Origin of the sequence: Hathewaya massiliensis, assembly GCF_902143515.1 — a bacterium.
Classification (GTDB): domain Bacteria; phylum Bacillota; class Clostridia; order Clostridiales; family Clostridiaceae; genus Hathewaya; species Hathewaya massiliensis.
In genome coordinates this window covers 1-115,343 of the sequence record NZ_CABFVD010000005.1, presented here as the reverse complement: position 1 = coordinate 115,343, position 115,343 = coordinate 1, and the positions used below count along the sequence as shown (strand labels likewise).

Below are 115,343 nucleotides of genomic sequence, written 5' to 3'. Positions count from 1 at the left end.
TACTTTTTATATATTCGCTAATTTCTTTTAAAAGATTTTTCTTACCTAATTTTGAATTTATACTTTGAAAGGTGAACATAACTACCGCTGTATCAAACCCCTCTTTTTGTATTATTCTTTTTCCAAATGCTTTTTCTACATATTCGACCTCTAATTCTTCTTCTTTTTTAAAAATAGGATATAACACAGAAAAATCACCATAACTAAGATCTAGTACATCTCCCTTAAACATATCTTTTGAAACTGTTATAACATTTTCGCTCATTATACCACTCCTATATTCCATGTTTTACTATTACATTATACTATAATGTAAAAAAAAGACAAATAACTTTAGTTATTTGTCCTTGTTAAAATTTCATCTTCATAAAATTTTAATAATACGCCTGCTGTAGTACTCTCTGCCCTAATAATTATATTAGTTGCAATTTTATCATATCTCTCATCAATATCTTCTATATCTTGATTTTTATAATAAATATCGTAAGCTTTCTTAGCGTTTTCTATTATAAATTCATCTAGATTAGGATACTTAACAACAGTACTGATATATCTAAATTTTTCTTCATATACAACTTTATAAATTATCCATTGCTCAAAATGCCTATGCTGTCTTAATAGTTTATTACTAACATGATGTGGTACCGTTGAGTCTTGAACTAAGTGAAGAGCTGCACCTAAATAAAATATACTTTTATATAAATCATCTTTTTTAAGTTCTAATTTACTTAAATTATAATAGTTAGTACATAGCTCCAGGGCATTAGAAAACCCATATAATCCCCTATGTTCTTTATAGTGAAAAAAATGATTTATACTTTTAAAATCTTGATCTGCCCATACTACTCCTTGATTTAAAAAATGTAATAATCCTTTATAGAATAAGTATATCTCATTATACCCTTCTTCTTTTAGTATTTCCAAAGCTTGTTCATTAATAAACTGATGCACTATGCAAGGTGTCTTAACTAGTTTTTTCTTTATTGGGTTTACCATTTTAAAAGCCTTATTGACTGTAAGGCCATAAGCACTCTCAAACTTTTTTACAAATGTAACCTCTTTCATTCTTATCACTTATCCTTTAATTATTTTATCCAATGACTATCTATTCTAATACCCACATCGCACTCTGTGAAAGCAATTGCTACCAAATCGAAGATTTGAACTCTCTGCTTTTTAAGTGGGAGAGGAGCGTAACTATTCCATGGATAACAATTTCTAATCCTTAGTTGGAGTAAAAGCTTTCACTATGGATTAAAACTCTATTTATATTAAAGTGTTTACGACTCACTTTAATTGTCTAATCTTATGTTTAGATGAAGTCATAACTTTTTATGAAATAACCTTGTCTTTATATACATAATATATGATACCATTTTTGCTATCTAAAATTATTAAATTTCCGTTACAAAATTTCATACTAGAAACTTCACTGCTTTGAGGTAAGGTTATTTTTTTACTTATCACTTTATCTTTTTTAACCTCACATATACTATTATCCTTTTTTTCATAAAAAAATATACTATCTTTTTCTCCCAAAACCTCTTCTCTATCTATAGCTAAAACACCTAAATCATTTAATTTTTTATGCTGAACAAATGGAGCTGGCGGATTAGTACTAGGATGCTTATCTAGCAAAAATGATATTCCCGTGTTTTTTTCCCCCTTGAATCTTGGAGATGTTACAGGATCTCCGCCACTATAATCTGGCCATCCATACCATAGTCCTTTTTTTATTTGAAAAATATAGTCCACATCTCCTACAACTGGTCTATGTCCTCTATTTTCCATTCCTCCTACTGTTGCAAATATCTTATCTTCACTTGAAAAATCTATACCTTTAATATTTCTAATACCCCATGCAAAAGTTTCTTTTCCTCCAGTTTTCAAATTATATATTATAACTGAAGAATTTCCTGGAAAACCTCTAGTTAATATTTGACCTTTAATATTTTGAGTTTTGTAGGGTACAAAAGCTCCTGTTTTCTCTTCGCCAAAATTTTCTCCTCTAATTGTTATAGACTTTGGAGTTATATCATGATTATGAGGATAGTCTTCCACCCATTTATTATCTTTTCCAACCACTCCAGAATTAGTTGCAGAACCTATGGTAACAAAAAGATATTCCCCTTTAATTTTTAGCATACTGTCCTTATAATCACCATAATTAGGTATCTCTTTCAATATAACTTCTTGTCTTTTATTTTTTAAATTATAAGAATATACTTTGTTATTAGAGGCAAAGTATAGATTTCCTTCATTATATTCTATACTACTTATATTTAAATCTTTATTTTTTAATACTGTATTGCTCCATCCCTTTTCATTAAATTCCTGTATTTTGTTTTTAAAAGCTACGAAATATGTATCTTTACCATCATAAGTAAAGTCCACTGCGCCTTCAAAGCCTTTAAATTTTTCTTCAGCTTTTAAATTATCATCCTCTACTTTTAAATCCATGGAATAAAAATTCAATTTTAAAAATCCAGTAATACCTATAATCACAATGACTAAAGAAGCTAATAATAAATATATTTTACTTCTATTCTTCAAAAAATTCACCTCATATCAATATTAATCATAGTTTATATATATTTTTATATAGGCAATTATATGAGAACAAAGTCCATTTAATAAATTATAAGTTTTATCATAATTTATGAAGAAAAAAAGTATATATAAAAAGACCAAACATTTGATTTTATAAAAAAGCACTTTGAAATACTATAAACAACATAGACAACATATAAGTATTACATATATTTGCCCTATTATATATATGGCTATATTTAAGTTGAAGATCAATTTGTTTGAATTCTAGCTTTTTAAAGGAGGACTAAATGAGTAAGGATAATTTTTATAAAAACTCTTTTATTTTAACACTTTCCAATCTCATTACAGGGATTTTAAAATTTCTTTTTTCTATTATACTATCTAGGGAACTTGGTTCTGAAGGTTTAGGATTATATGCAATTATTATGCCTATATATGATTTGTTCTGCTGCATTATCTGTGGGGGAATTCTCACTGCCCTATCAAAGGAAGCTTCTTTCTATTATAGTAAGAGGGATTATGGGAATTTAAGAAAAACTGTTCGTATTTCTCTTCTATTTGACTTACTTTGGGCAATCCTTATATCTGGATTATTTATAATTTCTTCTCCACTTATATCAAAATATATAATAAAGGATAGTAGAAGTTTATATTCCCTTTGGGCAATTGCACCTGCTTTAATTTTTGTGGCCCTTTCTTCTATTTATAAAGGTTATTTTTTCGGAATATCTAATGTAAAAATCCCTGCTTATATAGATGTATTCGAAAAAGCCATAAGGATGATAAGTCTAATTGCCCTTATTAAACTCCTAAATCTTAAGGATATAACCTATACAGTTACAGTAACTTATATAGCCCTAGCTTTAGGTGAATTTCTAAGTTTTATTTTGCTCTTTATATCTTATAAAGCCAATAAAGAAAAAAACTATAGCTCTGGAAAAACTGAATCAAGTTTTCAATTGTTATTCAATCTTCTAATTGTTGCTGTACCTCTATGTATAAACGGTTTTTTAACTACAGCTATTTCATCTTTTTCTACATTATTAATCCCACGAAGACTTGTAGCAGCTGGTATAGACTATAATACTGCTTTAAGTATGATAGGTAGATTTTCAGGTATGGCACTTACTATTGTATTTTTTCCTATGATAATTGTTTTTTCTATATCTACTTTGCTTATTCCCGATATATCTAAAAGTATCGCTATAAATGACTTTTACTCTTTAGAAAATAGAATAAAAGAAGTTATGCAAATCTCTTTGCTTTTAGGACTTGGAAATTTAATAATTTGTGTTACCATTCCTAAGAATTTAGGAGTTATGTTTTTCGGAAGACAAGACCTTGGCGAATATATTAAACTTTCAGCTCTATCAGCTCCTTTTGCTTATATGGCATCCTCAAGTTTTAGTATATTAAATGGTATAGGAAAGCAGAAAAAAGTTCTTATAAATTCCCTTATAACCTCAGTGCTTCAAGTAATATTATTTTATATTTTAATGGGAATTCCTTCAATAAACATTTATGGATATGGTATATCTTTCTTAATAGTTTCCATAGTAGGATTAATTTTAAATTTCATAGACATCTATAAGTTTTGTAGAATTGAATTTGACTTTGGTAATATAATTATAAATATTCTTCTTACAGTATTAATCTATATTTTAATTAACTTTCTAGACAAATTAATTCCAAATAGTAACTTGATTTTTAAGAATACTGTTATAATACTTTTAGGATTTTCATTATTCTTCTTTTCAGTTGTACTTATACAAAACAATGAAACTTAACACTTTATTTATAGGCTATGTTAGATGAGAATGTTTATATGAAAGTCGCTTAATCACCACCTCACTACCCTAAGAATTTCTATTATTTAATATAAATAAACCATGCATATAAGGCATTTCCTCTCCTACTTATGCATGGTTATTACTTTATTATAATAAATCTTCCCTCATAAACTTCGGAATAAGGTTTAGAACCTTCTTTGGGAAAGCATTGAAATCTTTTTTCTTAACTCCACCAGTTAATATAAGAACATAAAGATATATAAAAGCACCAAAAATAATTGAAATAAAAGTAGCTAGTGCATTATATATATACCCTGTTCCAAGTGTAATTGAACATACTGTATATAAAATATAGTAAAGAAGATATACTGATAAGCCCATTACAGCGGCTGAAAAAAATATCTTTTTAGATTTTTTAAATAGATTTAGCCTAATTCTCAAAGCTTTTCTTAGGGCTAAACTGCTTAAAACTATAGGAATTAAAAAGCAAACAAAGTTTCCTATTAATATACCATTAATACCTATGGATGGCATACCTATAAATATATAATTAGCCACCAATTTTCCTAATAAGCCTAATATGCTGTAATAAGTTACTAAATATATTTTCCCCATACCTTGCAGAATAGCTGTCTGAATTTGCATAACAGACATTAATATAAGGTTAAAAGCTCCTATAGAAAGCAAATTTGCTGCATGACTACTATATCCTAAAAGCCTACATATAGGTCCACTTAAAACTAAAAACCCTACTGATGAAGGTACTGATATTAAAAAACATAATTTAAAAGCATAGTTTACATTGCTACTTAAATTTTTCTTATCTTTTAAGGCTGCATGGGTAGATATGGCAGGTAATATAGCTGCTGCAAGGGACATTATTATAGTAATAGGAACACTTATTAAAGTGTTATACTGATGTATCCAACCCCACATAGTAGTAGCTGTGCTATCATTGTAACCTATTCCCATAAGCCTCCATTTAGCTATTTTACCATCTAAAATTAGTCCTGCATTCTGCATAGCAATACAAATTGTCATTGGTAGAGAATAATTTAATATTTTCTTTAAAAGTTTTTTTGAAGTATACCTATTTTGGGATAATCTTGCTTCCTTTACTATTGCCACTTTCTTGTTCTTTTCATAATAGTAAAGTAATATTACTACTGCTGCAAGGGCACCTGCACAAGTTCCAATAGTACCACCTGCAACTCCAGCTTCTAATCCAAATACTACATTAAAATAATATGCAAATCCTAAGCTAAACAATATGTTAAAAACCTGTTCAATTACTTGGGATATAGCAGTTGGAGTCATATCACCTCTTCCTTGAAAATATCCCCTATATGTACTTAAAATAGATGTCACAAGAAGTGTAGGTGCTAAAGCCATTACAGCAAGTTTAGAGCTAGGACTGCCAATAAAATTACTTAGACTTTGTGCATTAAAAAACATAAATAAGGACAAAAATGTACCTACAATAAACAGTAAAATCCTTGCAATTTTAAAACTTCTAATAGCATCTTTATAATGTCCTAGAGCTATTAATTCTGAAATGTTTTTAGAAATAGCAACAGGGATTCCAGAGTTAGTTATAACATATAAAAATACGTATATATTATAAGCATAACTGTAAATTCCTACACCTTCATCCCCAAGTATTCTCCTCAAAAATGGTATATAAAAAAGAGATAGAACCTTAACTATAAGCCCTGCTGCAGATAACACGGCAAAGCCTTTAGTGGTTGATTGTTTTTCTATATCTATATCACTCATAATCCACACCCTTTACAACTTTTAAAACCTCATTATATCCTTTTTTATTCTCTTAAAAATCGGAGGCAAACTTTCTGCTATAGTCTTATTTTGTAAATATTGAAGGTTTTCCGTACATTCCCTAAATATAAGTTTATACGCATATAAAAACTGGAAATTTAGTCCATATTTATTATGAAAATAGTCATTTATATTCTTATCCCCATACTTAGGATCTCCCAATATTGGATTTCCAAGGGCACTTAAATGAGCTCTTATTTGATGACTTCTTCCTGTAAGAAGTTTTATTTCTATAAATGAATATGAACCTACAGTTTCTAATGTTGAAACTTCCATGGCTATTCTTTTTCCACCACTTTTCTTTTCAAGAGAAACCTTTGAAATATTGTTATTTTCATTCTTAACAATATATGCTTCTTTTAACCCTTCCTTTATTCTTCCCTTTACTAATGCAACATAATATTTATCGATTTTCCTATCTCTTAGCATTTCATTTATATCTTTTGTGGCTAAAAAGTTTTTCCCAAATATAACTATGCCAGATGTATTTTTATCTAATCTATTACAAGAAGTAGGTCTAAAAACTAGGGAACTCTCTGGTGTATAATCACCCTTTTCATCTAAGTAAGAAAGTACGTGATCAGTAAGGGTAACTTCTCCTATATTTTTATCAGAATGAACTAAAACTCCTGGCCACTTTTCTACTAATAATATATTTTCATCTTCATAAGTTATTTTAAGACTAGTTTTCTCTACCTTTATAAAACTCTTCTTTTCTTTTTTATATTGAATGTTGTTTATTTCTAAAATGTCACCGTTACTTAAAATATACTTTTCTTTTGACTTCTTACCATTAACCTTAATATCACCGGTTCTTATGCCTCTGTAAATAGCACTTAAAGGAACGTCTTTACACAACTTTCTGCAAAGTTTATCCAATCTTTGATCTGCCTCATTAATTCCTATTTCTATTCTCATTATATCCTCCTGAGTTCCTTTGTTTTATAATAACTTAAAACATTATACACTATAAAATTATGTTTTTCTATAATTCACAATGAAATTAATTATATTATAATATCTTTTATCTATTTAAAAAATCAAATACAGCTTGACAATGTATAGCCGTACCAATAGTTAGGCACTGTTCATCTATATCAAACTTATCACTATGTGCAGGATGTATTATGCCCTTTTCTTTGTTGCCACAGCCTAATTTATAAAAAACTGCTGGCTTTTCCATAGCAAAGTAAGCAAAACTCTCAACACCCATACTTGGGGCTTCTAAAATCTCAATGTTCTGATCTCCTATAACTTTCCTAGCTGAATTAGTTAAAATATCGGTCATTTCATCATCATTATAAAGGCATGGATAGCTTTCTTCTATTTCTATTTCACAAGTTCCTCTCATGGAATGAACTATACCTTCTGTTACATCATAAAATCTTTTTTTAACATATTCTCTATGTTCTGTTCTAACAGTTCTAATTATTCCCCTTAGTATAACCTCACTTGGAATTATATTTTGAGCTGTTCCTCCATGTATTTCCCCTATGGTTATGACAGCTGCATCTGTTGGGGGGATTTCTCTGCTTATAATTGATTGTAAACTCACTATTAAATTAGAAGCTATAATTATAGGATCCACAGTATATTGTGGTGCTGCTCCATGTCCACCCCTACCTTTAATTTTTACTGTAAAGGGATTAGATGCTGCATTTACTACACCTTTTTTTATGCCTATTTTTCCACTTTCAATCCATTCTTCCACATGAAGTCCAATAACTCCATCTACTCCAGCTAAAGCTTTTTCTGCAATCATAAGCCTAGAACCACCTGTGGTCTCTTCAGCTGGCTCAAATAACAGTCTTACATTACCATTTAAAGAATCCTTTATGGAGTTTAGTATCTTTGCTGCTCCCAGTACCATAGTTGTATGAGCATCATGTCCACATGCATGCATAACCCCTTCATTTTTAGATTTATATGAGCAAGAATTCTTTTCATTTATTGGAAGTGCGTCCATATCTCCTCTAAGTGCTACTGTTTTTTGCCCTCTGCCTCTTATGGTTGCACATATACCAGTTTTTGCACAATCATAATATTCTATACCCTCTTTTTCTAAAAATTCTTTTATCTTTGTACTGGTTCTGTATAATTCAAAGTCCAATTCTGGATTCTCATGAAAATCTCTTCTAAAATCTATTAGCATCTCTTTAATTTCTTCTGCCTTTTTTAAAAAATCCATTGAAACTTCCCCTTTCAGAAGTTAATAATTAAGCTCATATTTCTAAATAAAAATATGAGCTTAATGAGAACATTATATAATATTAACTTTTTAAATTCAACTTTATAAAATTTCACAAAATCTATTTTGATATTTTTAAAACTCCAGATTTATCATCTATATAAGGAAGTTTTCTCAATATACTGTATAAATATCTTTCTTTACAATTCTTATTATCACTTAAATTAACAGGTACTTCATTGTAATATAACATTTTACACCATAAATCTACGAAATCATCCTTTGTAATAAAAGTTGTTTTATTATTTTCTTTTACTGTAAATCCCGTATTATATTTTTCAATTATATCTATATCAAGTTCCCCATCGCTAGCAAGTAAATCCTTAACATCTTCCCACATTACTTTGAAAGATATCATTTCATCATCCTCCCTTTTTAAGATAACCCTTTTTTAGTATATCATATTGGATATCTAAGTCAATTCATTTTAAGGAAAATTATTATTTTTTTGAATTTTATAAGAAATAGTATAGCACATATATCTATATATTATTCCTAAGTAATTTTTTTAAGTAACCCTTGATAATAACTCACCGTAAAATCTAATTTTCTTTCTACTCCATCATTAAATAAAATTTCTATTGTATTAGTTTCTAAATGAACAATTACTCCTTCTCCAAAAAATTTATGAATTACTTTATTGCCTTTTTTAAAGTTTATAGGGAGTTTATCTTCATCTAAATTCATCTCTTCTAGAAATCTAGAGGGTTTTATAGCAGTTCCCCTTAAAGTTTTCAAAACTCCAACCCATAAATTCTCCATAGCCCTAGTAATACCAACATAAAAAAGACGTCTTTCTTCTTCTATGTGCTCTTTAGAGTCCGTGGAATTTGCATGAGGTATAATTCCTTCATTAGCATTTATTAAAAATACATTTTTAAACTCCATACCCTTCACACCATGGATAGTACTAAGTAAAACCCCATCCTTATTACTATTTTGTTTTTTGCTATTTTCAAGTTCCTCTTTAACTTTTTCTACATGAGACAAAAAACTTAAAATATTTTTAAAATCACTAGCGGATTCTCTAAATTCATTTATTATCTCTTCTAGTTCACTTAATTTAGTTTTATACCTTTTGGAATATTCCTCTATATGTTTATAATAATTGAGGTCATATAAGACAAAGTCAATAGCAGAACCTAAGGAAACCCTATTTAAAAAGCTTATATCTTTTTTAAGTTCCATTATCTTTTTAATTTGAAACTCCTTTATATCACTATAAGAAGCTAGTATATCAAAACAATTATCCCTCTCCATATGATTCTTCAAGGCATATATATTATCCTTGCTTATGTATCTAAAAGGTTTGTTTATAACTCTAATAAAACTCTCTCTATCATTAGGATTTAAACTTAACCTTAAATAAGATAATATATCTCTGCATATAAAATGTTCATAAAAGTTATAATCTCTATCTATAAGATTAAAGGGGATACCCCTTTTTATAAAAGCATCTATAATACTTCTACTCTCTAAGTTAGTTCTATATAATATGGCATTGTCTTTAAATTTATATTTATCCCCATTTACTATTTTTAAAATATTATCTCCAATAGTCTCTCCTTCGTCCCCTTCATCATTAAATAATTCTATTTTTATTTCACCATTTTTCTCATTTTTAGCTATGATATTTTTATTATTTCTCATTATATTATTTTTTATTACACATTTTGAAGTTTGGACTATATTTTTAGGACTTCTATAATTATTGCATAGATACAGCTTTTTACCTCCATTAAAATGTTCAGAGAAATCTACCATGCAATCAGGTCTTGACCCCCTAAATCCGTATATACATTGATCCTCATCTCCTACAGCAAAAATTGAGGATCCCATGGTTTCAAAAAGCTTTAAAATTTCTATTTGAAGCATATCGCAATCCTGAAACTCATCTATTAAAATATATCTAAAAAGTTTACTATAACTCTTTAATAAATTATGATCTTTAGAGAAAAGATTAAAGGCCTTAATTTGCAAATCATCAAAATCATAATAGCTCTTATTTATTTTATAAGCTTCATAAGCTTCGTATGCCTCTCTAAATATCTCCATGGGGTATTCTTCTATTTCAAACTCAAAAAGATTTAAATTTGAAGTTTTAAAAATTGAGATATAATTTAATATCTCCTTAATCCTATCCTCAGAAACCTCATCATAAAATTTATTTAGAACTTCTTTAATTACATTTATAGTTTCAAAATTAGGAATTATATCAAAGTTATATCCTACCCTTTTTAATATTTTATAAAAAAGGCTATGAAATGTTCCAAAAAAGGGTACATTATTGCTAGAAGTTAAGTTTTTATATCTATTTTTCATATTATTTGCTGCTGCCTTAGTAAAGGTTATAATAATAATATTATCTCTACTTATTCCACTGTCACATAAAAAAGCAACTCTATTTATTATAGTTGTGGTTTTCCCTGACCCTGGAGCTGCAACAATAAGAACATTTTTCTCCTCTGTAAGCTTTGCTTTTTCCTGTGCTTCATCTAATTTTTGCAATAAATTCAATTTAATCCTCCTAAATATATTTATAAGTTGTAATAATATCTTTTTCATATTAAAATTATAAATAAGTACTACTATAGATTATAGACAATATTTAAATTAAATAAAATATCAGAGGGAGATAATTATGGAATATAACAATAAAAATACAGATAGATGTGAAAGAAATCTTACTATGTTAGTAGATTTTTACGAACTAACTATGGCAAATGGTTATCTGTCTAGTAATGTAGGAAATAAAATCGCTTATTTTGATATGTTTTTTAGAAGAGTTCCGGACGGTGGTGGCTATTGTGTAATGGCTGGCGTTGATCAATTAATTCAATACCTATCAGAACTTTCTTTTACAGATGCAGACATAGAATATTTAAGATCAAAGAAATTATTTTCCGAAGAGTTTCTTCAATACTTAAGAAATTTTGAATTTCAATGTGATGTATGGGCTGTACCTGAGGGAAATCCCGTTTTCCCAGGAGAACCTTTAGTTACAGTAAAAGGACCTATAATGCAGGCTCAATTTGTAGAAACTATGATTCTACTTACAATAAATCATCAAACTTTAATTGCAACCAAAGCAAATAGAATATGTAGAGCATCCAAGGGAAGACCAGTTATGGAATTTGGCTCTAGAAGAGCTCAAGGATACGATGGTGCTATATTTGGTGCTAGGGCTGCTGCTATTGGTGGATGTAACGCTACAGCTTGTACAATAGCAGAAGAAATGTTTGATATACCTGCCATAGGAACCATGGCTCATAGTTGGATTCAACTGTTTGAAACTGAATATGAGGCTTTTAAAGCATGGGCCTTAGCTTACCCTGATGATTGTCTACTCTTAGTTGATACCTATAATGTATTAAAATCAGGTATTCCTAATGCTATAAAAGTTTTTGATGAAGTTTTAAAACCTATGGGAAAAAGACCAAAAGGCATTAGAATAGATAGTGGTGATATTACTTATCTTACAAAAAAGGTAAGAAAGATTTTAGATGAAGCAGGTTACCCTGATGCAAAAATAACTATTTCAAACTCTCTTGATGAATATATAATAAGAGGTGTTTTGGAAAATGGAGCAAAAATAGATAGTTTCGGTGTTGGTGAGAGACTAATAACAGCTAAGTCAGAACCTGTATTTGGTGGTGTTTATAAATTAGCTGCTGTAGAAGATCCTGATGGTACAATTTCTCCAAGGATAAAAATTAGCGAGAATGAGGAGAAAATAACCAACCCAGGATTCAAGAAAGTATATAGACTTTTTGATAAAAAATCTAACAAAGCCTTAGCAGATTTAATAACATTAAATCATGAAGTCATAGATGATAGTAAGCCTCTTACAATATTTGATCCAGTATTTACTTGGAAAAAGAAAAGGCTTACAAACTTTTATGCAAAAGAATTAATGGTTAAAATTTTTCATAATGGGAAACCTGTTTATAAAAGCCCATCTGTAATGGAAATAAAATATTTTGCAGAAAAACAAGTCTCTAGGCTTTGGCCAGAAGTATTAAGATTTGAAAATCCTCATACTTACTATGTGGATCTATCACAAGAATTATGGGAGCTTAAACAGGGGCTTCTTCATAAGTACTCAAATATATTTGAATAAAGGATTCCAGTTATGAATAAAATTAAAATAAAAATTTCAGAAGAAGCTTATAAAAGACTCTTAAACTTATTAGAGCTTAACAATGAATATACTCATCTTAGATTAGAGAGAGGAAATTGTTGCAAAGATAAAGTGGCTTTAGTTTTAGATACTCCAAAATCAGAAGATATAGAAGATTGTATAGAAGACTTACCTTTGCTCTATACTATGGAACTTACAGATTTCTTAAAAGAAATAACAATAGTCTATAGAGAGGATTCTTTTATGGTAAAAGCTTTAAACGCAGAAGGCTCTCAATCCTTCTGTACTAATTGTACTAAATCAAAAGATCATTGTACCAATTGCAATAACTGCAATGGATGTATAAAAAAACTATAAGAAAGTTTAAAAGGGACTTCAAAATTAGAGTCCCTTTTACATTTTATATATTATATTTTTATATACTATATGTTTTCTATATTATATTTTTATTTTCGTAGATCATATTTAGTAAGGAGTTTTCATCATTGTACAAATCATAATTCTCATCAATACCTTTAAATATAAATTTCTTAATTGGTTCTATTTGTTTAAAAGGGCATTTATCAATTACAGGTTCTTTATAAAAACAACATTCTTTAAAGCAACTAACATTTTCTACATTACTAGATAAAAATGGACATTTGGACATATTCCCACCTCATCTTTCCAAATATGTTTATTTTGCTAAACTCATTATATAATATTAAGTTTTTAAAATAAACATATTTTTGAAAAATAATTACCTTCTTAATTTTAAAATATGAATTAATATAACTTTATATATTTGTACCTTAAATAGGCTTGTTTATTATATACGCAGTAATAGAAATATAATTATGAAAATTTTCATAATTTGCTTTACATTATATCATTATTTAGAGTTTTTTTGTATTAAAATATTATAAATTTTATGTGAATAACTATACTTAATTATAATATTAAAATCTTATATGAAACTTGTTATCTTGACTTTATAATGGTATACTATTTATGTTTAAATAACCAATATATTTTACATAAATGGAGAGATGCAAATTGAAGAAGAAGATTTCCGCCTTAATTTTGGCAATTGGACTGTGCTTTACTAATGCTTCACCAGTATTTGCTGAAACAAAAGGCCCAGACTTACAAGCTAAATCTGCCATAGCTGTAGATTTAGATACCAATGAAATTATATATACTAAAAATATTGATCAGAAAGTTTACCCAGCATCTATTACAAAAATGCTTACTGCCCTAGTCCTAGCTGAAAACAAACAAAAGGGTGATGAATTAAAGTATACTACAACTGCTTTTAATCAGCCTCCGTATTCTTATAGATTAAATGTTCATCCTGTTAAAGTTGGTGATACTATGAGTGCTGAGGATACTATGGATTCTTTACTTCTTTTTTCTGGTAATGATATAGCTTATATGATAGCAGAAAATGTATCCAAAACTAAAGAAGATTTCTCAAAACTTATGAATGATAAAGCAAAGTCTCTTAAGATGACAAGCTCTCATTTTATTACGCCTAATGGCTTAGATGATAATACTAAGGACCACTACACTACAGCTTATGATTTAACTAAACTTGCTACTGCTAGCTATAAAAATCCTTGGGTTAAGGAAACCATGGCTAAAAAGGAAAGTGAAGTTAAATTTAATAATGGACCTACAGGCATAGTTAAAAATAGGAACAAGCTTATAGGAATTGATGGATGCATTGGTGGTAAAACTGGTTATACTGCTAAAGCTGGTAGATGTTTAGTTAGTATTTTCGAAAGAAATGGAAGACACATTGTAGGTGTTGTTATGAATACACCTTATGACTACCCAAAAGATAATGCAGTATTTGAAGATATGAAAAAACTTATTAATTGGTCTTATGCTGCAAAAAAAGAAACTTTAGCCTCTAAAAACTCTACTGTAACTACATTAAAAGTTCCTTATAAGGTATTGCCTTTTGTAGGGCCTAAGAAAACTTTAGAAGTTCCAGTAGAAGTTAAAGAAGATGTTATGTATTATAACACTGAGATAAAACCAGATAAGCAATTCAAATTAAATACTCTAAATGCATGGAAGCTTAATTCAGATACTTCTATTGGTAAACTAACTATAACTCAAAGGGATTACAAAAAAGATTATACTTTGTATTCAAAGGTTTCTAAAACCCAAATAATAAAAGAAAACATATTAATATATGCAGGAGTAGTTATATTACTAATACTATTAATTACAGGAATTATTTTATTAGTAAACAAACTTAGAAGTAGAAGAAATTTTTATTAATAAAAAAATAAAAGTACCTATATCATATAAAATTGATGTAGGTACTTTTTAAATATGGATTAAATTTTTAATCCCTTTAAATTTCAGTCATCTTTTTGCTATTGCTTTACTAAATCTATTTATTAAAGTCATAATCTCTTCCTTTTTCACAATTTTTTGAACCCAAATTTTAGGAATACTATCTATACCATAAAAAATCCCTGCAAGTCCACCAGCAACTGCAGCTGTGGTATCCGTATCCTCACCTAAGTTCACAGCTTTTAATACGGTTTCTTGATAAGATATACTATTTAAAAGACTCCATATACTAGCTTCTAAAGTATGAATCACATACCCTGTAGATTGAATTTCTCCCTTTTTATAAAGGCTAATATCCTCTTTTAAAATCCTCTTGAAATTTTGGAGTTCTTCTTCGTATTCTTCATCTTTATAATACTCATTAATTTTGTCTTGAGTTCTAAGATAAGCTTCCCTTATACTCTCTCCCCTTAAAAGTTCTATTGCCAGTTGTACATAAATACTACAAGCAATTTTACTTCTAGGATGTCCATGAGTTAGAGAAGATACTTTATGAATTATATTAAATTTTTCTTCATCCTTTGTGTTTACTAGAAAATATGCAAGTGGAAGAACTCTCATTAAAGATCCATTACCATTGTCCCCTTCTTCACTTCCGCCACATTCCACTGGATTTTTCCCCTTGCCTATATTCTCAATAGCATTGGCAGTAGTTTTACCCACTCCAAAAGCTACCCCATAGGGAGTATAATACCCTTCATATCTCCACCTATATAATCTTCTTGCAATATCTTTATAATTTAATCCATTACATAGACTTTCAGCAAGACAAAATGTAAGTGAACTATCATCTGACCAAGTACCTGGAGGTTGATTATAGGTTCCATATCCTTTCATACTGAAAACTAAATTTTCCTGTAATTCTTCCCTTGTTAAAAATTCAACTGGAACACCTAGTGCATCTCCAACACAAAAGCCAAAAAAACCACCCATTACTTGATTCTTTGATATTCTTATTTTTCCTAAACCTATATTTTTTTTCTTCTTAAAAATGCTTAAAGCTTTTTCCACTATCTTCCTCCATTTATTTTTTAATAGTATTATCAATAATGAATTATAAACCTAAAAACAAATATTGACAATATGTTTTATAATTTTTTTAAAAAATATTTTAAAGAACTTTACCTCTAATTAGGAAAACCTTAAACTTAAAGAATATATTGAAAAAATATTTATTAATGGACTTAAATAAAAGTGCCCTACAGAATAGTCTTTTTTAAATTCTCTACTCTATAGGGTACTTTTTTATTCTTTCCCATTTTTCCTATGGATTCTAGTTTATTTTTTAATAAGCTCTAGGTTTTCTTTTACAGGTTTATCTAATATAATATGCCCACCTAAACTCTCAACTTTTTTTCCCTCTACTCTAAATTCCACAGCTTTTACTCCTAGATCTTTATTTAATATTAAAGAGTTTGATATAGAATATAATGCCATGGTTTCTCCTGTACTACCAGCTATTTTGCCCTTTACATTTTCATCAAAGTCCACATAGGCAATTTCATCCTTAACCTCTACAGATTTAACTTTAATATTTTCATCTAAGGTTCTATTGAACCCTTTAGTGCTTGGCCCTTTTAAAAGTTCTTGTACTACGGTATTAGCTGAAAAATCTGCTATTTCTCTTTCTTCTTCAACTAAATACATTACATTTTCATCAGCAAAATAAAGTTTTACAGTTTTCTTCTCTTCACTTTTAGTCTTATCTTCCTTATTTTCATTTTCTGATGTAGGTTGATCTTTAGTCTCCTCTTTTTTATCTGAAGCAACCTCTTTATTTACTGCAGTTTTATTCTCTTTTCCTTGTTCCTTATTTGCACAGGCACCTAATGAAAAGCCCATGATTCCTATAATTAAAAATACACTTAAACTTCTAAAAAACTTTTTCATAAAATGCTCCTCCCTTGAATTAAAAATTCAATTACATTAAACTAGAGTCTTTAAATTAATATTAGGATAATTATAGTAACTTGTCAAATGAAAACTATAATTTTCTTAAATATATAACAAATTTACATCCACTTATCTTATGATCTAAAAAAACCTCTCCCTTATGTTTTTCTATAATTTTTTTTGTTATAGCAAGACCTAGACCTGTTCCACCTGTCTTAGAATTTCTAGCACTGTCAACCCTTACAAAGGGTTCAAATATATTTTCATGAAATTCTCTTGGAATTCCTATGCCATTATCTTCTATTACAATCTTAATCTTTTTCTTTAACTCCTCTAAACTTACCTTAATATTAACACCCTTTTCATTATATTTAATAGCGTTTAACATAATATTATTTATAGCCCTATACAGCTTCTTTTTATCAAAGTCTATAAATATAGACTTCTCTTCAATGTAAAATTCATAATTAATACCTTTTTCCTCCATCATAGGTATGTTATCTGCTATAATTTCCCTTAAAAATTCACATATATCTCCTCTTTCACAATTTAACATATAAGCATCATCTTCAACCTGTGAAAATTGAAATAAATCATCTATTAAATCATTAGCTCTTTTGGTATTATTATTTATAATTTTAAGTAATCGTTCTTCTTCAAGCTCATCTATATTTTCATGTTTCAATAAATATTCAGAATAACCTAAAATACTAGTTAAGGGATTTTTTAAGTCATGGGATATATCTAGAACCATCCTTTTTCTATTAGCTTCGGACTTCTCCCTTAGGTCCACTTCTTCTTGAATCTTAACCGTCATAAGGTTAAAAGCCTCTGCTAAATCTCCAATTTCATTTCTAGACTCCAATTTAACCCTTGCAGAATAATCTCCATTCTTAACCTTATTTACCCCTATTAATAAAAGCTCTAAAGGTTTTACAAAGGTTCTAGAAGTTAATTTTGAATATAAGATTATAGTTGAAATTAAAAATACAGTAATTATTATAGCATAAATGCTTTTTTTAACCTTTGTTATTTTTCCATCAGTGCTATCTCTATTTATTACATATGTACTTGTTAATACATTGTAGCTAAAGTTTTTGGGAAGTGCTATTAATAAAGTAAAATCCTTATTTTTACTTATCTCATAGGAATAAAAATATTTATTATCCTTATTTGCATTGCTTAAAAGGGATTGAAGTTCTGAGTATGAATATTTATATCCCCCTTTTTTGTTACTTCCCTCTGATTTTATTACCTTCATAGAATTATCTATTACCTCTATAAAGCCTCCATTTTTAGTGATTTCTCTCCCTTTTATTTTTCTATAATCTTCTTTTATTATATCCTGTGCTAAGATTTTATTTTTAAATTCTGTATCATATCGTAAAATATAATAACTAAATACTATAGTCAAGGATAAAAACAGCATTAGGATAAAAACTATTAAAAATAAAATATAATTTATCATTAGTTGATTGGACATTTTCTTACTGTTAAAAAGGGTGTTTACGACTTTAGCTCTTAATTTCATTCTACCTTCTCCAACTTATAACCTATACCCCTAATAGTTTTTAGATATATAGGGCTTTTAGGGTTATCCTCTATTTTTTCTCTTATATGACTTATATGAACCATTATTGTATTTGAGTCCCCATAATAAGGCTCTTCCCAAACTATTTCATAAAGCTGTTTTTTAGTATATACTTTGCCTACATTCTCCATTAGTATTTCTAAAATCTTAAATTCCTTTGCATTTAATATTACTTCTTTTTCATTCTTATACACTATGCAGCTTTCTTTATCTATCTTTAACTGACCAACTTTTATTTCACTTTTTTGAACCTTATTAGAGTACTTATAGTATCTCCTAAGATGTGCTTGTACCCTAGCTATAATCTCTATAGGACTAAAAGGTTTTATTACATAATCATCAGCCCCTAATCCCAAGCCTAAAATTTTATCTGACTCTTCATCCCTTGCAGTTATAAATATAACTGGAATCTCACTCTTCTCTCTAATATGTTTTAAGACCTTTAGTCCATCTATTTTAGGCATCATTATATCAAGTAAAGCTAAATCTATTTCATGTTTTTTAAATATATCTAAAGCTTCTTCACCATTAGAAGCTAAATGAACATTGTATCCTTCCTTAATTAAATGGAGCTCTAATAGCTCTCTTATGTCCTGTTCATCTTCCGCAATTAAAATATCCATATTATCACTTTCCCTTCTATGTAACATAATAATACACTTTGCCATCTTCTAAGGAGTAATTAATTAAGTTCTTATCCTTTAAATAAGTTAAGAATCCTGATAAAGAGCTTAAATCTAAAAAGTATTGCTTAATATTTAAAGAAAGTTCATTTAATATTATAATATTTTGCATCAAATCTTCCTTTGTAAGTGGTTGTACCAAAATTTCTAAAATCTGATTTTCATAAAATCCAATATTTTTTATATTCTTTTCTATTAAAGACATAAATTCTTCTTTATTTATAATATCCTTGCTATGACTTATGATAAAATAATCACAATCTACCTCACTTAGCTTCTTTAAAGAATTTATTGTATCTTCTACGTTATATAAGAATGGAAAAGAATATTTATCTAAAACTTCATTGCTAAATATGCTATCCCCTACAAAACATACCCTATCAGGTGTTATTATTCCTATTTGGCTCTCAGCATGACCACTTAAATTTAAAACTTGAAACTTTTCGTCATTTACTTTAATAAAGCCCTCTTCTAAAACCTCATGAATTTTAGAACACCCTCCCTTATTACAAAGTTCTTTTATAGGGTTACCTCCGTATAATATGGCAGGTTCTAAAAACTCATTTTCCACATATACTTTGCATATAGGAGAAGAATATATCTCAATTCCAGGGTAATTCTCATAAAAATACTTATTTCCTCCTGTATGATCACTATGATGGTGAGTATTTATTATATATCTAGGTTTTAATCCTGAGGATTTTAGCATATTATCTACTTTCCTAGCCGAAGTATTATTTATTCCAGTATCAAATAAAATGCATTGTTTGCTTTTAAAAGTGTAAACACCTATATTAGTTCCTCCTAATATTAGGTTTGTATTTCCATTAACCTTAATCATATTTATAAATTCCCTCTTCCTTATGTAAATTTACTTTTTAGAAATATAAGGATTATCCTTTATATAGAATCTCCAAGGGTAAAATCTAGCCTCTTCTGCATAATCTATACCAATTCTAGTGGTTTCAACTATTTTAAACTCTTCTTGATTTTCATCTTCTAATAAGTACAGTTTATCTCCTGTAAGATCCATCCCATTGTGTTCCTTTGTTATATTAAATGCCTTACATATCTTTCCAGGTCCACTAGTTAAATTTATAATGTCTTTCTTACTACACTGTTCCTTAGATTTATTATATCTATTTTTGCACATAAATTCTATATTTGAAATAGGCTCTAAAGCTCTTATAAGAACTGCTTCAGGCACACCTTCTAAAGATGCTACTATATTTAAACAATTATACATTCCATATATTAAATATACATAGGCAATGCCACCTTCTCTAAACATAACCTCTGTCCTTTTAGTCCTTTTTCCTTCATAAGAATGTGCTGCCTTATCCATAACACCCTTATAGGCTTCTACTTCTACAATTTTACCTATAAGTTCCCCTTGCTCCGTATTATGAACTAAATACTTTCCTAATAGTTCCTTACTAAGAGTTATACTATCTTTTTTATAGAAATCTATCTGAAGTTTTTTCATAAGACCACCTAATTTCTTAAATTAATAATTGATAAATTACTAAATCTTAAATTTATTATATAATTTATTATAAACTTAAACAACTTTTCTTAACAGTTTACACCCTAAATTCTATTTTATCCTAGTAGTTATTATAAAAGTATTACTTATTTTAGAAAACTTACTGCCATGGACTTTAAAAAACTTAGAAAATCCAGTTTTAAATTTTGTTAAAACCATAGAAATTAAAATTGTAATTGAAAAATCACAATTTTAATTTATAAAGGAGTAACCTATATTTTAAGTTACTCCTTTACTTTTTCTATAATGCTTATTCTGTTATTTCTTTCTGATATATTTTTTAATTTTAGTTTTAAAAACCTTTTACTATTGTACTTCCAAACACTAGAAAAGCATATGTAGCTTAAAAAGCAAATAACCCCTGTGCCAAGTGCATATATGAATATAAAATTTTTAAATGAAACTTTTTTAAAAATTTTTGATTTAAAAAATATAATACATGTTAAGTATATAATAGAAAATATCACTTCGTTTATAAGAACTCCCCGTTTAAAAACAAAGTTTTTCTTCCCCTTATTCTTTAAAACTTCCCATTCAAACATAAACTTAATAGGATTTCTAGTAAACATAATAAACACTTCCTTTAGCAGAATTTAACCCTATAACTACCCGCTGTAATAATCCCATCTTCTTAAATTTCAAATAAAAGAGCGGCTACGTCCCTGGATAAGGATTTCTAAGCTTTAGAGGCATAAAGATTTCCTCTAAAGCTAAGAACTCTCTTTATGTCTAATTATAGTATTACCGCCAAAGGAAATAAAATTCATAAAGTAAAAATTTTTTAAATATATACTTAAAATAAATAATTACTTAATATCTTGCTTATCCTCATTATATTTAAAATATATATTTGAATTAACGAAGCGTTTATACTTTTCCGTATTTTCAATAGAATCGCTTCTATTGATAAATACAAGGGATAATGCTTCCCAGAGGAAAACCCATCCTCCTATGTTCATACTCTCTGAAATTGTATTAAAAAGTACTGTAGGTTTAGACACTGAAACTAAGAACATTTTTGTAAGTAAAATTAGAAATGAAGTTAAGATATATAGAAATATCCTTTTATATGTAGCTCTAAGCACCTTTAATTCGGAATGAAGGTAAAAGGAATAATAAGTTTTTATACCTACCACTATAACCTCTTCTCGCCTTTTATCTTTTATTTCCTTTGGAATATAAAAACATATATCTAGTCCATATTTTCCAGGAATATCATCGGCACAATCTTCTAGAAAATATGCAAGCTCTGGATCCATGTCTCTTTTTTTATAGGAAGCATAGTCCCAGTCATTAAATACATCTGTGTACTTATCTAAAGCCACTTCTATTATGTAATTTCCAGTAATAGGATTTCTCTCATATATTTTTTGTAAATAATCAACATTTTTGCCCATTATAATTAGTTTCCTTCCCATAGTAATTTATACTATGATATTATTTTATACTATTTTTTGCATTTATACAAAAATAACATAATTGATAAACTGCATATAACATAATGTTAATTACTAACTTAATTGATTAATCTCTATTTCTCTTAATTTTTCTTTTATTTATAGCTTCTTATATATTTATTTATAAATTAGGCTTTGTTAAATATTTTTGTCCATATGATGGTTACGTAATTGCATATGAGCAAATTTTTTATCTAACACAGCTATAACTTAAAATAGATAGGAATACTCCTATCTATTTTAAGTTATGTTATTAAATTTTGTTTTATATTTAAACGTTTATTAACCTAAAGTTACATCCATTATCATCATAATAACAAAACCTATAAGTAATCCATAAGTAGCTATTCTTTCAAAACCATGTTCATGAGTTTCTGGTATAATTTCATCGCTAATTACAAACAACATAGCCCCTGCTGCAAAAGCTAATATAAATGGAAGTAATGGTTGTGCAATAGTTATAAGTCCTGCTCCCATAAGACCTCCTACTGGCTCTACAAGACCAGTTAAAAGAGCAATTAAAAATGCTTTTTTAGGGCTATAATCTTCCCTAATAAGGGCTAGGGCAACAGCAAGACCCTCTGGCATGTTTTGAAGTCCAATGCCTATAGCTAAGCTCATACCATCCTTAAAATTACCTGATCCAAAACCTACCCCTACAGCTAAACCTTCAGGAAAGTTATGTATGGTTATAGCAATTATAAATAACCACACCTTAGCTAAAGAAGAAGATGCCCCTTCCCTTTTATTTAATAAAAGATGCTCATGAGGTGCATATTTGTCTATAATATCTAAAAAAATTCCTCCGAATAATATTCCAATAGCAACTACTAAAGCCCCTTTTAATCCTCCCCCTGAAGCTTCTAGGGCTGGTACAATTAAACTAAAGCAAGTTGCAGCAAGCATAACTCCTGCAGCAAACCCAAGTAATCCATCTAGTGATTTATGAGATACTTTCTTGGTAAAAAGAATTGGTATGGCTCCAAGTCCAGTAGCAAGTCCAGCAACTAAACTCCCTAAGGCTCCATATAGTACAGTGTTCATATCTCTCATCCTTTCTCTTTAAAACAGACTAATATACCAATTTAATATATTAGTTCCATATAAAATTGTAAATATTGTAGCTAAAGCTATAAATGGTCCAAAAGGAACTACTTCCTTTCTTCCCTTTTTACCTGTTAAGATTAAAACTCCACCAATAATTCCTCCAAAAACAAAAGATGAAAATAGCATAAATATAGTATTAGAAAACCCTAAAAACACACCAGAAAGAGCACATATTTCAGCATCTCCCCATCCCATTCCACCTGTTAAAAGTATAATTACTGTTATAACTCCTCCACCTAATAAAGCTCCATAGATATAGGTAGAAGCTTGTCCCAGATAAAAATAACTTATTACTACAAAAATTCCACCTATAATTATACCACTCCAAGTAGTAAAAGTGTATACATCTGTAGTATCATAATCTATAAGTCCAATTAAAATTAAAAACACAGATAAAATTATAAACTTTAAAGTATCTAAACTAAAACCATATTTTAAAAACACTAAAAGAAAGGTTAACCCTGTAAAAAATTCAACTAGAGGATATCTTATGGATATCTTCTCCTTGCACCCTCTACATTTCCCCTTTAGCATACCCCAGCTTAATATAGGAACTAAGTCATACCACTTTATCTTAGTATTGCAATTAGTACAATGAGAAGGTGGATATACTACTGACTCCCCCTTTGGTATTCTATAAATACATACATTTAAAAAACTACCTATTACACAGCCTAATATAAATAAAGTGATTCCAAAAATAAAATTAATCTCCAAAATAAACCCTCCTACAACTAAACTTAATTAAATTATATATAATAATTCATAATACCTCCTTTTAGTATTAATATGTTACCGTCATATTTTAAATTAAGTTATAAATAATATGTAAGCCATTATTTATAACTTATATAATCCCTATGAGAATAATTCACAGGGATTATATTGTTTTAAGTCTATTTATCACCCACTCCTTCCACTTTAATTTCGCCATCTTTAGTGCATGTTGCCATAAACCCATCCTTTGCATAAGTGAATAGAGTATTTTCAGAATCAATAATTTTTATTGTTTGAACATCTGTTTTATTTTTATCGCAAACTTTTGTAGTTTTTAATTTATCTATATTTTCTAAACTATTAACGTTTGTTGGATACCTTCCATTTTCTGCATAATAAGTTTCCATTGCTGTATATACAGTTTTCGCTTCTGACATAACTGATTTTTTTCTTGCTTTATCAGTAAATCCCCCAAATTTGGGTAGCAATATAACCGCAAGTATTCCTATTATAGATATAACTACTATAAGCTCAATAAGTGTAAAGCCTTTTTTCTTGTTCCTAAATTTTTTTGAGTTTGACATTTAAAAAATCCTCCTTTAGATTTATGTATTATTGTATATTTTGCATAATGCTAACAATCGGTAGTATCACAACCAAGATAATAACTACCACTATAGACCCCTATTATTAAAATCATTATAGTCTCTATAAGTGTAGTTAATTATTCTACGATCTCTTCAGCTTCTTCATCAACTTTTTTATCTCTTCAATCCTAATTAACTCTTTATCATATCCTCTTTAGTATAACCATCTTTATAGTTGTCCATTCCAAAAATATTGTAAAATTTTTCACTATCTTATTTTTTAAAATTCCCCCAATAATTTGTAACGTTTTATGAATACTTATTAAAAAATATGTTCATTCTAATTTTCACTGAAAATTATACAGAAAAAAATTGCATAATAGAAGCACCCTTTTTATTATAAGTTTCTAGACAAAACTTATAATAAAAAGGGTGCTAATAAAATGAACAGAAAGTATTTATAATAAATGTCCACTCACTTTCACAAAATATACTACCTTGAAGAAAAAATCAACATCTTAAAAGATATATTTATTCCACCTTGTTAAAATATAAAATAAGTTCACTACATCTTGTTCATTATAAATTAAAATTTTTTCTATTTTTTCTTTAGGCATGTTATGAAAATACTCTTCACTTGTAATTATTTTACTAATGGTTTTCGCAAGATTCATGCCGCTAATATTTTCACCTTTCCTTTCAATATTAAAAATTTTTTCTAAATTTTTAAGTCCTATGCCCTCTTTTTTTGTCTTTTCATAATTTTTTTGAAGATCAATCTCTTTAAAATATTTTCTTACATCTAATGCTATATTTTTTTCTTTAAATAAATAGTCTATTACTGTGCAATCATTGTTTCCAGAAAAGGTAACCAAATATTGTTTTTTCAATTTGCCTTTTGCATGCTTTAAATATTTACAAACCTTATATATAATTTTGCTTGCATCCTCATTATTTTCTATCATATATTGGGTAAAAATTAAAGATTTTTTCTTCTTATCATAAATACAAGCACCAAAAACTCCAATACAAATTGGATGTTTATACACATAATGTTCTAAATCTAAAAATACGGCTTTTTCATAAATATTGGTCTTACCTTCAAATTCTAAAACTTGCTCTACTTTTATATTTTCAATTTTGATCCTTTTGGTTCTACATATCATTTTACCACTCTTTTCTAATCCTATTACTTCCTAGTATATACTATAATTAATTGCTTTAATTAAATCAACAACAGTTTGACTTTCATATAAAAAAATGTTAAAATTTCTTTATTAAAATATGATAATAACTTTCATTACGAGGTGACAAGTATGTGCATTTGCGACTTAAATTTAGGGCAAAAAGCCTTAATCTCCCATATTCAAGGAAACGAGAAATTAATGAAAAGACTTCAAGCTTTAGGCTGTATTGAAGGTACTGAAATTTGTCTATGCGCAAAGGCTCCTTTAGGTGATCCCCTAGTTATTAATATGAGGGGTTTTAATATTGCACTTAGGAAAAATGATGCTAAAAACATATTTATAAGGGAGGTTTAAAATGACTATTACAGCCTTAGTTGGTAATCCTAACGTAGGAAAAACAACTTTGTTTAATTATTTAACAGGCTCTAAACAGTATGTAGGAAACTGGGCTGGAGTTACTGTAGAGAAAAAAGAAGGACAATTAACTAAAGATATTAAAATTGTGGACTTGCCTGGTATCTATGCTATGGATACTTATTCTAATGAAGAAATAATCTCAAAAGAATTTCTTCAAGATGAAAGTGTAGACCTTATTTTAAATATTGTTGATAGTTCAAATCTAGAGAGAAATCTTTATTTAACTACTGAACTTAAGCAATTTAATAAGCCAATCATACTAATACTAAATATGATTGACGCAGCAGAAAATAAAGGTATTTATATAAACTATGAAAATTTAGAAAAGACCTTAGGCATAACTGTAGTACCTATTATAGCCTCTAAACATAAAGGGGTAGAAAAGTTAATAAATATTATAGAAAATAAATCTTATATGGATATAGCTTCTATGAACCTTAAAAGCTTCCCTAGCGAAAAAGAAACATATAAATATATTGAAGGGCTTTTAGATTCATGTGTAACTTTAAAAGAACATAATAAAACTAATTTAAGTGAAAAAATTGATAAAATAGTACTAAATAAATTTTTAGCTTTTCCAGTTTTCTTTTTAGTAATGTTTTTAATCTTCATGTTTACTTTTAATTGGGTTGGACAACCCTTGTCAGATCTATTAGACCAAGGATTAAATGAGCTTCTCATTCCGTTTATGCATAGTAAGCTAGACCCTTTTAGTAGCTTCTTATCTTCACTTGTAGTAGATGGAATAGTTCAAGGTGTAGGATCTATTTTGGTTTTTATTCCTATAATTCTAACTTTATTCTTAGGTATTTCCATCTTAGAAGATAGTGGTTACATGGCAAGAGCTGCTCTTATTATGGATAAATTAATGAGAAAAATGGGACTTTCAGGTAAGGCTTTTATTCCTATGATTGTAGGTTTTGGATGCTCTGTGCCTGGCATTATGTCAGCTAGAACCTTAGAAAGCGAGAAGGACAGAAAGCTTACTGCACTATTAGTGCCACTTATGTCTTGTAATGCAAGACTTCCTGTATATGCTTTGTTTACTTCAGTTTTCTTTCCTAAGCATGCTACCTTAGTAGTATTTTCTCTTTATCTTTTAGGAATTCTGCTTTCCTTTTTAATAGGTATACTTTTTAAGAATACTATATTTAAAAAAGATGAAGAACCTTTTATTATAGAACTACCTGATTATAAATTACCAGAACCAAGAAATCTATTTTTGCACACTTGGGATAAGGGAAAAGGATTTATAAAAAAAGCTGGAACCCTAATATTCTCTATTTCAGTTTTAGTTTGGTTTTTATCCAACTTCAATACTAGCGGAATGACAGATATGAACAATAGCTTCTTAGCATCTATTGGTAAATTTATAAACCCGATTTTTATTCCTCTAGGTTTTGGAAAATGGCAAAATTCCGTATCACTTTTAACTGGTCTTATGGCTAAGGAAGTAGTTGTTAGTACTATGGAAATTATTTATGCTGGTAACTTAAAAGAAGTTTTACCTAACTTTTTTAGCTCAGCTTCAGCCTTAAGTTTTCTAGTGTTTGTGCTATTATATACACCTTGTGTGTCTGTAATAGCTACTATGAAAAAAGAATACGGTTCAAAAATGGCTATATTCTCTGTAGTATATCAACTTATTTTAGCTTGGGTTGTTTCATTTATAGTATTTAATTTATTTAGTATTCTTATTTAAATATAATATAAAAGAGGAGATATTAATGGAATATATAATAATCGGAGGGATTTTAATCCTCTCACTTTATATTTTAGCAAAACAAGTAAAAAAACAACTTAAAGGTGAAGGTTGTAACAGTTGTCCTGGTGGTTGCAATAGCTGTAATGGTTGCCCTTCAAAAGAGGACTCTGTTATAAAAACAATTTCTAAAAAAGAAGATTAAATTTAATTAAGATTATAAAATACAGTATAAAAAAACTTGCAAATTTTACTTTGCAAGTTTTTTTATTAATAAGTATCTTTTATTATAAAGTCTATTTCTTCTCCATTATGATTTCCTTTAAGTATGGTATCAATAGCTCTAGCTGCAGCCTTTTTTGAAATATTGCTAAGATCAGATTTTAATTCAATATTGTTCTTTTGTGACAATACCCTTATGTATTTAAGTTGATTTTTAGTAATTGTAGGTTGCTTTATAATTTTAGGGTCTGTATCAATCTTATGCAATAATTTAAATAAAATAGGTAGATTTAATACGTCTTCATAGTTATGTAGCATAATAACATCTCTTATTTCATCGTTGTTTGTATATAAATACTGCTTATATAATTGAGCACTAAGCCCCCCATCAATTTGATCCCGTCTTTCTATTCCTAGGTATTTTTCAATAGTCTTAAGATTACATCTGTGAAGTCCAAATTGAGTATAATAAGGTTTTATTAGTCTATATAAATCTATATGATTCTCTGGTTCATTAAAAGGAATCTTATACATTTCCATTTTCTTTTTGATATAGGGTTCATCAAAAGCTATACCGTTATATGAACACCAAGAATTAAATCCTGCTAGATCCTTCTTTACTTCTATCATTATACTTTCTTCATCTTCTATATACTCTGCATAGTACTGTTTTATATAAAATTCCTTCCTATTTAAGTAATACCCTAAGGAAACCAACATTATAACATCTGCGACTTTATTAAATCCTGTAGTTTCAATATCAAAAAAAGCTACATTTTTTAGCTCGTACCTATCATAAACCTCATCAGGTACTATTAATTCAGTTTTACAATCTTTAATATACATTACGTTCCTCCAAACTAATTAGGTCTCAATAGTATATTATACACTAATTTTTTTTTCATGAGTACACATTTCTTTTAAAAACCGTTAATCATCTAAGATTAACGGTTTTTTCCTCTTGTTACTACATTTTCTCCACTACTGATATACCTAATATCTTTAGAGCATTTTCTATAACAGCACATGTACATTTAACCAATTTAATTCTTGCGTTTTTAAGCTTTTCATCTTCCGTATTTGCAATGTTATGGCTGTTATAAAATTTATTAAATAACTGAGCCACATCTAGAACATATCTTGAAATTACACTTGGCTCTAGCTTTTCAGCTGCATAATTTATAGCCTTAGAGAAATTAGCTAATTCTTTTACTAATTCAAATTCTTCCTTACTTTGTAGTAAATTAAAATCTGCTTCTCCTTCAATGTCCCCTACTTTTCTTAATATACTCTTTCCACGAGCATAGGTGTATTGAACATATGGTGCAGTTTCTCCATCAAAGCTTAACATTTCACCCCAGTTAAATACTATGTCTTTTTCTCTAGAATTCTTTAAATAGGTAAATACTACTGCTCCAATTCCAACACTTTTAGCAACTTGCTCTTTATCTTGAAGTTCTGGATTTTTCTTATCTATAACTTCCATAGTCTTATCTACAGCTTCTCTTAGTAAATCTTCTAGAAGTATTACATCACCTTTTCTTGTAGAAAGCTTTTTATCTGCAAATCTTACAAGACCAAAAGGTACATGAATACAATCATCTGCCCAATCAAAACCTGCTAATTTTAAAGTAGTAAATATTTGTTTAAAATGAAGACTTTGATCTTTTCCAACTACATATATATTTTTATGGAAATCATAGGTGTCTTTTCTATATTTAGCAGCTGCTAAGTCACGTGTTGCATAAATAGTGGCACCATCAGATTTTTTAATTATACAAGGTGGCATATTGTACTGGTCTAGCATAACCACTTTAGCTCCGTTGCTATCTGTAAGAATACCTTGTTTTTCTATATATTCTGTTATAGCTGGCATCTTATCACTATAGAAACTCTCACCTGCGTAAGAATCAAATTCCACACCTAATAATTCATAAACCTTAGAGAACTCTTTTAAACTTAAATCCTTAAATCTTTTCCATAATTTCACTTCATATTCGTTTCCATCTTCAAGCTTTTTAAAGTGCATTCTAGCTTCATCTTCAAGACTTGGATCCTCTTCTGCAGCATCATGGAATTTAACATAAATTCTTAAAAGTTCTGCGATTGGTTCCTTTTCTAGTGCTTCTTCATCTACCCATCTTTCATAGGCTGAAATCAATTTACCAAATTGAGTTCCCCAGTCGCCTAAATGGTTTATTCTAATGCAATTATAGCCTTGAAAACTTAAAATATTATAAAGAGAATTTCCTACTGATGTACTAAATAAGTGTCCAACATGGAATGGCTTTGCAATGTTTGGAGAAGAAAATTCTACTATTACATTTTTACCCTCTCCAATTTTACATGAACCATAGGTTTCCTTTTCATTTTCTATTTTTTCTAAAACATCTTTAGCAAAAACCCCTTTATTTACAAAGAAATTTAAGTATGGTCCAACAGCTTCAATCTTATCCATAACTTCTATTTCTAGTTTTTCCTTTAGTTCTGCTGCAATTAAAGGTGGCGCTTTTCTTAAAGTTTTAGCTAATTGAAAACAAGGAAAAGCATAATCTCCCATTTCTGATTGTGGTGGAATCTCTATTAACTTTTCTATAGTATCTATATTTAATTCTACAAGATTACTAATTTTTTCTGCAATTATATTTTTATAATTCATAATATCCCTCCATTATTAATGTAATTTTAAAACTGCTATGAAAGTAGGTTTACTACTTCATAAAAAACATTTATTTTTTTATAATATAAACATTTATTTTTTTATAATACATAGAACCTTATTTAAAAAAATAAAAAAACTCATCTCTAAAATATAGAGACGAGTTAATCGCGGTACCACTCTAATTGAATAGTATAACTAAAATATACTATTCCACTTAAAAATTTAACGCTTATGCGACATACCTTACTTAAGTTAAACTATTTCAGGCAGTTTCTCCAAGGCTCTATTCCCAAATCTTAAGTTTACAGACTCCCACTCTACTCTGCTCGCTTTAAACTTTTAAAAAAGGTACTCTCCTCTTCATAGAATTTACTCTTTATTCTATTAGTAACTATTATAATATTACAATTTAAATTTTGTCAACAGTATAATAAATTTTTATAAAGAAATTCTTAAGGTATCGAATAAGTAATGAAGTGACTTCCATATGGGCATCTTCCTCTAACACAGCCTTATGTTAATCATTAATTTTTTATTAAATACTTTGTCAGAGATTTTTGCCCATATGGCGGTTACGTAATCACGTATGAGAATATCCCTAACTCAGCATTATAACTCTATATTGTATAATATGTGCTTATAACTTTTTAAATATTCTAACCTCATATGATTTTAATTCAACTTTATCTTCAATAACTTCTTCAGTTACCATATCCTTAAGCTTCATGTCTATAATATCTACGGTCTTTTTATCTGTAGTAAAGTTTGATATAAATATAAACTGATTTTCTTCATCATAACGAGTTTGGGCTGTAACTCCATAAGGAAGTTCACTATCTATTACCCTCTTTATATCTATATCTTTTACAATACTGTGATAAAAATCACATAAGAATTCATCATTATTTCTAAAAGCTATATAATAAGCTTTGCCTTCTCCAAAATTGTTTACTGTAAGTGCTGGTCTTCCTGCATAAAAATCTTCTTCATATGTTGCAAGAACCTTTGCAGTCTCAGCATGGATTAGGTCACAGAATATTCTAGCTTCATATTGATTTTGCATTGAAAGAGAACTTCCACCTGCAAATTTCACATAATTTACATCCTCATCATAAAGTGCATCAAGCTCTTCTGACCATATTCCAGTAACTTTTCTAAGCGGTCCTGGGAAACCTTCAAGGAAGCATAAGTCATTTTCATTTACAATACCACTCCAGTAAGTTGTAACAAAGGTTCCTCCATTTTTAACAAACTCCTCTATTCTCTCTCCTACTCCTTCTCTTACCATATATAACATTGGTGCTACAAGAAGCTTATATTTTGAAAAATCCACATCCATATTTACTACATCTACTGGAACACCCATATCCCAAAATGCCTTATAATGTTTTTGGCAAGTTTCAAAGTAATCTTTTTTCTCTACCCTAGGCCCCTGTGCATCGTCTATAGCCCAGAAGTTTTCCCAATCATATATAACAGCAACTTCAGGCTCTACAGAGGTTCCAATTACAGGTGAAAGTTTAGATAGTATTTCTCCTACCTCTGTAACATCTCTAAATACTCTTGTATTTTCATGTCCACAATGATCTACTACTGCACCATGAAATTTTTCTGAAGAACCTCTACTCTTTCTCCACTGGAAGTACTGTACAGTATCAGATCCATGAGCTATAGCTTGAATTGAAGATAATACATGCATTCCTGGGCGTCTTAATTTAGCTACGGATTGCCAGTTTGTAGCACTGGGTGAACTTTCCATTAAAATAAATGGTCTTCCACCTTTTAAAGATCTATTTAAATCATGTATAAATGCTCTTCTACTAGCTTCAAGTGGTTCTGGTCTCTCTCCATGCCAATAAGGATAGTTATCCCAAGACACTACGTCAACATGTGGGGCAAACTTCCAATAATCTATACCTTCATTTAAGTTTACATATTCATCAAAATTTGTAGTCACAGGAATGTCTGGTGTTACCTCTCTTAAAGGTTGAATTTCATTTTTATAAAAATCTATAACTTGGTGTGATGTGAACCTCTTCCAGTCAAGATTTTGCCCATGTAAATAACATTCTCCATGTGGTGCTGGAGACTCAATTTGCGACCAATCAGTATATGTATGGCTCCAGAATTTTGTCCACCATTGTTCATTTAATTTATTTATATCCCCCTTATATTTTTCCTTTAGCCAATTTCTAAAAGCTTCTTGGCAATATTCACAATGACAATCTCCGCCAAACTCTTTAGATACGCCATATTCATTAGATACATGCCACATAATTAAAGCAGGATTATCCTTATATCTTTCTGCAAGTTTCCTATTCATTATCCTTGTTTTTTCACGATAAACTGGGGAACTGTAACAATGATTATGTCTTCCACCTTGAAGATTTCTTATCCTTGTATCTTGAACTCTTAATACTTCTGGATATTTAGCTGACATCCAAGCTGGTCTAGCTCCACTTGGAGTTGCTAAGATTACATGTATATTATTTTTATGCATTCTATCCATAATCTCATCTAGCCACTCAAATTCAAACCTACCCTCTTCTGGTTCTAAGGCTGTCCAAGAAAATATTCCAACAGCCACAACATTACAGTGGGCAAGTTTCATAAGCCTTACATCTTCATCCCAAATCCCTGGAACCTCTATCCATTGTTCTGGATTATAATCAGCACCATGTAAGATACGGTTAACTTTTTTACTTATTGGTCCATAATTTTTCATGTGTATCCCTCCATAAACCATATATTAATATACTCTATCTTAAATATAAATATAAACAAAGTTCTAAGCTTTAAAATGAGTTTTATTCCCACTAAAGCTTAGAAATCCTTATCAAAGGATTTACTCACCCAATCTTCCACTTTCATGAGGATTGGAATATTAAAATCTATAAAATTTTATTATAGAAAACCTTTTCTTATAAAATATAAATTAAAAATTTAAATTTACTCATTATATATTATATCAGATACTTTTCTTACTTGTAAGCTTTTTTATATAATAGTTATAATAATACAAAAACGTCTAAGTTAAACCCGCGAATGAGACTAAATAAGTAGAGTTCTAAGCTTTAAATTTTTACTTACACTAAAACTTAGAACCCTTTATTTAAATACTTAACCACTGTTTTCTTTTACTTTAAATAAGATAAAAATATTAGATTATAGTCATTAAGTCTTAAATATTATTATATCTTTAAAGATTAATTAATTCCAAATAGTTGCTTAGACTTTGAAAATGTGCTGCAGGATTATCTTTAATCATATTTCCAAGGCTATTAAAAAAAGCCTCTACATGTTTTATATATTTTTCATCTTTAGTAGCTTTATATAATTGCAACATGTTATTAGTAGCTATGGCATTTCCACACGGAGTAGCACCATCATAAGTTTCTATTGGTCTTAAAATGAGCTTTTCTCCATCTCTACCATAAAAATAATAAGCATTAACTTCAGAGGCCCCAAAAAGCTCCTCCATATGCTCTGTATATTTAATAGCCTTATTTAAAAACTCCTCTTCTCCTGTACTTTTATAAATTTCTATTAAAGCAGCTATAAAATATGCATAATCATCTAAATACCCTAGAAGTGCATTTACATTCTTATCTCCCTTAAAGCTTGCTAAAATTCGTCCATCTTCACGAACTAAATTCTCTTCAATAAATCTTAAAGTTTCCTTTGCATAGTTTATATACTCTTCCCTATTTAATATTCTCCCTCCATAAGCTAAGGCAGAAACTACCATAGAATTCCATGATGTAAGAACTTTTTTATCTTTAAATAATTTAAATCTATTTTTCCTATAACTTAATAATTTTTCTCTACACTGTTTTAAATCATCCTTATAAATATTAAGAAGTTGCAATTCCTTTTGTATTAAGTTAGGTATGTTTTTCTCTGCAAAGTTTCCCTCTTCTGTAATATCGTATAAACTACAGTATGTTTCACCTAGATCTTTTCCTAAAACCTCTAATACTTCTTCCTTAGTAAAGGTATAGTACTTGCCCTCTTCCCCTTCAGAGTCTGCATCCTCTGCAGAATAAAATCCACCCTTAGAATTCCTCATATCCCTTACTAAATAGTCTATTATTTCCTCTCCAACCTTTTTATATAGTTCTTTTCCCGTAAGTTCAAAGGCTTCAAAATAAACATAGGCTAATAGACCATTGTCATAAAGCATTTTTTCAAAGTGAGGAGCAAGCCATTTTTTATCTGTGGAATATCTAGAAAACCCAAAGCCAATATGATCGTAAATTCCTCCCTTATACATATTTTCTAAGGTATTTTCAACCATATATAAGGCATCTTCCTCACCTTTTACCCTAAAATACTTAAGTAAAAATCTTAAATTTTGAGGTAGAGGAAACTTAGGTGCCCTTGCAAAACCACCGTAATTTTTATCATGAGCCCTTTTAAGATAACCATATGCCTTTTCTATAGTTTCCTCATTTACCCCTGCTCCTTTTTGAATTTCTTCAGAATTTAAAAGAGCCTTAACTATATCCTTACTAGACCTTTCTACTAAGCTTCGTTCTTCGTTCCAAGAGTGAATAATAGAATATAAAATCTCCTCAAAGGTAGGCATATTGTACCTCTTTTCTTTTTGAAAATAAGTACCTGCATAAAAAGGTTCTTTTTTAGGAGTTAAAAATAAGTTAAGTGGCCATCCACCACTGCCTGTAAGTGCCTGACAAGCTGTCATATATACATGATCTACGTCTGGCCTCTCTTCTCTATCTACTTTTATACTAACAAAATACTTATTTAAAATATTAGCAATATTTTCATCTTCAAAGGATTCTTCTTCCATAACGTGGCACCAATGGCAAGCACTATAGCCAATGCTTAGGAATATTGGCTTATCTTCATTTATTGCTTTTTCAAAGGCCTCTTCTCCCCAAGGATACCAATTTACAGGATTATAAGCATGTTGCAATAAGTAGGGACTACTTTCATTTATTAATTTATTAGGTTTTCTTTCCTTAAACTCTAACATATTAAGCCTCCATATATATTGTGTTTTCTATAGTTTATCACTATTTAATGCTTACTATCCATAGACTATAATATAAATATATTTCTAAGCTTTATCCATGGAAGTAACTGCTCTTTTGTAACACTTTAAAGAAAATCATTGGATCCAAATCTTCGATTTGGTGAATCTGCCATAGGAATATTAGAGAGGCTAGTCATTGAATAAAACTATAAATAGGTATATAAATTCAGGTAGAAGTTTTACCTCTACCTGAAACTTAAAATACCTTATACATAAACTTAATTATTCTATAATAAATAAGTATGAAAGAAATGCCCTTCAATTATATACTAAGTTTTACACCTTAAATTTTTGAACCATTTCATTAAGAGTCTGTGCAAGTTCTGCCTGATTTTGAGCTGTATGTGCTATTTGTTCCATAGCTTGAGCAGATTCATTAACACTTTCCTGGATACCATTTGAACTTTCTGATGACCTTTGTGCCATCTCTGCCATAGTTTGAACCGCTTCGCTAACTTGATTTATTGTAGCTGAAATTTCTTCAGTCATGGAAGCTATCTCTTCAGACATATTATTCACAAAATTTCCGTCATTTTGATATTGTTCTCCTATACCTATAAAGGTTTGAAATTGTGGTGAAATTTTATCATTCATAAATTTTAATAATTCATTACTATTTCTAGATAAATTTTCAAAAGCATCTTGAACCTTCTCTATAGTAGACTTAACACTTCCCACAGCAACTGAAGATTGCTCTGCTAATTTTCTTACTTCTTCTGCAACTACAGCAAAACCTCTTCCCTGTTCCCCTGCTCTTGCAGCCTCTATAGCAGCATTAAGGGCTAATAAATTTGTTTGTTCTGATATACTTGCAATGGTATCTGCCATAACCTTAATATCCCCAACAACCTTGCCCTTCTCAATATCTTTTAGAATTTCTTTTTCCATTTCCCCATAAAGTTCATTTGTCTTTTCAGCAGCAATTTTACTATCTTTTTCTATCTTAGAAGCTCTATTTCTTATTTCAATTGCATTACTACTTCCATCAAGAGCTTTATTTGATAATACAGATATACTTGAATCTACTTCCTGTACTGATGCAGAGACCTCTTCAGCTGTGGCACTATTTTCTTGCACTCCAGCATTAATCTCTTTCGTTGATTCATTTATACTTTCAAATTTTGAAGTCATCTCCTCAACAGTTGCTGATAATTCCTCACTTGACGCACTTATATCTTGTGCACTATACATAACATTTTTTATTAAAATTCCAACGTTTTCTTGTGCTCTATTTAATGCTTCTCCAGTTTTTCCAAATTCATCATTGCTTCCTATTGTAATTGAAGTTGAAAAATCATAATTTGATAGTCTTTCAGCCAAAGCTCTTATATTATTTAAAGGTTTTATTATAGCTCTTATTATTAAAATTGCACATATGACTAATAATATAATTGCTCCAATTATAATACCAGTACTTAATCTAATTGCATTATCGAATGCAATTTCATTATAATCTATTGCATCTTTAGCCCACTTTTTATTTTGTTCTACTAACTTATTTAATATGGACTCCATATCATTTCTCTTTTTATCAACTTCTTCAAAAGCATCTTTTGCTTTATCAACTTTTCCACTTAAAACTAACTCATAATAGTTTTCTCTGATTTTTCTATATTCACCTAAAGTTATCTCAAATTGTTCTATAAGTTTTTTATCTTGTTCTTTGGTAATTGCTGATTTATATTGGTTAATGTCCTTATCATTTTCTCCTGCAAGTTTTTTTATTTCCTCATATGTTTTTTTTCTTTCGCTTTCATCCTTAATATCTTGCATTAAATATGTATGGTGATAAATATCTGATAAGTTCTTGTTTATGCTATTAATAGCAATAATTCCACATATATTATCATAGTACAAACCATCTCCTGATTTGTTGATTTTATCCATATTAATTATACCTATTGCACTAGTAACACCCATTAAAATAGCAATTATAACAAAACTTGCTATTAATTTAACAGATATTTTAAGATTTTTAAAAAAACTCATTTTTTATCCTCCTTGTATAATGTAGTCATAACATTCAATAGAAAACTATCTATTATTCTAATGAACATTAAGACAAATCTTTTTATTATTGTTCTAATTATTTCTGCCCGATAGGGCGTTTATTTCATACCTAAATTAAGTTTTCTATTAAATCTAAATTGAAACCTATACAGTTAAATATTTTGATATAATATCTCCTGAATAGAAGATAGATGGTTTCCTCCTGGGAAGTGACTCTATCGAGTCATTAATACCCGTAAAAAAGCGTATCATTCCATCAGTGAGAACTCTATGTTTAGCTGGTTGGGTTTCCAATTTGGAACTACCCGTGTCACAGACAAGGTTATAGAATTACTGATAGAAATGGAATATCTATTCTATCTCAAAATAAAGGAGATAATAAATATGAGTAAATTTTTTTATAGACCAACAGTTGGAATTGATATATCAGCAGACTTTTCGGTAGTTGCTATACTAGCACCTGACGGTGAAGTTTATAGAAAGTCTTTTAAGATTATGCATAATAGAAATGGTTTTGATTACCTAGTAGATCAAATAAAAAAAGCGGAAGAAGAGTTTAACATGAAAACGGCAATTTTCATGGAATCTACTGGTGTATACCATCTTACTCTTTTCCACTTTCTTAAAGATACATTTGAAGTATGTATCCTTAATCCACTCATTACTAATTGTAACAAGAATGGTGACATAAGAAAAGTGAAAAATGATAAAAAAGATGCATTAACCATTGCTACTATAGGTAAATTTCAAAATGTTAAATATTCTTCTAATTTTGATGTTGAAATTTACACTTTAAAGTCTCTTTGTAGAGATTACTATAAATTTACTGATAGCAAATCTACGTTTAAAAAGAAGCTTTCTACTGATTTAAGAGTTATTTTTCCTAGTTATAGCTCTGTCTTTTCAGACATTACTGGTAAAACATCAATAGCTATATTAAAAAAATATTCTAGTCCTGAAGCAGTTTTAAGTGCTGATAGAGATGAACTTATTAACCTCATTTCAACAACTTCTAGAAAAGGACTAGCACATAGTGAAAAAACTTATAAAAAGCTATATGATGCTGCTGAAGAAGCTGCTTACATTGGTCTTAAATCACCAAGTCTATTTGTAAAAATAATTAATACTATCGCAGTAATAGAAGCACTAGAAATCCAAATTGGAAATCTATTAACTGAAATTCATCTATTAATGCGTAGCAATAGGATCTCTGATGAATTTAAGAAAAATGTGCGATTACTTTACTCAATACCAGGTGTTGGAGAACTAACTGCCATCACAATAATGAGTGAAATCGGCAATATAAAAGGCTTTGTTAAACCTAAGCACTTAGTTGCTTATTTTGGCTTAGATTCTTCTGTTAGCCAATCTGGTAAGTTTAACAGTGACAGAAATGCCATGTCTAAACGAGGTACCAGAATAGGCCGTAGGGCCTTATACGCTGTCGCGTTAGCATCCATACGTAAGAACAGAAATGGTGAACCTATAAATAGAGTTCTCCTAAATTTCTATAATGAGAATATGAAAGATAAAAAGAAAAAAGTAGGCTTAGTTGCAATAATGCATAAGTTAATTAACTACATATTCTCTATTCTTAAAAATCAAAAAGAGTATGAACTACGTGACCCCAAAATACATTCAAAAATGTACCTAAACAACAACTCAAAACAAGCAGCCTAACGGCTAAAATAATTAGGAATTATTTTCCATTGTTCGTGTTTTTCAATGGATTTTTTGTGATGCCTATTTTTATAAATAAAAATTTTCATAAAAACTTATTGACTTTTACTAGCTGGTCTTTAAGGTTCATTTGTATGTTTAGTGATTACAAATTAATATTATATACTATTTTAAATAATAAATTTAAAATAATTAAATATATTATTATCTTTATAATATATAACTTTTTAAAATATACATCAAGTTATTTTTCAAACATGAATTATTACAATATACTAGAAAGCATATTGTAATAATTTCTTTTTTGAGTTACTATTAAAAGGTATATACTTAGGTTCTCGAAAGATTTAGAATTGAGGTGATAAAATGAAAACTTTTAAGGTATTAAACGAATTCTTCAAAGAAAACAAAATTAAATATATTCTAGGTATTATTATACTAATAATTGCAGACTTACTTCAACTTGTAATGCCTAGATTATTGGGTAAGATTACTGACTCTTTAGTATCTAATAGTATTTCCATGAAAGAAATTTATTACTATATATTTCTTATAGTAGGTATTGCTGTGCTTATAGGAGTCTGTAGGCTTGGGTGGAGAGTTTATATAATGGGAAGTGCAAGAAATATGGAGTTTTGGCTTAGAAACAAATTTTTCTCCCACCTTGAAACTCTCTCAACAAATTTTTATAACAATAATAAAACTGGAGACTTAATGGCTCATGCAACTAACGATATTCAAGCTGTTAGAATGGCCTTTGGTCCTGGAATAGTAATGGCTACAGATGCTCTTTTTTTTACCCTATTTACAATTATAACAATGATAATAAACATTGATGTAAAACTTACCTTAATAGCTCTAATCCCTCTTCCTGTAATAGCATTACTTATAATCTTCTTTGGAAAAGAAGTTGAAAAGAGATTTAAAATAGTTCAAGATTCCTTTGCAAAACTTACAGATAAGGTACAGGAAAACACCTCTGGAATTAGAGTTGTAAAATCTTTTGTTCAAGAAGAAAATGAAATTAAAAAATTTGAAGACAGTAATAAAGATTATGTAGAAAAAAACATGAAATTAATTAAAATGTATGGTTTTATGTACCCTATGGTAACCTTTATTTCGGCTTTAAGTTTTATTATATCTCTATTTTATGGAGGATATTTAGTAATTGATAACAAAATCTCTCTTGGACAATTAGTATCCTTTATTACTTACCTAGGACTTTTAACTTGGCCTATGATGGCTATAGGTGGAGTTGTTAACATGTTCCAAAGAGGAACTGCATCTATGGAAAGGTTAAATGAAATCTTTTATACTATGGCAGATGTATGTGATAATAAAGATACCTTACCTTTAGAAAAAATTCAGGGTAAAATCCAATTTAATAACTTAACTTTTACCTATCCTGAAAGTAAAAAACCTGCACTAAAAAATATAAATCTAAGTTTAGAGAATGGTAAAACACTTGCCATTATAGGCAGAACTGGAAGTGGTAAGAGCACCCTTGCCAATCTAATTTTAAGAACTTATAATACACCTGAAAATTCCCTACTAATTGATGGAGTAGATATAAATAAAGTTCCTATAAAACTTTTAAGAGAAAATATAGGATATGTTCCTCAGGATAATTTTTTGTTTTCTAAATCCATAAAAGATAATATAGCTTTTTATAAGGAAAATGAAGAAATTAAAAATATTGAAGATGCTGCAAAAGTATCTCAAGTATATGATGAGATTATGTCCTTTCCTCTAAATTTTGAAACAAAATTAGGAGAAAGAGGGGTTAATTTATCTGGTGGACAAAAGCAAAGAATTTCAATTTCCAGGGCAATTATTAAGAAACCTAAAATTTTAATCTTAGATGATTGTCTTTCTGCCGTAGACTCTAAAACAGAAAAAAATATACTAAAGTTCTTAAAACAAGAAACAGAATCCAGAACCTCTGTTATAATCTCACATAGGATCTCCACTATAAAAGATGCAGATGAAATCATAGTTCTAGAGGATGGAGAGATTATAGAAAGAGGAACTCACGAAGAACTAATAAAAAATAAGAGATTTTATAGTGAATTGCATAGAAAACAAGAACTTTCAGATAAACTAGAAAAAGAAGCCTAGAGGAGGGATAACATGAGTGAAGATGTATTTAAAGAAGAAGAAGTTGATTCTAAAAAAGTGGATTTTAAACTTTTAAAAAGACTTTTAAAGTATACAAAACCTCATTTGCCTCTTTTAATTCTATGTATCATATTAATTTTCTTATCTAGCATAGCGGATATTGGAAGGCCCTATCTAATGAAAGTTGCCATAGACGACTATGTAGAAGGATATAAAGCTCCAATGTATATAAGTAAAGAGGAACCCAATGGTACTTATATAAAATATAAAGAAAATTATTATATAAGAGCAAAAGATTTTAAAGGTGAAAAAGATAATTATAAAAAAGCTCAAATAGTTAAACATAAGGATAAATATATTTTAATAGATGGACATATAAACAAGGATGAAAAGATAAGCATAGAAGAAAAGCAAGGTTCTTATTCCATTAAAAGTAAAAACGGAACTTTTAGGGGAAATGCTCTCTCAAATGAGGATTATAGGATATTTAGAGCTTATGATAAAAAAGGGATTAAAAATGTAGCCTTAATATTTTTATTGATTTTAAGCATAGGATTTTTAGCAGTATATTTCCAAATTTATATATTAAACTATGTAGGTCAAAAGATAATTTTTACAATGAGGATGGAACTGTTTTCTCATGTTCAAAGGCTTTCTCTAAGCTTTTTTGACAAAACTTCTGCTGGGAAAATTGTAACTAGATTAACCAATGACATGGAGAACATAAACGAAATGTTTACAAATGTCATAGTAACTTTTTTAAAGGATATTTCTTTACTTTTATTTACTATGATAACCATGTTCTTTTTAAATTTTAAAATAGCTCTAGTATGTTTTTCCACCCTTCCTCTAATAATTCTAGCATCTTATTTATTTAGAAGGAAGTCAAGAGATGCTCATAGATTGGTAAAAAGTAAATTATCTAAAATAAACTCAACCTTAAATGAAAATATTATGGGTATGAAAATAATTCAAATATTCGCAAAAGAAAAAACTATGTTTGAAGAGTTTGATGAAATAAATAAGGATCACAAAAAAGCAAGTATGCAAGAATTATGGGTTTTTGCAATTTTTAGACCTATTATAGATATTATATACAACCTCACTGTTGCCTTACTTATTTGGACAGGCGCAAGAGGGGTATTAAATGGTGTAATAGAATTCGGGGTTTTATTTGCTTTTGTAAACTATATAGAGCAATTCTTTAACCCTATTTTTGATTTAAGCGAAAAATTTAATACCCTGCAATCAGCCATGGCATCAGCTGAAAGAGTTTTTTCTCTTTTAGATACTAAACCAGATATTATAAATAGTGAAAATCCTGTTCATTTAAAAGACTTAGAGGGATGTATAGAGTTTAAAAATGTGTGGTTTAAATATGATGAAGATTGGATATTAAAGGATGTAAGTTTTAAAATAGAAAAAGGGGAAATGGCTGCCTTTGTAGGAGCTACAGGATCAGGTAAAACCACTATTATTAGCCTTTTAACTAGATTATATGATATTCAAAAGGGCGAAATTTTAATTGATGGTATAAATATTAAAGACTTAGATGTAAAGGATTTAAGGGCTAATATTGGTAGTGTGCTTCAGGATGTATTTTTATTTACAGGTACCATAGATGAAAATATAAGATTAAATGAAAAACATATACCTATGGAAAAGGTAAAAGAGGTTTCTAAGTTTGTAAACGCAGATAAGTTTATAGATACCCTAAACAATGGATATAACAGTGAGGTAAAAGAAAGAGGAGCTACATTCTCTGCAGGACAGCGTCAGCTTCTCTCCTTTGCTAGAGCCTTAGTTTTTAATCCCTCTATACTTATATTAGATGAAGCAACTTCTAATATTGATACTGAAACTGAAAGCCTAATTCAAGATGCCATAAGTAAAGTTATACAAGATAGAACTACCATAGTAGTAGCTCATAGACTTTCTACTATTCAAAATGCTGACAAAATAATAGTATTGCATAAAGGTGTTGTAAAAGAAATAGGAAGCCATAAAGAACTCCTACAAAAGAAAGGCATGTACCACACATTGTACAATCTACAATATTCAAAAAGTTAAATCCTATAAAGCAAAATAAAAATAATAATAAATTATTATCTTAATATATACTTTTTAAGTAGAAGAGTTTTTCTAATAACTTTTAGCTTAAATTAGAAAAACTCTTTTAACTAATTAATTTAGTGAACCTCATGCTTTTCATTATATTTTTTAAGAACCTGTTTAAACTCACTTCCATTTCCTATAGATGAATATTTAGGAACTCCATGATCTTCATCTACCCTGTATGCAAATGCATCATCAGAACCTATCTCTGACACTATAATATACTTTAAGTTATCTATAACTATAGTATCCACTAGCTCTAACTTCACTGTTTTACCCTTAGCATTTTCAACTGTCATGAATGCTGTACTCATAATATTGTCCTCCCTTTTTAATATTTTATAAATTTATTTTGTGCAAAGATACTTTTTTTATTAGTAAAAAATCTAGGTATAAAAATTTTCCTTAAGAAAATAATAAAGATATGACATTAAATATGATTTGAATATTATATATAGTAGTCATGGATATATCTTAATTAAAAATATTAGTGAAAATTATACCAAAACCCTTTACAAATAATAATTACTATTATATAATAGTATTAAGCAATAGATATTGAATTTTATTAATTCTAATTATTGTTTACCAAATAATAATTTTATGGTATAATTAAACAAAACTCATAGGAGGTTTTAATTATGGAAAAAGTTAAAGTTTATACTTCAGACACATGTCCACATTGTGTTACTGCAAAAGAATATTTAAAACAAAACAAAGTTGAATTTGAAGAGAAGAATATTAAAGAAGCTCAAAATAGAAAAGATTTAATGGCTATGGGCATTATGAGTGTGCCATTAATTGTAATTGGTGATGAAAAGATTTTAGGTTTCGATAAACAAAAAATTGACTCCTTATTAGGACTATAATAAATAACTACCTATATAATTTTCCCAGATTTATATAGTTTATCCCCGAATCAAAAAGACTATTAAAGATTACTTTAATAGTCTTTTCCCTTTATCCCCCAAGAGTAACGTCTTGAGTTTGATACCAGTCCATAGCATCATATACATGGGAAGGTTTAAAATCTGGCCAAAAATCATTTATTATGTAAAAATCAGAATAAACTGATTGCACTGGTAAAAATCCACTAAGCCTTCTTCTTCCTCCCCATCGTATTATAAGATCTATTCTTGAAATATCTTTAGATCTTATGTTTTTATATATATCCTCTCTATTGGTAAATCCTCCTTTACTAAGAGAATATAGATCCCAATTCCATCCATAGTTTACTAAAAAATTAACCTTTATCTTTTCCTTATACTCTCCATCCCTTTTAGTATAACACTCTAGTTCTTTTGGAAACATAGGGGAATCCGTGTTTCCTATAACAAGCAAAGAAGCACCTTCACCTTTTATTAACTCTACAGCATCAATACATGCTTTAGTAAAAGACTCTCTTTGCTCTCTAGGTCTTTTGGTATTATCTGTAGTAAATCCATAGTAGGTAACTTCTTCAACCCCTAGTTTCCTTAAAATTCTTAAGGCTTCTAATCCTGGATATAAGCCACTTTCATATCCTCTATCCTTAGTCATTCCATGATTTACAGCCCATCTCCTATTCCCATCAGGAATAATCCCTACATGTCTAGGTACTCTCATATTACTCACTCCTCTAGATGTATTATCTATATTATTCCTTAATTTCTAATTATAATACCTAGAAAAGTGTATTTTTATCTGATTACTATCCACCCTAATACTCCCATTCCACCCTGTGAAAGCGATTCCTATGAAATCGATGGTTTGTACTCTCTGCTTTTCTTCAAAGTGGGAGAAAAAAGTGGCTGCATCATATTTTAAATTAAGTAATACAAAAATTATAATTCCTATAATGTTAAACTTTTATACCTATATATAAACCTTATATTGTAATCTTAAAATGTGAAAATCTTTAAGATACAACCTGTTATAAATATTCTTCTTTATGTTGTTCTATAACTTCATAAGCACTCAATAACCTTTCAGTAAAATCTTCTATAAGAGTATTTAAATCTTCTTCCATATTTTCTTTATAGTTTAATTTAAAAGTAAAAGTTGGATTATAGGTATCTTCAACCTCTTCTACCCCTAGGCAGTTTTCTTCTAAATCTTCAATTTCTATATAATCATAAATTGCATTAAATTGCCAATCTTCCACATCTTTATTTGTAGTTAAAGTTAAATACACCTTAAGCCCATCTTCATCTATGGCATATAGTGATTCAACAAATTCACTTTTTTCTATATTATAGCTTTCCATCTCCCTTAAAAATTTTTTATCCTTATCTTTTTCAATTAGTACAATTATATTTTCTTCCATGAGAACATCCTCTTTTCCTTATATTATTAATTAAAGTCATTTTATCATACTCTTCTTTAAAAGTGAATTAATGATTCACATATTTGAAATCTACTTAGAAACATTTCTTTTACTTATTAGAGCATAAGCTAAAGTTGTAACTGGAATTGCAAAAATAAAGCCTAAGACCCCTGTTATAATTCTCAAAACCTCTAATACCATAGTTTCACCATTTATACCTCTAGTTAAGGACATATTATTTGAAACCATAAGTATAACTACAGTTTGCAAAGTTGCTCCTAAATAAGCAAGTATTAAAGTGCTTGACATGGCACCAATAGTTTCTTTCCCTTCCCTAAATCCAACCTTTAAAAGCTCTAAAAACTTCATATTCATAGTTTGAAATTCAGCTTCTTTCATAGCTTTTGTAATATTTAAGCTTGTATGCATTATAGCACCTAAGGATCCTATTATTATGCCACCAAATAATATTCCTATGAAATTTATTTGAGTGTCACCATATACAATAGACTCCATGTTTCCACTAGTGATTCCCGTTATCCTTAAAAGATATTGAAAAACGAAAAGCAAAATTCCACCAAAAATCATACCTCCTACTGAGCCAATTAAAGTTGACAGTGATTCTTTATTTATTCCCCATAATATTAAAGATAATATTGAAATTATAATAAAACTGCTTATAAATATAACAAATAAATGATTGTATCCCTTTAATAAATAATATGGAACAACTTTAAGTATTATTGGAAGAATAATAGCTATAGATATGAAGGTTTTTACACCTTTTAAACCTCCAAAAATAATTAAGATCATAAGAAATAGTGCTACTAGAACTATTAGATATACACTTCGATCAAAATCATGTATATATACATTTTCTATACTTCCACTCATATTTTTATTTACAGATAAGAGAACTTTATCTCCTTTTTTAATAACATAGCTATATGGATTTGTATAGTCATAGTTATTTTGTATATCTAAAATTTTTCCTTTTAACTCACCATTGGTTACTTCTACAGCTATACTTTGCACCCCCTTATTTTTTTCGTAGGTATTCTCAAGATAAGTGTATTCCTCCCTTTTAACTCCCATAACCTTTGCTTTGTAAATTCCCGTTACCTCTGGATCACTTCTAAAAGTTTTATCTAGATTTACTCTTATTACAGGATTAAAATATAGGATACCTATTATTAAACTTAAACAACATAATATTTTAAATGCTCTCTTTCTACTCATTTCTTTTTCCTTAAGCATTTTTTCTTTTCTAGTTAGGTTTGTTGTATTAAACATTTTTTTAGAAAGCAACACTTCTTTCACCACCTGCTTTACTTTTTAATATATTAAATATATATTACATTATATACCATTTACAAATATTTTCCAATACCTGGAGGATGATTTTTTATATTTAATATAAAATCCCTATAATAATTTAAAAATTATTATAGGGATTTTAAAACTTTCTACTATGCATTTAAAAACCAAATATAAAAATTTAAAACTGCTGCAAAAATACACCATAAAATATAAGGTATCAATAAATAAGCTGCCTTTTTATCCTTTTTGTAAAATTCTATTATGGTAAATAGGATAAATATAATTAGTAATATTAATTCTAGAAAGGCTATAAAAATTAATCTTTTTCTAAAAAATATTATAGGCCATAGGAAATTTAAAAATAATTGAATAAAAAAAAGCACTAGAGCTTTATTTACATTTTTTCCTTCACTTTTAAGCTTAAGTATTTTATATAAAGCAACTCCCATAAGAAAGTAAAGTATAGTCCAAACTATGGGAAAAACAAAGGAAGGTGGTGAAAAAATAGGTTTCTTAAGCTCTTTATAGAATTGCATAGAATTTTTAGTTAGGATGCCACTTATAAAACCTGTTCCCATGGTTATTATTATTGATAATAGAAAGTAAAAGAGATTAAATTTTTGATTTTTCTTTTCCATAATGCCGTTGTTATCCTCCTGTTTTTTTCTTTATATTATATGTTATACTTGTTTTTTCTCAATTATTCATAAAAAAATGGACAGCCTTATTTTATAGGCCGTCCAAACTATAATTTAGCAGCAACAGGAGGAAAATCCAATTCTAGATCTACAACAACAAAAAATCAATAATATTATAATTAGGAAAAAACAGCAGCAAAACATCCAATCTCTCCCCTTTCATTTTTTCAATTTTTTATCCTTTGTAAGTATCTTGTACATTACTATTATATTAATAAAGCAGGAAAAGTGTTATTAACTTTATATATAAAAATTTATTCACATAGATTATTTTTTTTCATAGGATATATTATAGACAGCTATCTATTGCCTTAAGCTTTTTTGCTTATAGGAGGTAACAGTATGAAAAATTATAAAAAGGTTAATTTGTATAGGAATATTATATCTGGTATAGATAAAATGATACCAACAGAAAGTGGAAAGTTAGTTAAAGAAATAAATTTTGACAATGCAGCTACAACTCCTCCTCTAAAAACAGTTTTAAAAGAGGTACAAAAATTTGCACCATATTACTCTTCCTATCATAGAGGAACTGGATATAAATCACAGCTTTCCTCTGCATTATATGAATACTCTAAAAATATAGTTCTAGATTTTGTAGGTGGAGATAAAAGTAAAGATGTGGTAGTCTATGTAAAGAATACTACAGAAGCTATAAATAAGTTAGCTAATAGGTTAAAATTTAGAAATGAAAATTCTATTGTTTTAAGCACAACCATGGAACATCATTCTAATGATCTTCCTTGGAGAGAAGGTTATGAAATTCAGTATGTTGATATAGATGATAATAATAGATTAGATATTAATGATTTAGAAAATAAACTAATAAAATACAGAGGAAGAGTTAAACTAGTTGCTGTTACCGGAGCCTCCAATGTTACAGGGTATGTAAATCCTATTTATGAAATAGCTAAATTATCTCATAAATACGGTGCTAAAATTTTAGTAGATGGGGCTCAGCTTACACCTCATTGTAAAATTCATATGAATCCCCATGATGACCCTGCCCATATAGATTTTTTGGTTTTCTCTTCACACAAAATGTATTGTCCATTTGGTACTGGAGTGCTTATTGGAAGCTATGAAGATTTTTTATATGGGGAACCTGATCATAAGGGTGGAGGTACTGTGGATATTGTAACACATAAAAAAGTTACATGGGCAGAACCACCACATAAAGATGAGGCTGGCTCTCCTAATATCATAGGCGCTGTTTCTCTTAGTGTTGCTATAAAAACCTTAGAATATTTAAACCTAGATACTATAGATATTAAAGAGAAAAAGTTAAAAGAATACTTGCTAAATGAATTAAAAGACTTAGACTATATAACTATATACTCTGACTTTAATATAGAGGACTCTCTTGGTATAGTTCCCTTTAATTTGGAAGGAATACACCATGAAACCTTAGCAAAGATTCTTTCCTATGAGTTTGGAATTGCAACTAGAAGTGGGTGCTTTTGTGCTCAACCTTACGTACAAAGAATACTTCAAATTTCAGAAGAAGAAGCTGAAAAATATAGAAAAGTAAAAATAAATAGGCCCGGTATGGTAAGAGTAAGCTTTGGTCTTTATAATACAGAAGAAGAGGTATATAAATTTGTACAGGCATTAAAAATAATTATGAAAAACCAAAAATATCTTTTGGATAAATATAAAGATTATAATTTTTCTTATTTTTAAATATAAAACTAACCTCATCTTATAACGGAGGTTAGTTTATTTAATCTCTTAGATAAGTTGACTATATATGTATATAATAGTATAATATTCGCGAATGGTTAAAACGAAAGGAGCTTTTAAATGAAAGAGGATAAAGAACAGCACTGTGAGAATATTTCTATAATTGAAGAGCTTTTAAGAAGAGTTTGTTTTGATATTAAAAAAAAAGGAAGAGAGATTCTCTCTGATTTCAATATAACTCCACCACAATTTGATGCCCTTCAGTGGATTTTATGTAAGGAAGAATTGACCATAGGTGAATTAAGTTCTATTCTTTATTTAGCTCCTAGTACAATTACTGATTTAATTGATAGAATGGAAAAAAGTGAGTTAGTTTATCGTATTAGAGATGACAAAGATAGACGTGTTGTTAAAGTTAGAGGATCTAAAAAGGGTTATGAACTCTTAGATAAGGTTTTACAAGAACGTTGTACATATTTAGACGATGCCCTAAAATTAATGAGTGATGAAGATAAGAAAAAATTTATAGCAAATCTTGAACTATTAAAAAACTATTCTAAATAATAGATAAACATAAAAAGATTTATAAGCTTTAAGGGGAATCCCTACTCCCACTAAAGCTTATAAATCCTTATTTAAAACCGCAACCCCATTAATACTAATCTTTTAAAGGTGAGAGTAATGTTAAAGTGGTAACCATAAAAACAATAATTACATTAAAAATGAGGACAAAAATTAAATATGTGGCTCATTTTTAATTTAACTAAAGCTCACTATTTTTAATCCTCTCTCTTAATTTTTTCAAGGCCCTATTTTTTCTTTTTACCACAGCACTATAGGTTAAGTTATATTTTTCTGCATAATCTCCTATAGCGCATTCATTTATGAACACTTCTTCAATTACATGACCATAGTCCTTTGGAAGTTCTTTTATAAGTTTATATACAATTTCTTTCTCCTCTTTTTCTAAATAGTCATCTTCAATATTAATGTCACAGGGAATAAAATCCATAACTGAAACCTCTTCATCAACACTTTTATCTATACTATATTCATAATTCCATTTTGCTCTTTTCCTAATTTCATTGTTAAAACCATTATCTATGGCCCTAACCACATAGGTTGTAAAACTGTTGGATCCTATTTTATATTTTTCTATGCAATTTATAACATACATATATCCTATCTGAATTAAATCATCCATCTCATAACCTTTTAAATATACTCCTGTAGCCCTCTTTATTATGTAGGGTTTGAAGCTATTTAAAAGATTTTCCATGGCCTCTCCGTCTCCTTCTTTAGCTCTAAGGATCATACTCTCATCTTTATTTATCTTATTTTTCCCCATAAAAAAACCCTCCTAGTGAGTATCATGCACGAACAAACGTTCTTTGGTAAAATTGTAGCATATTATACCAATTTAAGCAAACCTTTGTTCTATAATTTATATATGCGCATACTCACAAAGAGGGACAAACTTATTTAGTTTTTTGTACTTCCTCATACTGAACATCAATGTACGTAAAAGGTCTTGTTGAGTCTTCTTCTATGTCATCTTTAGAAACTTCCACTTCCATATAGGTTGTGTTACCCTTATTTTCTCTCATTTTAGAAATTTCTCTCTCATAAATTCTTTTTTCCTTATTCTTTTTTAACTTAAAGTACCATGTCTTTCCAGATTGCCACATTTTATAGATGGCAAAAATTGAAAGTGCTGCAATGCCTATATATAATGATGCTTTTAGAAAAAATCCTAACAAAAATAAACCTAAAACTAGAAGTAATATATTGTACAGATGTTTTTTCAAATTTCCTACTCCTTTATTAAAACTATTTTCCATAGAATTTTCACCTTACCTTGTTTTATATGATAACTTTATCTTTGTTATATTGTATCATATATCACATAGTTATATATTAATATTTTATTAACTCTATATTAATTCTATATGACCTTTTTATACTATATATTTTTATCCCATGACTATGCACCCTAATCCTTATATAAATCCACCGTCTACCCTTAATATTTGTCCTGTCATATAGGCACATTGATCACTAGCTAGAAATACTGCAAGATTTGCAATTTCTTTAGGTAATCCCATTCTCATCATGGGTATTTCAGAAACTAAATCTTCCTTTTCCTCTTCTGATAACCATGAATTCATAGAAGTATCTATAACTCCTGGAGAAATAGCATTTACCCTTATATTGGATGGTGCAAGTTCCTTGCCTAGTGCCTTTGTAAAAGCATTTATTCCGCCCTTAGATGCTGAATATATAACCTCACAAGAAGCCCCAACTTCACCCCACATAGATGATATGTTTATAACTACACCATTTCCTTTAAGTAGCATATGCTTTACAGCATTATGGGTTAAGTTAAAAACTCCCTTTAAATTTGTATTTATAATATTATCAAAAGCTTCCTCTGTACAATCATAAAAAAGTCCTATTTGTGAAACTGCAGCATTGTTTATTAAAATATCTATTTTGCCAAACTTATCTATTATAGTCTTCATCATATTACTACATGTAGTATAGTTGGAAACATCTCCTTGAAGTAAAAAAGCATATCCCCCTAATTCCTCAATAGTAGATTTCACCTCTTCAGCTTCTACATGGCTTTTTTTATAATTAATAATTACAGAAGCACCTTCCTCTGCAAATCTTAAAGCTATAGCTTTTCCTATACCCCTTGAAGCGCCTGTAATTAAAACAACTTTTCCACTTAAAGTATTCATCTTTAACTCCTTCTTTACTATAAGATTTACTAAAAACACTACTTATTATAGCATATATTAATCTTTCTTAATTAACATTAACCTAATACATAGATTAACTTTTACATATTATATTATATATTAATTTTTCTCTGTTAATATTAAATTAGTCATATGTACAAATTTTTGAAAGATTAAAAGTAGCATACATCTATGGTATTGGTAATATATAGTTTAAGCTATTAACTAGAATATATATTAAATAAAAACACATAATATAAATGGTCATTAAAGTTTCTCTTGCCATCCAGATAGGCCTATCTTTAATATAGATTGACATCAAAAGTTTATATATAAGCAAGGCTAAAACTATGACCTAATTGAATTATGCATAATTAAAAGAAGGATTTATATACTTACACAGTATGTAAATCCTTCTATACTTTAAGCTTAAATTTATAGTTCTTTTAATCTATAATTACCATAAATTTAAGCTTCTATAATTATAATTACTAGAAAAAATCACTACAAAAGATTTATTTATTGTAACATTGTATAAATTCCTTTACTTGCTCTTCAATTGCAGTCCATGACCTTTTTGCAAATAAAACTTTTACATCCTTTTCTTTACCCTTATTTTTAATGCTTTTGCTTAAGGTATGTCCTATAAAATCCGTAAGTACTAAAACCAAATCAAAGTTTTCAGATATATCCATTCTTTTATCATTCTTCTTTCTTCCAGTTACATGATCTATATTCTGAAAACCATAATCACTTAACTTTTTTCTTATAGTCTGAATCCTATCTCCTCCGATTACCAAAACACTCATTTTTCCACCTCCATATATTTGATTTTCACTATAAGAAATAACTTATGAAAACTTTAAAAAATCATATTTCCTATGTTATATACTAAGAAGGCTACGATCCATGCAACGGAAGTAGTATATACTGCTGAGAAAATAGCCCACTTATGTGAATTTGTTTCCTTTTTAATAGTTCCTAGTGCTGCCATACAAGGTGAGTATAATAAAGTAAATACTAGGAATGCATATGCAGCTACAGGTGTAAATTGACTTTGTATTGCAGCATGAAGTGTTTCTTCAGTTACTGCATAAACTGTAGCCATAGTAGCAATAACAGCCTCTTTTGCAAGAATTCCAGTTATTAATGAAACCCCTGCTTGCCATGTACCAAAACCTAAAGGCTTAAATATTGGAGCTACAAAAGTTCCCATCTTTCCTAAAATACTCTCTGCAGAACCTGGTTCCACACCTAAAGGAAGATTTGATAATACCCAAACTACTACAACTATAGAGAATATAATAGTTCCTGCTTTTTTAATAAAGGCTGAAGCCTTGTCCCACATATGAATTAATACACCTTTTAATGTAGGAATTCTGTAAGGTGGTAACTCCATTAAAAAGTAAGATTTTTCCCCTTTTAATATGGTCTTACTAAATATTTTTGCAGAAATTATAGCTACTACTATTCCTAATACATATAAAGAAAATATAACAATTCCGCTTAAAGAAAATATCCCAACTTTCTTTCCACCAAAGAAAGCTGCTGCAAATAAAGTATATACTGGTAATTTAGCACCACAAGACATAAATGGATTTATTAAAATAGCTATCATTCTATCTTTTTTACTCTCTAGAGTTCTAGTAGACATGATACCTGCAACATTACATCCTGAACCTATTATCATTGAAACTGCTGTTTTACCGTGAAGCCCTAAAGATGACATAAGTCTATCCATAATATATGCAGCTCTTGCCATATATCCACTATCTTCTAAAATACCCATTATAAAATACATAGTTAAAATAAGAGGTACAAAAACTAATACTTCCCCAAGTCCACCAATTAAACCTTCAACTATAAAAGACCTTAAAAGCTCTGGGGCACCAGATAAAGCACCTTCTGCAAATTCTCCTAAAGCTTCAAAAGCACCACCAACATACTGATCACCTATAAAGTCATTTCCAAAGGCTATAGCCACCTGATACATTAAAAACATTATAATAGCAAAAATCGGTAATCCTAAAAATTTATTTGTAACAACTTTATCAATTTTATCAGAAATAGTTTCTTCAAATTCTTCTTTCTTTTCTACCTTATCCTTTAGTAAATTAGAAATGTAATCATACCTTTTATCAACTATAAAACTTTCCGGTTCATATCCATGATCCTGTTCAAACTTATGATTAATACTATCTACCTTTTCTAAAACTCCAACTAAGCCTTTATTTTTTACATAATCCATCATATAAGCATCTTTTTCAAAAAGTTTTATAGCAGTCCACTTAGTTGGATAATCTAAACTACCTGAACTCATCTGTAATTCATTAGATATACTTTGAATTTGACTTTGGAAATCATTCTCATATTCTAATTCTATTTCTTTTGGCTTAATTTTATTATCCGCAACTTCTATTACAGTATCTAAAAGATTGTTAATTCCCTTTTTTCTTGCAGCCACCGTTTCTACTATTTTAACACCCATCTCTTTTTCTATAGCATGGGTATTAATTTTTATTCCTCTTTTTTCAACTTCGTCCATCATGTTTAAAGCTAAAACAGTATTACAACCTAGTTCTAAAATTTGAGTAGTTAAATACATATTTCTCTCAATATTAGTTCCATCTACAACATTTATAACCACGTGAGGTTTGTCCTTAATTAAATAGTTCCTTGCAACAACTTCATCTTCTGAATATGCACTTAAACTATACGTACCTGGAAGATCCACAACTCTTATTACTCTATCTTTATACTTTAGTTTCCCTTCCTTTTTTTCTACTGTAACCCCTGGCCAATTTCCTACATGCTGTCTAGATCCAGTTAAAGCATTAAACAAACTGGTTTTTCCACAGTTAGGGTTCCCCATTAAAGCAACAATAATTTCTGACTTCATATCTTATCCTCCTAGCTAAATTTAAACAGTAATTTCTGACTAAAATTAATTAATATAAATCTAATTTTTTTCAACCATAACCTTTTGAGCCATACCTCTCCCTAATATAATTCTTCCTTCTCCAAGACCTATTATTAAAGGTCCATCAGAATTTTTAATTATTTTTATACAGGCTCCTCTATTAATTCCCATTTCCATTAATCTCTTAAGGAAAACTTCATTTCCTTTTATATCTCTTATTTCAACAACTTCTCCTGTAGTGGCGAAATTTAAAGGTACCATATTAATCACCTCATGTTTAAAATTTAATCTACTCTACTATAATATCCTTTGCTTCTCCTTTTCTTAAAGTAAGTTTATATCCTCTTAATCTAATTTCTATAGGGTCTCCAAAAGGCGCTCTTCCTTCTACTCTTATCTTTGTACCTTTTACCAAACCTAAATCCATAATTCTTCTCTTTACTTTGCTACCATCTTTAATATTCAAAACAACATATGAGTTTCCTACTTTTCCCTTGTCTAAACTCATTTCCATTTAATATCCCTCCTTGAAAACTACTGATTGTTTATCTATCTTTATTATTAATAATCTCTAATACCCCATTTTCTTCAAAGTTGAAGAAAGAGAGGCTACGCTTAGATAAGGATTTCTAGGACTCAGAGGGAGTAAAAACTCCCTCTGAAGCTAAGAACTCTGTTTATCTATTTAAGCATTTTTAAGATTAATTCCTAATTCATGACATTTATTAATTCCTTCTTTATCTGGAGCCTCATTTATAATTAAACCCTTTTCTATAAGTTCTGCCCCAGCATTTTTAATTCTAGTTTCGAAGTCTTCCATCCATTCTCCATTTCCCCATCCATAAGACCCGAACAAAACAACCTTTTTTCCTTTTAAATGCTCTTCTATTTCTTCTATAAATGGTTCAAATTCTGATTCCTCTAAAACTTCTGCTCCCATAGCTGGGCACCCAAGTGCAAGTTTTTCTGTACTCTTAACATCTTCTATTGTAGCTTCTGACACATGAAGAAGCTTACCTTCTCCTGCCTCTGCAATAGCTTTTGCCATTATTTCTGTATTTCCTGTTCCACTCCAATATATTATTAACATATTTAAACCCTCCAAAAGCTTGACATTGAATTTTATTATCATTTGAGTATTATTTTAATTTACTGTTTTGTTTTTTTCAATATGTTTTTCTGGATAAGCTTAAATTATAAAATATAGATTTTCTTAATCTATTTAAATTACCTTCTTATAAACTCAGTATTTTCAATGCTTACAGCAATTATATAAAGAATATAAACTTGAAAATTTATTTAATTTATAAAAGGATTTTGAAGCTATTTTTTTATAAATCACCTCATATTTTTACCTTAAGTTCCCAAAATCTATATGTTCTAGCCTCATTGTACTGGCTATTTACTTTCTCTTTAAGAATTTTATGTATATTAATAAAATTTCAAAATCCCTTTATTTACTCTTATAAATATGTTATTATAATTATGAAAACTTTATATAAGGAGGAGTTAGTTATGGCATACAAAATTATTGATTCATGTGTTAGCTGTGGAGCTTGTGCTGCTGAATGTCCAGTTAATGCTATAAGCCAAGGAGATTCTATATATGTTATAGATGCAGCTACTTGCATTGATTGCGGAAACTGCGCTAATGTCTGTCCAGTAGGTGCTCCAGTTCAAGAATAATACATAGTAAATTATTTTTGGAAGCATTTATGTAAATAAAATAAAAGTACAGATTTCTCTGTACTTTTATTTTTTTACTCTATTTTCATATATATAATTGGAACTCTGTCTATTCGTTTATATTCTTAAATCCCTCACCTAAAGTTTCATGAACATTATAACTTACTATAAAGGCCTTTTCATCAACTTCTTTTATATAATTTCTAAGTTTTATAAATTGCTTTTTACCTAAAACTGTAGTTATTACTTCTTTTTCTTGCTTAGTATAAGCTCCTTTTCCCTGATAAATAGTAGCTCCTCTATCAAGATCTTCAATTATAAATTTCATAATTTCATCACCTTTAGTGCTTACTATCTCAACCTTGTTGTATACATTTAAACCTTGTATTACTGCATCAATAGTCATTCCATTAATAATAACCCCTAATAGAGCATACATGCCCTTTTGAGGTCCAAAAGCAAAAGTTGCAAGAGCTGTAACTACAAAATCAGCAACAAGAAGAGCTTTACCTATATCCATATGGAAAAATTTATTTAAAATTTTTGCAATGATGTCTGTACCACCAGTTGATGCATTTTGCTCAAAAACTATAGCCATTCCTATAGCACCAATTAATATACCAAATACTAGTTCTATAAATACATCATTTGTTAAAGGTCCACTCATTGGATAGATCATCTCTAATATCATCTTAGCAACAGCCATACCTAAACTTGCATAAACTGTTTTTCCACCAAAAACAGGTCCTATAAAAATAAATCCAACTATAAATAATATAATATTCATAATAAGCATAAACATACTCATAGAAACTGTAGGTATAAATTTATTAGCTACCATAGCAAGTCCAGTAACTCCCCCTACAGCTAAGTTATGTGGTTCTAAGAAAAAATGAACCCCTAAAATTACTAGTATAATCCCAAGGTTAATTAGTAAAAATTCTTTAATATTTTTCTTGTTTAATTTTTCTGCCATTTCTCATCCCTCTTTTTACATTTTTCTTCTTACACATCAATGCCTTCTCTTGAAAGTACCCCTTTAGTGTAGTAGTGCTTAATTTCTTTCATCTCAGTAACTAAATCTGCAAACTCAATTAGCTTGTTCGGTGCATATCTTCCAGTTAATATAACTTCCACACCTGGATCTCTTTTTTTTAAAATATTTAAGACCTCTTCTACTGTAAAAAGTTTAAAGTATAGTGCAATATTTATCTCATCTAAAATAACAACTTCATACTTACCTCCCTTTAAAATTTCTTCACATTTTAAAAGTGCTTCTTTTCCCATTTCTACGTCTTTATTTGTAGGCTCTCTATTAATAAAACATCCTTGTCCAAATTGTTCTATAGTTATGTTTTCTAATATATCCTCTATACCTACTTCACTATACTTCATTCCCTTTATAAACTGTCCTATGTATACTGGTTTACCAGCTAAAGCTGCTCTTAATGCTAAACCAAAGGCTGCTGTTGTCTTCCCCTTTCCGTCTCCTGTGTAAACATGAACATATGATTTCCCCATATAATTACTCCTTATATTAATAGTATCCATACAATATAATAACACAATTTTAAATATTCAAAAACACTTTTATATTAAATCTTATGTATCATGTATAAATTTTTATCTATACGTTAAGAATTTAAATATAAAATGTTATAGGATGGTGCTATGAATATCGATATTTTAACTAATAATTTTAATGAAAACTTAGAACTTATTAAAGCTTATTCAAGTAATAATGATAGTCTTAGAGAAAGAGAAATATTACTTAAAGGAAACTTACAGGTTAAAATACTCTTTATAGGGGGTATAGCTAACCAAGATTATATAGAACAAACTATAATTTATCCACTGCTTTTTAAAGTCAAGGAAGATCTTACTACAATTTCAGATCTTCCTAACTACCTAATAAAGAAATATATTAGTTCTTATGATATTTCTTTAGAAAACTCACTTAAGACCATAAGCCTTGAATTAAATAGAGGTAAGACTATTATATTACTGCCTAATTGTAGTGAAGTTATAATATGTTCAACCTCAGGACAGTTACATAGAAGTATTCAAAGTTCAGATACTGAACTCTCTATACTTGGCGGAAAAGATGCCTTTATCGAAAACCTTGATATGAATTTAACCCTAGTTAATCAAAAGATGAGCAATAATAATTTCACTGTAGAAAAATTTGTTTTAGGTAGAGATACTAATACGGATGTAGCCTTGCTTTATATAGATGGTATTATAGATAAAAAAATTTTAAATTCCCTTAGAGAAAAATTAAAAACCATCGATGCTCCATATATAGGTGGTGTTGGTTATATTGCAGAATATATTTTTAATGAGAAATTCAAACTTTTTCCTCTTTGTAAAATGACAGAACTGCCAGATAAAGTTATAACAGATATGCTTCAAGGGAAAGCTGCTATTATGGTCAATGGTTTTCCACATGCCCTTGTGGTACCTTCAACTTTTTTAGAATTCTTTCAAACTTTTGAAGATTATACTAATAACAGCATTCTAGGCAGTTTTGATAGACTTCTAAGAATTCTTGCAGCTTTAGTTTTAATAACTCTTTCACCTTTATATGTAGCTTTATTAGAATATAATGTAGAATTGCTTCCAATGCCCTTGATTAAAGTCTTGATTATTTCTAGAAGTGGTATACCTTTTAGCCCTTTTGTAGAAGTATTAATAATGGAGATACTTATAGAAATGCTGAGGGAAGGTGGAATCAGACTTCCAAAACCTATTGGGCAAACCTTGGGGATTGTAGGTGGTATTATTTTAGGAGATGCAGCTACCAGAGCTGGTATAGTAAGCCAAACCACACTTGTTGTAATTTCTATAGGAGTAATCTGTACATTTTTAATACCAAATTATGTTATGTCTACTTCTATTAGACTATTTAGATTTCCTATGATAATTTTAGCAAAACTTTTAGGTTTATTAGGAATTATATCAGGATTATTTGTATTTTTTATAACTCTAATGACTAAAGAATCCTTGAGTATACCCTATTTATCTCCACTATCCCCAGTTAAATTAGATGGATTAAAAGATTCATTAATAAGAGCAAATATAAAAAAGATAAATAGAACGCCTACAATATTTAGTAAATTAAAAAGGAGTAAGAATAGTTGAAAAATAAAATGAGTACTAAGCAATATACTGCTATTATAATAAATTCATTTTTAGGTGTAGGAATACTCTCTTTAGCTTCTGAACTTGCATCTATCTCAGAACAAAGTGCTTGGATATCTGTTTTCTTAGGTACCTTACCCTCCCTATTTGCTTTAGTAGCAATTTATTTTATATATAAAATAACAGAAGCTAAAGATTTTCTAAGTTTACTAAATTATTTATATGGAAAACTAATAGGAAAGATTGTACTATGCTTTTTCTTTTTTTATGCCTTAATACAAAATATTTTAGTTATATTTAGATTTACCTTATTAATACAAATGTCCATAGCTAGATATATGCCTACATATATAATAATTGGAGTTATATGTGTACTTTCTACTTTTGTTGTAAGTAATAATATTACAACTATAAGTAGACTTTGTAGATTTGTTATTTTATTTGCTATACCAGTTTTACTTATACCAAGTTTATTAAGCTTTAAAGGTAATATTACCAATGTTCTGCCTATAATATCTTCTTATAAAAAAATTTTTCAATCCTTTCCTAAAAGTTATTTAGCTTTTAGTGGAGCTGAAACAGCTTTTTTTATAATCTACTTAGTAGAAAATGAAAATGAAACCTTAAAAGCAAGTGTAAAAGCTATTGGAATTATAGCAATTGTATATGCTATAAGTGTTTTTTCTACTATCCTCTTTTTAGGATATGAGCTTACAAGTAAACTTATATTTCCTATTATAATTTTTTTTGAACTTCTATATATTCCTTTATTTTCTGATTTAAAAGAATTATTCATGATATCTTGGAGCTTTACAATTTTATCTACTTCTGCTATACAGCAATATGAAATGTATTATGTAATAAATAGATTTTTTAAAAACTTTACTCCTAAAAAAATGTATTTTACAGTGCTTCCATTTACTTTTATACTGGCTATAATATCATTTTTTTATGATAATTTTCGAATTGAGTTTTTATTACCACTCTCAAATATATTAAATCTAGTATTTTATCTTTTAACCCTATTATCTTTGCTTATATCCATGATAAAATACTATTTTAAAGAAGGTGAAAAAAATTAAAATATATCTAATACTAAAAAAATATAAAAAAAAGATATCACTAACTATAATTATTGCTTTGACCCCTTTAGTTTTTTCTGGATGTTATAATTCTTATCCTCTTGAAAAATTATCCATAGTTACAGGAATACTTTTTGACAAAGATAAGGATAATCCAAAGAAAAACCTTATAACCTCTGAAATTTTATCTTATGATGAAAATGATAAATCTATTAAGCCTCAATATGTGAATGGCTCTTCACTGTCCATATATGAAGCTTTCAATAAATCACATGCAGAAGTTTCTAAAAGTAGAGTTCTTGGAGATGAATTAGTGTATATAATAACAGAGGCTAAGGCAAAGGATGGTATTAAAGATATATTAGATTCCTTTCTTAGAGATGATGAGAAAAATGAAAGAGCTTTTGTTGGTATTGGAGTTAAATCTACAGAAGAATATAATAAACTTAAGCCCCATGCCGCTACTTTATCTGAAGACTTTTTTAATATATTTTCCTTTGCTGATGAAGCTAACTTTTACTGTGATAAATATGAAATTGTTGAAGTTTTAAAAATGTACTATCAGAATGGAAGAGAAATAGTTTTACCCTTAATAGATATAAAGGAACAAAAACCAGTTCTTGCAGGCCTTGCATTATTTAAGGATGATAAACTTATATATAAAGCTAATTTAGAAGAAGCTCGTTTAATAAATTTGATTAGAAATAGTGGTAAAACAGGATACATACATATTGTAGGTGATAAGGACAATGAGTTTATTGATTTTACAGCTAAGAATAAAGTTAAGATTAAAGTAGATAAAAAAGATGACACCCTAATATACAATATAAAAGTTGGACTAAATGGAATTCTTACTTTAAATACCTTAGAAAATAGTTCTTATAATTTAAAGTCTAGTGCTAATATAGAAAATGCTATAAATAAGCTTGTGAAAAAAGATTTAGAGGACTTGGTTAAGAAAATCCAAGAAAACCTTAAATGCGATATACTTGATCTTGGAAAATACGCTCTTGCAAAGTATGGAAGAGATAGTGGTTCTGATAGTGTAGAACACCTTGAAAATGCTAAGATAAATATAACTGTAGATACCACAATAATTTATCCAGGTAGAAAAACAGATATTTATGAAGCAGATAATAAATACTAAATCTAAGTTATTGACTAAAAAATATCCCTTAAAGTAATTTAAAACCTACCTTAAGGGATATTAATACTTTAATTTATAATATAGTTGAATATTCTTTATATAAAAACATTCTTCACATTAGAGAAAAGCTTTATTTAAGCAAAAAATTTTACTATTTTGTCATATAATTGATCCGCAGTATCTCCTTCTATAAACTTCCCCTCAACTCTTGCTATATACTTATAACTACATTTTGAGCACTCACCAATGCATTTATTCCATGTAACCTTATATTCTGGATGATATTTTTGTATCATTTCATAAACTTCTATTACTGCTGTATTTTCTTTGCAAAAACTCACTTGCATATCTCATAACCCCTTTTTACTTTCTTTAAACTTAGTCTCCTACTAAAAATATGGAGATTATTACTACTTAATTAATTTTTATACATAGCTGTTTTAATATTTAAATATAAAAACTTTATATTTAAACTACAATTATAACTTCTTTGAAAACTAGCTTACTAATTTGAAGTTAACTATATATTATATTATACAGTATCATTATGAAAATTATAACATATCCTAAGAATTTCAATAAGCCTTATAATTATAATCTAGCAGATATTTTCTCTTATTGTATAAAAAACTTTATTACTTAGAGGTTTATGAATTATCTCTCTAGCTAGTTGTTTTCTCTTATATATGAAACAACTTCTTCTACTGAGTAAAATATATTATTGTCCTCTTCTTTTATTTTTTTTCTTCCTATTACAACTGCTTTAATTCCACTATCTAATGCAGCTCTTAGCTTTTCCTCTGTACCACCTTGTACTCCACTATCTTTCATAAGAATGGCTTTGGCATCATGTTCTTCTATAAAAGCCTTATTAAGCTCATAGCTAATAGGCCCTTTTATAGCTACAATATCCTCTGGCATTATTTTAAGCTCATCTAATTCCTGCATAACTTTAAGAGTTGGAAGTACCCTATGGATTATTCTATTTTCTAAATTTAACTCAAGTACCCTTTTAATATTTCTACTTCCTGTAGTATTTAATATGTTTCCAGTTACATATTTTAAAACTAGTGCAAGCTCTTCATAACCTTCTGTAACAATTACATCCTCATACTTTTCATAAGGCTCTACCACAGAAGGTCTTTCATATCTTAAATAAGTTATGCCTGTATCATTACATGCTTTTTTTAAGTTCTCTGTAACAACTAGTGCATATGGATGAGAGCCATCTACAAAAGTAGTAATATTATATTTTTTTATGGTTTCTACCATTTTATCATAGTCCATAGGAGTAGTATTTAAAACTTTATGCTTATAATTCTTAAGTAATTCTCCACCATATTCTGTAGCTGTAGATACAAAAATATCTTCTGTAAATTCATTTAATAAGGATAGTATTTTCTTACCTTCTGAAGTACCTAAAATTAAACCTATCATAAAATTTCCTCCTCTTTAAACAATAACTTGCAAATTCATAGCAAATTAAGTAAATGCTATTTCTTTGCAAGTTATTTTAGAATAGTCTATTCTGCTTTATTGTTTACTTTATATCCTCTTGGAGTTATGATTCTTCCATTTTCTATATAACTTTGACTATTTCCTATTATTACTATAGAAAACATATCTACAACTTCAGGATCAAAATTATCTAGAGTAAATATGTTGATTTCTTGTCCCTCTCTTAAGGCGTTTCTAACTACACCTATTGGAGTATTGCCTTCTCTATATTTTTTAACTATATCTAAGCACTCTGCTAAATAATGAGGTCTTCCCTTGCTCTTAGGGTTATATAGAGAAATTACAAAATCAGCATCTGTTGCATTTTCTACTCTCTTTTTAATTAGTTCATAAGGAGTCATAAGGTCACTTAAGCTTATATTACAGTTATCATGCATAAGTGGAGCTCCTAATACAGAAGCTGCTGCAGAAGATGCTGTAACTCCTGGAATAACTTCAACTTCTGCTTCATTTTTAAGTTGAAGAATTAATCCTGCCATACCATAAATTCCTGAATCTCCTGTGCTAACTACAGATACTATCTTATCCTCTGCAAGTTCTATAGCTTTTTTACATCTTTCTTCTTCGCCTTTCATTCCTGTTGCAAAGACTTCTTTTCCCTCTAAAAGAGGTTTTATCATATCTATATACTTTGTATATCCTACTATAATTTCACTTTCTTCTATAGCTTTCTTAGCTTTTATAGTTAAGTGATCTAATCCACCTGGTCCAATTCCTATAACATATAGTTTTTTCATAAATTTACTCCTTTCAATTTAAAACTCCAATACATAAGGTCATACCATCTAAAGATAATTTATCAGTTATCATATTCCCGCCTAAAAGCTCCACAGAAGGCTCGCATACAGCACGAACCCCTATATTCTTTTCCACAAAGTCAGAGCCTTTATAATTTAAATGAACCCTTTGTATTTCCTCTTTTGTAAAAGTCCTCATTTCGCAATTTAAATTTTTACTAAGAGTTATAATAGCCCTCTCTTCTGCTTTTACCCATGCAGTTCCAATAGCTTTTATAGCCCTTTTATCTATGTTGTATACCCTTAAAATTTCAAAAGTCTTTTCCATCATTTTATTTTCCGGGTAATCTTTTTTACATCCAATTCCTAAAACTATGTTTTTCTTTATTAGCTTTAAAGCTGGTATTCCATAATCCTCTACCTTATCTTTATTAGTTACTAATATTAAAGCCTTAACCTTATCTCTAGTATTATGATTATAAGGTATATACCCCTTTGGTACATCTATTAAGCCTTCTTCATATAAAAAACCTACATCATAACCATGAACTAAAAATGCGGCTACATCCTTACAAATCTTCATATTATCTATAACTAAATTATTTTTCTTAGCTACCATATCAGGAGCTTCTAAACCTAAATTATCTGTAGCTGTAGTTATTATGGCTTTTGCATTTAAAATTTTAGCTATACTCTCTGTAAGTTCATTTGCCCCACCAATGTGGCCACTTAAAAGAGAAATTACATAATTTGAGCTATTATCTATAACTAAGATACCTGGGTCCTCAGTTTTACTCTTTACGTAAGGTGCAATACTTCTTACTGCTATGCCTGTAGAAGATATAAATATTATAAAATTGTAGCTCTCAAAAGCTATTTTTGTAACTTCCTTTATGCCTAATTTTTTAACTTCCTCTCTTCTATAAACATGAGCATTATATGTTTTCTTTATATTTTCACTAATCCTGTGCCCTTCTTCTGTAACACAAATTATGGCTAAAAATTCTTTTTTATTTTCATTAATCATGAATCTTCCTCATTATTTTCCTTCTCTAAACATATGAGTAAAGCTTTTATCGTATAATTTGCTCTTTTCATAATCACAATCTATAAAGTCACCAACTAAGATTTGAGCACATTTAGTAATTCCAGCCTCTTTAACTTTTTCAGCTATATCATCTAGAGTTCCATAAATTACTCTTTGATCTTCCCAAGTAGCTCTTTCAACAATAGCTATAGGAACATTTCTTCCATATCCCTTTCTTAATTTAGCCACAACTTTTTCTATCATGCTAATAGATAAGAATATAGCCATGGAAGCTCCAATTCTAGCTAAATTTTCAAGGTCTTCAGTTTCAGGTACTGGAGTTCTACCTTCAACTCTTGTTAATATAAGAGTTTGAGTTACAGATGGTAGAGTAAACTCCTTTTTAATAGCTGCAGCTGCTGCTGTACATGAACTTACACCTGGAATAACCTCATATTTTATATCTCCATGTTTATCAAGTTCATCCATTTGCTCTTTTATAGCACCATAAATTGAAGGGTCTCCAGTATGAAGTCTTACTGTAGTTTTTCCTTCCTTTTCTCCTCTTAACATAACTTCTATAACTTCATCTAAATTCATAGAAGCTGAGTTGTACTTTTCAACTCCCTCTTTGCAGAATGCTAAATGTTCTGGGCTAACTAGTGACCCTGCATATATAACAATATCAGCCTTAGCTAAAGTATCTCTTCCCTTTACAGTTATTAAATCTACATCTCCTGGTCCTGCTCCAATAAAATATATCATAGTTTTCCTCCTATAATTTTAAAATTTATCCATGCCTCTCCACTTATTTTCTTAAGGGTGAAGACTTAATTTATAATTTAAAGTTTTGTATGTTCAAATTAAATTTTTCAATAAGTATCTCTAAAATAAGTATCTCTAAATTTAATCCACTTTATAGTAAAAGATTATTTAAAGATTAATCACGTTTTGCAATAATAAGACTCATATATTCTCTTGAACTTATAATTTCTTCTCTAGTTCTTAAAACTTCCTGTCCTTCTCTTCCTGCTCTTTTTACAAGGACATACTTAAATCCTCTTTCTTCTAGGAAGTTTATAACCTGTTCTTCTATTTTATAAACCTTCATTATAACAAGGAATTTTTCATCCTTAACTGAATCTAATCTAGTTGCAGGTAGAATTAAAAGTGGTTCATCTCCAATTACTAATTCTTGACCAACTATAGATGCTGAAGCACAGAAAGAAGTAATACCAGGTACTGTCTCCACATTAAATCCTCTTCCCTTTGCATGTTCTAAAAGATAAACATAGGTACTATAAACAAAAGGATCTCCTATGGTTAAAAATGCTACATCCTTACCATCTTCTATATACTTTTCAACCTCTACATAAGCATCTAATATTTTCTCTTCTCTATCTTCTCCACCCATTGGGAAATGCTTAAACACCACTTCAGTATCCTTTGGAATATACTCCTCTGCTGTTTCATAAGCTATGCTTTTTCCACCAGCCATGGCAGTCGGTACTATTACCACATCTACCTTCTTTAATACATTTACAGCTTTAATAGTAAGTAATTCCTTATCTCCTGGCCCAACACCTATTCCGTATAAAGTTGCCATAATTCTCCTCCTTATTTTTCAGCTCTTACAATAAAAATTGGATTTAAAGCGGTTAACATATAACTTTGACCTCTAGTCTTACTTATACCCACTTGAATGCATTCCACCTTGCATTTTAATTCCTTTAACTTTTCCATAGCCGTATAAACATTATTTAAAGTTATAAAGTTTAAAACCATAACTCCAGAATCCTTAAGCATTCTATAAGCTTCCTCTATAATATCTCGAAGTTCTCCGCTACTTCCACCTATGAAAATTGAATCAAACTCTTCCTTCATATCTTTCATATGCTCCATGGCAGTTCCTTCTAGAACCTTTAAATTATTAGCCTGAAATTTTTCTATATTTTTATAAATAGTCTCTAAGGCTGCTGGATCTTTTTCTATGCCAATAACACTACCCTTATGACAAATCTTAGCTGCTTGAACTGTTACAGAACCAGTACCAGCCCCAACATCTAAAACCTTAGAATCCTCTTTTAATTCCATTTTAGAAATACTTAAAATTCTTATTTCTTCTTTAGTCATGGGACAATCCCCACGAATAAATTCTTCATCTCTTATATATTTCATATAGATATGTCTCCTCACTTTTTATATGTAAGCTTTATTAAATCTTATATTATTCATATCTCTCAATTACAAGAACACTAAGATCATTAAAGTTACCCTTAGAAGCCTCTTCTATAGTTCCTCTGAAAATCTTCTCATGTTCGTAGGATAAATTCTCACCAACATAAGCAGTTCCCTTAATGCCCTCTTTATAAAGCTTTTCACAAAGGGCTTCAGGAGTCCATTTTTTATCAACTAACCAAAAACTCAAGTTATATTCTTTTACTTTTTCACAAAAGTCCTCTTCTCTTCCATGCATACTACCAACATAAGCTTCTTGCCAAGGTAGTGCAAGCCTTGAACTTAAATATTGAAAAGAACTTAATCCTGGAACTACCTTTAATTCTTCTGATATATTATTTTTAATATAATTTGTTATACCATAATAACAAGGATCGCCAGAAGCTATTACACCTAAAGAATCATATTTTTCTTCTTCACTAAGTTCCTTTAATTCTTTTAAGGACTTTATTATAATTTTCTTATTATCTACAAAGTCTATACTCTCCATGGCACGGCTAAAGCCAACCACAGCAGAAACTTCATGTAAAGTCTTAAGAGCCTTTGGTAGGATATAGTCAGAATGACCAGGTCCTAATCCTATTACATATATCTGAGTTTTTTCTTTCATTTTTAAAACTCCTTTAATCTTCTATACTATAAAAAATTAAATATTAATCTATAATTAAAATAACTTCTTAAAAGTAAATTTATCTACTACTAAGATAAATATAACTCATTTATGAGATTAAAATGATTTATATAAAATCCCTTTTTCCATGGAGTAAATAGCTACTTCTGCCTCTATTTCATCATGGCTATAGATTTTAATTCTATTTTTAATCTTCTCACCAATATTTTTATAAATTATATTGTATTCCTCTGGAATTATCTTAATAGCACCTTCTGTGGTTTTTTCCTCGTAAACTCTTCTTACTAACTCTGTAGGAGCACCTACTAAGGCAAGTTCTAAGGCTAAAACTTCAAGCCTTACATCAGACACTCTACTATGAGTTTGGAAACACCCTGCAGAAATCTTGCTTATCTTTCCTATATGCCCTACCATGGTTATCTTTTTAATACCTAAGTTACCTGCACATTCAAGAGCAAAGCCTACATAGTTAGACATGGTAACTACAGTATTTATATCCACATTTAACTCTTTGCACATGTCTTCTCCCATGTTACCAAAGACAAGGACAGGCTCCTTTACTCCAGATGCAAATTTTTGGTTCATTTCAAGTTTTACAGAATCCTTTAAAGCTTCTTCTGACATAGGAGTTACAATGCCTGTGGTACCTAATATAGAAATACCACCTATTATATTTAGTCTAGGGTTAAAGGTCTTTTTAGCAATTTCCTCTCCCCTTGGAACAAATATGGTTATTTCTACTCCCTTATGCTCTGGTAAAACTTCTAAAACCTCTTTTTCTATCATCTGCCTTGGCACAGGATTAATTGCCCATTCACCCTTTTTAACATACAAGCCTTCTCCCATGACCATGCCTACACCTTTTCCACCTTTTAAAGTATAACCGGAATCCTTTTTTTCAGCTCTTGCCCAAATTTCAAGGCCATGAGTCATATCAGGGTCATCTCCACCATCTTTTATAACACAGCACTCCACAAAATTCTCTTCACGATTAATCTTATATAGGGGAATTGTAAGTCTTATGCCCTTTGGTGTATCTATAGAAACTTCCTCTAAGGACTCCCCAGTATATAACATATACGTTGCTGCCTTAGCAGCTGCGGCACTGCAAGAACCTGTAGTATAACCACATCTTAATTTCTTTCCATCACTATAAACATATAAATCTAACATGTTTTTCTCCTAAAGACTAATCTCTTTTAACTATCATGTACATTAAAGCATTTATAATTGCAGCAGCTACAGTACTTCCACCTTTTCTACCTCTTACAGTAATCATAGGCATTGAAACCTTCTCAAATTCTTCTTTAGATTCAGCAGCACCTACAAAACCAATTGGAGCTCCTACTACAAAACTTGGATTTGCCTTTCCTTCTTCTATAAGTTCTTTTAACCTAAATAAAGCCGTTGGAGCATTTCCAAAAACAAAGATTTCAACACCATCAGAAACTGCTTTTTCAACTGCAGCCATAGAACGAGTTATTCCTCTTTCTTTTGCAATAGCTGCAACTTCTGGTTCACTTACATAACATACAACCTTACAATTAAGCTGCTCTAAGGCCTTCTTGTTTATACCAGATAGAGCCATTTTTGTATCTGTGTAAATTGTAACACCCTTTTTTAAAGTCTCAAGAGCACTATCAATAGCCCCTTCTCTAATGTAAGTTATATCTTTATATTGAAAATCTGCAGTAGTATGAATTACTCTTTTAATAATTGAAAGTTCTCTCTCATCAAAATTATGAGGACCCATTTCCTCTCCAATTATTTCAAAACTTCTCTTTTCTATATCCATTGGAACCTTTATATAATCCATGCTTTTCTCTCCTTTTATAACTGTTTAACCTAAAATTTTCATACTAAACTATGTTAGAGAAAATGTCCATATGAAAGCCACTTCATCACTGATTCACTACGCTTACAATTTCTATTATTTCTTCCGTAAATATTACTAAAGTTTTAAAACTCGCTTTGCTCAGACATTAAAACTTTTTAACGTAATATTTACTACAGAAACAATGAAATTCTAAAAGCCTGTTCATATGTGATTACATAACCATCATATGGACAAAACCCTCTAACAAATTTTAATGTTACAATAATCTACTTTGAAAGCAAATTATTTAAAAATTCAATATTTCCAAAGAAATGTATGTGAGCATATGCACCTAGGGTATTATTTTTTACATAACCACAATTCCATGTCTTTTCTTTTCCATTAAAACTTTCTTTTTTAACTTTATATATAGTCTTTTCAGGATTATCTACATAAGACTTATGAAATTCATGGCAGTTTATCTTAAGCCCCTTAGGTAGTATGTTGTTTTCTTCCTCAATTTCAATTGTGGCATATCCAAAGTTTTGAAGTCTTTTTGTCATATATGAATTTCCACTAAAGAAATTCACCACTGGAAGTTTTTCCTCTTCCCCATTTTCATCTTTAAATATGCACTTTGTAAGATACATCATTCCCCCACATTCTGCATAAGATCTAAGTCCAGAATCTAGGGATTTTTTAATAGAATTTAGCATAGAAGTATTTTTAGCTAATTCATCATAAAAAACCTCTGGATACCCTCCACCTAGATATAGAAAATCTATATTTTCTGGAAGAGCTTTATCCTTTAGGGGACTAAAATAAATCACTTCCCCTGCCTCTTCTAAAAGTTCTATATTTTCTCTATAATAAAAGCTAAAAGCCTTATCATAGGCAACAGCAATTTTTAAGTTTTTATTTTCTATATGAAAATCATCTGTATAAGTTTCAGTTTCCTTAAACTCTTCTAGAAGAGAGTCTATATCTACATTTTCCTCTAAAAGTTTTGCACAAAGTCCTATTTTTTCTTCTAAATCTTCAATTTCACTACTTTGAACTAGGCCTAAATGTCTACTTTCAAGCTTTAACTCTTGATTTTTAGGAAGATATCCAAAAACCTTAAGATTGCAGTTTGCTTCTATAGCCTCTTTTAAAAGAGCATAATAGCTTTCACTTATATTATTTAATATTACTCCTCTAATGTCTGCATCTTTAAAATTACAAATTCCATTTAGTTCTGCACATAAAGTAGCAACTTGAGCCTTAGGTGATATAACTAAAACCGTTGGCAAGTTTAAAGTTTTTGCAACTTCATAAGTAGAGTAACTAGTGTCAATTCCCTTACCATCATAAAAACCCATAACTCCTTCAACTACACCTAATTCTCCATGTCCCCTTGAAAAACTACTTTTAATCCCCTGCTCTCCCATTAAAAATATATCTAAATTTCTTGATGGGATTCCAGTTATTTTACTATGAAAAGCAGGATCAATGTAGTCAGGTCCCACTTTATATCCTTGAACCTTATATTTTCTATTTTTTAAGGCTTTTAAAAGTCCTAAAGTTAAGGTGGTTTTTCCTCCACCACTACTATTAGATGAAAGAACTATTGCCCTCATTTAGACTCCTCCTATTTTTAAAGTGAATTTAAGGCATTAATTAAAATTTCATTATTATATCTATCCTTAATTGCAAACCTAACATAATAATCGTCTAATCCCTTATAATTATTTGCTCTTCTAATTAATATATTTTTCTCAAGCATTTTTTCATATAATTCTTCGCAGCTTAAAGCTTTTAACTTAACTAAAACAAAATTTCCATGGGTTTTATAAACTTTTTCTATATAATCTATTTCCTTTAAAGCTTTATCCATATAAGTTTTTTCACATTCTGCCCATTTTAAAGACTTTTCTATATAGTCCTTATCCCATATGGCAAAAGTTCCTGCAATTTCAGCAAAGGAATTTATATTCCAAGGATTTTGTTTCTCCTCTAATTTATTTTTAAAATTCTCATTAGAAGTTACTGCATACCCAAGCCTTATGCCTGGCATACCAAAAAACTTAGTTAAGGCTCTAACTATAAAAAGACATTTATATTTTTCTATTAAAGAACATAAACTATTCTCTTTATCTCCTGTAAACTCTATAAAAGCTTCATCTATTAAAATAATCTTATGATTTTCCTCTGCATAATCTAAAATCTCTTTAAATAGGTTTTTATCTAAGATTGAACCATTAGGATTATTAGGATTTGCAATAATAAGTCCCTCTGTATTCTTAAAAGAATCTAAAACTTTTTTATAATCTACACTAAATTCGTAGGATTTATCCTCACAAAGAAACTCTTCCTTAAAATAAACATAATTTAAATCTACACCCCACTTTTTGCAGCTAAGCTCATATTCTGCAAAGGAAGGGACTAATAGCGTAGTAGATTTTAAAGAGCTTATAGCAAGATCTAAAAGTTCTGCTGCACCATTTCCTAGAAGTATTTTATCCTTATCTACATTTAAATATTTTGAAAGAGACTCTCGAAGCCTTCTATACTTAATATCTGGATAACGAACTAAGGCTTCCACACCTTCATTTAAATGTTCTAAAAAACTCTTTGGAACTCCAAAGGGATTTATATTAGAACTAAAATCTATAATTTCTCTTCCCTCTAAAAATCCATGAGTATATACATCTCCGCCATGTATCATCTTATCTGCACCTCCATATAAAAACTACGAGTAAATAAATTAAAACCAATAGTGCTTCTGATGCATACATTAGCTTTATACACTCTACTATATTATCCTTTGAAAGCTCTCTTATCTTATCTCCTATGGTAGGTTTATATATAACTTCACCAAAATAAGTGTTAGTGCCACCTAGTTGAACTCTCATAGCACCAGCTGCAGCTCCCTCTGGATAAGCACAATTTGGGCTTTTATGATTTTTTCTATCACGGTACATAATCTTTAAACTGTAAAGAATATTACCTTTAACTATAGGTGCACATAGGGCTATTAAAACCCCTGTTATTCTAGCTGGAATAAAATTAAATACATCATCCACCTTTGCTGGAAAGAAGCCTATATATTTATATTTCTCAGTAAGATAGCCAAGCATAGAATCCATGGTATTAATCCCTTTATACATCATGGCAAAAGCAGCACCATAAGGTCCAAAAACCATGGCATAGAATATGGGAGCTATAACGCCATCTGCTGAATTTTCAGCTACAGTCTCCACATCGGCCCTTACAACTTCCTCTTCCTTAAGCTCTGAAGTTTCTCTTCCAACTATATAAGAAAGCTTAACCCTAGCTTCTTTTAAATCATTTTTTTCAAGTTCATAATAAACCTTTTTAGCTTCATTCTTTAGACATTTACAAGCAATAGTAGTCCAAAGTATAAAAATATTTAGTATATGATGAATTAAGATCATATTTCTTGTAAAATAAAGTAATAAAAAGGGAATTAAAAAGCTAGTAGCACTTACTATAAGTACAATAAGACCACCAAAAGCCTTTAGCCCCTTATTACTCTTACATAGTGATTTTCCTTTTTTATGAAGGTATGATATAAGCTTACCTATATATATAACTGGATGAGGAAACCCATAAGGATCTCCCACAATCCAATCAATAATAACTGCTAAAACAATGTCTAAAGCATATAGCATATTTTATCGACTTCCTTATTTTCAACTCTATTTTTTTGCTCTTTTGTATAATTTCTTACTATATATATTATATTTTTTCTTCTATTTTTTACTTTGTTCTATAATCTCATATATTTTATCCATATCTAAAGAGCTTCTAACTAAATCTGCAAGTTTATCAAGTTCTCTTTCTCTTATATTCTCATATATCTCAGACTTCTTAAGTTCTAAGTTCTTCTTTTCTCTTAAAAGATTTACTATGTGCTCTCTAAAACTTACTCCATCAAAAATTCCATGGATATAAGTTCCCATAATGTTTCCAGTAGAGTCTACAGCTCCATCTCCACATTGTGTAAGTTCACCATTTCTCTCATAGATATTAAATAGTGGAGAGGCATTATTTCCATACTTGCAAATTCCCATATGAATTTCATAGCCATATACTTCACCTTTAAAACCATTAAATATAGAAGAAGAACCATAAGAATCTTTGTTTGTAGCCTTAACTCTAGTAGTTACTTTTTCCTTTTCAAAAACAGTTTCTATATCTAAAAGCCCCATACCTTGGATTTCTTCAATAGAAGATTCTGTGTGATAAGGATCTTTTAAAGTCTTTCCAAGCATTTGATATCCACCACAGATACCAATTATCATGCCGCCCTTATTAGCATACTCTTTAATTTTTTCTTCTAAGCCACTTTCTCTTATGGCATTTAAATCTTCGATAGTATTTTTACTTCCAAGAATTACAACTAAATCAGGGTCCCCAAGTTCCTCTCTACTTTCAACAAATCTAACAGATACATCTTCTTCAGTTTTTAGTGCATCTAAATCCGTAAAATTAGATACATGAGGAAGCCTTATAGCAGCAACATCAATAGGTGCTGTAATCTTTTTATTTAAACTAACAGCTCCATCCTCATCCTCTAGTGCTAAACGGAAATAAGGCACTACTCCTAAGGTTGGAATTTTTATAATATCTTCAAGCATTTCAAGGCCTGGTTTTAAAATCTCCACATCTCCTCTAAACTTATTTATAATAGTTCCCTTAACCCTTTGTTTTTCCTCTTCATTAAATAAAAGCATGGTTCCAGCAAGAGATGCAAAAACTCCACCCTTATCTATATCACCAATTAAAACCACAGGTGCATCCACAAGTTCTGCCATACCCATGTTTACAATGTCATTTTCCCTTAAGTTTATTTCAGCAGGGCTACCAGCACCCTCCATTACAACTACATCATAATCCTTTTCCATGTCTTCAAACTGCTTCTTTAACATCTCACTAAATTCAGGTTTCATCTTATGATATTCCATAGCAGTACAATTGCAATGAACCTTACCATTAACTATAACCTGACAATTTTTATCCCCTGTAGGCTTAAGTAAAATAGGATTCATAAAAGCTTCAGGCTCCATACCAGCTGCATAAGCTTGAAGCACTTGAGCTCTTCCCATTTCCTTTCCATCTAGGGTTATATAAGAGTTTAAGCTCATATTTTGTGACTTAAAAGGTACAACCTTGTAACCATCTTGCTTTAAAATCCTACAAAGAGCTGTGACTAAAATACTCTTTCCTACTGAAGAACCAGTACCTTGAAACATTATTCTTGCCATACTTTCATCTCCTGATTTAATTCTATTTTATACTTTAATTCTATTTTACAATTTGATTTTATAATTTTCCTTCATAATTTAATTTCATAATTTGATTTTATAATTTTCTTTCATATCTGTGTTTTATATCTTTATTTTAGAACTTAACCTTATTTCATTCCTTTTTTATTTTTCCCGATTTCTTTATATCTACCTTCTATGGCATCTTCTAAATGCTGAATATATAGCTCTTGAACCTTCTTATTTTCTCCAAGGCCATGCATATAAACATTAACCTTTATACCCTCTGCCTCTAAAATTGATTTAAAGGAATCCTCTTCATCCCCAGCCATATCATTTTGAGCATGATCCCCTGCAACTAGCATAAAAGGCATTAGAGTAATCTCTTTAACATTATCTTCTTTAATTCTTTTTACAGCATTATCAATGTAAGGATAGCCTTCAACATTAGCCATATAAACATTCTTCATCCCTTCATCCTGAAGCACGCATTGAAAACAAGCATAAACAGCATTAGCATAGTGAGGAGTACCATGTCCCATAAAAAGCACATTTTCCCCTTCTTTTATTTGCTCCTTAACAGCCTTAGCCATTAAACCATAGTCATCTGGATGACCTTCTTCCTCTCCCTTAAAATATAAAAGCGGTCTTCCAATTTCAACTTTCTTAAAGGAATTTTTATATCCATGAGTTAATATCTTTTTTATATAATCAAACTCCAAACCAGGTATCAAATGAAGTGGCTGTAATATAACTTCTTCAAAGCCTTCATTTTTAAGCCTTTCAAGTGCTTCCTCTGGAGTATCTACATGCATATTATAAACCTTCTTAAGCTTTCTAATTATAATATGAGAAGTAAATGCACGTCTTACCTCATAATCCTTGTAAGTTTCTTTAACCTTATCCTCAATTGCCTCAATGGTTACTTTTCTAGTTTCTTCATAACTAGTTCCAAAGCTTACAACTAAAATAGCCTTTTTCAAAGAAAAGCCCTCCTTAAAAATTATATTTTAAATCTTACTTAAATAGCTTTCTCCAATTTAAACAAAAAAACTCGGCCCTAGAGCCGAGAGTATCCTTCAATATGTTATGCCTTTTAAAACAATTTAACATTTCATATTTTAGATTTGCATTTCCCTCCGAATGCCCTGAATCTAAAGCTTTAGGCAGGTCTCCTGACTTATGATTCCTCCTCCCCTTGCCCTTCCTCGTCATTGAGTGGTTTTGCAAGGTTTGTCATCATTTACAGTAGCGGGGGCTGTTATGGAATTACACCACATTCCCTTTTCACCTATAAAAGGCACCTAAAACAACTTATTAAATTTTAAAACAGAAATTTCTACAAATTTCGCACAAAGCATAAAAATTTTATATATTAAGTTTATACTAATATGAAGATAGTGTCAATGTTTTATAATCTTATTCACTATGCCTCACCTACCTTATACTTGTGGAAATGTTATCTCTCCATTTTTTATTTCTCCCAAAAACATTTCAAAAAGTTTTTCTGTACTATATTGCCAAAGCTTTGTTTCTTCTAGTTCTAACATTTCATATAAATGAGATGAATATAATTTTATAATAGCATTTTCATATGATAAGTTTAATTCTACAGAAATTTTCTCTGCAAGAGCAGCTGATATTATTGGGAATACTGCATCAAATTTATTTTTATCCATTATTTTCTCCTCCCAAATCTTTATAACAATCAAAAGAACAAAACTTTAAGGATTTTTCACTGTGAAAAAGTATCTGATTAAATAGTTTTTCTATCTTTAATCTTTTTAGAGCTTCATCTTTATTTAGTACGCCAGTTTCAAAAAGTTTTACTGAAAGATAAACATTATCATCAGCTACAGGGCCAATTACTATATCATATTCCTCTTTGAGTTTTTCCCTCTCCTGTTTGCTGTTATAAAATCTAACCAATTTTCATCAGCATATTGAAACTCTATTATTTTAAGTTCTTGCTTTGCTTTTTCTATATCAAAATCGTATATTGATAAAATTTTTTTATCTGTATTGTTTCTTACACTTACTTTTTTTGCCCAAAGAGTAGCCTGCTCCTTATTACTTGTAGTATAAAATCCTACTCCAAATATTCTAATAAACCTAGTTGTTTTGCTATATCATGTACTAATTTTCCCATGACTCGTTTATCAAGATCTTTTTCATCTATATAATTAGATAATACCATTCTCATGATATCTTTTTTACTGCTAAATATATGGGAATAATTTTTTAAAAGTTCATCTAAATATTCTTCATTATATATTTTTGCTATTTGTATTAGTTCATAAACAATATCCTTATGATTCTTATTATATAATGATTCCAAATGAAATATATTTTCGTTACCTTCTGCCCTTTTGATTATCTTTAACTGCTTATCGATTGATTCTGCACCTTTACTATCACAAACATGTTTCTTAAATCCTATATTAAAAGCTAATGAATTTTCAAATAAAAAATCATAGTTATTATCTTTATCATTATTAGGGTTTATTGAAAAAAGATAATTTTCATTAAACCCATCTTCATAAGGATTTAGTGCTTCTATATAATCTTTATTTATTTGATCTTGTTCATTTGTTTTAATAAAGTTTACATCACTTTTTAAATTAGAATTACATACATGACAAGAGGGTATTAAATTATATAAAGACATTGAATAAAAAGGAAATTTACTTTTGGATAAAAAATGATCTAACTCCGGTCTTGTTTTCCCTCTAATCTCTTTAGCTTTGCTACTAGATTTATTTATCTCACATTCATCAATGGATATGTATTGCCTATTACAATATGGACATACTTTAATATCTATTTGTCTTAATAGAGGATACGCCCCCCAGTTTTTCACACTAAATAACTCATCAATTTTTTTATATAGCAATTCTCTTATATATCCAATCTTATATTGTACACTAATATTTTTAATATAATTTTCAAGATTTTTAATTTTATCAATCTTATCTTCACTTAATTCATTTTTATTCTCATCAATATATCGTGATATAAAAACTATCATTTCTTCTAAGCACTGTTGTTTTTTTTCTGGTAACTTAACACTTCTAATTTTTTCATTAATTTTATCAACAATTTTCTCTACAGCAAATTTTCCTTCTAATTTCTTATTATTAAATGATGAATAATTGAAAATTTCCGTAATCTCTTCATCAAAATGTTTTCTATATTCTTTTTTCAGTTTATCTTTTACTCTTTTTAAATCTTCATCATTATTTTCATTCAATGTATCATAGTTTTTTTCTAAACTTTTTTTAAAATCTATTAGTTCACTTTTTTTATCACTTTTACTATGTTTTCCGATTTTTTTTCTATATAATTTATTACTTCGTTTTTATTTATAGACTGTATATATAGCTCTGTTAAAGCTTCATTGTAAAACGAATATAAGTTATTTTCACAACTATATTCTTCAGTATATTCAACTAACCCCCGTAATACACTAGGTTCTCCTATAATAATATTTTCAAATTCACAATTTAATTTTTTATAAAAATCACATATTTTTCGGTTTTTTTCTGATTCCTTTATTTTTTTTTGTAAATTCGGTTTTATATATTGATTAGCATACTGCAAATGATACTCTTCAATTTTTTTCTTTTTTTCTGAATTTAAATTTATCTTTATCATAAAGAGTTACCTTCCTTTTTTCTTTCCAACTCTTTCAACATATCTTTATGATATTTTATTTTATCCTCAATACTTTTCCTTTGATAAATTCTTAAATTATCACTAGTATAAAGTATATCATCTAATAAATCTTTAACTACTTTTCTTACTATACGTTCTCCAATAATATCTATAAAGAAACTATATTCATTATCTACCTTGTCAAGTAACTTTTTTAAGTTCTCATAATAATTACAAACTTCAACTTTAGACTCACATTTAAATTTCTTTTTCTTTAACTGACTATAAAATTCCTCATTTATGGCACAAGTTTCTTTATCAATTACTATTTCTAATTTTTGATTTACACATTTTTTTATATTTATTCTCAAGTTCTCTAATTCTTTTATTACAGTGCTAATTTTATTTTTAGCAAACTCTCCAACCGTATTACTCATAAAGAAGGAATTCGTTAATAACGCATGTATATTAGCTGCGAAGGTTTGTTCAATTTTTATTCCAACTGTATTATTTATAATATTATAATGATTACATTTTTTACTGCATATATAATGTATTTTATCCCTAGGAATATCTGATATAACATAAGGCGTATTGGATGTTAATATTACTTGTATATTTTTATTCTTATAAATTTCTTTGTTTTCAAAATATTTTATCAACATAAATATTAGTTTTCTTTGCCATTCTGGATGTAAGTATAACTCAGGTTCATCAAGCAATATAATTAAATCTTCTTTTTTTATTTTATTTTTTTCTAACTCGTAAAATCTAGAAAATATATTTAATAGAGCTTCTTCTCCAGAAGAAAAGCCTAACTTTAATATAATAAATCTTTGCATTTCCTCAACTGTTATATAGTTTGAAAATAATTCTTGTAATTTATCTTTATTTGCAATAACATTAACATCTATTCCAGTAGAATCCATATATAGATACCCTGAATTTTCACCTAATTCAATAAGCCCTGAAAACACCTTGTAAATACTTTCAAATATTTCTTTAAGTTGTTTTTCTTCCTCACTATCAGTTAATTTTTCCTGCAGTTTTTCTATGAAATTATAAAAAAATCTTTTCATAATATGAGAAAAATCTTTGCTATCACCTATTTTAATGTTTATATTGCTATAACATTCTTTTAGCTGATAGTTCATTTCATCACCATAATACTCATAAGCTAAATTAAGCATTTTTTCTTGCTCTTCACTTTCAATATTAATATTATTTTTCCATCCCTGATTTTTCTCAAAAAATTTTCCCTTATATTTATTAATTGACCTCAAAATAGCATATAAACTATTATTGAAAATATTAATAATAAATAGATCATTTTTAGGGAAACACCCATCTTTTTTACACTGATTATGTATATTATTAACTTTATCAATTAATTTTTTAGCTTTAACTGTTATATAAACTCCATACGGTTTTAAACTCTCTTTAACTTTAAATGCATCATAAATTGGAGTAACAAATAATTTTATATTTGTTTTATTAAAGTCCTTATTAAGTATTTTTTCTATAAAACTTTTGTTTTTATCATCAATCAAAAATTCAAATATTCTAGTTATATTCATTACTTCATATAACTTATAAAAGCGACTATCTACATTGTAGAAAGTTTGTACTGATTTTTCACTATCTTTTTTTAAATAGTTTGCTATAGATATATCATGTAATCGTTCATTATATTCTGATGCTGTCCATCTTAATAAATCATCACTTTCATGGCTAAAGATATTTGAAAAATACACAAAATCAGTGTCATTTAAACCTACTTTATCATTATTTTTAAACCACTTTTCTGAATTTACGTATACTTTATCTATATACTTAATTTCAATGCCTGAAGGGGGGGGATTCAGTGGATTTTGTGGTGCAAATACATTATAACAATCGGTTTTATCCTTTATAACAATTACTATTTCATCTTCAATTGAATTTTGATAATCGATTAATGTATTACCAAAAAATAATTGTTTTATAAGATTTAAAATGGTACTTTTACCTGCTCCATTTTCACCAATTAGTGCATTAATATCTATTTCACGTTCTTGACTAAACGTAAAATATTGTTCACATTCTTTTTCCTCAATTGATAATTTATGACTGTTATATTTAAAATTCCAAATATGATCAAAATTCATAGAAACATTTTCAATTTTTATATCATTTTTTTCTAATTTTTTTATATGTATATATGCTAAGCTACTCATTGGACTACTCCCTTACATTAAATTTACTTATATCATTCTTTATCAATTTTTATGCAAAAATAAATAAATGAAATCTATGGGTTTTTATTTTATATTTAACTTCTCATCTCATTTACAATAGCTTGTGATCCTGTTAAATTTCCTTTTCCTAGTGTAGAATAGTACTTTATATGTTTTTGAACTGCGTCTAAAGCTTTATTAAAATATTCCTCCCCATAATCTTTTCTTATATTTTCTAATAAAAACTTATTTGTATGATTGTTAAATGCTCTTTTATATTCTTCACCACTCATCATAGATAAAAATATAGTAATAAAAGCTTGTGCAGATCCCTCATTCATGCCAGTTATTTTATTTATCTCTGTCTTCCCCTCTTTCCCCGTCAATTGCCCTGAATAAACCTTTTTTGCTACTTCATAAGCAACTGTGCTCATCTCCATAGTAATCTTCATATTTCTCTCTCCCCATATCTATTATTTTTAATTAAATCTAATGTAATAATTTATATAATCAAAAATTAATAAAGTCTATTTATATTCTAAACTTTAGAATACACACTTCCTATCTTTTCTGTATGCCTGTCAAACTTGGGTATACTATAATAAATTGTAGTTGTATAAACCCTATTAATTAGAGATTATATAAAAATAATTTAGTTAATACTATTGATGTATAATATTTTAAATTATACATATCTCAATCAATATTATATATACCATTATATCCTATTTTAATTCTTTTGTGGCTTAGCCCCTAATTATTTCATATAATTTTATCACATTTATTAATTTTGCTTTAAATTATTTAATTTTTGTCTCATCGATCTTCCAATACTTAAAAAAATATAGTATAATACTTATGTGAACCAAGGAGGAGAAAACTATGGATAAGACTATTTGCGAATTGTTTGCTGGAGTTGGTGGATTCAGAGTTGGATTTGAAAAAGACTCACATGAATGGAAAACTGTTTGGGCAAATCAATGGGAACCTAGCAAAAAGGTTCAACATGCTTTTGAATGTTATAAAAGTCATTTTAATGATTTTGGTGGCATAAATGAATATAGTAATACAGATATTTCTCAAGTACCTTTAGATTACATACCTGAACACTCAGTTTTAGTGGGTGGTTTTCCATGTCAAGATTATTCTGTTGCAAGTACTAAAGCAAAAGGGATTCAAGGTAAAAAGGGCGTGCTTTGGTGGGAAATCGAAAGAATTGTTGAAGGTAAAAGACCTTCTTTTATTCTTTTAGAAAATGTTGATAGGTTACTTAAATCCCCAGTAAAACAACGTGGTAGAGATTTCGGTATTATAATTAACTGCCTTGCTAATCTTGGTTACAATGTTGAGTGGAGGGTTATTAATGCTGCTGATTATGGCTTCCAGCAAAGAAGAAGAAGAACCTTTATTTTTGCATGTCATGAGTCAACTAACTACTGCTCATATTTTAAAAAACTTAATCCTTATGAATGTTTAAAGCACAAAGGATTCTTCAGCTCAATTTTTAATGTTGAAGATTTTGATATTGATAATATTAGAATGGTGAATTTAAAAGAGGATTATAATTTTGATACACTAGCAATCTCAGATACTTTTTCTTTTGCATTTGAAAACTCAGGTTATTATAATGAGGGTATTATTTATACGGTTAATACTACTCCAAATGAGATTTTAACACATGCTCCAATAACACTTAATGATATACTAGAAAAATCGGTAGATAAAAAATACATATTATCAGAAGAAGACTTTAAAAAGTGGGAGTATATGAAAGGTCCTAAAGCTATTGAAAGGACATCTAAAACAGGACATAAATATATTTTTAGAGAGGGAGGAATCTCTTTCCCTGACCCCCTTGATAAACCAGCTAGAACAATGTTGACAAGTGAAGGAAGCAAAAACCGAAGCACTCATGTAGTTAGAGATTTAGAAACAGGAAAACTAAGATTATTAACACCTATTGAATGTGAAAGAATAAATGGATTCCCTGATAACTGGACTAACTCAGGAATGACTCATTCATTTAGATATTTTACTATGGGTAACGCTCTAGTAGTTAACTTAATAACACATATGGCAAGCAAACTTCATGAAATAATAGATAAGGAAGACTAAACCAGTCTTCCTTTTTCTTTTGAATAATTTTCTTTTAAATAAAATTAATAGTATAATTATAATTGTATATATTATGTTATAGGAGGATTATTATGCTTAACAAACCATATGATGAAACAAACCCTTTTAGCATTGAATCATATTCTAAAAATCTTATTGGGAAAACTTTTGCAGATATACTTAATGAAAACTTTAATAGTCAATTAGTTAAAGAAAGTTCTAGTGAATATGCAATTTCACATAAAAACAAAAAGCGTAAAGGTGGCTTAGGGGAGTTAATTGAAGAATGCTTTTTTCACTATAAATGTAATAATGATTCAAAACCTGATTTTGATAAAGCTGGTGTTGAATTGAAAGTAACTCCATATAAAATTAATAAAAATAAATCTTTATCAGCAAAAGAACGACTTATAATTACAATGATTGATTATAATCAAGTAATTCATGAAAATTTCTATGAAAGTCATCTTTGGGCAAAGTCAAGTTTAATATTATTAGTTTACTACTTATATACTAATGAAATAACTAATCGCTTGGATTACCGTATAAACTACTCAAAACTATTTTCTCCACCCAAAGAAGACTTAGAAATAATTAAAAGTGATTATGAAACTATTATAAATAAAATTAAAGCAGGAAAAGCACATGAACTTTCTGAGGGAGATACTCTATACTTAGGAGCTGCAACAAAGGCGGCTTCATCATCAGATTGTAGGACACAACCTTTTTCAGATATCCCTGCTAAACCACGGGCTTTTTCATTCAAGACTTCTTACATGACATATGTTCTTAATACTTATATTGTGCCTAATAAAACTACCTATGAACCAATTATTAAAAATTTAAGTGAATTAAATGGTACAACCTTTAAGGAATATGTAACTTCAAAAATTAATTCATATATTAATAAATCAGATAAAGATTTATGTGACTTATTTGAAAGAGAATATAACAATAATAAAGCTCAATGGAGTGATTTAACATACCGTATGTTAGGTATTAAATCTAACCAAGCTGAAGAATTTGTAAAAGCTAATATTGTAGTAAAAGCTATTAGAATTGAAGAAAATGAAAGCATGAGAGAAAGTATGTCCCTCCCTGCCTTCAAATTTAAAGATTTAGTTACCCAAGAATGGGAAGAATCTGATTTATTTACTTATTTTAATGAAACAATATTCCTATTTGTAGTTTATAAAAAAAATAATGACAAGTATATTCTAAAAGGTAGCCAGCTTTGGAACATGCCTTATGAAGACTTAAATACTACTGTTTATTCCGGTTGGAAATCTATTCGTGATACTATAAAAAATGGTGTTACATTTACAATAAAAAAAACAAAGTTAGGACAAGCTGTATTAAACAACTTTCCTAAGAAAAATGATAATCCAATTATACACATTAGACCACATGCACAAAAAAGCGCTTACTTCTTTTCTAATAAGGTAACTATAGGTGATATTAACAGAGATGCAAATGAACTTCCAGATGGTCAATGGATGACTACTCAAAGTTTTTGGATTAATAATAATTATATTTTAAGTCAGCTAAATCCCGACCTTATAAAATAGTCAATGTTTTTAAAGATAATGATGAGTATATTAGCACAATATTTACTGATCTTAAAATAAGCTTAAGAGATATATTTTAAGATAAATAATAAGAACCTAGTTAATGCTAGGTTCTTTATATATTGCAAATTATTATTAACTAACTTAATAAATTCATTGATAAACATAAACATTTTCCATTAAGTCTTTTTCTTATTGCTCTATTCTAACATTGTAATTTTTAATTTTACTTACATAAACCTACCACTTATATATCAAATAAGACCACTTATATAAAATCCATTGTTTAAAAATAAATATCTAAATATAATATGAATTAAGAAGTGGATATGAAAAGCTCTAATTTCTCTCATTATTATAAACAGACATTTTATAGGGAGGGGATTGTAGAAAATGAAAGTTGAAATTAAAGTTGAGGACCTGCTTAAAGAGCCTTATGCAATTATTTATACGTAAGCGTCAAAGTTTTAGCACCTTTAATAATTCCAAGAATAGTATTAAAATATCCTAGTAAGGCAATATAAAAGCTTTACTAGGATTAATTTTATTTCTTTTCTTTAATTTTCATATTTTTAGGGATCTTATGAGACCAAGGCATGAGATTTTCTAAACTTTCCCTGTCCTTTATATCTATCTTTGATAAATTATCAAACAGATAAACCAAGTATCTTTCTACAACTAAATTATTAGCCTTGGCAGTTTCAACAATACTATAAATATTGCTACTTGCAGTTGCCCCCTTAGCAGTATTTGCAAAAAGGAAGTTTTTTCTGCCTATTACAAAAGGTTTGATAGCTCTCTCCGCAGCATTATTATCAACTTCTAAAGCCCCATCTAATAATACATTTTTTAATCCTGGTAAATGCTTTTTAGCATACTCAAGTGCTTTACCTAACGGACTTCTTGGAAGAGCATCTTTTATTTCTCTTTCAACATAATCAATAAAATTATCTATAATTTGAGCTAGTTTCTCAGCTCTTATTTTAAATCTAATATCACAATAATTTTCATCACTTGAGTAAGATTCTCTAAGTTCTTTTTCAAGCTTATAAATTTGCTCACAATAATTAAACCCTATTACTCCTCTAGAATTTTTTAGGGCTTCTTTATCTAAATCTACTATTATATTATGAAAGTATCTTCTTATGTGAGCCAAGCAGTATACCCTTGTAGCTCCGCTAACGGAATTGTATCCATTATATCCATCCGTTTGGAGAAATCCTTTAAAATCTCCTAAGAAATTTTTAGGGCAAGAGCTTGATCTAGTGCTTTGGTAATCATATAAGATCACAGGCTTAGAATTGGTATTACTCATATATAACCACATATATTTCTTGGTTTTTGAATCCTTACCGTTATCATTAATTACCTTTAAGGTTGTTTCATCAGCATTAATATAATTACGGCTAAGCAATTCTTTTTTCATATGATTATATATTGGCTCCAAAGCATCTGCTGCAGACATAGTCCAATTGCATAGAGTTTGCCTTGAAAGAGTAGCACCTATCATATTAAAGTAAGTTTCTTGCCTATATAGTGGCATTGCATGTTGATATTTAAGTATTAGTGTATGTGCAATTAACTCATTTGAGGCCATGCTATTATAAAAAATAGTTTTAGGTGCTTCTGCTGAAACTATTTTACTTTCACCAGTGGCTCTTTCACATGTTTTACAAGCGTAGCTATAAACAACATGCTCCTCAATTATTAATTTAGCAGGAATGTATTTAACAACTTCTTTTCTAGATTTAACTCCGATAAGAGTAAGTTCTTCACCACATTCCTTGCAGTTAAGATCTTCACCTTCTAATTTATGTTCAATAACAACTCTTTCTAAATTAGCTAAATTGTCTTTCTTTCCAGTATAATTGCTTTTCTTGGCTCTTTTATATGTAATTTCCTCTAAAGTAGGTTCTTCTACCTTTGAATCACTATGTTTTTCAGCTTCGTTAAAAAAAGATAATTGGTTAACATCTACTTGTTCACTGGATGCTCCAAATATTTTTCTATTTCTATTAGATATGACACCCTTTAAAAATGCTATCTCATTTTTAAGTTGTTGGATTTCTTTATCCTTTTCACTTAATTCTTCTTTGTTATTATTAATCTCTTCTTCCATTGATTCAACTTTGCTAATTAATAATTTAGTAGCTTCATCAAGTTCATTGTTTAAAATTTCGTGACTCATAGTTACCCCTTTAGCTTTATTTGATATTTCTATTATACCATAAAACCCTTGAGATTACTAGGTTTCAAGGGTTAAAAGTTGATATTTTTTTAATAATAGTTACTTGCTTTTACAGGTTTAAATTTAGATTTTGTTCTTACTTCATAGCCTTTTAAAAGCCAACGTAATTCATCAACATTAATCTTTAATGCATCATCAGCTGTCGCTGGCCATTTGAAGCGATTAGCTTCTAAACGATGATAATACAGCCAAAAGCCTTCATCAAAGTGAAGAATTTTTAATTTATCCATTTGCTTGTTACAAAAAACAAATAATGCTTTATCAAAAGGATCTAACTTAAATTGATTTTGCACTATCATAACTAACCCATCAATACTTTTTCTTAAATCTGTGTAGCCGCAGGCAAGATAGACTTTTTCTACCTTATCTATATTTAACATTTTAGAATTAACTCCTTAATTATTGTTGTTATTAAAGTAGCTTCGCTAACAGGAATAAGTATATTAGCATTGCCTACATTAATTTTCACTTCTTTTAATGTGGATTTATCTTCTTTAATATTATCAATTTTACTATTCAAAGAAATAGCCTGAAAAATAGTTTCTTTACTTTCATTTACTTTTTCTACCCTTTTTTTATGGTAATAAAATTGACTCTTATTAAGGTTATTTTCAGCACAGAAATCTTTCACTGTTATTGTATCTTTAACAGAGTTAAATTTATTTAAATATTCCTCCCAGGTATCATTATCTAATTTTCTATACATAAGTAAACCTCCCATTGATAATCTTTTACTTAAGTTTATCAATGAGAGGATATGTTTTCTAGATACTTAATTTTTTACGCTTACATTTATACTAATGAAATAACTGAAGAAATTCAACGTATGGTAGATTTGCTAGCTAATAATGAAAATAAAATTTTAACTGGTATTACGGATGACAAAATATTTCTACTAGACAAGGATGAAATATACTGTTTCTATAGTGAAAATCAAAAGATATACGCTAAAACTGATAAAGGGAATTTATGGGTTAAACAAAAGCTTTATAAATTAGAGGAAATGTTTCAGGGGAATTCTTTTATTAGAATATCTAATTCTTGTATTGTCAATGTAGATAAGATAAAAAACTTAGAAATTAATTTTGCAGGAACTATTGGTATAGTTTTTAAGAATGGAGAAAAAGAGTTTGTATCTAGAAGATATTTATCAAAGATAAAAAAATATTTAGGTATATGAGGTGGTATTATGATATCAAAAAAGGCTATTTTACGAGGTTTGATTGGAATTCCTATAGGGGTTTTTATTAGTGCAACTATTAGTCTTATTTATTGCTTAGCTTATGGTGAAATCATGGTTATTCCTCCCAATGCTACTATGATAAATCCTTTAAAATACTATGTAATTCAATACTTTGTTAGTATTATAATAGGTTTCACTTTTGGTGCTGGATCAACTATATTTGAAATAGATAATTTGAGCATAGCAAAGCAGACATTTATCCATTTTCTAATTACTACTATGGTATTTTTCCCTTGTTCTATACTTGCAAGATGGGTAAAGCCTGATGTTATTTCTATAACAATTTATATTACAATTTTTATTTGTATTTATGTTTCCATATGGCTTACTCAATATTTTAGATATAAGAAAAAAGTACAAGAACTTAATAAAAAATTAAAGGATAAATAAATTACCCTGTACACTGTTTAATTAAGTTTAATATCAATTAGATTAATGTAAAAAAATAATTGTTTTTCCCCCACAATACTATATAATTATATTAAATATGTATCGTGGGGGAAAATTATGAAAAAGAGTAAAATTTTTAGTTGTATTTTTTTAATAATTATATTCTTAGCTATAGGTTATACACTTATTAATTCTAAAACTTCTCTTAATTCTAATTATAAGAATAATTCTTCTAGTATAGTAAAATTTCCAGATAGAAATCTAGAGAAATTAATAAGAAAAACCATTAATAAACCTAAAGGTGATATTTACAAAAATGAAGTTGAGGAAATAACTTTATTATCTGCCTCTGAAAAACAAATAAAAAATCTATCAGGTATAGAAAACTTAAAAAACTTAAATACATTACAACTGGCTAATAATAAAATTAGTAATATAGAATGCTTAAAAGGATTGACTAAACTAGAACACTTAGATTTATCTGATAATGAAATTGATACTCTAGAACCCTTAAAAGAATTATCTAATTTAACTTATTTACGTTTAGACTGCAACAAAATTAAAAGCATAGAACCATTAAAAAGATTAACTAATTTAACTCAATTATTTTTATATAACAATGAAATTAAGAGTATAGAGCCATTAAAGGATTTAAACAAATTAACTTATTTATATTTAAATAAAAATGAAATTGAAAATATAGAATCCTTAAAAGGTCTAAATAAACTAACTTACTTAGATTTGAATGATAATAAAGTTCAAAATCTAGAACCATTAAGAGAATTAACTAGTTTAACTTGCTTATGTTTAATTAATAATAAGATTAAAAATATAGAGCCATTAAAAAAATTAAGCGATTTAAATTACTTATATTTAGGTAATAACGAAATTGAGGATATAAAACCCTTAAAAGGATTAACCAACTTGACTACTTTGCACTTAAATCTTAATAAAATAAGTGATAAAGATATTAAGGAACTAGATAATGTCTTGCTTAGATGTAAAATCCAGCATTAACTTAGAGTAATTTAAACTAATATCCATCTATCTTCGAAGCATTTTTCTAGGAACTCCTCTTTATTTAAATACTCTCTTAAAATATCTCTTATATATTCAACTTTATAAGAGATATTTTCATTATTTGATAGACTCAAATAGCCTGTACCTCTTTGAAGGTAATCTGAAGTTGCAACCTTGTATATCTTTTCATCTTCGAGTTCACCATTTTTAAGTTTTACCCTAGTTATATGTTTTCCATTATGTTCAATAATAGCTCCTGATACATGAAGTCTTCCAAGGTATCTTCCTCTAAATCCTGGTCCTCTTCCTTCTTGAAGGCATAAATCAGCTTGAAGTGATAAGTTTAAAGCTTCTTTTATGTATTTCCCTTTAATCTCCATATAGGTTGGATTTAGAGGAGATGGGGCTAATTCAAGGAGTTTCTTATTTGAAAGATTTCCTCTTTTTATGCCTCCACTTATAACTCCACTATTGATTATACTTAAATCACAAGTTATAAAATCCCTTAGGGCATCTGCTAAAAGGTTAGTCATTGGATTTTCCTCAACAACATCATGCCATAGATTGCAGTCTATTTTATACAAAGGCTTACTTAAAGTTTCAATTGCAATATGTTTTTGTCTACATATTTCTTCTATGATTTCCTTATGCTCAGGTATATTTTCTATATTTATATTTTCCCCATTAAATCCTACAATTTTTCCTTCTTCAATTTCAATATCTAAAACCCCTAGGTGCTCCCCGTACTTTCCTGACTGATGAATTAAGGTTTTATTTACTACTTCAACATTATCCATAAGAGTGTGGCTATGTCCTCCAATTATTATATAAATACCTTCTATGTTTTCAGCTATTTTTAAGTCTTCCTTAATCCCACAGTGACTAATTAGTATACAGATATCATACTTCCCTTTGTTTTCTTCAAGCTCTCTTTTTATCTCTTCCATAGGATTTGTGGCATGCATATTATCTAAAGAAAGAAATTCATTATATGGTGGTGTTGATCCAATAATAAGGAACTTTAACTCACCTTTTTCTATAATTATGCTTCTTTTTAATCCTTTAATAAAAGTCATATCATCTCTATATAAATTACAAGATAAAAATGGTGTAAGTCCTGATGTGGTCATGTTTTCAAGAATATCTACTCCTGAAAAACTCTCATTATTTCCAACAGCAATAGCATCATAACCAGCCAAATTTAATAAACTACATCCTGCTATTCCCCCAGTTCCCTGAAGTTCTAATCTCATAAAATCATTAAAATCTCCAGCATCTAAAATTAGGGTGTTTTCATTTTTAAGTTCTCTTATTTTGCTACTTATTTTTGAGAAATTTTCAAATCTACTGTGAACATCATTGGTATGTAGTATTCTAATCTTCATTTTGAAGACCTCCTATGGGTTATTAAATATCTTAAATATAAACTATTAATTTATGTAATTTTACCATATCTAGTTATTAAAAACTATAACTCTTAATCTTAATAAACCTTTATTTTTACAGCAAATTTATTTCTCATCCTGAAAGTTATTGTGAGTAGTGATAAATAGTCTAAAAATTGCTATAATAGTATTATAAATTAAATATTGGAGGAATTAGTGTGATTAAATGGAAAAATGATTTTGTAATTGGAGTTGAAAAAATTGATCAACAGCATAAGCATTTATTTGATGTTGCTAATGAGGCTTATGATATACTTAAAAATGATATTTGTTTGGACAAGTATGATAAAATAGTAAACATTCTAAATGAATTAAAGGACTATACAGTATTTCACTTTAATTCTGAAGAAGAGTACATGGAGTCTATTAATTATAAGAGAATGTTCTCTCATAAAATACAGCACAATGAATTTATAAAAAAAATTAATAGTGTTAACCTAGATAATATAGATAAAAATCAAGATGCCTACCTTATTGAACTATTAGAATTCATTGTGGATTGGATTGAAAACCATATATTATATACAGATAAACTTATTATGGAAAATTAGAAATTAAAAATACCTATATCTTAAGAAATTTACTTAGATACAGGTATTTTTATTTGGAATTAAAATCTTTTATAAAAAAAGCCAAAATTTTTATAAAAGTAATACGCTTTTATAAATAGTCTAACTTTTGTTAGACTGTCAATTATCAAGGAGACAAGCAGCTTTGCTTGTAACTCCACTACCATGGTAATAGGGGTGCAAAGTTTCTATCTATAATTTATGAGAACAATGTTCTATCACTAACTGCATCTTCTCCTGCTGTGGTTTCAAACATAGCTAGAAGTTTTTCCATGGTTAGATTTTTCTTTTCTTCCCCTTTTATATCAAAGATAATTTCTCCTCTATGCATCATTAAAAGTCTATTTCCCATATTTATGGCATGTTTTAAATTGTGTGTTACCATAAGGGTTGTTATATTCTCTTTTGCTACTACTTTTTCTGTAATTTCTATAATAGCCTCTGAAGTTTTTGGATCTAAGGCTGCTGTATGCTCGTCTAAAAGAAGTACTTTGGGAGAGCTCATAACAGACATAATTAGAGACATTGCCTGTCTTTGTCCTCCTGATAGCGAGCTTACTTTGCAGTTTAATTTATCTTCAAGATTTAAGTTTAAGGGTTTTAAAAGTTCCTTAAATCTTTCAATATCATTTTTATTTATTGCTTTCTTTAGTCCAAAGCCTTTTCCTTTATTATAAGCCATTGAAAGGTTTTCCATTATGGTCATGGAAGGTGCTGTTCCTTTGCTTGGATCTTGATATACTCTTCCTATTTCTTTGGATATTTTATATTCTTTTAATTTATTTATATTTTTATCCTCTAGGATTACTTCTCCTCTATCACCTTTTATATTTCCTGAAACTAAGTTTAATAAGGTGGATTTTCCTGCTCCATTGCTTCCTATAATGGTTACAAAGTCTCCTTTTTCTATTTCTAGGTTTAATCCTGTAAATAGATGATTTTCATTTACTGTATTTTTATTAAAAGTTTTGTGCAGACTCTTTATTTGTAACAAGGAAATCCCCTCCTTCTTCCAGTACTTTTTCTCTCTTTAAGGATAGTTTAAATCCTGCATTGTTTACAGAAAGAACTAAAATAACTATTAGCGCTGTAACTAATTTTAAATCCGTAGGCTTTAAGCCAACACTTATTGCTCCACTTATGGCAAGTTTATAGAGCATAGCTCCCACTAATGCCATAGTAGTTCCTTTAACTTTTGAAAAATTGCCTAAGAAAGTAGAACCTAAAATTACTGCTGCAAGTCCTGTAACCACAATTCCTGTTCCCATGCCAGCATCAGCAAAACCACTATACTGCGCCATAATCCCACCTGCAAAGGCTGCGATTCCATTGGATAACATAAGACCTAGAATTGTTATTCTATCCTTATCTACTCCTAGTGAAGTAACTAATGTTTCGTTATCTCCTGTTATTTTAAGCAAAAATCCTAATCTAGTTTTTAGGAAAATATCTAGTATAACTTTAAATAATAAAGCTATTATCATAAGCAGAACTATGGAATTAATATTAAAAGAAAATATGGTTTTAAAGCTAAAAAACTGTACATTAGGTTTTCCCATAATTCTTAAATTTATAGAATATAAACCTATCATAACTAAAATTCCTGATAGTAAATTGGTAATTTTAAATTTAACATGGAGCACTCCTGTAACAAATCCTGCTAAGGCTCCTGCTATAAATGAAAATATAAGTGCTATAAATGGATTTATTCCCTTTGATAATGAAAATGCCACCATTGCAGCTCCTAAGGGAAAGGTACCATCTACAGAAAGATCAGGAAAATCTAATATTTTGTAAGTTATAAATACACTTAAAGAGACAAGAGCAAATATAAAGCCTTGTTCTAAGGTACTCGTTAAAAACAAATTCATTATTTTCCACCTCCTGTTACCTTTTCAGCACTTTCTAGGATATTCTTAGGAATCTTTATATTTAAAGTTTTCATAGTTTTTTCATTTACTACGGTTTTAAAGTTTTCTTGCATTGTAACTGGAATCTCACTTGGCTTTTTACCCTTTAAAATTTCAACTGCTTTCTTACCTGATTCATGGCCAAGTTCTTTGTAATCTACCCCTAAGGTAATCAGTGCTCCTTGTTCTACATGAGCTTTTTCTGCTCCAAAAACAGGTACTTTTTTCTCCTCTGCCTTTTTACTTATAAGGCTTAAAGAAGATGCCACCATATTATCTGCTGGAGTATATAAAACATCTACTTTATCAAGTAATCCACCTAAAACTTGTGGAACTTCATTTATACTTGTAATTCCACCCTCTAAAACTTTTATATTCATAGCCCTAGCTTCTTCTTTTAGTTCCCTTACTTGAACCTCAGAATTGGCCTCGCTGGTATTATATATTACTCCTATGGTTTTAGTATCAGCTTTTATTTTCTTTAATAATTCTAATTGTTTTCTTATTGGAGTTTTATCAGAAGTTCCTGTAACATTGTTTCCTGAACTTTTCATGTCACGTACAAGTCCAGCATTTACAGGATCCGTAATTGCTGTGATTACAATAGGAATTTCCTTTGTGGCATTAAATACAGCCTGTGCTGAAGGTGTTGAAATTGCAAAAACTAAATCCTTTTTATCAGATACGAATTTCTTTGCAATAGTATCCGTAGTTGCAGTATCACCTTGAGCATTTTGAAAATCTATTTTTATATTTTTACCATCTTCAAATCCACCTTCTTTTAAGGCTTCTATAAAACCTTCCTTTGATGCATCTAAAGCTGGATGTTCCACAATTTGAGTTATTCCTATTTGTTTTTGAGACTGCTCTTTAGATTTGTTTTCATTTGAATTAGAACTTGTCCTATTTGCACAAGCTCCTAGAGTTGAAACTAAAAATACACATACCAATAATTTAGATAATTTTTTTGCTACCATGCTACCATCCTCCTAAAATATTCAATTACTAAATTTATTATTATATTACTGAAAAGTATTATAAAAATAAAAAAACTCCCATTATAGGAGATGATTAAAAAACATATACCTAAATATTATAAATCTATGATCTATTTATAGTCATAAATCTATACCATAAAGGAATAGGCTTATATTTATTATCTCCTACTTTTCTACTGTGCTACAATTTTATTTTAAATACTTCTCCCATATTACAAAGCTACAATTTAATTCTTTTATCCTACTAAACTTCAATTCTACTAACTTATCTAAAACTACATTGTTTTAGAATTTCTATACTATACTACTCTATAATTTTTCTATTTAAACCTTTGGATTTTTAAAGTTATTTATAAATTAACTTTATGTAAAATCCTTACCTTTATTAATACATAATTTTAAATAAATATCTAACACAATATAAATAAACTGAATTTATTTAAAATTTCAAATTATATATTACTTATAATATATAATATATAAATAAATTATTATTGTCAATGATTTTTAAAGATTATTTTCTAAAAAGTTCTTCTACATTTTTCTACTAGAATATTAATTTTATAAATTAATTTAATAATAAGTACTATTTTTCCTCTTACATATCTGGAATAGATCTATGTCCAATGCCAATCACTACCTCATTTAAATGTAAAAGTCCTATGCTCATAAATATGCATACACTTAAATGCTCCTTATATCTTGCAATTCCAATCTTCCCTCCAACATTAAGTCCATTAGCTTTTTCAGCTACATAAGATAAAGCCTCACGAGTAGCACCAGCCACAGCCCCATCATGTACATGACAATCTTTAATAACTCCACTTCTCTTTGCAGCAACTAAAGCTCTTTCAATAACCTTTGGGATAGAACTATTTATATTTCCGCCTACATCTACAGCTACAGTAAGCACTCCATTTTCCTTATAATGCTCACTTAATTCCTTCTCTTCTTCCCTAGTCGATAACGCCATTTTTATTGAAATTTTAGCAACCTCTGTACTAGTATATTCCACTTAAATCATTCCTTTACTATTTTTTAATTTACACTTTATTAAAATTTTTCTATTCTATTCAATTATAACTTTCATCATACTGGTTATAATTATATTATAGATAACTTTTTCATTTTTTTCTATGAAATTTTTATTTATTATAAAATTTCATCTATATATTTTAAATATTAAGTTTAAATATTTATTTTTTAGTAATTTTTTAAACTTTAATTAAAGTATAAATTCTTCTATACTTTATAATTAATTATTAAAACTAATTTTAATAATTAATAGTTATTATTTAGTAATACTTATTATTAAATATTACTTGAATTTTTTCAAAATTCATTGTATACTAAGTATACAAAATAAACTTTACCATTTATTTTAAGGAGGTCACAAATATGAAAAAATACGTTTGTACAGTTTGCGGTTATATATACGATCCTGAGGTGGGAGATCCAGATAACGGAGTAAATCCAGGAACAGCTTGGGAAGATGTTCCAGAAGATTGGCTATGCCCACTTTGTAGTGTTGGTAAAGACTTATTCGAAGAAACTGAATAATTTATTAACTTTAATTAAGAAAATAAACATAGAGTATACTTATCATTAATATAAGTATACTCTATTTTCATAATTTAATTAACCCTAATTATTTAACTAGCTTTTATAGCTTCTATTTTTATATTTATTTCATCTTTTGTAGTGCTTATCTTCTTTCATCTTTTGTAGTGCTTATCTTCTTTCATCTTTTGTATTTTACATTTCTACATACTTACTTAGTATTTTCTTAAGATTGTCTATATATTTTTATATCCCTATTTTAATTCATTCATCATTTGAGTAGCTTGAGATTTTAATTGTTGAACATCTTGAGTTTGAGCATCCTTTGTTGGATACCATCCTTTTTGGCTCATAGCATCAAATACTTTATATTGTATATGTTGCTCTTTTGTAAAGTTATTTACTAATACATTTCTTAAATTTGGGCAAGAAGCTTCAGTAATTCCTGTGCTGTATGCTCCTATAACTTGTTTTTCTGATGTTAATAAATCTTGCATTAATTCTTTTTCTGATAAATTTGGTGTAGTATGCATTTTAAACCCTCCCTATTTATATCTAATTATATTATTGATGACTTTCTAAATAATTTTTAAGTTCAGTAAAGTTTTGTTTATGAACTCCTGCAGCTTCATTACATAAACTTTTTAAGCTTTGATCTGTGCAATACTCTGAATATAAACTATATTTTTTGTTTAATAAACACTCATGACCTAATTGGTCTTTAATTATTGATAAGTTTTTATCTTCTATTTGTGGTGCATTGTTGTTTGTTGTATTCATTTTATTTTCCTCCTCGTTGTTCATCTCTCTGTTACATTAATAATATTCCCTTATAATTTAAAAATTATAGGTGTTAAATATACTGTAAAAAGAAAGTAAAATGAACTAATGGAAAATAATTAAATAAAAAAAATAAGGCTCTATAAAGAACCTTATTATTATGTTAATCATTGTTTTTTTATTAAAGGTCTTGTTAATAGTGGTTTAGTGATGAAGTGACTTTCATATCAACATTTGACCCTAACAAAATCATATTTTAAAAATTAATTACCAAGGCTATATAAAGAATCATAGAAAATACATCTATAATTTCATAGTTTGCACCTAAGGTATCTCCATTTAATCCCTCAATTTTATTTAAACATAATAAATAAAATAAATAAGATAAACATAGGGAACTTACCATTAATATTAAGGTATATTTTATGCTGATTAATTTAAATATAAATAAGAAAGTAAATAAAGTTGTAAGTATCATTCCCTTTATACCTATATTTCCTATATAAATATTAGCTGAACTATTTTTCTTTGCACTTTTACCAATAAAACAAAGAAAAACTACAGTAAATCTTCCTATAATAGGTGCTGCTATAAGAATATATGGATTTCCAGTTCCTATGGCTGTAGAAATTGCTGTATATCTTAGCAATAAATCTATAACTATGGCTATGGCTGCAAAGGTACCTACCCTACTATCTTTCATAATTTCCATGATTTTTTCCTTATCACCTTTAAAAGAAAAAAATCCATCTACAGTATCTCCAAGGCCATCTACATGAAGACCTCCTGTTATTATAATTGGAACCATTAAAATTAAAACTGCCACTATATTGTAAGGAAGACAAAGAATTAAAATTTTATATAAACCATATTGAAGTACTCCTATGAATAACCCTATAACTGGAAAGAAGAAAGAACCATCTCTAAAATTTTTCATGTCACAGTCTAAGGCTTTATTTATAGGTATTCTTGTAAAAAATTGAAAATATAATAATAAATTATTTAAAAAATATTTCATTTTATTCTCCTTATTTTAACTTTAGTGGTAACCCACAGCTAACTAAATAAACCTCATCAGCAAGTTTTGCTATATATTGATTTATAAATCCTGCTATGTCTCTAAAAATTCTACTTAGCCTGTATTCAGGCACAATTCCCCAGCCCACTTCATTAGTTACCATAACTAACTCTATATTAAGCTCTCTTGCTTTTTCTATTAATTTTCTAAACTCCTCTTTAATGTAATTTACCATGTTGTCCATGTCTTCTTTTGAGAAATTATCAAAATCTATTTCTTTTTCAAATAAAAAATTTGTAGTCATTACGGTTACACAATCTAAAAGTACATATTTTTTATTATATTTTTCTAAGGCTAAGTCTAGATTCTTATAACCTTCATGAGTCTCCCATAGATTATTTCTTTCCTCTCTATGGCGCTTAATTCTATCTTCCATTTCTTTATCTGTAACTATAGCTGTTGCTATATATAAAACTTCATCATAATCCTTTAAAATATTTTCTGCAAAAGTGCTTTTACCACTTCTACTACCACCAGTAACTAAGGTTATTTTGCTCATTTTATCATCTCCAAAGGTTTTTAATAATTTAATACTTATTATGACTTATGGAATCTATATAAAGGTTTCCATATTCATATTTTATAATAGCAAGATCTCCATTCTTGCATGCGAATTTCCAAAATAGATCTACTTGCTTATTCATTATATAAGTGTAGATTGCCCTAATAACGCCTCCATGGCATACTAAAAGTAAATTCTCTTGATTTTTATGTTTATCTAATATATGTTCTAAAAACTCATATACTCTATTTGAAAACTCTAGATGGCTTTCTCCATTTTTTATCTTATATCCTATCCAATCTTTACTCCAAGCTTTATACTCTTCTTTATAGGATTTTTCAAGTTCTATATAATCTAAGCCTTCAAAAATACCAAAGGATCTCTCATTTAATTTTTCTGATTTTATTAAATTATATTCCTTATTTTTTAATATTAATTCAGCACTTTGGATTGCTCTTTTTTTAGTACTAGTGTATACGCATGAAAATTCAACTTCTGAAAGTTTTTCTTTTAAAAACTTACATTGAAGTTCTCCTATATTATTTAAGCCTACATCTATATCCCCATAATAAGTTCCCTTAGAATTTTCCTCTGTATATCCATGTCTTACTAAATATAAATTCATTTAATCACCTATTATTTAAATAGTATCATCTACATAAGATTTTTCTTCTACATTATCTCTCATTTCAAGTAGATAATCTGTAACTATGCCTGCATCATCAAAGGTTCCCATATGATTTATTATATAAAGGGCAGCTTCTATAATATTAAATCCTAAGGTACATCCTGTTCCTTCTCCAAGTCTCATTCTTAAATTTAACATTGGAGATAGTCCCATTTCTTTCATCATATATTGAGCACCTGGTTCTGCTGATAAATGAGATGGAAAAATAAAATCTTTTACATTATTGTTTAATCTATAAGCACAAAGGGCCGCAGCTGAAGATATAAACCCATCTATAACAATAGGAATTCTATTTTTAGCTGAACCTAAAAAGCAACCACAAAGCCCTGCAATATCAAGACCTCCAACCTTTGCTATAACATCTATAATATCTTCTTTATTTGGATTATTAATTTCTATTGCCTTTTCTATAACTCTCTTTTTATTTTCAAAAGCCTCTTCAGTTAGGGCAGCGCCTTTTCCTGTACACTGTTCAACATCTAAACCTGATAACACACTTAAAACCGCTGCACTAGTTGTGGTGTTACCAATTCCCATCTCTCCAGTTCCAAAAAGGTTATATCCCTCTTTTGCAAGGTTATCAACTATTTCAATACCAGCTTCTATAGCCTTTATAGCCTCTTCTCTAGTCATAGCTGGACCATTTACCATATTATCTGTTCCAAATCTTACTTTTCTATCTATAATTTTAGGATTATTAATCTCTTTTGCAATACCAATATCAACTACAGTAATATCAGACCCTACAAAATTTGAAAGTACATTAATTCCAGTAATGCCTTTTGTAAAATTATTTGAAACTGTATAAGTTAAGCTTTGAGGACAACTGCTTACGCCCTCTTCTACAACACCATTATCTGCACACATAATAACTACATTCTTCTTATTTATAGTATTGTTTATTTTACCCGTAATTCCAGCCATTTTAGCCACAATACATTCAAGTTCTCCAAGACTTCCAATAGGCTTAGTTAGGCTATCTAGTTTTTCCCAAGACTTTTTAACCCATTGTTCATAAGCCGGTTCTATATTATTTAAAGTTTCCGTTAAAATCTTCATACTCTTCTTCTCCTTTTGAAGTATATTAATTTATACTCAAGAAATTAATTTTAACATAATTATAATAATCAATAGATAGTAATTATCTTTTAATTATGATATTATATAATATAATAAAATATAATACTAATTATATTATTATAGTTTATTAAATTTAAAAATTCAAATATTGTTCGTGTATAAAAGGAATTAAATTGCTTAGTTATTATGTAATGTTGGTGTTTTATAGATTTTTTTATCTATTTTTAGGCTTTCTTAGATATTTTTATTGATATAGTGATTGTATAATCACATGAATATTTTACTCTAACATAGCATATTTTAAAACCAAAAAAATATATAAAAGTTAAATAGATTATGAAAAGTTTGCTAAAAACTTATACACCTATGTAATTAAGGAGGATTAATAATGAAAAGTTATAGAACAGAATTATTATTTGAGACAAATAATAGACGTGAATTTATAAATATAACAAATGAAATTAAAAAAGCTTTAGAAGAAAGTGAAATCAAAGAAGGTTTACTCTTATGTAATGCAATGCATATAACTTCTAGTGTATTTATTAATGATGATGAAAGAGGACTTCATAGAGATTTTGAGGAATTTCTTGAAAAATTAGCTCCAGAAAAACCATATGAACAATATTTCCACAATGGTTTTGAAGATAACGCAGATGCACACTTAAAAAGAACAGTAATGGGACGTGAAGTTGTAGTTGCAATTACAAACGGCGAGTTAGACTTTGGTCCTTTTGAACAAATCTTTTACGGAGAATTTGATGGAAGGCGTAAAAAGAAAGTGTTAATTAAGATAATAGGAGAATAATAAATTAAATAAAAGAACATGAAGTACATAGCTTCATGTTCTTTTATTTATTCGATGACTGACCTCTCTAATACTCTCATCTTATTTAAAATGTGAGTAAAGAGTAGCTATGTCCCTGGATAACGACTTCTAAACTTCAGGGGAGTAAAAATTTTCTCTGAAGTTTAGAACTCTGTTTACTATTTAGTGAGTTTCACTATATTCTATAGCCATAAGATTTGATAAGTTATTAGATGTATTACCATCACCTATAGCTCTTAAATATTCTTCTCCATGTTTTGAAGTAGAAATTATAACACCGGATATCTTACCTTCCTTTGCCATTTGTACTGCTTCATTCTTCATTATAATTTCGCCGTTTTCTAATCTATAAGCACCAATCTCTCCACCATTTTCCTTGACAACTGCAGTTATAACGTGTGCACCAGGATTATTTAATACTCTATTATACATCATACTATTATTTATTGTATTATCAGCTACGTTGTTATTCATTGTATTATCGGCTACATTATTATTCAACGTATTGTTTGGGTTTCTTTTCATTTCCATTGAATTTTTATGATTATTCATAGCACTATTATTGTTTAAAGTATTCATTTCATTGTTCATAGCATTATTATTGTTTACGGTATTATTTATTCCATTATTCATGGAATTTCTGTTTTCGTTCTTAAATTTATTATTATTTTCATTATTTATATTATTCATTACTAATCCCTCCTTTAATTTATTGATATTATTTTTCCCTTAGACCTTTAAAATATACAACTTTAAAATTCCACTGTGCTTATATACTATGATATACCAAACCATCAATGATTCAGAAAATAGATGGTTTCTGTAAGTTTTTACATGAAAATATTACATAAAATATACTTATATAAGTTCCATATGTTCCTTTATTATGTTACTTTACCTTCAATCTCATATAGAAGTCTTGCTTTCCACTTTGGTAAAATAGGAATCAATAAACAGTTTAAGGAGGGTTTTTTTATGAAAAATTCAAAAAAAATAAAAGTTATTTTAAGTACTTTGTTTTTAACCTCATTACTTAGTGTTAATGTACAAGCTATGACTTATACAGTTCAAAAGGGTGATTCACTCTACAAAATTGGACAAAAATATAATACATCCTACCAAAGTATTATGAAAGATAATAAACTTAATTCTATAACAATATATCCAGGCCAAAAACTTTACATAAAAGACAGTGTAAAAGTTACATATACAGTTATAAAAGATGATTCCTTATATAAAATATCTAAAAAATATGGAACCACTATAGAAAGTATAAAAAATTTAAATAACTTAACTGGAGATATGATTTATCCTGGACAAGTTCTTAAAATAAACGCAACTACTGTTCCAAGTTCTTCAAGTCAATCTAAACCATCTACTTCTATACCAGTAGATCCAAATGCAAAACAGCAATCCAATTCAGGAGTCGCTTACACACAAGCTGACTTAGACTTGCTTTCAAGATTAATCTATGCAGAAGCTGGAGCAGAACCATATAATGCCCAAGTTGCTGTAGGTGCTGTTGTTTTAAATAGGGTTAAAAATTCTGGATTCCCAAATACAATTAAGGGTGTAATATATGAAGTTAGCTATGGTTATTATCAATTTACTCCAGTATTAAATGGTCAAATAAATAAACCTGCCTCTGCTCAAGCTATAAAGGCTGCAAAAGAAGCATTAAATGGAGTTGACCCTACTAAAGGGGCACTTTATTTCTTTGATAATACAGTAACAAATAACTGGTTATTATCTAAGCCTCGTGCCTTAGTATCTGGAAAAATGATGTTTGCTTATTAGTTTTAACATTATTATTTTAAGAATATTATACTCATTTTAGGTTTAAAAACTAAAAAAGATTATCTACAAATTAAATATAAAAATTGTAGATAATCTTTTTCTCCTAAAATTTCAATCATAGCATATTATTTTACTAATAAATAAGTTTCTTATGCTTAAATTCTATTAATTCATATCCATCAATTATATATATATAAATCCACTTATATTCTCTATTCTCTTGTAAAAACTATAGTATTAGAGGAACTTAAATCTTCCCTATAAGCATAGCCCTCTTCGTTAAATTCCTTTAATTTTTCTATAGAGTCTATTTTATTTTTTATTATATAAGATGCCATAAGTCCCCTAGCCTTTTTTGCATAAATTGCAATTACCTTATAAACTCCATTTTTTCTCTCCTTAAATACCACATTAATAAAATTTATTTTCCCTAAATTATCTCTTTTTACAACCTTTGAATACTCCTCAGAAGCTAAGTTTAATATAGTTTTTTCATTTGAATTAGAAAGTTCATCCTTTAAACTATTAGTTACTAATTCACTCCAGAAGCCATAAAGATTTTCCCCTCTCTGATTCTTAAGTTTTATGCCCATTTCTAATCTATATTCTTTTATAAGATCTAAAGGCCTTAAAACTCCAAATAATCCTGAAAGTATTCTAAGATGATTTTGTGCAAATTCTATATCTTCTTCGCCGTAACTATAAGAATCTAGGCCCTTATATACATCCCCATTAAATGCAAAAATAGCTTGTTTTGTATCCTCCATAAAATTATCATTAAAACTTTGATATCTATAAAAATTTAACTCACCTAATTTCGGACTTATATTCATTAGAGAACTTAATTCCTCTGGACTGTAACCCTTTAAAATATCTATAAGCATTAAGCTATCTTTTAAAAATTTTGGCATAGTATATTCTTGTGTTAAAGCTTCTCTCTCAAAATCTAAGGATTTAGCTGGAGAAATTATTGTTATCATAAAATCACTCCTAGTTAATATTATCTATTGATTATATTTTAACATCAAACTAAGAGCTTTTAAATATGATTTACATAAATCTGTAATATGAATTTAAAATTTATTATGCAGGATTTATTCTTACATTACAATGAATTATCCTATTATCTACCCCTTCCACAGACTTATGAACCATTTCCCCAATATAATGTGCCTCCTTAAAAGAAACTTCTGAAGATATTCCAACCTCTATATCTACATAAATACTACTACCATGAAGTCTAGTTTTTAAACTATTAATCTCAGTAATCTCATCTATAGATGTAACACTCTGCTTAATTGAATTTACCACTTCTTTATCAGCTGCACGATCAATTAAAGCATTTATAGCTCTTATATATATATCAAAAGAAACCTTGAGAATAATAATACAAATTACAATAGATGCTATTGGATCTAAAACAGGAAATTTAAGCTTGGCACCTAAAATTCCAATAAAACTTCCAACAGAAGATAGTGCATCTGAACGATGATGCCAAGCATCAGCTTCTAAGGAGGAACTATTTATTTTTTTAGCCCCCTTAATTGTGTATCTATACATCCACTCTTTTATTATAATGGATGCTAATGCACCATATATAGCTATACTACCTGGTATTCCATAGTCTCCATTAATTATTGATTCTAAAGCACTATACCCTATAAATACCCCTGTACCACAAAGCAGTACAGCTAAAATTTTAGAGGTTACAGCTTCAAATCTTTCATGACCATAAGGATGTTCCTCATCAGCCTCCTTAGATGATACTTTTAGACCTATTATAACTGCTATAGTTGTTATAATATCTGACAGAGAATGAATTGAATCAGCTATCATAGCACTACTATGGCCTAAAATTCCAACAAAAAGCTTAAAAATAAACAAAAATAAATTTACAATGATAGTTGTTATAGAAATTCTATTCCCTAGGCTTCTTCTTTCTTCATTATTCATAAAATCTCCTCACTTATTTTTAATTGATAAAATAAAACGCTTTATTTAATATGATATGCGCTTTATATTACTAAGTTTACATATTATTTTTACTGAATTTTTATATCAATTGATAATGAATGTGAATTTTATATATTAGGTATTTCTATTGATAACTACTATCTATAGTTTTTTTGTATTAGATTAAAGATACTTTGTCTAATAGAATATATATTGTGAGAAAATAATAATATTTTGTAATTTGGAGGGGTTTTATGGAAAAAGAACAATTAATTCAAAAGGTAAGAGAAACTGCTGAAGGATATTTTCAAAGAGGAGAATTCTTCTGCTCTGAGGCAGTAGTAAAGACTATTAATGATTTATTAGACAAGCCATATGATGAAAGTGTAACTAAATTAGCTTCTGGTTTCCCTGTTGGTATAGGTAAATCCGGCTGTCTATGTGGCGCTGTAAGTGGAGGAGTTATGGCACTTGGAATGGCTTACGGAAGAAAACATGGTGAGTCTATGGATCCTAAAATGTTCCCAGTTTCAGCAGATTTACATGATCACATTAAAACTATGTACAAAAGTACCTGTTGTAGGGTTATGACAAGAGACTTTAAAGAATTTGGATCCCCTGAACGTAAAGCACACTGTGTTAAAATAACTGGGGAAGTTGCAGCTTATATTGCAGGAAAACTTTTAGAAGATGGAATAGAATTAAATATTGAGGAGTAGAAAATATGATACTTACTTCGGTTCAAACTTTATGCTTACTGATACTTTCTTTGATTCTTGCATACTTTATAAAAACTAAAGTTGCATTTCTTAAAAAATATTATATACCAGCTCCACTAATAGGAGGAATTATATTATCCTTTATATTTATAATACTAAACAAATTTACACCTGTAAAAGGAACCTACACTTTTGTTCCGATCTTCGTTGCTGGATTCTTTGCATCCATAGGTCTTAGATTTAATTTAGACACCTTAAAAAAAGGTTTTAAATTGCAAATGTTATATTTCTTAATAACAATAATAGTTGCCCTAGGACAAAATTCAATTGCCTTAGCACTTGGAAAAATCTTTGGGAAAAGTGTACCTGAAAGTTTAATTTTAGGCTCATCTAGCTTAATGGGAGATCATACCTTACTTAAGTCTATGCCTAAATTTGTAAAAGCCATAGGACCTAATATAAAGCAACTCACTGGAATTTCTATTCTAACTCTTTATATTGGAACTATTGCTGGAGTAATTTTGTTTTCTAAATTTAGAAAAGATGTAGACTTAAGCTCTACAATAAAAATACCAGCACCAACATTCACTCCAATAGAACTTTTAAAGTATTTGGGCATTTTTACAGTTTGTGTCGCTATAGGTATGCTTCCAACTGCTTTAAACCTTGGAAAGTGGATTAATCCTGCTGGAGGTGGATTCCTTGTTGGAATTCTTTTAAGACAGTTCTTTGACTTTAGTAAAACTTTTGATATTAAAGTACCTGAAGTAAATTTAATAGGCAACTTTTGTCTTTCCATGCTTTTAATATCAAACTTTGCAATGTTCGATATTTCATTAATAAAAAATATAACTTTATTTAGTTATATGGTATTAGTAATTCAACTTGTAATATTACTAGCATTTACTTACTTTGTGGTATTTAAACTATATAAAAAGAATGGCCTTTCAGCTTATGTATCTGCTGGACTTATAGGCTTTAGTTATGGTATGCCAGCTAGTACTATGAGTTCAATTCAAAGTTTTACAGAAGCAGAAGGCGCAATACCTCTAGTATTATTCATTGTTCCACCTGTAGGAGCATGGCTAATAACAGTTGTAAATCCATTTATTATAGGATTGTTTATGTAAAATAAAACTTAATTATTGTTATACTTAACATTATACATTAATAAATTTAAAGTTCACTCTATAAATCTATAACAATACATAATTTAGGGATTTTTTAATCTTAACTTATAAAAATTTATTAAGCCTTAACAATGAATATTTAGTTTCATTATTTAAGCTTATATAAGTTATATTATAAAAATCCCTTTTTTATATATTGATATGGACCTTTATAAATGTGCTACTAAATATAGTGCAAACATTTGCTATCTTTATATATATATTAATATGGACCTTTGTAGTCTCCTATATCTATAATCTTTTTAAGCTTATCCTTGTAAGTATCTATATATAGTTCACCCTTAGGATTTACTGTTGCTATAAAAACATCTTCATAATTATTTACACCTTGTTTTTTAAGTTCATTCATAAGCCAATTCTTATTTCTATTTAAATCTTGTAAATTTTGTTCAATAATTTTTCCATCGTAAATAAGCTCTATATTTACCCCAGTTTTGTCAGGTTTTAAGTTTAAATCCTTTAAGGTTACAGGATCATTTTCTGGTTTTTTTATAATTGAAAGTTCTCCATCACATTCTAAAATAGCATATTGAACTTCAGATATATCAAAGACACCTTTCTCCCTTAATTTTCCTTGGAGATCCGACAACCTATACCTCATTTTTCTTAAAATATTTTCCATTACCTTTCCTTCCATTATAACTATTTCAGGTTCCCCTTCTATGATTTTAGACATATATCTAGATTTTAATGTTATAAATTGCATTAAAAGACCCAATAAAAACCACACGGCAAGCCCTAGCAAATGAGGCCACATAGGACTATCTAAATCTGAAGTTAAAGTTGCTGCTGTAGACCCTATGGTTATACCTAATATGTAATCAAAAAATGTAAGTTGACTTATTTGTTGCTTTCCTAGAATTCTAGCAAAAACTAACAAGGTAAAAAAACCTACAACTCCTCTTAGACAAACGTTAATAGCTTCTTGCAAACTTCCACCTCCAAAATTATAATTTCATTTATCCCATGACTAATTGCTCTAATGCCCCCATGGCACTCTGTGAAAGTGATTCCTACCAAATCAAAGATTTGATTCCCTGCTTTTCTTCAAAGTGTGAAAAAGAACGGTCACGTCCCTGGATAACAATTTCGTTGTTTATATTATTAACATCTTATCTATATTTAAACCATAGGAATTATTTTCTAAATATTATTAACCCATCATAGTAATAAACATTATCTTCCGTCCGTTTTAAGGTACTATATACCCCAAATTTATTATATTCCCTTAGATCATCTCTATAATCTTCGCATATGTAAAATTCAGCCAACTCTTCAAAATCAACCTCTAAATTATACTTATGATAATAAAAGTATATACATAAATTATTATCTTCTAAATGAATATTCCCTAACTTGTCAAGCCCCCTCTGTTCTTTAAAATACTCTTTAGCTAATACATTTAGATTTTCTTTATTTTCAAAACCCAAATCATTAAATTCATTAATTATAGCAGAAGTATAATTATTTTCTTCCCCTATCATACTATCTAAAAGTTGCTTGTCCCCTTTTGTTACAATATACTCCTTATTAACCCAAGCCCCAACGCTTATATATGTAACAAAACTTTTAGAGTCATCTCTATTTCTTTTAGTATTCTTACTTATATATGTATCCTTTTTAGTTTTAGTATTCTTATTTATATATGTATCCTTTTTAGTTTTAGCAATCTTATTATTAGTAAGTATGCTAATACAAGTACTGCTTTTTATATTAGTTTTAAATTTAATATAAAGAACTAATGAAATTATTATAATAAAGCATAATATTATATGCCTTTTTCCCTTATTTTTTGACATAATACTCCCTCTTATGTAATTTATTTGATATTTGATATTATTATATACTATAAAGTATAAAAAAGATATATTTATTAAAATTTTAATTTGAATGCATATTGCATTATAAAATTCATTTTTTATGATGTATGAATTTTTTCAATTATATATTATAATATTAATTAGTACATACAAACCTAAAGATTTTTGTGAAGTTCTTACGAAAGGATGATAAAAATGAAAAAACATACTAAGGAATATTTTATTGATCTCTTAAAAAAGGAGGTTGTACCAGCTCTTGGCTGTACAGAACCTATAGCAGTTGCTCTAGCTTCTGCTAAAGCTTCAGAGACCTTAGGCGAAACCCCTAAGCTTATAGAAGTTTACGTAAGTCCAAACATATTAAAAAATGGTATGGGGGTTGGAATTCCTGGTACAGGCATGGTTGGTCTTCATATAGCTGCTGCCCTAGGTTCTATTGGTGGAAAATCAAAGGATTGCCTTGAAGTTTTAAAATATATAAAAAAAGAACACATAGAAAAAGCTAAGGATATGGTAAAATCAGAAAAGGTAATAGTTAAGGCAAAGGAAACCCCTTCTAAGCTTTATGTGGAAGTAACAGTTAAAAATGATTCCCATAGTTCCACTGTAATAATAAAAGATACCCATTCTAATATTATAAGTGTAAGCTTAAATGAAGACATAATATATACAACTACTGAAGAAACAACTAAAATTGCATCCTCTAAAGAAAATATAGATAATATAGATCATACTACCATAGATGAAATCTATGAATTTGCCATGAATGCTCCCCTTTCTGATATTGAATTTATATTAGAAGGTGCCCATATGAATAAGACAATTGCAAAAGAAGGCATTAAAAACGACTATGGCCTAAAGGTTGGAAAAACCCTATATAAAAATATAGAAAAAGGTCTATTAAAAGATGATATGTCAAATTACGCCATGGCATTAACCTCAGCAGCTTCAGATGCCCGTATGGCAGGATGCATGCTTCCTGTTATGAGTAATTCAGGTAGTGGAAATCAAGGAATAACTGTTATGATGCCTGTTATAGCAATTCATGAAAAATTAGGTTTAGAAGAAGAAAAACTTGTAAGAGCTTTAATCCTTGCAAACCTTACTGCAATACATATAAAATCATATTTAGGAAGACTATCAGCCCTTTGTGGTTGCGTTGTAGCCTCTTCTGGAGCTAGTGCAGGTATAGTATATCTTCTAGGAGGAAACCTAGATCAAGTTAAGTATGCAATTAAAAATATGGCAGGAAATATAGTTGGAATGATTTGTGATGGTGCTAAAACCGGCTGTGCCCTTAAGGTATCCACTGGAGTAAGTGCTGCCATTCAATCAGCCTTATTAGCTCTTGAAAATATAGAAATATCAGATAAAGACGGAATTATACATAAAGATATGGAAGAAACCATTAAAAATCTAGCTAAAATAGGAACTCAAGGTATGGTTGAAACAGATAAAATTATTTTAGATATAATGACTTGTAAATAAAGATTACATTCCACACCCTTGTAACTGATTACTTGAAATTATGCAACCATAATTTCAAGTAATTTTATATATGATTATTATATCGCAGTTTTCAAGTGACTCAACTCTAGAATATGTCATACCATTTTAATTTGAATATTTCTCTCTTTTAAATTACTATATAATTATACTTTAAATACTTATAATTTAAAATTTAAAATAAAATTATAAAGGAGGGATACCCTTGTATTCTTTTAGAAAATTATTCAAAGACACTTTTAAAGACTTTAAAAAAAGTTTTCACTTAAATATAAAATTTGAAGCTATATATAAAGTGCTTACCTCCTTTTTCCTAATACCATTTATGTCTATATGCTTAAATTATTTTATTTCTCTAAGTGGAAGGAAAATAATTACTAATAATGAGCTTATAAAGTTCTCCACTAGCCTACCAGGCATAGCAGCTTTTATAGTTCTTTTAATTATATGTGGAATATCCATAATCTTAGAAATAGGAACCCTTATTATTATAGCTAATAACATCTATTTTAAACATAAAATTTCATTAAAAGAAGCATTTATTCTAGCAGTTAATAATGTCTCTAAGTTGTTTTCCCTAGGTTCACTTAGGGTAATTTTATATATTATATTTTTAGTTCCACTTTTAGGAATAGGAATAACCTCCAGTTTAAATACAGAACTAAAAATCCCTAGCTTTATTGTAGACTGGTTCTTTGAAAACCCTACATACTTAATACTTTTAATTTTACTAATAATCCTTGCTTATTTCTTTTTGATAAGATGGATATTTTCTCTTCACATAGCAATAATAGAAAATAAAAACTTTAAATCCGCCTTAAAAGAAAGTAAAAAGCTTTGCAAAGGTAGATATAAATATATATTAAAAAACCTAATTTTATTTCAACTTACACTTAGTTTAATTGGACTTGCAGTATTAGTTTTCCTAACTATAATACTTGACTTTATATTTAAAAGAACAGGAATTAATAATTTCTCTTCCCTAAGCCTTTTATCCCTTTATTCTGTAGTTGTAAGTATTTTGTTTTTATTATTTAGCTTATTTATATCCCCACTTTATACAATTTTAATTACAAGACTCTATTACTCCTTAAAGCCAAGCTATGTTAAAAAAGAATTCTTAGGACTTTATAAAAGAGAAACAAATATAAATCTTACCTTTAGAAAAGTAAAGAATAATAAAAAAATAGTACAATTTTTAATTATAATAATATTGTCTATTAGTGTAATCTTTGGAACCTTATTCTTCTATTCAGAAAGTGAAAAGAATCATATTGAAATTACAGCCCATAGAGGAAATTCTTCAGAAGCCCCTGAAAATACCCTCTCCTCCATAGAATACGCCATTAAAGCTAAGGCTGACTATGCAGAAATTGACGTTCAAGAAACCAAGGATGGCGAAGTAGTTTTAACCCATGATAGCAATCTTAAAAGAACCCTAGGATTAAATAAATATATTTGGGAAATAAGCTTAAATGAACTTCAACAATATAATATAAAAAGTAACTTTGATTATGAATTTGAAAAAGAAAAAATCCCTACCCTAGAGGAAGTAATGAAAAAATCCAAAGGAAAATTAAAACTAAACATAGAACTTAAAACTAACGGACATGAAACTAAATTAATAGGAAAAGTAGTAACCTTAGTTCAAAAATATAGCCTTGAAAAAGATGTAGTAATCACTTCCTTAGATTATGACGCCTTAAAAGAGGTAAAAAATCGCAACCCCAAAATAAAAGTAGGATATATAATGTATCTAGCACTTGGCGACCTTGGACAGTTAAAAGTTGACTTTTACAGCATAGAATCAAGTAATGTAAGTAAAAGCCTAGTAAAAAAAGCCCACCTTATAGGAAGAGAAGTACACGTATGGACCGTAGATGACCCTACAAAAATGGAAGAGCTTATGGATATGAGCGTAGATAACATAATAACTAATAAGCCAAGAGAAATGAAAGAAGCATTGGAAGATAAAAAAATATTAGGGATTAAGCTAAATTCAACTTAATCCCTAATAGAATTAATATATATATTTTAATAAATATACATTCCTATTAGCATATCTAGTCATATTATAAGTTTTACTGACTGTATTATTTTAATAAAGATATATTTGTATCAATTATTTGAGGTTGTTTTTTAAATAAGAATTCACCTTTTCTAACTGATACATTAACACCAACTCTTTCTAGTATTGCATCAAATTCATTTTTAGCATTTAAAGCTATAAAGTTGGCATCTTTTCCTACTTCTATACCATATTTATCTTCTATATGAAGAGTTTTAGCACCATTTACTGTAATTAAATCTAAAGCATTATTAATCTCATCAAAAGACATCATATGACAAATATGAATCCCTGCATCTAAAATAGCCATTAAGTTACCATTTCCTAATGGATACCATGGATCTGAAATTGAATCTTGTGCAAAACAAACATTAATTCCTGCATCATTTAGTTCTTTAACCCTAGTAAGCCCCCTTCTCTTAGGATATGTATCATATCTTCCTTGTAAATGTATATTTTCAGTTGGACAAGATATAAAGTTCATTTTTGATAATCCTAAAAGTTTAAATAATTTAAATGTATAAGCATTATTATATGAACCCATTGCACAAGCATGACTTGCTGTTGTAAGTTCTCCAATGCCATTCATATAAGCTTCTGCTGCTAATAACTCAACAAATCTTGATTGCTCATCATCTGTTTCATCACAGTGAACATCTATTAATTTATTGTATTTCATAGCAAGTTCTACAGTTTTCTTTATAGATTTTTCTCCCATTTCTCTTGTAAATTCAAAATGAGGAATAGCACCTACTACATCTGCGCCCATTTTTAATGCTTCTTCTACTAGCTTGTCTCCATCTTTAAATGAATACATTCCCTCTTGTGGAAATGCTATAATTTGTATATCCACAAGATTTTTAACTTCTTCTTTTAATTCCATAATAGCCCTTAAACCAGTAAGTTTAGGATCTGTTACGTCAACATGAGTTCTAAGATATTGAGTTCCGTGTAAAATTTCTTTCTTTAATGCAATTCTTGCACGTTCTTTAATCTCCTCTATAGTCATATTTGCTTTTGTTTCAGACCATCTTTGAATTCCTTCAAAAAGAGTTCCTGTTCCATTGTTAGCACCTGGAGTGCGAGCAGTATATACATAATCTAAATGTATATGTGGATCAACATAGGGAGGAACAACAAGGTCTCCCATTAAATCATAAGTTTCTATATCTTTATATTTTACAGAAAGGTTTTGTCCTATTTCTTTATAAACTCCATTTTCTACAAATAAATCAACTAATTCTTCATTTCCTTTTAATCTAGCATTTTTAAATAAAATAGCCTTCATTTATATAAACTCCTCTCATGTTTTACATATTTCTTTTATGGACTTAAATAACAAAATGAAGTTTACCACTATTCTTATGTATAGTCATTGTATTAATTACACAATAATATTTAAAATTTAATGTGCATAAAAAAACATATTTTTATTTATATATTTGTATCTTTTGTACATTGAATCTATTATCCATTAAGGGTAAACTTGTTGAAGTATTAACTATTTTACAAAATTTTATTGAAACAAAAGGAGATTTTATTATGTATGAAAATGTAAAAATGACTCATATGACATGGCAAGAATTCGAAAAGAAAAAAGATGGTATAATAATTCTACCAATAGGTGCTACAGAACAGCATGGTCCTCATCTACCAACTTGTGTAGATACAGTATTAGCTGAAGGATTTGCTTATCGTATAGCTGAAAAATTAGACGCAGTTGTTGCCCCAAGTCTTTCATATGGATATAAATCAAAGCCTTTAAGTGGTGGTGGTCCTTTATTCCCAGGAACTATAGATTTAAATGGAGCTACACTTCAAGCCTTAGTAATGGATATAATAGATGAGTTTGTTCGTGATGGATTCACAAAAATCTTCTTATTAAGCGCTCACTTTGAAAATGAAGCATTTATAGTAGAAGCTATGGATCTATGTTCTCAAAAATATGGAGATAAAGTACAACTTCTTTTAACTAACTGGTGGGATCCAATGTCACCTGATGTTATTGATAAAGTTTTTGATGAAGTTCCATTCCCAGGTTGGGCATTAGAGCATGCTGCTGTTACAGAAACTTCATTAATGATGTATTTTGCTCCAGAACTTGTAAGAGAAGATAAAATACTAGATACTGAAAATGCTAGCCCAGCAACTTACTATAGATATCCAATCGAAAAAGATATCGTTCCTGAAACAGGAATACTTGCATCAGCTAAATCATCTTCTGCTGAAAGAGGAAAAATAATCGTTGACGATGTTATTCCAAACATACTTAAAATTATTGAAAAAGCTTTTAAATAAAAATTAAAATAAGAACAAAATGCATAATAAAAAACCTGTGACAAAATAGGGGCTGTTGCACTAATAAATTTACATACAGTATATTAATTTGCAAATTTGAAATTAGCACAATATATTGTAGTATCTGCTCTTAATGCAACAGTCCCATAAAAATATCCTAGATTTTTTTACTTTTTATTCTGTAATTCAAGAAACTCATAAATTAATATACTATTGAAAAGTTCTAAATTCGTCATAGCATCATCTAGGTCCCTTCCCAAAAGTTCTTTCACTGTTGATAATCTATAAATTAAAGTATTTCTATGTATAAAAAGTTCTTGTGAAGTTTTTACTAGATGTCTACAGAGATTTAGCACCTAAATTCCAGTGAAATTTTTATTTTTACTGGAATTATATTTTTTTACAATTACTTAAAGGGCTGGTAAGCCCGCAGACCGATAGGTCGCAAAAATAGATATACTTACCCCTA

At 28.7% G+C, this 115,343-nt stretch carries 112 protein-coding genes, 2 pseudogenes, 1 riboswitch and 1 other annotated feature (1 of these 116 running past the window's edge); of the genes and pseudogenes, 31 read left to right on the top strand and 83 right to left on the bottom strand.

The genetic code is table 11. The features are described from left to right. The 3 genes from FNZ64_RS10350 to FNZ64_RS10340 all read right to left on the bottom strand — a co-directional run. Positions 1–265, bottom strand: the 5' portion of a protein-coding gene (locus FNZ64_RS10350) for a hypothetical protein (protein WP_142414734.1). The gene continues 242 nt to the left of window position 1, outside the view; only the first 265 of its 507 coding nucleotides appear in the window; it begins with the start codon at positions 263–265; its stop codon lies off the left edge, out of view. 68 nt (positions 266–333) lie between these two features. Further along, positions 334–1,065, bottom strand: coding sequence for a zinc dependent phospholipase C family protein (locus FNZ64_RS10345; RefSeq protein ID WP_341472635.1), 732 nt, complete (start codon positions 1,063–1,065; stop codon positions 334–336). Between the two features lie 267 nt (positions 1,066–1,332). Further along, entirely contained in the window at positions 1,333–2,553 is a 1,221-nt protein-coding gene (locus FNZ64_RS10340) for a PQQ-dependent sugar dehydrogenase family protein (RefSeq protein ID WP_142414733.1), read from the bottom strand. 287 nt (positions 2,554–2,840) lie between these two features. Here FNZ64_RS10340 and spoVB point away from each other — a divergent pair, with 287 nt between their 5' ends. Then, the gene (spoVB, locus tag FNZ64_RS10335; protein ID WP_142414732.1) at positions 2,841–4,340 is read left to right on the top strand and encodes a stage V sporulation protein B; all 1,500 of its coding nucleotides are present in this window, start codon (positions 2,841–2,843) and stop codon (positions 4,338–4,340) included. A 150-nt stretch (positions 4,341–4,490) separates the two neighbouring features. On the opposite strand, the gene FNZ64_RS10330 is transcribed toward spoVB, so the two are convergent. From FNZ64_RS10330 to FNZ64_RS10310, 5 genes are all read right to left on the bottom strand, one after another. Further along, a complete protein-coding gene (locus tag FNZ64_RS10330; protein ID WP_142414731.1) occupies positions 4,491–6,119 on the bottom strand; it encodes a putative polysaccharide biosynthesis protein in 1,629 nt (542 codons plus the stop codon). A gap of 21 nt (positions 6,120–6,140) precedes the next feature. Then, positions 6,141–7,097 (bottom strand): RluA family pseudouridine synthase, encoded by a 957-nt coding sequence (locus FNZ64_RS10325; RefSeq protein WP_142414730.1) that lies wholly within the window; start codon positions 7,095–7,097, stop codon positions 6,141–6,143. Positions 7,098–7,203: 106 nt separating this feature from the next. Further along, positions 7,204–8,367 carry a M20 metallopeptidase family protein gene (locus FNZ64_RS10320; protein WP_142414729.1) on the bottom strand — a complete coding sequence of 388 codons (1,164 nt, stop codon included), beginning with the start codon at positions 8,365–8,367 and terminating at the stop codon, positions 7,204–7,206. A gap of 121 nt (positions 8,368–8,488) precedes the next feature. After that, entirely contained in the window at positions 8,489–8,785 is a 297-nt protein-coding gene (locus FNZ64_RS10315) for a hypothetical protein (protein WP_142414728.1), read from the bottom strand. A gap of 137 nt (positions 8,786–8,922) precedes the next feature. Then, entirely contained in the window at positions 8,923–10,944 is a 2,022-nt protein-coding gene (locus FNZ64_RS10310; RefSeq protein WP_341472634.1) for an ATP-dependent helicase, read from the bottom strand. A 124-nt stretch (positions 10,945–11,068) separates the two neighbouring features. Between FNZ64_RS10310 and FNZ64_RS10305 the strand changes: the two genes are divergently transcribed. Both FNZ64_RS10305 and FNZ64_RS10300 read left to right on the top strand, forming a co-directional pair. Further along, positions 11,069–12,547 carry a nicotinate phosphoribosyltransferase gene (locus FNZ64_RS10305; protein ID WP_142414727.1) on the top strand — a complete coding sequence of 493 codons (1,479 nt, stop codon included), beginning with the start codon at positions 11,069–11,071 and terminating at the stop codon, positions 12,545–12,547. Between the two features lie 12 nt (positions 12,548–12,559). Continuing rightward, a complete protein-coding gene (locus tag FNZ64_RS10300) occupies positions 12,560–12,925 on the top strand; it encodes a hypothetical protein (RefSeq protein WP_142414726.1) in 366 nt (121 codons plus the stop codon). 76 nt (positions 12,926–13,001) lie between these two features. Here FNZ64_RS10300 and FNZ64_RS10295 read toward each other — a convergent pair whose 3' ends face one another. After that, positions 13,002–13,217, bottom strand: coding sequence for a hypothetical protein (locus tag FNZ64_RS10295; protein WP_142414725.1), 216 nt, complete (start codon positions 13,215–13,217; stop codon positions 13,002–13,004). 386 nt (positions 13,218–13,603) lie between these two features. Here FNZ64_RS10295 and FNZ64_RS10290 point away from each other — a divergent pair, with 386 nt between their 5' ends. Beyond that, positions 13,604–14,839, top strand: a complete 1,236-nt coding sequence (locus tag FNZ64_RS10290; RefSeq protein WP_142414724.1) for a D-alanyl-D-alanine carboxypeptidase family protein — start codon at positions 13,604–13,606, stop codon at positions 14,837–14,839. 87 nt (positions 14,840–14,926) lie between these two features. On the opposite strand, the gene FNZ64_RS10285 is transcribed toward FNZ64_RS10290, so the two are convergent. The 12 genes from FNZ64_RS10285 to FNZ64_RS10230 form a co-directional block, all read right to left on the bottom strand. Further along, the gene (locus FNZ64_RS10285; RefSeq protein ID WP_243129250.1) at positions 14,927–15,928 is read right to left on the bottom strand and encodes an ADP-ribosylglycohydrolase family protein; all 1,002 of its coding nucleotides are present in this window, start codon (positions 15,926–15,928) and stop codon (positions 14,927–14,929) included. Between the two features lie 267 nt (positions 15,929–16,195). Beyond that, on the bottom strand, positions 16,196–16,807 hold the full coding sequence (locus FNZ64_RS10280; protein ID WP_142414723.1) for a GerMN domain-containing protein: 612 nt from the start codon (positions 16,805–16,807) through the stop codon (positions 16,196–16,198). A 94-nt stretch (positions 16,808–16,901) separates the two neighbouring features. Then, positions 16,902–18,341 (bottom strand): sensor histidine kinase, encoded by a 1,440-nt coding sequence (locus tag FNZ64_RS10275; RefSeq protein ID WP_142414722.1) that lies wholly within the window; start codon positions 18,339–18,341, stop codon positions 16,902–16,904. After that, positions 18,338–19,024 (bottom strand): response regulator transcription factor, encoded by a 687-nt coding sequence (locus FNZ64_RS10270; protein ID WP_142414721.1) that lies wholly within the window; start codon positions 19,022–19,024, stop codon positions 18,338–18,340. The genes FNZ64_RS10275 and FNZ64_RS10270 overlap by 4 nt, the downstream gene beginning before the upstream one ends. 16 nt (positions 19,025–19,040) lie before the next feature. Further along, positions 19,041–19,925, bottom strand: coding sequence for an MBL fold metallo-hydrolase (locus FNZ64_RS10265; protein ID WP_341472633.1), 885 nt, complete (start codon positions 19,923–19,925; stop codon positions 19,041–19,043). A 30-nt stretch (positions 19,926–19,955) separates the two neighbouring features. Then, the gene (locus FNZ64_RS10260; protein WP_142414719.1) at positions 19,956–20,570 is read right to left on the bottom strand and encodes a DNA-3-methyladenine glycosylase; all 615 of its coding nucleotides are present in this window, start codon (positions 20,568–20,570) and stop codon (positions 19,956–19,958) included. Positions 20,571–20,854: 284 nt separating this feature from the next. Further along, positions 20,855–21,199 (bottom strand): hypothetical protein, encoded by a 345-nt coding sequence (locus tag FNZ64_RS10255; protein WP_142414718.1) that lies wholly within the window; start codon positions 21,197–21,199, stop codon positions 20,855–20,857. 237 nt (positions 21,200–21,436) lie between these two features. Next, a complete protein-coding gene (locus FNZ64_RS10250; RefSeq protein ID WP_142414717.1) occupies positions 21,437–22,027 on the bottom strand; it encodes a hypothetical protein in 591 nt (196 codons plus the stop codon). Between the two features lie 342 nt (positions 22,028–22,369). Further along, positions 22,370–23,131 carry a ZIP family metal transporter gene (locus FNZ64_RS10245; protein ID WP_142414716.1) on the bottom strand — a complete coding sequence of 254 codons (762 nt, stop codon included), beginning with the start codon at positions 23,129–23,131 and terminating at the stop codon, positions 22,370–22,372. A gap of 18 nt (positions 23,132–23,149) precedes the next feature. After that, positions 23,150–23,905: a prepilin peptidase gene (locus tag FNZ64_RS10240; RefSeq protein WP_142414891.1), complete on the bottom strand. Its 756-nt coding sequence runs from the start codon at positions 23,903–23,905 to the stop codon at positions 23,150–23,152. Positions 23,906–24,090: 185 nt separating this feature from the next. Further along, the gene (locus FNZ64_RS10235; RefSeq protein ID WP_142414890.1) at positions 24,091–24,495 is read right to left on the bottom strand and encodes a type II secretion system protein; all 405 of its coding nucleotides are present in this window, start codon (positions 24,493–24,495) and stop codon (positions 24,091–24,093) included. A gap of 521 nt (positions 24,496–25,016) precedes the next feature. Then, positions 25,017–25,664, bottom strand: a complete 648-nt coding sequence (locus FNZ64_RS10230; RefSeq protein WP_142414715.1) for a ribonuclease H-like domain-containing protein — start codon at positions 25,662–25,664, stop codon at positions 25,017–25,019. Between the two features lie 150 nt (positions 25,665–25,814). Here FNZ64_RS10230 and FNZ64_RS10225 point away from each other — a divergent pair, with 150 nt between their 5' ends. From FNZ64_RS10225 to FNZ64_RS10215, 3 genes are read left to right on the top strand one after another with little or no spacing between them, the layout of a single operon-like run. Next, a complete protein-coding gene (locus FNZ64_RS10225; RefSeq protein WP_142414714.1) occupies positions 25,815–26,039 on the top strand; it encodes a FeoA family protein in 225 nt (74 codons plus the stop codon). A gap of 1 nt (position 26,040) precedes the next feature. After that, a complete protein-coding gene (feoB, locus tag FNZ64_RS10220; RefSeq protein ID WP_142414713.1) occupies positions 26,041–27,804 on the top strand; it encodes a ferrous iron transport protein B in 1,764 nt (587 codons plus the stop codon). 25 nt (positions 27,805–27,829) lie between these two features. Further along, a complete protein-coding gene (locus FNZ64_RS10215; protein WP_142414712.1) occupies positions 27,830–28,009 on the top strand; it encodes a hypothetical protein in 180 nt (59 codons plus the stop codon). A 65-nt stretch (positions 28,010–28,074) separates the two neighbouring features. Here FNZ64_RS10215 and FNZ64_RS10210 read toward each other — a convergent pair whose 3' ends face one another. The 5 genes from FNZ64_RS10210 to FNZ64_RS10190 form a co-directional block, all read right to left on the bottom strand. Next, complete coding sequence (locus FNZ64_RS10210) at positions 28,075–28,872, bottom strand: ribonuclease H-like domain-containing protein (RefSeq protein WP_142414711.1); 798 nt, start codon at positions 28,870–28,872, stop codon at positions 28,075–28,077. Positions 28,873–28,993: 121 nt separating this feature from the next. Next, complete coding sequence (gene argS, locus FNZ64_RS10205) at positions 28,994–30,685, bottom strand: arginine--tRNA ligase (protein ID WP_142414710.1); 1,692 nt, start codon at positions 30,683–30,685, stop codon at positions 28,994–28,996. A gap of 152 nt (positions 30,686–30,837) precedes the next feature. Further along, positions 30,838–31,061: a binding site (T-box leader), on the bottom strand. 264 nt (positions 31,062–31,325) lie between these two features. Further along, the gene (locus tag FNZ64_RS10200) at positions 31,326–33,413 is read right to left on the bottom strand and encodes a beta-galactosidase (RefSeq protein ID WP_142414709.1); all 2,088 of its coding nucleotides are present in this window, start codon (positions 33,411–33,413) and stop codon (positions 31,326–31,328) included. A 474-nt stretch (positions 33,414–33,887) separates the two neighbouring features. Continuing rightward, positions 33,888–35,687 (bottom strand): thioredoxin domain-containing protein, encoded by a 1,800-nt coding sequence (locus FNZ64_RS10195; protein ID WP_142414708.1) that lies wholly within the window; start codon positions 35,685–35,687, stop codon positions 33,888–33,890. 336 nt (positions 35,688–36,023) lie between these two features. Then, entirely contained in the window at positions 36,024–37,736 is a 1,713-nt protein-coding gene (locus tag FNZ64_RS10190; RefSeq protein ID WP_142414707.1) for a methyl-accepting chemotaxis protein, read from the bottom strand. A gap of 405 nt (positions 37,737–38,141) precedes the next feature. Here FNZ64_RS10190 and FNZ64_RS10185 point away from each other — a divergent pair, with 405 nt between their 5' ends. The 3 genes from FNZ64_RS10185 to FNZ64_RS10175 all read left to right on the top strand — a co-directional run bounded on the left by FNZ64_RS10185 (position 38,142) and on the right by FNZ64_RS10175 (position 43,625). Further along, positions 38,142–39,437 carry an IS110 family RNA-guided transposase gene (locus tag FNZ64_RS10185; RefSeq protein WP_142413321.1) on the top strand — a complete coding sequence of 432 codons (1,296 nt, stop codon included), beginning with the start codon at positions 38,142–38,144 and terminating at the stop codon, positions 39,435–39,437. A 366-nt stretch (positions 39,438–39,803) separates the two neighbouring features. After that, positions 39,804–41,555: an ABC transporter ATP-binding protein gene (locus FNZ64_RS10180; protein WP_142414706.1), complete on the top strand. Its 1,752-nt coding sequence runs from the start codon at positions 39,804–39,806 to the stop codon at positions 41,553–41,555. 12 nt (positions 41,556–41,567) lie between these two features. After that, complete coding sequence (locus FNZ64_RS10175) at positions 41,568–43,625, top strand: ABC transporter ATP-binding protein (protein WP_142414705.1); 2,058 nt, start codon at positions 41,568–41,570, stop codon at positions 43,623–43,625. Between the two features lie 119 nt (positions 43,626–43,744). Here the strand turns inward: FNZ64_RS10175 and FNZ64_RS10170 are convergent, their stop codons facing one another. Beyond that, positions 43,745–43,984, bottom strand: coding sequence for a DUF1292 domain-containing protein (locus tag FNZ64_RS10170; RefSeq protein ID WP_142414704.1), 240 nt, complete (start codon positions 43,982–43,984; stop codon positions 43,745–43,747). Between the two features lie 327 nt (positions 43,985–44,311). On the opposite strand from FNZ64_RS10170, the gene FNZ64_RS10165 reads away from it, so the two are divergent. Continuing rightward, positions 44,312–44,539, top strand: a complete 228-nt coding sequence (locus FNZ64_RS10165) for a glutaredoxin family protein (protein WP_142414703.1) — start codon at positions 44,312–44,314, stop codon at positions 44,537–44,539. A 91-nt stretch (positions 44,540–44,630) separates the two neighbouring features. On the opposite strand, the gene FNZ64_RS10160 is transcribed toward FNZ64_RS10165, so the two are convergent. From FNZ64_RS10160 to FNZ64_RS10145, 4 genes are all read right to left on the bottom strand, one after another. After that, positions 44,631–45,275 carry an undecaprenyl diphosphate synthase family protein gene (locus FNZ64_RS10160; RefSeq protein WP_142414702.1) on the bottom strand — a complete coding sequence of 215 codons (645 nt, stop codon included), beginning with the start codon at positions 45,273–45,275 and terminating at the stop codon, positions 44,631–44,633. A gap of 307 nt (positions 45,276–45,582) precedes the next feature. Then, positions 45,583–45,975, bottom strand: coding sequence for a DUF6762 family protein (locus FNZ64_RS10155; RefSeq protein WP_142414701.1), 393 nt, complete (start codon positions 45,973–45,975; stop codon positions 45,583–45,585). A gap of 90 nt (positions 45,976–46,065) precedes the next feature. Beyond that, positions 46,066–47,286, bottom strand: a complete 1,221-nt coding sequence (locus FNZ64_RS10150) for a YibE/F family protein (protein WP_185903746.1) — start codon at positions 47,284–47,286, stop codon at positions 46,066–46,068. 158 nt (positions 47,287–47,444) lie between these two features. Then, the gene (locus FNZ64_RS10145) at positions 47,445–47,933 is read right to left on the bottom strand and encodes a TspO/MBR family protein (RefSeq protein ID WP_142414699.1); all 489 of its coding nucleotides are present in this window, start codon (positions 47,931–47,933) and stop codon (positions 47,445–47,447) included. 402 nt (positions 47,934–48,335) lie between these two features. Here FNZ64_RS10145 and FNZ64_RS10140 point away from each other — a divergent pair, with 402 nt between their 5' ends. Together FNZ64_RS10140 and FNZ64_RS10135 are read left to right on the top strand one after the other, a co-directional pair. Continuing rightward, entirely contained in the window at positions 48,336–49,676 is a 1,341-nt protein-coding gene (locus FNZ64_RS10140; RefSeq protein ID WP_142414698.1) for an aminotransferase class V-fold PLP-dependent enzyme, read from the top strand. A gap of 120 nt (positions 49,677–49,796) precedes the next feature. Beyond that, positions 49,797–50,240, top strand: coding sequence for a MarR family winged helix-turn-helix transcriptional regulator (locus FNZ64_RS10135; RefSeq protein ID WP_142414697.1), 444 nt, complete (start codon positions 49,797–49,799; stop codon positions 50,238–50,240). A gap of 199 nt (positions 50,241–50,439) precedes the next feature. Here FNZ64_RS10135 and FNZ64_RS10130 read toward each other — a convergent pair whose 3' ends face one another. The 8 genes from FNZ64_RS10130 to FNZ64_RS10095 form a co-directional block, all read right to left on the bottom strand. Next, positions 50,440–51,024 carry a sigma-70 family RNA polymerase sigma factor gene (locus tag FNZ64_RS10130; protein WP_142414696.1) on the bottom strand — a complete coding sequence of 195 codons (585 nt, stop codon included), beginning with the start codon at positions 51,022–51,024 and terminating at the stop codon, positions 50,440–50,442. 130 nt (positions 51,025–51,154) lie between these two features. After that, positions 51,155–51,517, bottom strand: a complete 363-nt coding sequence (locus FNZ64_RS10125) for a hypothetical protein (protein ID WP_142414695.1) — start codon at positions 51,515–51,517, stop codon at positions 51,155–51,157. A gap of 159 nt (positions 51,518–51,676) precedes the next feature. Continuing rightward, positions 51,677–52,420, bottom strand: a complete 744-nt coding sequence (ymfI, locus tag FNZ64_RS10120; RefSeq protein ID WP_142414694.1) for an elongation factor P 5-aminopentanone reductase — start codon at positions 52,418–52,420, stop codon at positions 51,677–51,679. Positions 52,421–52,935: 515 nt separating this feature from the next. Next, positions 52,936–53,229: a DUF2325 domain-containing protein gene (locus FNZ64_RS10115; RefSeq protein ID WP_142414693.1), complete on the bottom strand. Its 294-nt coding sequence runs from the start codon at positions 53,227–53,229 to the stop codon at positions 52,936–52,938. Between the two features lie 53 nt (positions 53,230–53,282). Beyond that, on the bottom strand, positions 53,283–55,319 hold the full coding sequence (gene feoB / locus FNZ64_RS10110) for a ferrous iron transport protein B (protein ID WP_142414692.1): 2,037 nt from the start codon (positions 55,317–55,319) through the stop codon (positions 53,283–53,285). A gap of 60 nt (positions 55,320–55,379) precedes the next feature. Then, entirely contained in the window at positions 55,380–55,601 is a 222-nt protein-coding gene (locus FNZ64_RS10105) for a FeoA family protein (RefSeq protein WP_142414691.1), read from the bottom strand. Between the two features lie 28 nt (positions 55,602–55,629). Then, complete coding sequence (locus FNZ64_RS10100; RefSeq protein WP_423244949.1) at positions 55,630–55,848, bottom strand: FeoA family protein; 219 nt, start codon at positions 55,846–55,848, stop codon at positions 55,630–55,632. Between the two features lie 177 nt (positions 55,849–56,025). Further along, complete coding sequence (locus FNZ64_RS10095; RefSeq protein WP_142414689.1) at positions 56,026–56,430, bottom strand: flavodoxin; 405 nt, start codon at positions 56,428–56,430, stop codon at positions 56,026–56,028. Positions 56,431–56,855: 425 nt separating this feature from the next. On the opposite strand from FNZ64_RS10095, the gene FNZ64_RS10090 reads away from it, so the two are divergent. Beyond that, complete coding sequence (locus tag FNZ64_RS10090) at positions 56,856–57,026, top strand: DUF362 domain-containing protein (protein WP_142414688.1); 171 nt, start codon at positions 56,856–56,858, stop codon at positions 57,024–57,026. A 109-nt stretch (positions 57,027–57,135) separates the two neighbouring features. Here the strand turns inward: FNZ64_RS10090 and FNZ64_RS10085 are convergent, their stop codons facing one another. Both FNZ64_RS10085 and FNZ64_RS10080 read right to left on the bottom strand, forming a co-directional pair. Further along, entirely contained in the window at positions 57,136–58,002 is an 867-nt protein-coding gene (locus FNZ64_RS10085) for a YitT family protein (protein ID WP_142414687.1), read from the bottom strand. Between the two features lie 29 nt (positions 58,003–58,031). Next, entirely contained in the window at positions 58,032–58,547 is a 516-nt protein-coding gene (locus FNZ64_RS10080) for a cob(I)yrinic acid a,c-diamide adenosyltransferase (protein WP_142414686.1), read from the bottom strand. 150 nt (positions 58,548–58,697) lie between these two features. On the opposite strand from FNZ64_RS10080, the gene FNZ64_RS10075 reads away from it, so the two are divergent. From FNZ64_RS10075 to FNZ64_RS10065, 3 genes are read left to right on the top strand one after another with little or no spacing between them, the layout of a single operon-like run. Continuing rightward, the gene (locus FNZ64_RS10075; protein WP_142414685.1) at positions 58,698–60,167 is read left to right on the top strand and encodes a spore germination protein; all 1,470 of its coding nucleotides are present in this window, start codon (positions 58,698–58,700) and stop codon (positions 60,165–60,167) included. After that, the gene (locus FNZ64_RS10070) at positions 60,164–61,249 is read left to right on the top strand and encodes a GerAB/ArcD/ProY family transporter (protein WP_142414684.1); all 1,086 of its coding nucleotides are present in this window, start codon (positions 60,164–60,166) and stop codon (positions 61,247–61,249) included. The genes FNZ64_RS10075 and FNZ64_RS10070 overlap by 4 nt, the downstream gene beginning before the upstream one ends. Further along, a complete protein-coding gene (locus FNZ64_RS10065) occupies positions 61,236–62,396 on the top strand; it encodes a Ger(x)C family spore germination protein (RefSeq protein WP_279233273.1) in 1,161 nt (386 codons plus the stop codon). Before FNZ64_RS10070 ends, FNZ64_RS10065 begins: the two co-directional genes overlap by 14 nt. 134 nt (positions 62,397–62,530) lie before the next feature. Here the strand turns inward: FNZ64_RS10065 and FNZ64_RS10060 are convergent, their stop codons facing one another. The 21 genes and pseudogenes from FNZ64_RS10060 to FNZ64_RS09955 form a co-directional block, all read right to left on the bottom strand. After that, positions 62,531–62,743: a DUF1450 domain-containing protein gene (locus FNZ64_RS10060; protein WP_142414682.1), complete on the bottom strand. Its 213-nt coding sequence runs from the start codon at positions 62,741–62,743 to the stop codon at positions 62,531–62,533. Positions 62,744–63,062: 319 nt separating this feature from the next. Then, positions 63,063–63,833: a cobalt-precorrin-6A reductase gene (locus tag FNZ64_RS10055; protein ID WP_142414681.1), complete on the bottom strand. Its 771-nt coding sequence runs from the start codon at positions 63,831–63,833 to the stop codon at positions 63,063–63,065. Positions 63,834–63,919: 86 nt separating this feature from the next. Beyond that, positions 63,920–64,651, bottom strand: coding sequence for a precorrin-3B C(17)-methyltransferase (cobJ, locus tag FNZ64_RS10050; RefSeq protein ID WP_142414680.1), 732 nt, complete (start codon positions 64,649–64,651; stop codon positions 63,920–63,922). A 13-nt stretch (positions 64,652–64,664) separates the two neighbouring features. Further along, positions 64,665–65,678 (bottom strand): cobalt-precorrin 5A hydrolase, encoded by a 1,014-nt coding sequence (gene cbiG / locus FNZ64_RS10045; protein WP_142414679.1) that lies wholly within the window; start codon positions 65,676–65,678, stop codon positions 64,665–64,667. A 12-nt stretch (positions 65,679–65,690) separates the two neighbouring features. Then, positions 65,691–66,443, bottom strand: coding sequence for a precorrin-4 C(11)-methyltransferase (cobM, locus tag FNZ64_RS10040; RefSeq protein WP_142414678.1), 753 nt, complete (start codon positions 66,441–66,443; stop codon positions 65,691–65,693). A 175-nt stretch (positions 66,444–66,618) separates the two neighbouring features. Next, complete coding sequence (locus FNZ64_RS10035) at positions 66,619–67,284, bottom strand: cobalt-factor II C(20)-methyltransferase (RefSeq protein WP_142414677.1); 666 nt, start codon at positions 67,282–67,284, stop codon at positions 66,619–66,621. 11 nt (positions 67,285–67,295) lie between these two features. Next, positions 67,296–67,856, bottom strand: coding sequence for a precorrin-6Y C5,15-methyltransferase (decarboxylating) subunit CbiT (cbiT, locus tag FNZ64_RS10030; RefSeq protein ID WP_142414676.1), 561 nt, complete (start codon positions 67,854–67,856; stop codon positions 67,296–67,298). Between the two features lie 49 nt (positions 67,857–67,905). After that, on the bottom strand, positions 67,906–68,526 hold the full coding sequence (gene cbiE / locus FNZ64_RS10025) for a precorrin-6y C5,15-methyltransferase (decarboxylating) subunit CbiE (protein ID WP_142414675.1): 621 nt from the start codon (positions 68,524–68,526) through the stop codon (positions 67,906–67,908). Between the two features lie 117 nt (positions 68,527–68,643). Further along, on the bottom strand, positions 68,644–69,720 hold the full coding sequence (gene cbiD, locus FNZ64_RS10020) for a cobalt-precorrin-5B (C(1))-methyltransferase CbiD (protein ID WP_142414674.1): 1,077 nt from the start codon (positions 69,718–69,720) through the stop codon (positions 68,644–68,646). Between the two features lie 16 nt (positions 69,721–69,736). Then, positions 69,737–70,363, bottom strand: coding sequence for a precorrin-8X methylmutase (locus tag FNZ64_RS10015; protein ID WP_142414673.1), 627 nt, complete (start codon positions 70,361–70,363; stop codon positions 69,737–69,739). A gap of 287 nt (positions 70,364–70,650) precedes the next feature. Beyond that, a complete protein-coding gene (locus FNZ64_RS10010) occupies positions 70,651–71,982 on the bottom strand; it encodes a cobyrinic acid a,c-diamide synthase CobB (RefSeq protein ID WP_142414672.1) in 1,332 nt (443 codons plus the stop codon). Between the two features lie 17 nt (positions 71,983–71,999). Then, positions 72,000–73,070, bottom strand: coding sequence for a pyridoxal phosphate-dependent aminotransferase (locus FNZ64_RS10005; protein ID WP_423244946.1), 1,071 nt, complete (start codon positions 73,068–73,070; stop codon positions 72,000–72,002). Position 73,071: 1 nt separating this feature from the next. After that, on the bottom strand, positions 73,072–74,037 hold the full coding sequence (cbiB, locus tag FNZ64_RS10000) for an adenosylcobinamide-phosphate synthase CbiB (protein WP_142414671.1): 966 nt from the start codon (positions 74,035–74,037) through the stop codon (positions 73,072–73,074). Between the two features lie 81 nt (positions 74,038–74,118). Next, on the bottom strand, positions 74,119–75,633 hold the full coding sequence (locus FNZ64_RS09995) for a cobyric acid synthase (protein WP_142414670.1): 1,515 nt from the start codon (positions 75,631–75,633) through the stop codon (positions 74,119–74,121). Between the two features lie 149 nt (positions 75,634–75,782). After that, a complete protein-coding gene (locus tag FNZ64_RS09990) occupies positions 75,783–76,616 on the bottom strand; it encodes a sirohydrochlorin cobaltochelatase (RefSeq protein ID WP_142414669.1) in 834 nt (277 codons plus the stop codon). A gap of 165 nt (positions 76,617–76,781) precedes the next feature. Next, a riboswitch (cobalamin riboswitch) is annotated at positions 76,782–76,956 on the bottom strand. 119 nt (positions 76,957–77,075) lie between these two features. Then, positions 77,076–77,312 (bottom strand): hypothetical protein, encoded by a 237-nt coding sequence (locus FNZ64_RS09985; RefSeq protein WP_142414668.1) that lies wholly within the window; start codon positions 77,310–77,312, stop codon positions 77,076–77,078. Beyond that, a pseudogene (locus FNZ64_RS15120) lies at positions 77,305–77,735 on the bottom strand (DUF3990 domain-containing protein). The gene FNZ64_RS09985 and the pseudogene FNZ64_RS15120 overlap by 8 nt, the downstream one beginning before the upstream one ends. After that, positions 77,723–78,883 carry a hypothetical protein gene (locus tag FNZ64_RS09970; RefSeq protein WP_142414666.1) on the bottom strand — a complete coding sequence of 387 codons (1,161 nt, stop codon included), beginning with the start codon at positions 78,881–78,883 and terminating at the stop codon, positions 77,723–77,725. The pseudogene FNZ64_RS15120 and the gene FNZ64_RS09970 overlap by 13 nt, the downstream one beginning before the upstream one ends. Before the next feature lie 38 nt (positions 78,884–78,921). Next, positions 78,922–79,287, bottom strand: coding sequence for a hypothetical protein (locus tag FNZ64_RS09965; protein WP_142414665.1), 366 nt, complete (start codon positions 79,285–79,287; stop codon positions 78,922–78,924). Continuing rightward, positions 79,284–81,503, bottom strand: coding sequence for an AAA family ATPase (locus FNZ64_RS09960; protein ID WP_142414664.1), 2,220 nt, complete (start codon positions 81,501–81,503; stop codon positions 79,284–79,286). The genes FNZ64_RS09965 and FNZ64_RS09960 overlap by 4 nt, the downstream gene beginning before the upstream one ends. A gap of 95 nt (positions 81,504–81,598) precedes the next feature. Continuing rightward, entirely contained in the window at positions 81,599–81,955 is a 357-nt protein-coding gene (locus FNZ64_RS09955; RefSeq protein WP_142414663.1) for a hypothetical protein, read from the bottom strand. 430 nt (positions 81,956–82,385) lie between these two features. Between FNZ64_RS09955 and dcm the strand changes: the two genes are divergently transcribed. Together dcm and FNZ64_RS09945 are read left to right on the top strand one after the other, a co-directional pair. Continuing rightward, a complete protein-coding gene (gene dcm, locus FNZ64_RS09950) occupies positions 82,386–83,618 on the top strand; it encodes a DNA (cytosine-5-)-methyltransferase (RefSeq protein ID WP_142414662.1) in 1,233 nt (410 codons plus the stop codon). A 92-nt stretch (positions 83,619–83,710) separates the two neighbouring features. Continuing rightward, entirely contained in the window at positions 83,711–85,186 is a 1,476-nt protein-coding gene (locus FNZ64_RS09945) for a Sau3AI family type II restriction endonuclease (protein ID WP_142414661.1), read from the top strand. A 544-nt stretch (positions 85,187–85,730) separates the two neighbouring features. Here the strand turns inward: FNZ64_RS09945 and tnpC are convergent. The 3 genes from tnpC to tnpA all read right to left on the bottom strand — a co-directional run bounded on the left by tnpC (position 85,731) and on the right by tnpA (position 88,140). After that, a complete protein-coding gene (tnpC, locus tag FNZ64_RS09940) occupies positions 85,731–87,374 on the bottom strand; it encodes an IS66 family transposase (protein WP_142414660.1) in 1,644 nt (547 codons plus the stop codon). Positions 87,375–87,463: 89 nt separating this feature from the next. Next, positions 87,464–87,814, bottom strand: coding sequence for an IS66 family insertion sequence element accessory protein TnpB (gene tnpB / locus FNZ64_RS09935; protein WP_138205552.1), 351 nt, complete (start codon positions 87,812–87,814; stop codon positions 87,464–87,466). After that, complete coding sequence (tnpA, locus tag FNZ64_RS09930) at positions 87,808–88,140, bottom strand: IS66 family insertion sequence element accessory protein TnpA (protein WP_142414659.1); 333 nt, start codon at positions 88,138–88,140, stop codon at positions 87,808–87,810. Before tnpA ends, tnpB begins: the two co-directional genes overlap by 7 nt. A gap of 51 nt (positions 88,141–88,191) precedes the next feature. On the opposite strand from tnpA, the gene FNZ64_RS09925 reads away from it, so the two are divergent. The 3 genes from FNZ64_RS09925 to FNZ64_RS09915 all read left to right on the top strand — a co-directional run bounded on the left by FNZ64_RS09925 (position 88,192) and on the right by FNZ64_RS09915 (position 90,084). After that, positions 88,192–88,614 (top strand): LytTR family DNA-binding domain-containing protein, encoded by a 423-nt coding sequence (locus tag FNZ64_RS09925; protein ID WP_142414658.1) that lies wholly within the window; start codon positions 88,192–88,194, stop codon positions 88,612–88,614. Positions 88,615–88,623: 9 nt separating this feature from the next. Further along, positions 88,624–89,067, top strand: coding sequence for a DUF3021 domain-containing protein (locus FNZ64_RS09920; protein ID WP_142414657.1), 444 nt, complete (start codon positions 88,624–88,626; stop codon positions 89,065–89,067). Positions 89,068–89,184: 117 nt separating this feature from the next. Then, complete coding sequence (locus FNZ64_RS09915; protein WP_142414886.1) at positions 89,185–90,084, top strand: leucine-rich repeat domain-containing protein; 900 nt, start codon at positions 89,185–89,187, stop codon at positions 90,082–90,084. A gap of 11 nt (positions 90,085–90,095) precedes the next feature. On the opposite strand, the gene FNZ64_RS09910 is transcribed toward FNZ64_RS09915, so the two are convergent. Continuing rightward, positions 90,096–91,472: a bifunctional metallophosphatase/5'-nucleotidase gene (locus FNZ64_RS09910; RefSeq protein ID WP_142414656.1), complete on the bottom strand. Its 1,377-nt coding sequence runs from the start codon at positions 91,470–91,472 to the stop codon at positions 90,096–90,098. Positions 91,473–91,690: 218 nt separating this feature from the next. On the opposite strand from FNZ64_RS09910, the gene FNZ64_RS09905 reads away from it, so the two are divergent. Beyond that, the gene (locus FNZ64_RS09905; protein ID WP_142414655.1) at positions 91,691–92,083 is read left to right on the top strand and encodes a bacteriohemerythrin; all 393 of its coding nucleotides are present in this window, start codon (positions 91,691–91,693) and stop codon (positions 92,081–92,083) included. Between the two features lie 217 nt (positions 92,084–92,300). On the opposite strand, the gene FNZ64_RS09900 is transcribed toward FNZ64_RS09905, so the two are convergent. The 4 genes from FNZ64_RS09900 to FNZ64_RS09885 form a co-directional block, all read right to left on the bottom strand. Further along, complete coding sequence (locus FNZ64_RS09900; protein ID WP_142414654.1) at positions 92,301–93,095, bottom strand: ABC transporter ATP-binding protein; 795 nt, start codon at positions 93,093–93,095, stop codon at positions 92,301–92,303. Further along, positions 93,061–93,972: an ABC transporter permease gene (locus FNZ64_RS09895; protein WP_142414653.1), complete on the bottom strand. Its 912-nt coding sequence runs from the start codon at positions 93,970–93,972 to the stop codon at positions 93,061–93,063. Before FNZ64_RS09895 ends, FNZ64_RS09900 begins: the two co-directional genes overlap by 35 nt. Continuing rightward, positions 93,972–94,988 carry an ABC transporter substrate-binding protein gene (locus tag FNZ64_RS09890; RefSeq protein WP_142414652.1) on the bottom strand — a complete coding sequence of 339 codons (1,017 nt, stop codon included), beginning with the start codon at positions 94,986–94,988 and terminating at the stop codon, positions 93,972–93,974. Before FNZ64_RS09890 ends, FNZ64_RS09895 begins: the two co-directional genes overlap by 1 nt. Before the next feature lie 619 nt (positions 94,989–95,607). Continuing rightward, positions 95,608–96,024, bottom strand: coding sequence for a HutP family protein (locus FNZ64_RS09885; protein WP_142414651.1), 417 nt, complete (start codon positions 96,022–96,024; stop codon positions 95,608–95,610). Positions 96,025–96,407: 383 nt separating this feature from the next. On the opposite strand from FNZ64_RS09885, the gene rd reads away from it, so the two are divergent. Further along, entirely contained in the window at positions 96,408–96,569 is a 162-nt protein-coding gene (gene rd / locus FNZ64_RS09880; protein WP_142414650.1) for a rubredoxin, read from the top strand. A gap of 254 nt (positions 96,570–96,823) precedes the next feature. On the opposite strand, the gene FNZ64_RS09875 is transcribed toward rd, so the two are convergent. From FNZ64_RS09875 to cobT, 6 genes are all read right to left on the bottom strand, one after another. Further along, the gene (locus FNZ64_RS09875) at positions 96,824–97,102 is read right to left on the bottom strand and encodes a spore coat protein (RefSeq protein WP_142414649.1); all 279 of its coding nucleotides are present in this window, start codon (positions 97,100–97,102) and stop codon (positions 96,824–96,826) included. A 31-nt stretch (positions 97,103–97,133) separates the two neighbouring features. Then, complete coding sequence (locus tag FNZ64_RS09870) at positions 97,134–97,349, bottom strand: hypothetical protein (RefSeq protein ID WP_142414648.1); 216 nt, start codon at positions 97,347–97,349, stop codon at positions 97,134–97,136. A gap of 256 nt (positions 97,350–97,605) precedes the next feature. Continuing rightward, complete coding sequence (gene cobS / locus FNZ64_RS09865; protein ID WP_142414647.1) at positions 97,606–98,367, bottom strand: adenosylcobinamide-GDP ribazoletransferase; 762 nt, start codon at positions 98,365–98,367, stop codon at positions 97,606–97,608. 10 nt (positions 98,368–98,377) lie between these two features. Next, complete coding sequence (gene cobU, locus FNZ64_RS09860) at positions 98,378–98,926, bottom strand: bifunctional adenosylcobinamide kinase/adenosylcobinamide-phosphate guanylyltransferase (RefSeq protein WP_142414646.1); 549 nt, start codon at positions 98,924–98,926, stop codon at positions 98,378–98,380. 28 nt (positions 98,927–98,954) lie between these two features. Then, a complete protein-coding gene (gene cobC, locus FNZ64_RS09855) occupies positions 98,955–99,554 on the bottom strand; it encodes an alpha-ribazole phosphatase (RefSeq protein ID WP_142414645.1) in 600 nt (199 codons plus the stop codon). A 15-nt stretch (positions 99,555–99,569) separates the two neighbouring features. After that, positions 99,570–100,676: a nicotinate-nucleotide--dimethylbenzimidazole phosphoribosyltransferase gene (gene cobT / locus FNZ64_RS09850; RefSeq protein ID WP_142414644.1), complete on the bottom strand. Its 1,107-nt coding sequence runs from the start codon at positions 100,674–100,676 to the stop codon at positions 99,570–99,572. 409 nt (positions 100,677–101,085) lie between these two features. Between cobT and FNZ64_RS09845 the strand changes: the two genes are divergently transcribed. Beyond that, entirely contained in the window at positions 101,086–101,502 is a 417-nt protein-coding gene (locus tag FNZ64_RS09845) for a secondary thiamine-phosphate synthase enzyme YjbQ (RefSeq protein ID WP_142414643.1), read from the top strand. Between the two features lie 183 nt (positions 101,503–101,685). On the opposite strand, the gene FNZ64_RS14940 is transcribed toward FNZ64_RS09845, so the two are convergent. Next, positions 101,686–102,213: a DUF3892 domain-containing protein gene (locus FNZ64_RS14940; protein ID WP_243129249.1), complete on the bottom strand. Its 528-nt coding sequence runs from the start codon at positions 102,211–102,213 to the stop codon at positions 101,686–101,688. Between the two features lie 285 nt (positions 102,214–102,498). On the opposite strand from FNZ64_RS14940, the gene FNZ64_RS09835 reads away from it, so the two are divergent. Then, a complete protein-coding gene (locus FNZ64_RS09835) occupies positions 102,499–103,320 on the top strand; it encodes a LysM peptidoglycan-binding domain-containing protein (protein WP_142414642.1) in 822 nt (273 codons plus the stop codon). Between the two features lie 212 nt (positions 103,321–103,532). Here the strand turns inward: FNZ64_RS09835 and yaaA are convergent, their stop codons facing one another. Together yaaA and FNZ64_RS09825 are read right to left on the bottom strand one after the other, a co-directional pair. Next, positions 103,533–104,300 (bottom strand): peroxide stress protein YaaA, encoded by a 768-nt coding sequence (gene yaaA / locus FNZ64_RS09830; RefSeq protein WP_142414641.1) that lies wholly within the window; start codon positions 104,298–104,300, stop codon positions 103,533–103,535. A 103-nt stretch (positions 104,301–104,403) separates the two neighbouring features. Continuing rightward, positions 104,404–105,273: a cation diffusion facilitator family transporter gene (locus FNZ64_RS09825; protein ID WP_142414640.1), complete on the bottom strand. Its 870-nt coding sequence runs from the start codon at positions 105,271–105,273 to the stop codon at positions 104,404–104,406. A 254-nt stretch (positions 105,274–105,527) separates the two neighbouring features. Between FNZ64_RS09825 and FNZ64_RS09820 the strand changes: the two genes are divergently transcribed. Continuing rightward, on the top strand, positions 105,528–105,992 hold the full coding sequence (locus FNZ64_RS09820; protein WP_142414639.1) for a C-GCAxxG-C-C family protein: 465 nt from the start codon (positions 105,528–105,530) through the stop codon (positions 105,990–105,992). Positions 105,993–105,997: 5 nt separating this feature from the next. After that, complete coding sequence (locus tag FNZ64_RS09815; RefSeq protein ID WP_142414638.1) at positions 105,998–107,122, top strand: sodium/glutamate symporter; 1,125 nt, start codon at positions 105,998–106,000, stop codon at positions 107,120–107,122. Positions 107,123–107,384: 262 nt separating this feature from the next. On the opposite strand, the gene FNZ64_RS09810 is transcribed toward FNZ64_RS09815, so the two are convergent. Next, positions 107,385–108,113: a YetF domain-containing protein gene (locus FNZ64_RS09810; protein ID WP_142414637.1), complete on the bottom strand. Its 729-nt coding sequence runs from the start codon at positions 108,111–108,113 to the stop codon at positions 107,385–107,387. Positions 108,114–108,318: 205 nt separating this feature from the next. Continuing rightward, positions 108,319–108,981 carry a hypothetical protein gene (locus FNZ64_RS09805; RefSeq protein ID WP_142414636.1) on the bottom strand — a complete coding sequence of 221 codons (663 nt, stop codon included), beginning with the start codon at positions 108,979–108,981 and terminating at the stop codon, positions 108,319–108,321. A 216-nt stretch (positions 108,982–109,197) separates the two neighbouring features. Here FNZ64_RS09805 and FNZ64_RS09800 point away from each other — a divergent pair, with 216 nt between their 5' ends. Together FNZ64_RS09800 and FNZ64_RS09795 are read left to right on the top strand one after the other, a co-directional pair. Continuing rightward, positions 109,198–110,490 carry an L-cysteine desulfidase family protein gene (locus tag FNZ64_RS09800; protein ID WP_142414635.1) on the top strand — a complete coding sequence of 431 codons (1,293 nt, stop codon included), beginning with the start codon at positions 109,198–109,200 and terminating at the stop codon, positions 110,488–110,490. A gap of 223 nt (positions 110,491–110,713) precedes the next feature. Continuing rightward, a complete protein-coding gene (locus tag FNZ64_RS09795) occupies positions 110,714–112,516 on the top strand; it encodes a glycerophosphoryl diester phosphodiesterase membrane domain-containing protein (protein ID WP_142414634.1) in 1,803 nt (600 codons plus the stop codon). Positions 112,517–112,601: 85 nt separating this feature from the next. Here FNZ64_RS09795 and codA read toward each other — a convergent pair whose 3' ends face one another. After that, on the bottom strand, positions 112,602–113,864 hold the full coding sequence (gene codA / locus FNZ64_RS09790; RefSeq protein ID WP_142414633.1) for a cytosine deaminase: 1,263 nt from the start codon (positions 113,862–113,864) through the stop codon (positions 112,602–112,604). Between the two features lie 254 nt (positions 113,865–114,118). On the opposite strand from codA, the gene FNZ64_RS09785 reads away from it, so the two are divergent. Then, on the top strand, positions 114,119–114,874 hold the full coding sequence (locus tag FNZ64_RS09785; protein WP_142414632.1) for a creatininase: 756 nt from the start codon (positions 114,119–114,121) through the stop codon (positions 114,872–114,874). Between the two features lie 167 nt (positions 114,875–115,041). On the opposite strand, the pseudogene FNZ64_RS09780 reads toward FNZ64_RS09785, so the two are convergent. Beyond that, positions 115,042–115,215 (bottom strand): annotated as a pseudogene (locus FNZ64_RS09780) (helix-turn-helix domain-containing protein); the annotation flags it as partial. Positions 115,216–115,343 lie beyond the last annotated feature (128 nt).

Bases quoted from the DNA above. Each gene is read 5' to 3' on its own strand.
- FNZ64_RS10345 (WP_341472635.1), bottom strand. From the start codon at position 1,065: ATGAAAGAGGTTACATTTGTAAAAAAGTTTGAGAGTGCTTATGGCCTT.
- spoVB (WP_142414732.1), top strand. From the start codon at position 2,841: ATGAGTAAGGATAATTTTTATAAAAACTCTTTTATTTTAACACTTTCC.
- FNZ64_RS10330 (WP_142414731.1), bottom strand. From the start codon at position 6,119: ATGAGTGATATAGATATAGAAAAACAATCAACCACTAAAGGCTTTGCC.
- FNZ64_RS10325 (WP_142414730.1), bottom strand. From the start codon at position 7,097: ATGAGAATAGAAATAGGAATTAATGAGGCAGATCAAAGATTGGATAAA.
- FNZ64_RS10320 (WP_142414729.1), bottom strand. From the start codon at position 8,367: ATGGATTTTTTAAAAAAGGCAGAAGAAATTAAAGAGATGCTAATAGAT.
- FNZ64_RS10315 (WP_142414728.1), bottom strand. From the start codon at position 8,785: ATGATATCTTTCAAAGTAATGTGGGAAGATGTTAAGGATTTACTTGCT.
- FNZ64_RS10305 (WP_142414727.1), top strand. From the start codon at position 11,069: ATGGAATATAACAATAAAAATACAGATAGATGTGAAAGAAATCTTACT.
- FNZ64_RS10300 (WP_142414726.1), top strand. From the start codon at position 12,560: ATGAATAAAATTAAAATAAAAATTTCAGAAGAAGCTTATAAAAGACTC.
- FNZ64_RS10295 (WP_142414725.1), bottom strand. From the start codon at position 13,217: ATGTCCAAATGTCCATTTTTATCTAGTAATGTAGAAAATGTTAGTTGC.
- FNZ64_RS10280 (WP_142414723.1), bottom strand. From the start codon at position 16,807: ATGAAAAAGTTTTTTAGAAGTTTAAGTGTATTTTTAATTATAGGAATC.
- FNZ64_RS10275 (WP_142414722.1), bottom strand. From the start codon at position 18,341: ATGAAATTAAGAGCTAAAGTCGTAAACACCCTTTTTAACAGTAAGAAA.
- FNZ64_RS10270 (WP_142414721.1), bottom strand. From the start codon at position 19,024: ATGGATATTTTAATTGCGGAAGATGAACAGGACATAAGAGAGCTATTA.
- FNZ64_RS10265 (WP_341472633.1), bottom strand. From the start codon at position 19,925: ATGATTAAGGTTAATGGAAATACAAACCTAATATTAGGAGGAACTAAT.
- FNZ64_RS10260 (WP_142414719.1), bottom strand. From the start codon at position 20,570: ATGAAAAAACTTCAGATAGATTTCTATAAAAAAGATAGTATAACTCTT.
- FNZ64_RS10255 (WP_142414718.1), bottom strand. From the start codon at position 21,199: ATGTTTACTAGAAATCCTATTAAGTTTATGTTTGAATGGGAAGTTTTA.
- FNZ64_RS10250 (WP_142414717.1), bottom strand. From the start codon at position 22,027: ATGGGCAAAAATGTTGATTATTTACAAAAAATATATGAGAGAAATCCT.
- FNZ64_RS10245 (WP_142414716.1), bottom strand. From the start codon at position 23,131: ATGAACACTGTACTATATGGAGCCTTAGGGAGTTTAGTTGCTGGACTT.
- FNZ64_RS10235 (WP_142414890.1), bottom strand. From the start codon at position 24,495: ATGTCAAACTCAAAAAAATTTAGGAACAAGAAAAAAGGCTTTACACTT.
- FNZ64_RS10230 (WP_142414715.1), bottom strand. From the start codon at position 25,664: ATGATATGTAGAACCAAAAGGATCAAAATTGAAAATATAAAAGTAGAG.
- FNZ64_RS10225 (WP_142414714.1), top strand. From the start codon at position 25,815: ATGTGCATTTGCGACTTAAATTTAGGGCAAAAAGCCTTAATCTCCCAT.
- feoB (WP_142414713.1), top strand. From the start codon at position 26,041: ATGACTATTACAGCCTTAGTTGGTAATCCTAACGTAGGAAAAACAACT.
- FNZ64_RS10215 (WP_142414712.1), top strand. From the start codon at position 27,830: ATGGAATATATAATAATCGGAGGGATTTTAATCCTCTCACTTTATATT.
- FNZ64_RS10210 (WP_142414711.1), bottom strand. From the start codon at position 28,872: ATGTATATTAAAGATTGTAAAACTGAATTAATAGTACCTGATGAGGTT.
- argS (WP_142414710.1), bottom strand. From the start codon at position 30,685: ATGAATTATAAAAATATAATTGCAGAAAAAATTAGTAATCTTGTAGAA.
- FNZ64_RS10200 (WP_142414709.1), bottom strand. From the start codon at position 33,413: ATGAAAAATTATGGACCAATAAGTAAAAAAGTTAACCGTATCTTACAT.
- FNZ64_RS10195 (WP_142414708.1), bottom strand. From the start codon at position 35,687: ATGTTAGAGTTTAAGGAAAGAAAACCTAATAAATTAATAAATGAAAGT.
- FNZ64_RS10190 (WP_142414707.1), bottom strand. From the start codon at position 37,736: ATGAGTTTTTTTAAAAATCTTAAAATATCTGTTAAATTAATAGCAAGT.
- FNZ64_RS10185 (WP_142413321.1), top strand. From the start codon at position 38,142: ATGAGTAAATTTTTTTATAGACCAACAGTTGGAATTGATATATCAGCA.
- FNZ64_RS10180 (WP_142414706.1), top strand. From the start codon at position 39,804: ATGAAAACTTTTAAGGTATTAAACGAATTCTTCAAAGAAAACAAAATT.
- FNZ64_RS10175 (WP_142414705.1), top strand. From the start codon at position 41,568: ATGAGTGAAGATGTATTTAAAGAAGAAGAAGTTGATTCTAAAAAAGTG.
- FNZ64_RS10170 (WP_142414704.1), bottom strand. From the start codon at position 43,984: ATGAGTACAGCATTCATGACAGTTGAAAATGCTAAGGGTAAAACAGTG.
- FNZ64_RS10165 (WP_142414703.1), top strand. From the start codon at position 44,312: ATGGAAAAAGTTAAAGTTTATACTTCAGACACATGTCCACATTGTGTT.
- FNZ64_RS10160 (WP_142414702.1), bottom strand. From the start codon at position 45,275: ATGAGAGTACCTAGACATGTAGGGATTATTCCTGATGGGAATAGGAGA.
- FNZ64_RS10155 (WP_142414701.1), bottom strand. From the start codon at position 45,975: ATGGAAGAAAATATAATTGTACTAATTGAAAAAGATAAGGATAAAAAA.
- FNZ64_RS10145 (WP_142414699.1), bottom strand. From the start codon at position 47,933: ATGGAAAAGAAAAATCAAAAATTTAATCTCTTTTACTTTCTATTATCA.
- FNZ64_RS10140 (WP_142414698.1), top strand. From the start codon at position 48,336: ATGAAAAATTATAAAAAGGTTAATTTGTATAGGAATATTATATCTGGT.
- FNZ64_RS10135 (WP_142414697.1), top strand. From the start codon at position 49,797: ATGAAAGAGGATAAAGAACAGCACTGTGAGAATATTTCTATAATTGAA.
- FNZ64_RS10130 (WP_142414696.1), bottom strand. From the start codon at position 51,024: ATGGGGAAAAATAAGATAAATAAAGATGAGAGTATGATCCTTAGAGCT.
- FNZ64_RS10125 (WP_142414695.1), bottom strand. From the start codon at position 51,517: ATGGAAAATAGTTTTAATAAAGGAGTAGGAAATTTGAAAAAACATCTG.
- ymfI (WP_142414694.1), bottom strand. From the start codon at position 52,420: ATGAATACTTTAAGTGGAAAAGTTGTTTTAATTACAGGCGCTTCAAGG.
- FNZ64_RS10115 (WP_142414693.1), bottom strand. From the start codon at position 53,229: ATGAGTGTTTTGGTAATCGGAGGAGATAGGATTCAGACTATAAGAAAA.
- feoB (WP_142414692.1), bottom strand. From the start codon at position 55,319: ATGAAGTCAGAAATTATTGTTGCTTTAATGGGGAACCCTAACTGTGGA.
- FNZ64_RS10105 (WP_142414691.1), bottom strand. From the start codon at position 55,601: ATGGTACCTTTAAATTTCGCCACTACAGGAGAAGTTGTTGAAATAAGA.
- FNZ64_RS10100 (WP_423244949.1), bottom strand. From the start codon at position 55,848: ATGAGTTTAGACAAGGGAAAAGTAGGAAACTCATATGTTGTTTTGAAT.
- FNZ64_RS10095 (WP_142414689.1), bottom strand. From the start codon at position 56,430: ATGTTAATAATATATTGGAGTGGAACAGGAAATACAGAAATAATGGCA.
- FNZ64_RS10090 (WP_142414688.1), top strand. From the start codon at position 56,856: ATGGCATACAAAATTATTGATTCATGTGTTAGCTGTGGAGCTTGTGCT.
- FNZ64_RS10085 (WP_142414687.1), bottom strand. From the start codon at position 58,002: ATGGCAGAAAAATTAAACAAGAAAAATATTAAAGAATTTTTACTAATT.
- FNZ64_RS10080 (WP_142414686.1), bottom strand. From the start codon at position 58,547: ATGGGGAAATCATATGTTCATGTTTACACAGGAGACGGAAAGGGGAAG.
- FNZ64_RS10075 (WP_142414685.1), top strand. From the start codon at position 58,698: ATGAATATCGATATTTTAACTAATAATTTTAATGAAAACTTAGAACTT.
- FNZ64_RS10060 (WP_142414682.1), bottom strand. From the start codon at position 62,743: ATGCAAGTGAGTTTTTGCAAAGAAAATACAGCAGTAATAGAAGTTTAT.
- FNZ64_RS10055 (WP_142414681.1), bottom strand. From the start codon at position 63,833: ATGATAGGTTTAATTTTAGGTACTTCAGAAGGTAAGAAAATACTATCC.
- cobJ (WP_142414680.1), bottom strand. From the start codon at position 64,651: ATGAAAAAACTATATGTTATAGGAATTGGACCAGGTGGATTAGATCAC.
- cbiG (WP_142414679.1), bottom strand. From the start codon at position 65,678: ATGATTAATGAAAATAAAAAAGAATTTTTAGCCATAATTTGTGTTACA.
- cobM (WP_142414678.1), bottom strand. From the start codon at position 66,443: ATGATATATTTTATTGGAGCAGGACCAGGAGATGTAGATTTAATAACT.
- FNZ64_RS10035 (WP_142414677.1), bottom strand. From the start codon at position 67,284: ATGGCAACTTTATACGGAATAGGTGTTGGGCCAGGAGATAAGGAATTA.
- cbiT (WP_142414676.1), bottom strand. From the start codon at position 67,856: ATGAAATATATAAGAGATGAAGAATTTATTCGTGGGGATTGTCCCATG.
- cbiE (WP_142414675.1), bottom strand. From the start codon at position 68,526: ATGAAAGAAAAAACTCAGATATATGTAATAGGATTAGGACCTGGTCAT.
- cbiD (WP_142414674.1), bottom strand. From the start codon at position 69,720: ATGTTAGATTTATATGTTTATAGTGATGGAAAGAAATTAAGATGTGGT.
- FNZ64_RS10015 (WP_142414673.1), bottom strand. From the start codon at position 70,363: ATGGATTATATAAAGGTTCCAATGGATATAGAAAAGAGAAGTTTTGAA.
- FNZ64_RS10010 (WP_142414672.1), bottom strand. From the start codon at position 71,982: ATGAGGGCAATAGTTCTTTCATCTAATAGTAGTGGTGGAGGAAAAACC.
- FNZ64_RS10005 (WP_423244946.1), bottom strand. From the start codon at position 73,070: ATGATACATGGCGGAGATGTATATACTCATGGATTTTTAGAGGGAAGA.
- cbiB (WP_142414671.1), bottom strand. From the start codon at position 74,037: ATGCTATATGCTTTAGACATTGTTTTAGCAGTTATTATTGATTGGATT.
- FNZ64_RS09995 (WP_142414670.1), bottom strand. From the start codon at position 75,633: ATGGCAAGAATAATGTTTCAAGGTACTGGTTCTTCAGTAGGAAAGAGT.
- FNZ64_RS09985 (WP_142414668.1), bottom strand. From the start codon at position 77,312: ATGGATAAAAATAAATTTGATGCAGTATTCCCAATAATATCAGCTGCT.
- FNZ64_RS09965 (WP_142414665.1), bottom strand. From the start codon at position 79,287: ATGATAAAGATAAATTTAAATTCAGAAAAAAAGAAAAAAATTGAAGAG.
- FNZ64_RS09960 (WP_142414664.1), bottom strand. From the start codon at position 81,503: ATGAGTAGCTTAGCATATATACATATAAAAAAATTAGAAAAAAATGAT.
- FNZ64_RS09955 (WP_142414663.1), bottom strand. From the start codon at position 81,955: ATGAAGATTACTATGGAGATGAGCACAGTTGCTTATGAAGTAGCAAAA.
- dcm (WP_142414662.1), top strand. From the start codon at position 82,386: ATGGATAAGACTATTTGCGAATTGTTTGCTGGAGTTGGTGGATTCAGA.
- FNZ64_RS09945 (WP_142414661.1), top strand. From the start codon at position 83,711: ATGCTTAACAAACCATATGATGAAACAAACCCTTTTAGCATTGAATCA.
- tnpC (WP_142414660.1), bottom strand. From the start codon at position 87,374: ATGAGTCACGAAATTTTAAACAATGAACTTGATGAAGCTACTAAATTA.
- tnpB (WP_138205552.1), bottom strand. From the start codon at position 87,814: ATGTTAAATATAGATAAGGTAGAAAAAGTCTATCTTGCCTGCGGCTAC.
- tnpA (WP_142414659.1), bottom strand. From the start codon at position 88,140: ATGTATAGAAAATTAGATAATGATACCTGGGAGGAATATTTAAATAAA.
- FNZ64_RS09925 (WP_142414658.1), top strand. From the start codon at position 88,192: ATGTTTTCTAGATACTTAATTTTTTACGCTTACATTTATACTAATGAA.
- FNZ64_RS09920 (WP_142414657.1), top strand. From the start codon at position 88,624: ATGATATCAAAAAAGGCTATTTTACGAGGTTTGATTGGAATTCCTATA.
- FNZ64_RS09915 (WP_142414886.1), top strand. From the start codon at position 89,185: ATGAAAAAGAGTAAAATTTTTAGTTGTATTTTTTTAATAATTATATTC.
- FNZ64_RS09910 (WP_142414656.1), bottom strand. From the start codon at position 91,472: ATGAAGATTAGAATACTACATACCAATGATGTTCACAGTAGATTTGAA.
- FNZ64_RS09895 (WP_142414653.1), bottom strand. From the start codon at position 93,972: ATGAATTTGTTTTTAACGAGTACCTTAGAACAAGGCTTTATATTTGCT.
- FNZ64_RS09890 (WP_142414652.1), bottom strand. From the start codon at position 94,988: ATGGTAGCAAAAAAATTATCTAAATTATTGGTATGTGTATTTTTAGTT.
- rd (WP_142414650.1), top strand. From the start codon at position 96,408: ATGAAAAAATACGTTTGTACAGTTTGCGGTTATATATACGATCCTGAG.
- FNZ64_RS09875 (WP_142414649.1), bottom strand. From the start codon at position 97,102: ATGCATACTACACCAAATTTATCAGAAAAAGAATTAATGCAAGATTTA.
- FNZ64_RS09870 (WP_142414648.1), bottom strand. From the start codon at position 97,349: ATGAATACAACAAACAACAATGCACCACAAATAGAAGATAAAAACTTA.
- cobS (WP_142414647.1), bottom strand. From the start codon at position 98,367: ATGAAATATTTTTTAAATAATTTATTATTATATTTTCAATTTTTTACA.
- cobU (WP_142414646.1), bottom strand. From the start codon at position 98,926: ATGAGCAAAATAACCTTAGTTACTGGTGGTAGTAGAAGTGGTAAAAGC.
- cobC (WP_142414645.1), bottom strand. From the start codon at position 99,554: ATGAATTTATATTTAGTAAGACATGGATATACAGAGGAAAATTCTAAG.
- cobT (WP_142414644.1), bottom strand. From the start codon at position 100,676: ATGAAGATTTTAACGGAAACTTTAAATAATATAGAACCGGCTTATGAA.
- FNZ64_RS09845 (WP_142414643.1), top strand. From the start codon at position 101,086: ATGAAAAGTTATAGAACAGAATTATTATTTGAGACAAATAATAGACGT.
- FNZ64_RS14940 (WP_243129249.1), bottom strand. From the start codon at position 102,213: ATGAATAATATAAATAATGAAAATAATAATAAATTTAAGAACGAAAAC.
- FNZ64_RS09835 (WP_142414642.1), top strand. From the start codon at position 102,499: ATGAAAAATTCAAAAAAAATAAAAGTTATTTTAAGTACTTTGTTTTTA.
- yaaA (WP_142414641.1), bottom strand. From the start codon at position 104,300: ATGATAACAATAATTTCTCCAGCTAAATCCTTAGATTTTGAGAGAGAA.
- FNZ64_RS09825 (WP_142414640.1), bottom strand. From the start codon at position 105,273: ATGAATAATGAAGAAAGAAGAAGCCTAGGGAATAGAATTTCTATAACA.
- FNZ64_RS09820 (WP_142414639.1), top strand. From the start codon at position 105,528: ATGGAAAAAGAACAATTAATTCAAAAGGTAAGAGAAACTGCTGAAGGA.
- FNZ64_RS09815 (WP_142414638.1), top strand. From the start codon at position 105,998: ATGATACTTACTTCGGTTCAAACTTTATGCTTACTGATACTTTCTTTG.
- FNZ64_RS09805 (WP_142414636.1), bottom strand. From the start codon at position 108,981: ATGTCAAAAAATAAGGGAAAAAGGCATATAATATTATGCTTTATTATA.
- FNZ64_RS09800 (WP_142414635.1), top strand. From the start codon at position 109,198: ATGAAAAAACATACTAAGGAATATTTTATTGATCTCTTAAAAAAGGAG.
- codA (WP_142414633.1), bottom strand. From the start codon at position 113,864: ATGAAGGCTATTTTATTTAAAAATGCTAGATTAAAAGGAAATGAAGAA.
- FNZ64_RS09785 (WP_142414632.1), top strand. From the start codon at position 114,119: ATGTATGAAAATGTAAAAATGACTCATATGACATGGCAAGAATTCGAA.